The following is a 115,343-nucleotide window of genomic DNA, read 5'->3' as shown; positions in this document are numbered from 1 at the left end:
ATGGCACAGAAATTTGCTTGGCAAAAAGGAGCCGAACGGGTCATTGCAGTTGACTATTTTGACTACCGTTTAAATCATGCGAAAAACGTGAATCAAACAGAAATTTTTGATTTCACGAAGTATGAAGACATGGGAGAAACGTTAAAAGAAGTAACTAAAGGCGGAGCGGATGTTGTCATTGACTGTGTAGGAATGGACGGAAAAAAATCACCACTGGAATTTGTAGAACAAAAGCTGAAACTCCAAGGTGGAACTTTAGGTCCGATTCAAATTTCCACTAAGGCAGTCAAAAAAGCTGGGACGGTTCAAATCACTGGTGTATATGGCGGATTATATAATATGTTCCCATTAGGACCATTCTTTGTTCGCAATGTTACCTTAAAAATGGGACAAGCTCCTGCACGGGCATACATGCAAGAGCTTTATAATCAGATAACCAGTCAAAAGATAGATCCAACCGATATTATTACACATACACTTCCATTGGATAAAGCGGATGAAGCGTATGATATGTTTAACGGAAGGAAGAATGACTGTATTAAAGTTGTACTTAAACCGTAGTTTTCAATAATTTATAGAAGTGATCAAATTCAAGTTCTGAAAATTTATTGCGAATTTTTGCATCGTCGTAATTCCATAAGGCGTCATCCAGGGAACAACTTACTGGAACATCACATTTTATTTCGGCCAGTGTTCTGGATAGGTGAAGCATCTCCAAATTATTTTTGATTTTAGTTTGGACTCCTTTTGGCAAATTTTCCAAATTCGCAAGCAAATGATCAATCGTTTCATATTCCTGGATTAATTTAAGGGCAGTTTTTTCACCAATGCCCTTTACTCCAGGATAATTATCTGAACTATCCCCCATTAGCCCTTTCATGTCAATGACCTGTCTTGGCTGTATACCTTTCTTTTCGTAAAAATTATCCTTCGTAAACACTTCATAATTTCCTTGTCCTTTTCTCATGATCGCCACCTGGATACCATCATCAACAAGCTGTAAAATATCCTGATCCCCAGTTAAAATGATTACTTCATGTTCTTTTGCATAAGTTTTGGCTAATGTTCCAATACAATCATCTGCTTCAAAGGACTCTTTTCCTATATTCGGCATATCAAATGAATCCACTACTTCTTTAACCAAATCAAACTGTGGAATCAGTTCTTCTGGTGGTGCATCCCGATTTGCTTTATAACCATCATATAATTCCGTTCGAAATGTTTTACTTCCCATATCCCAACAGCAAATGACATGTGTTGGTTCAAACTTTTCTACAGCATCCAAAAAATATCTCATAAACTGGTATATTCCATTTGTAGGAATACCCTTACTAGTTTTCATAAAGTTTCCCCTGAAGGACGTTGCGAAAAATCCACGGAATAGTAAAGCCATTCCATCTACTAATAAAATCTTATTTTTATCCAATTATGACACTTCCTCAATTCCATGTTTTTGCAGTTCAGTTTGAATGAATTGCTGCTTTTTCTCCAAAACAGGCAGATTTAATCGGGAACCGATCATTTCCTCATAATTTTTTACGTATTGATTGGTCGTTTTAATTGCCGATTCTTTCATCTCATCAACTAAATTTCTCCATTGTTTGAGGTATTCCTCATACATAAGTCGTTTATTTTCTTCCATATATTCTTTAGCTAATGGAGATATCAAGCTAAATATCTGTTCCTTCATTTGTTCTTTTTCATTTTTCTCAAAAAATGCTTTTGTTCCTTTAAAAGAAGTGATCACCTTATCAAATATCGACATGTCTATTGGAGTAAAGGCTTCCTTATATTCAGGTGTTTCCATTTTCGTTGGCTGCCAATTAGGTAATTCGAATAATGTATCGATGTTTATGCACCGTTGTTCGATTGATTGATAAAACTCCTTGCCTTGCTGCTGTATAAATGCCTCTAGCCTTAATGATACTGCTTGCAGTTCCTGACGAAGTTCAAATCCAACATATTCCATTAAATTTTCCACATTGCTTCTTAATTGTCCATAACCTTTTCTTCCTGATTCCGTTATGGTTGTTGGATTAAAGTGTTCTTTAAATATATCGTGAAAACGAATCTGCAGTCTCTCCAGTACATAGAAAAGTTGCTTATCCATTTTATCATGAATTCGTTCATCATAGATAGAGGTTTCAATATTTACCAATTGGCTTCTTAGTTTTTCTATTTTGTCATATAGATCCTGTTTTCTTTTTTCTTTTGCTGTCTCATCTAAACTCATGGAATCGATAAAATTAGTTAGCTTATTATATGTTCGTCTCATGTCCCATAGTGCCGAATCGGTTGTTAATCTAGCAAGATCATCATGAATAAAGTGATAAAAATTTTCTTCAAAAGTAAACATTTGTTCATTTAATATTTGCTGACTTTGCTTTTCCTTAAGCGACCGCTTACTTGATACTGGATACAGCCTAGGCAGTCTAACTCCTAGTTCCTGCAGCTGCTCCTGAACATAATGAACAACTAAAGATAGTTCTTCTTCATTATGCGCTAAGTCTGCCGCATTAACGATAAAAAACATTTTATCCAGTTGAAAAGCCTCTTTTACCCTTCCAAGCTGCATCAAAAAGTCTCTGTCCGCACGGGACAAGGCATGATTATAATAGGTTACATATAGAATCGCATCCGCATGTTTAATATATTCAAATGCAACATTAGTATGTCGGGCGTTTACCGAATCAGCGCCTGGTGTATCAACAAGAGTAATACCTTGTCTTGTCAAGGAACAATCATAGTACAGGTTAATGGACGAAATGTAGCAGGCTTTTGTTTCGTCCGTTACATAAGTAGAGAATTCATCCAAAGTGATTGTTCGTTGCTCTCCAATCGAATTCTTTATATTGTCATATCCATTAATTAATGCTTGCAAGTATGCTTGGTACATCTTATTTAACTTTGAACTCTGATGGATATTATTTTCTTTTACCCATTGTAATAATGGTAAAAATTCAGTCGCAGTTGGAGTGAGTTTCTTCGTAATCATGTAAAGGTCATTTGCTAAGGTTCTCTCATCCTTCCATGTCACCACAACTGTCCCATGTTTGTAAGTATCCGATACTGGACAAATTCGATTTACTGCTGCCGTAGTTGGGTTCGGTGATACTGGTAGTGCGCTTTCACCTATTAATGCATTTGCAAATGATGATTTACCGGCACTAAAAGCACCAAACAGTGCAATCGTATAGGTACGATTGGAAAGCCGTTTCGTTTTATCGACTAAATCACTCTGTAACTCCTCAAAACCGGGTAAATCATCGACTGCATGAATTGTTTTTTCAATGCTCTTTATCACCTGTTCCACCGATGGGTTTGTCCCGATTGTTTCTGCTTTTCCTTCCTGTTTTGTATGAATGGTTATGGTTTGCTCTGCTTTCTTCTCTAATTTTTCAGGTACATCAGCTTGCTTTATACGTTTTTGAATTTCATTTCTTGCCGTTTCCATTTGCTCCCAGTCCGATTCGGTCGGTGCAGGATGTTCAAGAACCGCATCCAAATGACGTATCTTTGCATTTAGTTCTTTCTCTATATCCTCTTTCTTTTGTTTGTAGTCTCGAGCAAATTCCAGTTGGGAAAGCTGCTTTTTGTATTCCAGCTCCTTTTGTTTATTTTTTTCTGTTAAATACTGTTTTATTGCCCCCAGCAATTGATTTGCCATTTGTTTAAATTTAATCTTTATATCGTTACTTACATCCTTTGTATAATGAAGTACATAATCTCCATTCACTTTTGCTCCGGGTTTGATTAATGTAATTAAATCCGCTTCTCCATATGTAAGGCTTAACGATTGAATTTGCTTTACTAACGCCTCATCAGTCAAATCATATTGCTTGGCTAATTGTACAAACTTATCTCTAAGTTTCCATCGAATGGCTGCTTCGATATTTTCCTGCAAAGCAGTTAAAAACGCTTCTAACCTATGTTCCTTTTCAAGCCTTGTCTTTTTCCTGGAAGCGAGTAAACCTACTTTAAAATTACTCTGCTGGGATTCTAAAAAGGCATGTGCTTTATCCCTTAATACTGCCGGCATAATGTAGGCATTGTTTAACGTACTTTGCATTTCCTGATGAAAGTCATTTTCAAAATGCATAACCTTCTGTTCAAGTTCTTTTAAATGAGATTCGATGTCTTCTATTTTCTGTAGACTTTCTTCCAATTCCTGATCATCTGTACCTGGGCCCAATTTTGCCTCATACGTGTTTTTTAAGAATTTCTTATGTGAGGTGATGACCTGATGTAATGAATGATGAATCGAAATGGATAAATTGGTATCACGATTCAGCATATGGAAAAGCGTTTTCTGTATTTCCTCAAACTGATTATACTTTGCCTTTTCATCGATTAGAGAAGAATAAAAGATTGCTTCTGGCCGAATATTCCATTGATGGAATGTATGAGTAATACTCCGTTTAAATTGTTCAAACGATAATTCATCCTCATCATGCTTATCAATCTGATTTACGATTACATAAAAAGGAATGGCTTTACTTTGAATAGATTTGAGAAATTGTAAATTAACCTCTGATTGTACATGGTTATAGTCCATGACATAAAATAACACATCAATTAAATGGAGGGATGACTCAGTCATTATTCGATCCGCATCATCCGCGGCGTCTATACCGGGTGTATCCATCAATGCACATTGAGCTGGCAGGATACGTTTAGCTGTACTAATCTCTATTTTTTTTATGTCATCTTTATTTTTGGAATACTCCTTGATCATATCCATATCGTACGGTTCATTAAATTGCAAAATTTCCCCATTATGTAAATGAGCCCGAGCATATCCACCACCGGAAGTGATTTTAACGATGTTAGCACTGGTTGGAATAGGACTCTTCGGTAAAATATCTTCTCCCATTAATGCATTAATCATGGAAGATTTCCCTGCCGAAAAATGCCCAGCAAAGCTAATCATAAATTCTTTTTGGTCGAGTTTTTCATATAGATCTAATATTTTCTCTGCATTTGGACGATCCTCATTTTGTAAGATCAACTTGTAAAGATCTGCTAAATGCTCTAGCTTTATTTCTATTGATTCTGTTTTCAAATTCAAACTGTTCATGGCTGCCCCTTCCCCTTCACCTAACTTATGCACTATTATACGGAACTTGTATCATTAATTCTAGAAAAAACAGAAATTATGAAACGATTTTCCAGAATCTTGTATGTCCTCCATATTTTATAGTTTACATAATATTATTACGGTAATCTTAATTGCTATTTTTTTTAGGATGTATTCTAAAGGTTTATAGTTTTACCATTAAGTCGAATAGAAGTAACCCCCCCTGAAGATTATTCTAGTAAAAATTTATTTAGTAACACTCAAGGTGATGCTTCGACGTGGGAATGCGAGTTATTTTAAATAACAAAAGGGCAACCGTTTTTGGTTACCCTTAACCCTCTATATTTTTGGCTGAAATGTTTTACAATCGGTTTCTTCACTTGTAGATGCATGTTCTCCTTTTCGACTAACAACATAGATTGCATCTGCCAAACATTTATTCCCCGCACCCCAGTATTTACAACTATTCACTTCACAAAGAACATCTTTTGCCATACTAAACACCACCTCCTCATTTATTATCATGAACAAAGTGGTGTTCTTGATACGACTTAATTGAAAATGAGTGTGATTAAACTGGATGAATACCATGTTTTCTTTCTGTAAGACTTACATTTTTTTCCTGATAAATGGAATAACGCTGAATTAGTTCTTCTCTTAATTAATCCGGATGAATAATATCATCAACTACCATTTCTGAAGCCAACCGGTAAATATCAATTTCCGCTTGATACTCCTCCTGTTTTTCTTTAATAAAGTCCGCCTGCTTATCCTCAGGGAGCTTGGCAATTTTATTTGCATAGACGGCATGAACTGCAGTTTCAGGACCCATTACAGCTATCTGTGCATTTGGAAAGGCGAGAACACAATCAGGTTCAAAGGCAGGGCCAGCCATTGCATAGAGTCCAGCACCGTAAGCCTTTCTAACAATAACCGAAACCTTCGGAACCGTTGCTTCACTCATGGCATAGAGCATTTTTGCTCCGTGGCGAATGATTCCCTGTCTTTCCACTTTTGTACCAATCATAAATCCGGGAACATCGGTAAGAAATAATAACGGAATATGAAAAGCGTCACATAACTGAATAAATTTAGCTGCTTTATCAGCTGTATCGGTAAACAATACTCCACCTTTTATTCGGGGCTGATTTGCAATGATTCCGATTGACTGTCCATTTATACGGGATAGTCCTGTAATTAATTCTGGCGCAAATTTTTTTTTAATTTCACAAAAACTATTTTCATCGATAATTCGCTCTATTAAATCATACATATTAAATGCAGTATTCTGGTTTTCGGGAACTATTTCTGAGATGGATTTATCAAAGGCTTTAGGTGCTTGTGAGGCTTGTATTTTAGGCGTGCTGTGAAAATTGGCTGGAAAGTAGCTTACATATTTTTGGGCATAGAAAATGGCTTCCTCCTCGGATTTAACCAAAACATCACCTACACCTGATACACTGGTATGCATCTTCGCTCCACCCATCTCCTCTAACGAAACTTTTTCACCAATTACTTTTTCTGCCATACGTGGTGATCCAAGGTACATGGATGCATTACCATCTACCATAATAACAATATCACAAAAAGCAGGTATATAAGCACCACCTGCTGCCGATGGACCAAATAATAAGCAAACCTGAGGAACACGACCGGATAATTGAATCTGATTATGGAAGATTCGTCCTGCACCACGGCGACCTGGGAACATTTCAATTTGATCAGTAATTCGAGCTCCAGCAGAATCGACTAAGTAAAACATTGGTAATTCCAATTTTATCGCCGTTTCCTGAATTCGTAAAATTTTTTCGACCGTTCTTTTTCCCCAAGATCCTGCTTTTACTGTGGAATCATTAGCCATCACACATACATCTTGACCATTGATTTGACCGATGCCAGTAACGACTCCATCAGCTGGCAGGGTATCATCTATACCGTTTGCAAAAAATGCATCCTCTATATTAATTCCCTTATCAAATAATAACTCTAAACGCTTTCGAACAAAGAGTTTCCCCCTTGATTCGTTCGTTTTATGGTACTTTTCATGACCACCTTTTTCAATTCGCCTTATTTTTTCCTGTAATTCTTCCAAAGACATCTTCCAACCTCCTATCCTTTATTTTCCTTGATATGATGGTGTTCGCTTTTCACGAAATGCCTGTAATCCTTCCTGTCTATCTAATGTTGGAATGGTTTCGAGGTACGCCAAATGTTCAATCGTAAGTGCTGTTGACATATCCGTTTCTATCCCCTTGTTTATTGCAATTTTAGCCTGCTTTAATGCAATTGGTCCATTCTTTGCGATAGTACGGGCTAAAGTTAATGCTGTCTGTAAGAGAACCTCCTTATCGGCTATTTCTTCTACTAAGCCTATATCAAGCGCTTCTTGGGCTGTAATTGGCTTTGCTGTATAAATAAGGCGTTTTGCCTGTCCCAGCCCAATTAATCTTGCTAACCGCTGCGTACCGCCAGCTCCGGGAATAATAGCAAGAGAAGTTTCAGGTAGCCCCAAGTTTACATGACTGGCAGCAATACGCAGGTCACAAGCAAGTGCTAGTTCTAACCCCCCTCCAACTGCCGTTCCATTTAATGCAGCAATGACTGGCATACGTAAATTTTCTATTGCTGTTACGGTTTCCCCAATATACTGGACCGCTTCCACTACCTGCTTTTCAGACATCTCCTTTCTCTCTTTTAAATCCGCTCCTGCACAAAATGCCTTTGTTCCTGTTCCAGTTATAATGGCACAATGAATAGAAGGATTTTTTTGAATTTGGGATAGTTTTTCAGAAAGTGATTGAAGAAAAGGTTTTGACAGCGCATTGGCTGCTTCCGGCCGGTTCAAGGTAATAACTGCAATGTTTTCGTACTTCATATCTAAGTTAATCATACCGAAACATTAAGCCTCCTTGCTGATTATTTTACTCTTTGCAGCATATTTAAGAACACGCTATAATCCCATTTGATAGAACGAATGACAACAAGCGAAAAGAGCCTTATTCAATAACCGCTATCACTTCCTCTTCATTCACGAAATCTCCTTCCGATACCTTTAATTCTTTTATCGTCCCAGATGTTTCAGCAGGTATCGGAATTTCCATTTTCATAGATTCCAAAATAACAATATCCTGACCTTCCTCTACTTTCTCCCCTTCGTTTACAGCAATTTTCCATACACTTCCCGCCATACTTGCTTTCACTTCCTGCATCATTTTCCCCTCCATTTTTATGGTTAAGTGAAACTTATAGTGAAGGTATAACTGTGGTTAAATATTTGATAAAGTGAATCTTCAATCAGTGGGGTTTTTTTTCATCCCCCACTGATTGTTAGATGAACGAATCAGGAGTTTACTGGCTGCCCGACCCCCACTTATAATTCTTGAGGCATGTCGAATTCTTCTCGTTAAGGGTCTTACAGCCAGTTAATCACGTGATAAATAATATTCGTCTATAAATGAAGTTGTCGTACTACCCATTTGAAAAACCTTATTGGTGACAATCTTTTTCAGCATGGGAATGTTAGTCTTAATGCCTTCTACTTTATATTGATGAAGTGCCTCCGTTAATAAAGAGACGGCTTCCTCTCTTGTATCCGCTTTAATAATCAGCTTAGCAATCATCGGATCATAAAATGGAGTTACCTGATAATTACTTTTGACTGCTGTTTCATTTCGAATATGATTGCCCTCGGGTACTTGAAATTTAGTAATAAGTCCTGGAGACGGAAAGAAAGTAATTGGATCTTCCGCATAAATCCGTGCTTCTATCGCATGTCCTTGCATCTTTATGTCATCCTGTTGTATACGAAGTTTTTCCCCTTTTGCGATGCGAATCTGCGCTTCAACGATATCTATTTCTGTAATCTCTTCCGTAACAGGGTGTTCTACCTGAATTCTAGTATTCATTTCCAGAAAGTAAAAATTTTCCTCATGATCGACTAAAAATTCAATCGTTCCTGCATTAGTATAGCCTAGTGTCTTTGCAGCCTGAACTGCTGCTTTCCCCATTTTTCTTCGTGTCTTTTCAGATATAAAGGAACAAGGTGCTTCTTCTATTACTTTTTGATTCCTGCGCTGAATTGAACATTCCCGTTCAAACAAGTGAATAATATTACCATGTTCATCCGCAAGTAGCTGTATTTCAACATGTCTGGCATGTTCTATATTTTTCTCAAGAAACATGGAACCGTTCCCAAAAAAAGTTAACGCACGTTTGGAATTATTTTCAAATGCAGATTGAAGTTCTTCTTTTGAATGAACTACTTGCATTCCAATTCCACCTCCACCGGCAGCCGCTTTTAACATAACTGGGTAACCAATTTCATCGGCAATTTCTACTGCTTCCTTTTCGGATACAGTTTCATTTGTACCAGGAACAATTGGTACACCAGCCTGTTTCATGATCTTTCTCGCTTCAATCTTATCGCCCATTCGGTGGATGACTTCACTAGTTGGTCCAATAAATATGAAACCTTCCTGTTTACAGACTGCTGCAAATTGGGCATTTTCACTTAAAAAGCCGTACCCTGGATGAATTGCGTCTGCACCTGATTCCTTAGCGATTGATAGGATCTTATCGATGTTCATATAGCTTTCATTCACGCGTGGAGGTCCTAGCAAAAATTGTTCATCTGCCATTTGTACAAACGGGGCATCCTTATCTGCCTCCGAATATATAGCCGTCGTTTTAACCCCAAGCCTCCTGCATGTTCGAATAATTCGGGCGGCAATTTCTCCCCGGTTTGCTATGAGTATTTTTTCAATCATAAAACTCCCCCTTGTACCAGACTGTTTTACAATATATTTGTCTAACAACCTAGTTCTCTTGCGATAACGAGTCTTTGAATCTCAGAGGTACCTTCTCCAATTTCTAATAGTTTTGCATCACGTAAATACCGTTCCACCTCATATTCCCTCATGTAGCCATTTCCACCAAGAATTTGAATGGCTTGATTAGCAGTTCGGAATGCCGTTTCTGATGCAAAAAGTTTTGCATAAGCAGCTTCTTTACTGAAAGGCTTGTCATTGTCTTTTAACCATGCGGCTTTATAGACCATGTTCCTCGCCAGTTCTATTTCCATGGCCATATCGGCTAATTTGAATTGAATCGCTTGGAATTTAGATATAGTCTTACCGAACTGTTTCCTTTCTTTGGCATAACTCAATGCTTTATTAAGGGCCGCCTGAGCAATTCCCAGCCCTAAGGCTCCAATAGAAATTCTTCCGCTATCCAATGTAGAAAGAAACTGTTCAAAGCCTTTGTTCGGTTCCCCTAATACATTTTCCTTTGGTACACGAACGTTTTCCAGTACAATTTGCGCAGTATCCGAACCACGTACCCCCATCTTATTATACTCACTAGTTATGGATACACCTTTAGTATCAGCAGGAACGATAAGAGAAGAAATCAGCTTCTTCCCTTGATCACTTTCACCGGTTACAGCGGTTATAATGAATGTCTCTGCGTAGCTGGCATTGGTAATAAAACATTTCTCCCCATTTATAACATATTCATCTCCATCTAGAACAGCTTTCGTTTTGGTTCCACCTGCATCAGATCCCGCATTTGGTTCGGTTAATCCGAATGAAGCTAATTCTCCTCCCTTTGCAAGCGGTTTCAAATATGTTTGTTTTTGATCCTCTGTCCCATAATAATAAAATGGACTTGCTCCAAGAGATACAGCAGCAGCATAACTTAATCCAGTACTACCGCAAACGCTTCCAACTTCTTCAACTGCAATGGCATAGGATACCATATCCCCACCAGATCCACCATACTTTTCAGGGAAAGGGATTCCTAATAAACCTAATTCTCCCATTCGATAAAAAATATCGGCTGGAAATTTTGCTTCTTGATCAATTTGAATTGCTCTGGGACGAATGACTTCATATGCAAACTCACGAACCATCGATTGAATCATTTTTTGTTCTTTGGATAACTCAAAGTCCATCGCTTCCGCACCTCTTTACTTTTTTCTTTAATTTTCATATATAGAACAACAGGATAGTCGGCTTAAAAGACTAGCGCTATCCTGTTGATCTACTTAGAACCACTTCACGAGGTAACATAATGTTCATCTACCCATTAAAAAAAACCATTACAATTCATTTTATTATGAACTTATTCATTTGATTCATCAAAAGGCTTATGATATTGTGTTTGTTTCCAGACTTCCGTTACTTCCCCATTTGCATCACTGTCAATTACAAACGAACCATTACTGTAACGATCACTCGCTGTTAACTCTAATGGATAAATATGATGTGTTTTTCCATCTTCAGTAAGGAATGCTAGACTTTCATTTTCATACATGACATAAAATCCCCGAACACGATGAGGTTTATTTTTTAGTTCGCGCAGCATAATTAATCCACGTTTTGCTCTGCTCGATTTTTCAAATTCCTTCAGTTTCATTCGTTTGCAGGAGCCACGCTGTGTAATGACAACAAGGGATGGTTCTGATAAGTCGTCGAAAACTTGGCCATTGACTACATACTCGCCGTCTTTCAGTTGTATCGATTTTACCCCTGCAGCACGCTGACCAACTACATTAATTTCTGATTCATGATACCATAATCCGTATCCTTTATTCGAAGCGATGAACACGTCTGAATGTCCGTTCGTTTGAAAGACATTAACCACTTCATCTCCATCTTTAAGGTTTAAGGCAACTAATGCTTTAGAATGTCGTGAAGCATTGTACAGTTTTAATTCTGTTCGTTTCACCATTCCATTCCTTGTGAAAAAGATCAGATAGGAATCATCTGTGAATTCACGTATTGGAATACATTGTACAATATGCTCATCTTTTTCTAAGGAGGCAAAATTGGATATATGGTGACCTATATCCTTCCAGCGAATATCAGGAAGTTGGTGAACCGGAACAAAGAGATATCTCCCTTTCGTTGTAAATATCAATATATTATCTGTCGTATTGATTTCCATTAAAGATACGAGGTGGTCCTGACCTTTAATTGCAAAATCTTCTCCATTCGAAGCACTGTAGGAACGAAGACTTGTACGTTTTATGTAGCCATCTTTTGTAATAGATACAAGCACATCTTCACTTGCAACGACTACTTCAATGTCAATCTTTAATTCCTCTATTTCTTCTTGAATGGCAGTTCTCCTATCTTCAGCAAAGGTTTTCTTTATGGATCTTAAATCCTTTTTGATGGACTGATACAATTTCTTCTCACTGCTTAAAATTTCTTCTAATGCAGTGATTTGCTTTCGCAGGTCATCTGCTTCCTTCTCAAGTTGTGTAATATCTGTATTCGTTAAACGGTACAGCTGTAACATAACAATCGCTTCTGCTTGTGCTTCCGTAAAGCCATATTTAGCAATAATTTGCTTTTTCGCGTCCTGCTTATCTTTGGAAGCTCGAATGGTTTCAATTAATTCATCGAGAATGGAAATTGCTTTTATTAATCCCTCTACAATATGAGCTCTGTCTTTTGCTTTTTTTAAATCAAATTCAGATTGTCTTGTTACCACTGCTTTTTGATGGGATATATATGCCTCTAAAATTTGTGGAAGCGATAATAATTTAGGTGTTCTATCTTTGATGGCTACCATATTAAAATGATACGTTACTTGGAGATCGGTATTTTTATATAAATAATTTAATATTCCTTCACTATTCACATCTTTTTTAAGTTCAATAACAATTCTCAAGCCCGTACGATCGGTTTCATCCCTTACTTCAGCAATGCCTTCCACTTTTCGATCAATTCGTAACTCATCAATCTTTTTCACCATAAGAGCTTTATTTACTTCAAATGGAATCTCATCAATGACGATTTGCTCCCGATTACCGCGCATTGGTTCAACTCTTGTCTTTCCTCGAACCACTACTTTACCTTTTCCCGTTTCATAAGCTTTTTTAATGCCATCTACACCTTGAATAATTCCACCCGTTGGAAAATCCGGGCCCTTGATAACACGCATCAGTTCCTCTACTGTTACAGATGGTTTATCAATCTTCATTATTACAGCATCAATGGCTTCCGCGAGATTATGTGGTGGAATATCTGTAGCATAACCAGAGGAAATTCCAGTCGATCCATTTACAAGCAGATTTGGGAATTTAGCTGGCATGACAATCGGTTCCATTGTTGTCTCATCAAAATTGGGAATGAAATCTACCGTTTCTTTATCTAAATCTCTGAGAAGCTCTGCAGAAATAGGCGAAAGTCGTGCTTCCGTATAACGCATCGCTGCAGGTGGATCTCCATCAATACTCCCATTATTTCCATGCATCTCGACTAATGCATTACGTACCTTCCAATCCTGACTTAATCGTACCATTGCCTCATATACCGAAGAATCCCCATGTGGGTGATAATTACCAATTACCGTACCCACTGTTTTTGCAGATTTTCGGAATGAACGTTCATGTGTATTTTTTTCTACGTGCATTGCATATAATATTCTTCGCTGCACGGGTTTCAATCCATCTCTGGCATCTGGTAATGCTCTATCTTGAATAATATATTTACTATACCTTCCAAAGCGATCCCCAATCACTTCTTCTAATGGAAGGTCCAAAAATTGTTCAGGTTGAGACAACTCAATCCCCCCTTAATTCTTTGTAATTTTATCGTTGTCTAAAATGGTGTCATCTTCTTCCAGTCCAAATTCTACATGGGATTCAATCCATTTTCTTCGTGGTTCTACTTTATCCCCCATTAGAGTCGTTACTCTCCGCTCAGCACGAGCCAGGTCGTCTATGGACACGCGAACTAAAGTGCGTGATTCCGGATCCATCGTAGTTTCCCATAATTGATCGGCATTCATTTCACCAAGACCTTTATAACGTTGAATAATATAACCGTTTTTAAACTCCTCCACCGCTTTTTTCATTTCTTCTTCATTCCAGGCGTAAACAATTTTTTCGCTTTTTCCTTTTCCTTTAGAAATTTTAAATAGTGGTGGTAAGGCAATATAAATTTTTCCAGCCTCAATAAGAGGGCGCATATAACGATAGAAAAAAGTTAGCAGAAGAACTTGAATATGAGCACCATCCGTATCCGCATCGGTCATAATAATAATTTTATCATATTGGGTATCTTCTAAATTAAATTCAGCACCAACACCAGCACCAATCGTATGGATGATGGTTGAAATTTCCTCATTTTTAAATACATCCTGAAGTTTTGATTTTTCGGTATTAATTACTTTACCCCTTAATGGAAGGATAGCCTGAAACTTTCTATCTCTTCCTTGCTTTGCTGATCCACCGGCTGAATCGCCCTCCACTAAGTATAATTCATTTCGCTTAGAATTTTTCGATTGAGCAGGGGTCAGTTTTCCGCTAAGGAGCGTATCTTTTCTCCGCTTTTTCTTACCGGTTCTAGCTTCTTCCCTGGCTTTTCGAGCGGCTTCTCTTGCTTCCTTCGCCTGAATGGACTTTTTAATAAGCATTGCTGCAACGTCCGCATTTTCTTCTAAGAAGTATACCAGGTTTTCGGATACGACAGCATCAACGGAAGATCTAGCCTCTGATGTCCCAAGCTTCCCTTTTGTTTGCCCTTCAAATTGCAGCTTATTTTCGGGAATACGGACAGATATAACAGCTGTCATTCCTTCTCTGATATCCGATCCTTCTAGGTTTTTATCTTTTTCTTTCAACAGCGACGCTCTTCTTGCATATTCATTGACTGTTCTAGTGATAGCTGTTCGCGCTCCAGATTCATGTGTCCCACCATCTCTTGTGCGGACATGGTTTACAAAGGATAACATATTTTCCGCATAGCCATCATTAAATTGAAATGCAAACTCCACTTCAATCCCCTGTTGTTCCCCTTCAAAGGAAACTACCTGGTGCAATGTATCTTTTTCTTCATTTAAATAATCAACAAAGGATTCAATTCCATTGGGATAATGAAACGTTTCCTTTTCTTCACTACGTTCATCTTTTAGTTGAATTGTAAGACCTTTTAATAAAAACGCAGATTCTCTCAATCGTTCCGAAAGTATTTCATAGTCATAGGTTGTCGTTGAAAAAATGGTGGCATCCGGTTTGAAATGGATGACCGTTCCAGATTTCCTTGTCGGGCCTTTTTGTTCAAGTTGGCTGACTGGCTTCCCGCCATTTTCAAACCGTTGATAGAAGGTTTGTCCATCACGATAAATCGTCACTTCCAGCCACTCTGACAAGGCATTTACCACCGATGCACCTACACCATGTAGGCCCCCACTTGATTTATATCCGCCTTGTCCGAATTTCCCTCCTGCATGGAGAACGGTAAATATAACTTCTGTCGTTGGTTTGCCGGTGCGATGCATCCCTGTAGGTATACCTCGACCTTTATCGGCAACGGAAATGCTATTATCTTTATGTATGGTTACATGTATTTCATCACCATAACCGGACAATGCTTCATCAACGGAGTTATCAACAATTTCAAATACCAAGTGATGCAGTCCTTTGCTGTCTGTGCTTCCGATATACATTCCTGGTCTTTTTCTAACGGCATCTAAACCTTCTAATACTTGGATAGATTCATCTGTATATTGAGTTGATTGTTTAGTCAAAAAATCTTCTCTCCCCTCAAAACTGCAACGTTCATTATTTATGATAGAACAAATGTTTTATGTTGTAAATTATCGACTAAAATAAAATATTATTGTAAACTCAAGTAGAATGTGAATATAAGTATACTATAATTTCGAGAAGAATGCATAATCGATAAAAGAAAGGTATTTTACACATACAAAAGAAAGGCCTGAGTTTTACATGATAATCACGTTCCATAGAACAACCTCTTATAGCAAAATAAAAGGATGACATTACTAAGCCATCCCTTTTAATATCTTATTTAACTAGTACAGCATGAACGACTTTGATACATAGATCCATGACCACTGTAAAATCACGCTCTTTTAAATAGTGGTAAGCCTCCTCATTGACAATTCCCTGCTGTGCCCAAAATATTCGTGCATTTGTCTTAGCAGCTTCTTTAGCAATTTCCGGTAAGTACTCAGGCCTTCTAAATACATTAATCATATCAAATTCCTCTGGAACATCCATTAAGGAAGGATAGGCTTTTTCACCTAATACTTCTTCTACTGTTGGATTAACCGGAATAATACGATAGCCATTTTCCTGCATAATTTTAGCTATTTGATAGGATGTTCGTTCTGGATTATCTGATAGTCCTACAACCGCAATCGTCTTTACCGTTTCTAAAATTTCCTTGAGCCTATCATTTGATGGATTTTCCCAAGCCAAATCAGAAAACTCCCTTCTTTCAGCATATTGTTAAAAAATTATATAGAGATTATACCGTCACAAATAAAAAAATGCTTGTTTTCCATCCTATGTTGATATATCTTAATAGTTGTTACTCTTAACTATAGCATATATATATGCAATATTAAATTAATATTATATCTTATTGCTTCCCCTTCTTTATCTAATCATTCATGCTAAAATAAGGGGGGGATGAGGTATAAAATTATTTGGAAAGTAGGATGATTTATGGAGTATGTTTTATTTGGTCTGATTGCTTATATATTGGGATCTATTCCATCTGCCCTAATTGTTGGGAAAGTCGGTTATAAAATAGATATTCGAGAACATGGAAGTGGAAACTTAGGTGCAACCAATGCATTTCGCGTTTTGGGTAAAAAAGCAGGAATGATAGTTACGTTATCAGATATCCTGAAAGGTACAATTGCCGTCCTCCTTCCTTTACTATTTGATGCCGAAGTAAACCGTCTGGTTATTGGGATATTTGCTGTTATCGGTCATACATATCCTCTCTTTGCTAAATTTAAAGGAGGAAAGGCCGTAGCGACATCTGCTGGAATCATACTGGGCATTTATCCATTGCTGTTTGTTATCATGATTCTAACTTTCCTTATAACCTTATATATTTCTAAATATGTTTCTCTATCTTCTATGATTACTGGTGTCGTCTCTATAATAATATCTATATTCTTCCAGGATACCGGTCTCATTATCATTATTTCTTTGTTGACTGCTTTTGTTTTTTACCGTCATCGTGAAAATTTAAAAAGAATTAAAAATGGAACAGAACCAAAAATTAAATGGATGTAAGTGACTGCCATAATTATTAACAAATGATAAGGCTAATTTTTAAAACGATTGGGACTAAGGCGGTACTAGTCCTGCAAAAAAGAATTGTCGTTTTCCCGCGGCTGCTGCGGAATTAAAATACGCACTTAGGGCAACTGGTGTGCCTCCTCGTGATGCTGCGCTGCAGGGGGAAATAAAACTTATACAAACATAAGGATTTTTTATAAAAGAAACAGGTGAATGAAATGAAATATCTCTTTATTGGGATAATCAAATTTTATCAAAAAGCAATTAGCCCATTCACGCCTCCCTCCTGCAGGTTTTACCCTACATGTTCGACCTACAGTTTGGAAGCATTTCAGCGCTTTGGTGTCATTAAAGGAGCATTTTTAAGTATAAAAAGGATAAGTAAATGTCATCCATTCCATCCTGGAGGGGTTGACTATGTTCCTGAACAACTTAATACGAAAAAGAACGATACAGGAAAAGGATAAAATACCGCCTGTATCGTTCTTTTTCTTAGTCATGGGATAAGTTGAAACGCTCTATCTGTTCAAATTGTTTTTCTTTGTACAATACTTCCCTCTGATATTCACCAAACAAGTCGAAATGGGGATATTTATCATCTCTATGTATCCATTTGGAATCCAATCCGTATTTTTCTCCCCATTTTTGGAGTTTTTCCAAATCACTGCAACCTACTTTGGTAACAGTATAACTTTCCGGAAACCTTTCATCCATCCAATAATGCGTTAAAAAAGCTATCTTCCCGCATCTTACTTTTTCCTGCCAAGCTCTTAATTCATCTCTTTTCAGTCCAAAAGCCATCCTTTATTCCCCTTTTACTTGCTGTAAATACTTCTTGTGCCAATCAGGAAAGGAACTTCTAAGTGATAAAGGCCTAAATGAATCTTTACGAACAATAACATGTTCTGTACTGCCACTTACAGCTATCTCCCCATTACCTTTTACTATATGATAACCATAAACGGTTCGTAATCCATCATATTCTTCCAGCCATGTTTCAACAAATGCCGCTTCACCATAACGAACTGGTTTTTTAAATGAAATATTGGCATTGATCACAGGAGAGACGACATTTTCCTGCTCCATTTTTGCATAGCTCAAACCTAAATTTTCTATATATTTTGTCCGTCCAATTTCAAACCATACTAAATAATTTGCGTGATAAACGACTCCCATTTGATCTGTTTCCTGATATCTTACTTCGATTGGAGTGTTGACTTTATTCAATTTTTTTCCTCCCCTAGATACTGATCCTCCTTATTTTATCATGAATACATAAACGAAGTGAAATAGATAACTTATCCACTAACGTATGTAAAACCTCAAATCATTTAGATCTGAGGTTTTACAGTTTACGACCTATTATTTTTGATCATGGTACTCGTCTTTAATTTCTTCACGCATTCCCTCAATAGCTTCTTCCCGGCGTTGGTTCTTGGCTATAATTTGTTCCCTTTCCTGGCCTTGGGAATGCTCTAATGTGCCTTCTGCTTTTTCCATATTTTGTATCGTGTCTTCTACCATATTTTGCAGTTTTTCCACGTTATCACTTCGATCATCTGGCTTTGGTTGATGATGTTTTTCTGTCATTTGTATTCTCCTTTCTAATAAAAGCTATCTTTATTTTTTCTAAAAAAATATTGTCTATACAAAAAAATGCCCCTTTCAAATAGAAAGGGACATTTTTTATTACTATTTATATGTGACTAACTGGCTGCACTCACAATTCACTAAATCGAGATAATACAAGAATTACTTAGTGGGATTAGCGGCCAGTTAACAACTGTCGTTCAGAGGCCTTTAGATATATGCCCTTATCGGTACTAGCAATCAGTGAGGGATGAAAACACACACCGATTGAAGATTCGCTTATTTGGCTTCTCTAAACTTTTTTTCTAATTTTTGTTCAATTTTGTCTAATAAGACATTATCTTCTAAAATTTGCTTACGGTTTTGCTGTACCAATTCTTCAAATGTCAACTTTTTTTTCAGAGAAATAGTCATTCACTCCCTTTAACTTTTTAAAAGAAGTGTAGCCATTTATGGTTGATTTTATAATAGTCTTGCAAATTAATTTAATTCATTCATCATTTCAGACATAATAATAGGTCATTGGTCCAATTTTTCTAGGTTGCTGTACAACACCATCTGTTCCGATAAATAAAATTTTCTGCAAAACGCAACAGTCAACCAGAAAAAATCCGAACAATAGGTTATTGTTCGGATTTTTCATTGACTAAAATATTATTGTCCCAGCCTCTTTTGCCAATTACAAATGATTTACTTGGCTTCTGCAGCTACTTTGTTTCGTAGTACCATTTGCAGAATTCCACCATGACGATAATAATCCACTTCCACTTCACTATCAAAGCGTACAGTTGCTTCGAAGGTTGTTTCTTTTCCAGACTCTTCATCAACTGCTGTTACTTTAACAAGATCATGCGGCTTTACATTTTCGTCAATCTCAACGTTAAATGATTCTTTTCCACTTAACCCTAATTTTTCAGCGCTGTCTCCTTTTTGAAATTGCAATGGTAATACACCCATCATTACTAAATTTGAACGGTGAATACGTTCAAAACTTTCAGCAATGACCATTTTAATTCCTAAAAGATTGGTTCCTTTTGCAGCCCAGTCTCGTGAAGATCCCATTCCATAATCTTTACCGGCAATGACTGCTAAGCCTGTTCCATCTTGCTGATATTTCATAGCCGCATCGTATATTGGCATAATTTCCCCAGTTGGCCAGTAAGTAGTATATCCACCTTCTGTTCCTGGAGCCAATTGGTTACGAATACGAATATTGGCAAAAGTACCGCGCATCATCACTTCATGGTTACCACGTCGAGAACCATAAGAGTTGAAGTTTCTTGGAGAAACACCTTTTTCCTGTAAATATTTACCGGCTGGCATATCTTTAGCAATTGCCCCTGCTGGAGAGATATGGTCTGTTGTTACCGAATCCCCAAATTTTCCTATCGCACGTAACCCATTCAAATTATCAACCGTTCCAGGTTCTTTAGATAACCCTTCGAAAAATGGAGGATTTTGAATATATGTTGAATCATTATCCCACTCGAATAACGGCTCATCCGTAGTTTCAATGGAATTCCATTTTTCATTTGATTCGAATACATTTTCATATTCTTTACGGAAAATTTCTGGTGTAACAACTTTTTGAACTTCATTTTTAATTTCTTGCATTGTTGGCCAAATGTCATTCATATATACATCATTTCCATCTGCATCTTGACCAATTGGATCAACAGCCAGATTAATATCTACTGTTCCAGCCAGTGCATATGCAACGACAAGTGGTGGTGAAGCCAAATAGTTTGCTTTCACTAATGGATGGATACGTCCTTCAAAGTTACGGTTACCAGACAATACAGATGATGCAAGCAAATCACTATCCTGAATTGCTTTTTCAATATCTTCACGCAATGGACCTGAGTTACCGATACATGTTGTACAGCCATATCCGACCAAATTAAATCCTAAATGATCTAAATAGTCTTGTAATCCTGCATCTTCCAAATAGCGTGTTACAACTTTTGAACCTGGTGCAAGTGAAGTTTTTACATATCCAGGCACCTTCAATCCTTTTTCCACTGCTTTTTTCGCAATCAAACCTGCACCTAACATTACATACGGGTTAGAGGTATTTGTACATGATGTAATTGCAGCGATTGCAATAGAACCAGTTCTCATCACCGATTTCGAACCATCCGGATTTTCAATGGTAACTTCTTTATCAAACTCCGATTTATCAAGTCCAAATCCCTGGTTACCTTCAGGTGCTGTTACTGCTTTGTTAAACTCGTCTTGCATTTTTGATAACGGAATTAAATCCTGTGGACGCTTAGGACCTGAAAGATTTGGTTCTAATTCCGATAGATTAATTTCCACAACTTCTGTATATTCCGGGTCAGGTTGATCTGAACTGTACCACAGGTTATTTGCTTTACAGTATTTTTCAACTAATTTAATTTGTTCCTCGCTTCTACCTGTTAAACGTAAGTAATTCAATGATTCAGCGTCAACAGGGAAGAAGCCGCAAGTTGCACCATACTCAGGCGCCATGTTGGATATCGTTGCCCGATCTGCTAATGGCATGTCCTGTAATCCAGGTCCAAAATACTCAACAAATTTCCCTACAACATTTTTCTCACGCAGAACTTGGGTAACTTTTAAAGCTAAATCCGTTGCAGTCGTTCCGTTAGGAAAACTTCCTGTGAATTTCACACCGATTACTTCCGGTTGAGGAATATAAGATGGCTGACCAAGCATACCAGCTTCAGCTTCGATACCGCCAACACCCCAGCCAAGCACACCTAAACCATTAATCATCGTAGTATGTGAATCGGTACCAACTAAGGTATCAGGAAATGCATCAATTTCACCGTTTTCATTTTCAACTCCATGAACAACATTAGCAATGTATTCTAGGTTCACCTGGTGAACGATACCTGTTGCTGGTGGTACTGCACGATAATTATCAAATGCTTTCTGTGCCCAATTCAAGAATTCATAACGTTCAGCATTCCGTTCAAATTCCAAATCCATATTGGCTCCAAGTGCATTTGGTGTTCCATATTGGTCAACCTGAACAGAGTGGTCAATAACGAGATCAACTGGAACTTCAGGGTTAATTTCATCCGGTTTACCACCAAGGTCTACCATCGCTTTTCGTAAAGAAGCCAGGTCAACGACAGCTGGTACACCTGTAAAATCCTGAAGAATAACTCGTGAAGGTTTAAATGGTACTTCTGCATCTTTACCTTCTTTTGTTCCCCATTTTGCAAGGCCTTTCACATGTTGGTCTTTAATTTGATGTCCATCATACTGGCGAACAACAGATTCTAAAAGTACACGAACAGAAAATGGTAATCGTTTAATAGAGCCTAATCCAGCCTCTTCTAAAGCTTTTAGTTCATAGTAATTGTACTTCTTTCCATTTAGCTCAAACTGTTTCTTTGTGTTAAACTTATTGTCTTTCCCCATATTATTGCCCCTTTCTTCATTGTCAACTTTTAATCAAATAAAGGAAAAATCGACAAGAAATCCCATACAAATGAAAACTATAAAAATATTAAATAGAATTCCTACACTATATATATTATAGGATTAATGGTGATTAGACAATTAATTTCAGCTTGTCAACCTATATTAAAAAGTTATGCATTGTGATAAGTTTTAATTATATCTTTTCTTTTCTAAATCCATATTCATTAATCGCTTCATGAACTATATGGAAAACGAATTCTGTATAAGAAGGGCTGACTACCCTCATTTCATGTAAAATAAAAAACACCTATGAATATAGATGTTTTTATTACTCCTCTTTAGGAAAATTTAATTTAAACGTACTGCCTTTATCTTTATTCTGCATAATTTCAAGGGAACCGTGATGCTCTTCCAATATTTGTTTGGAAATCATGATTCCAAGTCCAGTGCCATTTTTCTTCGTCGTAAAGAAAGGCTCTCCCAGTTTATGTATAATCTCCTCTGGAATTCCTGGACCTTCATCTGTGATATGTATACTTATATTATCATTCGTAGTATGAGTACTAATTGTTATTTCCCCTGATTGACCCATTGCTTCAATGGCATTTTTAACAATATTGATCAGTACTTGTTTAATCTGTGATTTATCACAGTAAACCGATTCTGTTATCGGTTGCTTAACAACAATTTCAATATTATTAAGTTTAGCCTGGGTCTGGAGAAGGCTTACCGTATCCTCGATCATTTCAAGAACAGATTCTATTCGTTTAAGGTCCGTCATCGGCTTAGATATGAATAGCAGCTCTGAAGTGATTTTTTCCATTTTTTCAATCTCTTCAATCATAATTTTATAATATTCTTCTTTACGGTTTACTCCGGCTTGTAACAGCTGCAGAAACCCTTTAATCGATGTTAAAGGATTACGAATTTCATGAGCAACTCCGGCAGCAAGCTGCCCTGCTACAGACATCTTCTCCGATCTGACCAGCATTTCTTCTGCTTCTTTTCGCTCTGTCAGGTCTTTTAGTGTCAGGGCATAGTAAGCTTTCTTATCCGGATTATCCATCACTTTACATAAAAGACATTCCGTAGACATTTGCTCTCCATTTTTATGAATAAGACCAATAGTGAAACACTGATTAATATTTTCTATATTCTCATAGCTTTTAGAAATGTACTTGCTCTCCTCTGCTGTAAGGAGTTCATGCCAATATGTTCCAATTAATTCATCTTTTTTATAACCTAACAATCTTTCAATGGAGCTGGAGACAAAAATAATCTTCCCATTTGCATCACAAACAATAATAACCTCACTTTGGTTATTTTCAATCCAGTCAAGTACAGTTAAGGGCAGCATTGAGTAATTTGAAAAGCATTCATGCTTGTTTTGATCATCAATTAATTGCTCAGTAAGAGATGGATTTGTCTCACTAACGTTGGTCTTAATATTTTCAAATCTCATCACAACCTCCCCTTTATAACGTTTTAGTATCTATATTTCTAGTATATGAAAGATCCTATCGAATATGATACTTGTTTGTCTGATTTATGAATATTATAATTAAAATTGTAATGGTATCCTATTATTATGTAATAATACTATAAATCCTATGAAAAATAAAATAAATATTTAATTATATAAGAACATTCTTGAACTGGTAAAAAATAAATCTATCTACAGAATAAGGTGAAAACATGGAGATTATATTAGTTTTATGGGGTTTTCTGCTTATTAGTTTGCTGTCCATTGGCGGATTTTTTATGTTTCGTAAATTTCTTAAACAAATCCCTAAGGAAGATGGAAAATCCATGATGGACTGGGAAATGCATTATTTAGAAAAAACCAAACACATGTGGAAAGAGGAAGGGAAACAATTATTAGATGAACTGGTGTCACCCGTTCCCGAGCTTTTTAGGGATGTAGCCAAACAAAGTATAGCAAGCAAAATTGGCGAGGTTGCTCTAAAAAAACAGGAAACGAGGATTACACAGGAAATAATTATTGAGGGCTATATTCTAGCTACACCAAAACGAGATCATAAATTTTTAAGAAAAAAGCTGAAAGAAAAACAGATTGATGTGACTCCCTATGAACATTTATTTACGCTATCAAAAGAGAACTATGCAGAAAATTGGCAAACTAAATACAAAAAAGGAAATAAAAAAGCGCCTAACCAGTAAGATAAAAGTTAGCGCTTTTTTTATTTCCTTCTTGTAAGCTTTTGTTGTTTTTTACCTCGCAGTAAATATAAAAATACAAACTAGTATAGTACTCCGCCCGATTTCACTCCGGGCAGTCCATCTTTTAGAAAACAGCCTTTTTATCATATCGTCTTTCTTATTTGTAAATATTGAAACAGCATGGTCAATCGCCATGTTATAATCATACCCAATGCGAGAATAAAGAACATACCGGTAGTTTCACCGAGTGATATATAGCTTCCAACAATTAATTTAACTATCAGTCTAAGTACTAATAAACCAAATAATATAAATGGAAAAACTCGAGAAGGGATTAGATAAATGTTATTGTCCCGCACCTCAAATTTGGAAGTTTTTATTAAGAATATAGAAAAAATCATACCAACGATAAATGCTTCTAGCACTTGAATCAAACTAACTTGGAATATCGGAAAAATAAACATGAGCATCCCCGTACTCATCATGATTGGTGGTAAGATGATTTTTTTAATGGAAGCGGGTCTTTTGGCTGCCTTCAATCGAATAAATATTGCAATAATTGCCATGGTTGCAAACCCAATAGTACTTGCGATTACCCAAAACATAAACAATCACTCTCTCATAGCAAAAAAATAAAATGCTAACTTTATTATAAAAGTTTTGTTGCTTTTTAATTCTTCACTTTTTGATTTAGTGGCAACGCAACAGCGCTGGAAAAACTCGCATTTATCCATCCATTTTGCGATATGTTCGTTTTTCTTTTACTTGAAGCATTATAAAAACTGCGGCTGCATCGCATCACCTAAAATTTTAAACTTTCCTAATGTGTACAAAAGAAGTAAGACCACATTTATACAAAGAGTGGACTTACTCCTATTTAGAACATAAAAAATTATTTGGGGATGTACAAAAAGTCCGGTAAAAAAGCCACTTAGAGAGGAGATTCTCGACTGAATAGCCGCACGTCCTATATCTAACGTCGAAGTCTCCACATCTCTGGAAGCAAGTTAGCTTGCCTTTTTGCTCCTCATACACCTTTTTAATGCTACTCCGGTGCCGCGAGCAACGCCACCCTAATTTTTTGATCCTTTTTATCCTCTTTTTGAACACGCACAATTATGTAGTTGAAAGGGGATGATTTCTTGACAATAACCGATTTACGGTTTCTATCACACGGGTTTCATCAAACGGTTTAATGATATAGTCTTTTGCTCCAGCCTCAATTGCTTCTGTAACCACTTTTTGCTGTCCCAAGGCAGAGCATACAATAATAATAGCATGTTGATTCCATTTCATAATCTCTCTAGTGGCATCAATTCCATTCATGCCAGGCATGGTTAAGTCCATTGTAATTATGTCAGGTGAAAGTTCTTTGTACTTTGCAATTGCTTCTTCCCCATCCTTTGCTTCCCCCACTATTTCATGATTTGCTTTTTCCAGCATATTTGCTAATGTAACCCTCATAAATTTAGCATCATCGACTACAAGTATCTTTGCCATACGTATGCCCCCTAACTATTCCTGATCGTTTGCAATAGTTAAAATGATGGTCATTACTACACCAACTACTGTTAAATAAACTCCTAAATCAAACAGCATAGCGGTCGCTAACTCCACCTCACCAAAAATTGGAAAATGAAAATACCCAAATGTGTGTGATAAAAATGGAGCACCAAATATAAAGGAGCCAACACCCGTTCCAACAGCTATTGCTAATCCAGATGAAATTAATGTCGTATAATTAATTGGAAGCATTTCATCTACTGTTTCTATACCATAAGACATATAAAGCAGTAAAATAGCACCGGCTGTCATTAATCCTCCAATAAATCCTCCACCCGGAGCATTATGTCCAGCAAAAAACGAGTAAATGGAGAAACCTAATAGCAGGAATGCAATTAATGAAGTAGTTGTACGTAATATCAGGTTGTTTGGTCGAATCATATTAAATCTCCTTATCCTATTTCAAAAATAATCAATACTAAATAAATTATACCACGTGGAAAAATTCATTAAAAGCCTGAAAAGCCAAAGAAACCTGCCAGGAATGCAGTCAGTTTCGTCATCCAATCAAAAAATAGCGCTACACCGGTAAAAATCATTATATATCCGCCAATTTTAATTAAACGTTGGCTATGTTTTTTAATCCAATGAAATTTACCAATAAACATTGCTAAAAGTAAAAATGGAATAGAAAAACCTAGTATATAACTGATCATCATGACTAGACCAACCTCAGGATTTGTAGCTGCCAAAGAAAGGACAATGGCTAAAATCGGCCCAGTACATGGTGTCCATCCTAATGAAAATGCCATACCAATAATAAAAGATCCAAAAAAACCGGCTGGACGATTTTTAAACGTTATTTTTCTGTCTTTCATTAGAAATTTAAAATTAAATACACCAATAATAACCAAGCCAAAGAAAATAATTAATATGGCACCTATTTGTCTAATGATGTCCTGATAGGTCAACAAAAACTCGGAAATGAAAGTGGTTGTAAATCCAATCATAACGAAGATACTTGAAAATCCTAGCAAAAAACATAATGTATGCATCAATGCTTTTTTATTTAACTTTTTATTTTCATCGTTGATTTCGCTTACACTCATTCCAGTAATATAAGATAAAAATACGGGAAACAGTGGTAATACACAAGGTGAAACAAACGACAGGAACCCCGCTCCAAAAGCAAGGAATATATTAATTTCAGACATATATAATCCCCCTTATCTCTTCATTTTAACAAAATAAAGATGAAATGGAAGTAATTTAATTGTTCATTTAGAGAAACTGGCATTCGCTCTGACTGAAATGAAGACCTTACAGCCAGTTAGTCGCGTGAGAAACAAAAATACCCCTAACAGTCAGTAAGGGGTATTTTGTGTACAATGGGATAGCATTGAATGATATAATTGCTATTTTTTCTCCACTTGATTATTCATTGCACGCATCATTTGATTAATTTTCTTTTGGGATGGTTTTTGACCCATTTGCATCATTAAGGTACGAAGCATTTGCTCATTAATCGGAGGATTCTTTTTCAAGTAATCCATCATATATTTCCTTGCAAGGAAAAAACCAAGAGCAACACCAGCTATTAACGCTGCTATAGCAATTAGTACGACCCAAATTGTAGCCATTTCAAGTTTCCTCCTTCGTGTTGTCTCTTATACAGTATATTAAATCAACGACAAGAATACAATACTTGAGTCCTTTGTTCACCTCTAGGAATTTTCATTGGGGATATCCAACCATAATTCTGGTGAGTATTTCCGACAACAAATAAAAATGGCTGAAATATACGTAACATAGGAAATAATAAGTCTTCTGCATCTTGTAGTGACCCACTTCGAAATTTTAATTGTTTTTTACCTATATGTAAAGAAATATATTGTTTATTATTGTATATTTCCAAATAAGCTTTATTTATATGTAGCCTAACATGATCTTTTAAATAGTTTTTTATATGGGAAATAATGATCTCTTTATCGAAGTCATTCGTAATATAGAGGTACTGGTTCCTTAAATCTACATTATTTTGATTATTTTGGTATTCTTTAAAGAAACGGTATAAAATATCACTTTTATGAAAGTAATGATTTGAAATTTCCTCTTTAATCCAGTAAATAGAATAATCATACATATAGAATGCCTCCCTTTTTATTCTATTATACGGATTTAATATAAGAATAATGTCAATTTATCACGCAAACTACCACTAGTTTTGTCGACTCTCCATAAATAAATAGTTTACCAGGCCATAAATATTTGTTCTTATAACATCCTATTTGTAAAGATGCATTTTTTGTAAAGGTGGATATTATTAAATTGATATAAACTTCAGACTAACTTTAAATGATGTTGGAGTATCAACTTACCGCTCCGGAGATACACTACGCTGGTTTTGTACTATTAAACATTCTATCTGAGTGATGCAAAATTGAATCTGGGAACAGTTTATTTTTCTAGAGTACTCTCTCCAGTTAAAAAGAAACTTATCATACGTCACTTTTAAAGGTTATAACTATACATTAATTATAAAACCAGTATTAGCGTAGCAGAATACATAGACTCCTCGAAAATAAAAATCGATTTTCTTTGTGCGATGTAGTGCTGCAGTTCGCGTTCCTTATCCTGTGGGAATAGCACGTTCCAGACCTAAGCAGTGGTGGTTTTCCGCGAGGAGGCTTTAGGTAGTACCCACGAACTGTATGTATTCTGCCGAAGCGAAAGAAGTCCGCTATCATCTAGAACAAGCGAGAGCATCACAATAGGAATTTTCATTAGTCAGGAGTTTATATAAAATGCAAACTAACATTTTCCTTTTAAAGGCAATCATATTTTAGAAAACAGCGGAACAAAAACGCAAGCGCCCGTTTAGCGACGTACTGACTGCGCCTGACCATGCCAGGTGGTTCGGTGTTGCCGCGCAAAGCGGCGGTTTTAACCGAACAGTCCCCGCAGGAGATAAAGGAAACACGACGAACGAAGGGAGTCGATGTTGACTTTCACCGCAAGGGTATAAGTGCGACTAAGCCTCTGGTTTCACCAATCGGCAAGTCTTCTTTATCGTACGGAGGTGAAGGAAGTCTCGCTAGTCGCTGGGCGCTAGAGCTGGATGTGGCTCCTTATAGTAATAAAAATTATCCACAGGTTTTACATTTTAATTTCCTAAGCAATAAAAAAAGATGACTTCCGAATAGAAGTCATCTTTCCGTATGGTATTACTTCACTAAACTTTCAACTTGTTTCACTACGTTGTCTACTGTAAAGCCGTATTCTGCAATCACTTTATCTCCAGGAGCTGAAGCACCAAATGTGTCGATAGCTAATACGATACCATTATCTCCAGCGTATTTATGCCAACCAAGGGAAGAAGCCATTTCAATCGCCACACGATTTTTCACTTGTGGAGGAATCACTTCATTCTTGTATGCTTCATCTTGTTCGTTGAAGCGATCCCAAGAAGGCATACTTACAACACTTGCATCAATGCCTTTTGCTTTAAGTTCTTTTTGTGCATTCACTGCAAGAGAAACTTCTGATCCAGAAGCAAGTAGAATTGCATCAGGAGTTTCTTTCTCTGATTTACTTACTACGTATGCACCTTTTTTCACACCTTCATAAGCATTCTCTTTCGTTCCTTCCAGTGTTGGCAAATTTTGCCTTGTTAAAACTAATGCTGTAGGTGTGTCTGTTGATTCAATTGCCAAACGCCATGCAGCTTGTGTTTCATTTCCATCAGCTGGACGAATTACTGATAACCCTGGTATCGCACGTAATCCTGCTAATTGTTCAATAGGCTCATGTGTAGGCCCATCTTCCCCGACTGCAATGGAATCATGAGTAAATACATAGGTTACAGGTTGATTCATAATAGATGCCAAACGGATAGAAGGTTTTAAGTAGTCACTAAATACAAAGAATGTACCACCAAATACTTTCAATCCTCCATGCAATGCCATACCGTTTAGTGCTGCACCCATTGCATGTTCACGTACACCAAACCAGATATTTTTGCCAGAATAGTTATCTCGGGAAAAATCTTCCTCCCCGTTGATATAAGTTTTATTTGAACCAGCTAAGTCCGCACTACCACCAAAGAAGTTTGGAACGGATTTTGCGATTCCGTTTAACACTTCACCTGAGGATGCACGAGAAGCTAAAGAAGAACCAGATTCATAAACAGGAAGATCATTTTCCCATCCTTCTGGTAATTCACCTTTCATTGCTAGTTCAAGTTGGTTTGCTAATTCTGGATACTTTTCTTTATATGTGTTTAGTAATTCATTCCATGCCGCTTCTTTCGCTTCACCATCTTTAACAATTTTTTCATTGAAATCTGCGTATACTTCATCCGGAACTCGGAACTCTTCATGTTCCCATTCATAAAATTCTTTTGTAAGTTTCACTTCGTCTCCACCAAGTGGGGCCCCGTGTGATGCTGCTGAAGCTGATTTATTTGGAGAACCATAACCAATGATAGTTCTTACTTCAATTAGGGTTGGTTGTTCCGTATTTTCTTGTGCAGCTTTAATGGCTTTTCTAATTTCATTCACATCATTACCATCTTCAACACGGATTACTTGCCAGCCGTATGCTTTAAAGCGTTGTTCCGTGTTTTCTGAGAATGACTTATGTAAGTCACCGTCCAAGGAAATATCATTTGAATCATATAAAGCAATTAACTTACCTAATTTCAAATGACCAGCCAAAGAAGCAGCTTCGTGTGAAATTCCTTCCATCAAGTCACCATCACTTACAAGCGCATAAGTGTAGTGGTCTACTACGGAAAGATCCTCTTTGTTAAATTTAGCAGCAAGATGAGATTCTGCCATTGCCATACCAACAGACATAGCAATACCTTGACCTAAAGGACCAGTAGTTGCTTCTACTCCATCCGTATGATGTACTTCCGGATGTCCTGGAGTTTTAGATCCCCATTGACGAAATTCTTTCAGGTCATCGATGGTTACATTATAACCAGATAGGTGAAGCAAGCTATATAAAAGCATGGAACCATGACCTGCAGATAATACAAAACGATCACGATTAAACCATTTTGAGTTATTAGGATTATGATTCATGAAATCTGTCCATAATGTATAAGCCATTGGGGCAGCCCCCATTGGTAATCCAGGGTGTCCTGAATTTGCCTTTTCAATTGCATCAATTGATAAAGTACGAATCGTATTGATTGATAAATTTTCAATATTCGACATAATATTTGCTCCTTCCACTTGTGATGTAAGTACCCTTTCTTATTCTATATTGAAATTTAATTTGTCACAAGTAATATTTGTTTATTTCTTAAACAAAATAGAAAATTAACGTTTTTTTATTCAAAAACCGTTAATGTTTCTTATTTCTTTCCTGTATATCCTTTACTTTTTTCGGAGTCACATCATTACCTCGAGGGTCAATAACGGTCATCGTTTTCATATGACTTTTAAACGATTTTCGTACATTTTTTAAATACTCTTGCCGAAGGTCTTTCTGTTCTGTTTTTTCCTTATCGGTAAGTCCTTCACTTTTTGATTTTCTTGCCAGTTCATTAATACGACTTAATTTATCTTTTGAAAGCATTTATATTTTCCTTCCTTTGAACTAAAATAAAAAACAAGAACATTATCTTTGTTCTTGCCATAAATCTTACTATTCCATTATAAGATATTCAAGTTTTACGAAATTCCTGGTATCTTCTATGAACGGTTGCCTTGGAAACATCATAACCCATTCCATTTAGAGTTTTTGTAATTTCGTCAAAGGTTAATTTATTTTGACGCAGCCTTATTACTTCTTCCATAGGAAAATCAATTCTATCCCTGCCAGTTGCCTGATGCTGATTAGCCAAATTTTTGGCAGGATTGTATCCCTGTGAAACAGCTCGCTTCATTCCCCTTTTAATTTTAGCATTATGAATTTTTCGCTGATATTCTTCTACAATCCCAACAATCTGAAGCACCATGGAGTCTGACTCTGATAATTCCAGTTCACCATCGTGAATGGCAGTATAAATAGGAATTTGTAATTTATGTAATTGATGAAACAAAGCAATCTTTGTATTCCCACGACCAAGTCTCGTCTCATCTTGAATGACTAAACAATCTGCTTCTCCTGCAGCAAAATAATCCAACATAGTAAAAATCCCATTTCGGTCTATTTCATATCCACTCTCTTTTTCTTCTATACACTCTACAACCGAAATATGATGGCGTTCAGCTAATTTCAGCAATTCTTCCTTTTGTCTGGCTAAGGAAGTTTCCTGGGTTGTCTTGTCCGTACTAACACGGCAATAAACAATCGCTCTCAATTGTATAGCTCCTTATCATCCACTGATTATAATAGAAACATATAAAAAACCTAGCGTTAATGCAAATGATACTAAGTAAAATAAATCCGTTTTTGTGATATTTTCAAACATAAAAAGTCCTCCTTACCGAATAATAGAACCTTTGTTCGTTATCTTCTGTTATTATTACACGAACATATGGTCTTGTCAATGTTTTTTCGAACGAATGTTTGCTTAAGTATACTTAAAATGGTAAACTATCATTAATAAATCCTATGAGTAAGGGGTGTAATAGATGACAAAACTTTCAAAAAGACAACAAATGATACTTGATTTTATAAAAGATGAAGTAACTAAAAAAGGATATCCGCCTTCTGTTCGGGAAATTGCATTAGCTGTAGGACTAGCATCCAGCTCCACTGTGCACGGTCATTTAGAAAGGTTAGAAAGCAAAGGATACATAAGAAGGGACCCAACAAAACCAAGGGCAATTGAAATTCTTGATCAAGCAGAAGATAGTCATATTCCTAAAGAAGAGCCTCGTTACGCACCTGTTATCGGAAAAGTAACAGCAGGCTTGCCTATAACTGCAGTAGAGAACATTGAAGAGTTTATTCCACTGCCCAGTTCCAATGCTAGTCCTGACGATAATTTATTCGTCCTTGTTATCGATGGGGAAAGTATGATAGAAGCAGGTATATTAGATAAAGACATGGTTATCGTAAAACAGCAAAACACAGCAAATAATGGGGATATCGTTGTTGCCATGACGGAGGATAATGAGGCTACAGTTAAACGCTTTTTTAAGGAAAAGGATCATATTCGACTGCAGCCTGAAAATGCAACAATGGAACCATTAATTTATTCCAATGTTACGATTCTCGGAAAAGTAATTGGTTTATATCGCAATATTTTTTAAGAAAGCTACTTGATTCGATATATATAGAAATGTCGACTGTACTTCATAAAATCTATATTTTTTATAGTATTCTAGTAAAATAAAAAGAAGCAAAAGTCAGCTGACTTTTGCTTCTTTTTTAGGTTAATAAGTTGTAATATATTGTTCTCTTTCCCAAGGATGGACTTGTGTACGGAACATATCCCACTCAATTTCTTTTGCTTCAACAAAATGTTCAAATAAGTGTTCACCTAGAGAGTTAACAATTACTTCATCTTTCTTTAAACCTTCCAACGCTTCTGCAAGTGTACTTGGTAAATCCTGAATACCTGCTTCTTCACGCTCTTCCCTGGACATAACATAGATATTGCGGTCTACCGCTGCAGGTGGAGTTAATTTATTCTGAACCCCATCCAATCCTGCGGCTAACAAGGAAGAAAGAGCTAAATAAGGATTCGCAGATGGGTCTACACTACGAGCCTCAACACGAGTACTTATACCACGTGAATTTGGAATACGTACTAAAGGACTTCTGTTGGATGCTGACCAAGCAATATAACTTGGAGCTTCATATCCTGGTACTAAGCGTTTATATGAATTAACCGTCGGATTAGTAACAGCTGTAAAACCTTTAGAATGTTTGATGATACCGGCAATAAATTGATATGCTGTTTCACTAAGTTCCTTATCACCATTTGGATCAAAGAACGCATTTTCTCCATTTTGGAAAAGTGACATGTTTACATGCATTCCGGAACCATTTACCCCAAACAATGGTTTAGGCATGAATGTAGCATGTAAATTATGTTTTCTTGCGATGGTCTTAACAACTAATTTAAATGTTTGAATATCATCCGCATGTTTGACAGCATCAGAATATTTAAAATCAATTTCATGCTGACCAGGAGCTACCTCATGGTGAGATGCTTCAATTTCAAATCCCATTTCCTCTAATTCAAGAACAATATCACGTCGGCAATTTTCCCCTAAATCTGTCGGTGCTAAGTCAAAATAACCACCTTGGTCATTTAACTCTAATGAAGGATTGCCTTTTTCATCTAATTTAAATAAGAAGAATTCTGGCTCGGTACCAATATTAAATGCATCAAATCCAAGTTCTTCCATTTTCTTAAGGTTGCGTTTAAGGTTATATCTAGGATCTCCTTCAAATGGTGTCCCATCTGGTTTATAAATATCACAAATAAAACGTGCAACTTTTCCTTTTTCAGATGTCCAAGGAAATACAACAAAAGTGTCCAGATCCGGATATAAATACATATCTGATTCTTCAATGCGAACAAATCCTTCAATGGAAGAACCATCAAACATCATTTTATTGTCTAGCGCTTTTTCCAACTGACTAAGCGGAATTTCCACGTTTTTGATTGTTCCTAACATGTCAGTGAATTGCAGGCGAATAAACTTCACATTCTGCTCTTTTATTTGTTTTACTACATCTTCTCTCGTAAATCTTCCCATTCGGTCTCCTCCTAAAAATTGATATTTATTGAAGTATTTTTAAGAAAAACTAAGCTTAATATGTAGCTTTATTTTCCAATACTTTTTAACGGTTTACAAAAAATCTGGATAGTTCCCCTTGCCTTAAATTAGTTTGACCTAGTCTGCCGGCATGCTTCAGCTCATTTTTCAAAATGGTTCTCAGCTCCCTATCTGACAGTTCTGAATTCTTAACTTCCGATTGTTTCTGTTTTTCCTCAACGGATTCATCAAGCAAAAGCTTAATTCCTGCCAAATTTAATCCCTTGTCTAACAGATCCTTAATTTCCAGCAATCTATCTACATCATTAAAGGAAAATAATCGCTGGTTTCCTGAAGTTCTTTCCGGAAAAACTAACTCATGTTCTTCATAATATCTTATTTGTCTTGCTGTTAGTTCAGTCAATTTCATGACTATCCCTATAGAGAACAAGGGCATCGAACGACGCTCTTTATCATTCAAAAGATTACCCCCTAACCCTTTTTCTAATTATCAGTATATTACATGTCAGGTTATGTGTCAACCTCATGTTAGTATTTCTTACATTATTTTTTTAGAAAATTTTAACACACGATTTACCGCTGTACCCCCTTACTTCCAAAATGAAAGATATTTTAAGAAAAGGCTGTTTTCTAAAAGATTGTTGCTTTTTAAATGAAGATTTTAGTTCGCATTTTATATAAACTCCTGACTAACTTAATTAAGAATAAATGTCTGATGGGATGGGTGCTATGTTGATTTCCGCTCCGGGCAGTCGCGGACCTTAGGGCACGGCCTCAGCCTCCTCGGAAGAAAACCACTTCCTGCTCAGGTCTGGACACGTGCTATTCCCGCAGGAGTCGACTGCCCTCCGCTACAATCAACCATCTTATAGTGGTATATTTTATAGCATAATCACATGCTAGAAAGCCAAGAGCACCAAACTAGCGGAGGAAATACACGGAGACTCCTGCGGGAAAAGAGGCATCGGTGAGACCCCTAAAGAAGACAGCACGAGGAGCCTCACCAGCCGCCCGCGGAAAGCGTAGTGTATTTCCATAGCGGTAGTATTATCTCAAATTAAACATATTCGCATTTTATATCAATTCATAGCAACAAACTTTTGCGAAAAGAGCCTACTAAAAATAGTTGAGAAATAAATAGTAAGTTAATGTTAATTTGTTCACTTAACAATCTACCCCCCCATCGATTGAGATTTTCTTTATTTCATGGAAAGGTGCCCTTGTTGAATTAAATGTTTAACCGCTTGTACAATAGCAATCTTTACATGGGCATATGTTAGTCCTCCCTGTACAAAAGCAGTATAAGGCTCTCTAATTGGACCATCAGCTGACAGTTCGATACTTGCACCTTGGATAAATGTACCTGCCGCCATAATTACCTCGTCTTCATAGCCAGGCATTTCACTAGGGTATGGTGTTACATAGGAATTGACGGGTGAATTCTTCTGAATCGCTTGGCAAAAAGCAATCATTTGATCTGCTTGCTGGAACGTAACAGATTGTATTAAATCGGTACGTTTTGCTGAATAATGTGGCGATGTTTGGAACCCTGCCAGCTCTAAAAATCTGGACGTAAATACAGCTCCTTTTAGCGATTCTCCGACAACATGAGGTGCTAAGAAAAAACCTTGAAACATTTCCTGCAGCATATGGAAAGTTGCCCCTGTTTCCTTCCCCAGTCCTGGAGCAGTTAAACGATTAGCACAATTTTCTATTAAATCCTGTCTGCCTACTATGTATCCGCCTGCACGAACAATCCCCCCACCAGGGTTCTTAATTAAAGAACCAGCCATAATATCGGCACCGACATGTAATGGTTCTTTTTCTTCCACAAACTCCCCATAACAATTATCTACAAATACAATAATCTTATTATTAATTTCTTTTATAAATTGGACCATTTCTTTAATCTCTTCTATGGTAAAAGAGGGACGGTCATCGTAACCTTTTGACCGCTGAATTCCAACCACCTTTGTTTTCTCAGAAATAGCATTAGCCACTTGCTTGAAAGAAATGGAGCCTTCATCTGAAAGCGGAACTTCTTTATAGTCAATTTGAAAGTCTTTCAGTGACCCAGTATTGGAGCCTCTAAGTCCTATAACCTCTTCCAATGTGTCATACGGTTTACCTGTAACGTAGATTAATTCATCTCCCGGTCGTAATAGCCCAAAAAGGGTTGTCGTAATAGCATGGGTCCCAGAAACGATTTGTGGTCTGACTAGTGCATCTTCTCCGCCAAATACTTCTGCATACACAGCTTCAATACCTTCGCGACCTATATCATCGTATCCGTAACCACTTGTAGAATGAAAATGACTGTCACTAATTCGGTGATTTACAAATGCATGTAAGACCCGTTCCTGGTTTTTTTCAGTCACCTCATTTATTTGCTTATAAATATTACGACAATCTTCTTCTGCCTGTTTTACAATAGTTTCTATCATTTCTTCGGTTTCTCCTTACAGTAATATTTCGACCATTACTCTGATTTTTTCTACTTATTTTTATTCTGATTTATCAAATAGCTTAGTGAATGATCTCTTTTCATGTAACCATGAAGTATATATTTATTCTTATCTTCATCAAACGTTTTGTCAGTAATGATTGTATCACGTTCCAGCCTGGCAATCATACTGCCATCATCTGAATCAATTTGAACAGTATAGTTCTTCCACTGCTTTGCTAAAAGCGATTCGATAGCTACTAGCAGTTTTCGTAAATCTTCCTGTTCATAGGCACTTATGAGAAGATTTGGATGCTGCATCGGAAAAAAATCATCCTCAATTAAATCTTTTTTGTTGTATACGGTAAGCATGGGAATCGAATGAGCTTCGAGTTCCTCCAATAATTTCATGACCGTTTTCTGCTGTTGTAACTGGTTTTCCTGGGATGCATCTACGACATGCAGTAAAAAGTCTGCTTCCCTTACCTCTTCCAGCGTGGAGCGAAAAGCAGCAATCAATGAAGTTGGTAGATCCTGAAGAAATCCGACTGTATCAGTAATCAGAGCCTGGAAACCTGAGGGCAATTGTATCTTTCTTGTTAACGGATCAAGGGTTGCGAACAGCAAATTTTCTTCTAATGTCTCACTATTTGTGAGCCGATTAAAAATGGTTGACTTTCCTGCATTTGTATATCCAACAATCGCAAGTTGAAATACGTCATTTGTTTTTCTCCTCTTTCTGTATTGCTCTCTCTGGCGTACAACCATTTTCAGTCTTCGCTTTATATCAACAATTCTATTCCGAATATGTCTGCGATCCGTTTCTAATTTAGTCTCCCCAGGCCCCCTGGTACCAATTCCAGCACCAAGCCGTGACATTTCAATCCCTTGTCCGCCCAGTCTTGGAAGCATATATTCCAATTGTGCAAGTTCAACCTGTAACTTCCCTTCTTTTGTATTGGCGCGCTGAGCAAATATATCTAAGATTAATTGGCTTCTATCAATAATTCGCACATCTAAATAATGGTTTAAATTTCGTAATTGTCCAGGGGAAAGCTCATCATTTGAAATAATTAAATCGATATCAGCTTCTTCTACCTCGTGTTTTATTTCTTGCAATTTTCCTTCGCCAATATATGTAGCAGGGTGAATTCTGTTGCGTTTTTGTGTGATCACTTTAACGACATATCCTCCGGCTGTTTTTCCTAAGGATATTAATTCTTCTAGTGATGACTGAAATCGTTCCTCTTGTAGTTCTGGTTTTTTTACGGCGATTATCAGTATTCTTTCTTCTGACATGGAATTAACCTCTTTCTGATATTCATTCATATTAGGTTTGCCTTTCGTCTACGTTATCATCATACCAATTAAAGTCAAACATTGAACTACCCACCACTTATCGACCCCATGATCTGATTGAAATGGGGGATTCCTAAGAACACCAGCGTAACCGCCAGTTATCGATTAGGCTAACCCCGCAGTCCCTGCGGTTAGAAGCCTTAGAGCTTCATTTCTGAGATTTAACCCTGCGTTAATATCTCTTTGGTGATGGACTCGACATGCTATAGGATTGCACCTTGTTTTTTTGCTTTTAAAACAGGGCATTTTGTTTTGTTTCCTGTAATAGCGTTGGTAAGCATCTGCTAGATTTTCAACGGATTTTTGAAGGGAAATGCTGTCTACTTCTTTTAGGAAAGAATAATGTTCCTTCAACTGCCTAACAGCCTTAACTGAATCATATTTATTGAAAAACTCACCTTTCCAGTTGTTTGTTGGCAGTTGTCCGTTTTGTTTCATTTCTTCAACGATGTACCGGTAAGCATCTTTTTGTTTCTGCTTAGCGAGGAAGTAATTAAATACAAATCTCGAACAGCCAATGATTTTATTTATGAGTTCGATCTGTTTTTGATTAGAAAAGATACGAAACTTAAACGCTTTTTTACCAACATGAAATCACCTCACTAATTAGGAACGTTTGTTCTTATCGTAACATAGTAAGGGAGTTTTTGGCTATCACCAACAGCCATTCATCTCCCCCTTATCGTTGGGATAATTCCCTTCTCACGATGAAAGAGGGAGTCTTCTGGCTGAGAATGATAAGATAAATTTCTCCAGCCGTGTTTTTGCTAGAGGTTATTCTAAAAAGGTTCTGGAAATTTAAGATAACTCATTCAATTGTAAATCTCTTGCAGTTAAATAAATTAAATCATCAGAAGAATAACGGTCTTGTTCCAGCAGTCTTACAGCATGCAGACGAATGGAATGCTCAATCACATTGCGTATATAACGGGCGTTGGCAAAATTGGTTAATCTTTCCTGAGTTTTTTTATATAAATGATTCCGAAGTTCCCATTCTGCTTCTTTTGTTAATTTGTATTCTCTTTGTGCTGCCATTTGCTTGGCAATTTTCAGCAATTCATCCACTTCATAGTCCTCGAAATTTAGAATGAATGGAAACCTGGATTTTAACCCTGGATTTAGCCGCAGAAACCGGTCCATTTCGTGGGGATATCCAGCTAATATAAGAACAAAATCATTATGATTATCTTCCATGTGTTTTACAAGCGTATCAATAGCTTCCTTGCCAAAATCTTTTTCACCGCCACGCGCAAGTGAATATGCTTCATCGATAAACAGTATTCCACCCATTGCCTTCTGGATCATGGCGCGTGTTTTCTGAGCAGTTTGGCCAATATATTCTCCAACTAAATCTGCACGCTCTGCTTCTATAAAATGCCCTTTTGATAGCAAATTCATATCAAAGTAAAGTTTAGCAAGCTTTCTCGCTACTGTTGTCTTGCCTGTGCCAGGGTTTCCTTTAAATAACATATGGAGGACTTGCTTCGTATTTTTTAATCCTAATTCGTTCCGTTTTTCATTAATAACAATTGTTGCATAAATTTCTTTTATAGTCGATTTTAGTTTATTCATACCAATAAACGTAGAAAATTCCTCATCTATATTCTTAAATGGATTATTCTCTATATAACGAAAGTTTGTGCTGTTTTCTGATTTAATCTTTTTGTTTTCATGCAGTATTATATTAATTTGACTATTTTTATAACGGTTTTTTTGCGATTCCACACCATCACCCCTTCAATCACTTTCAGTATACGCATATGACCAACAACTTGTGACAAATGCCTAAATAGTATAGGGGAGCATGATGCAAATTAAAAAACGGACGATATATCGCCCGTTTATAGCCTATTCTTTTTCAAGCGTAATGTTCTTAACAGGTGCAAATGTTGAGATTGCATGTTTAAAAATCAGTTGCTGCTTGCCTTCCGTTTCCACCAATACAGTAAAATTATCAAATGCTTTCACGATACCCCTTAATTGAAAACCATTTGTCAGAATCACAGTAACAGAAATATGGTTCTTCCTTAATTGATTTAAGTATTGGTCCTGAATGTTGACAGTTTGTGCCATCGTGCTTCCTCCTCTTTTCTATCTATATTTTAATAAATTCTATGTATTTTTTAAAATTCCTGCTAAATCATCCAAAATCATAGGAAACTTTTCATTTCTATTATTTGTATCCGTCATGTCATACCAGGTAATATCCATTTTATTTTTGAACCAGGTATATTGACGTTTTGCATATCTTCGTGAATTACGTTTCAATATTTCAATGGACTCCTCCAGCGATTTCTCTCCTCTAAAATAAGGGATGAATTCTTTATAACCGATGGCATTCATGGATTGACATCCTTCATATCCTTTTTCGAGCAGTTTGCTTACCTCATCGACTAATCCTTCCTCTACCATTACATCCACACGCTGATTGATTTGCTCATATAACTGTGCTCTTTCCATTTCTAACCCGATTAGCACTAAATAATACGGAGATTCAAAGGTTTGATTATTTTGATATTCTGTCATGGTTAATCCAGTTGTTTCATAGATTTCTAATGCACGAATCAGGCGTCTGTGATTATTAGGATGAATCTTTTCTGCTTGTACGGGATCAATCTCTTTCAAACGGTTATATGACGGTAAGGGACCTTCTCTTTTAATTCTATCTTCCAATTGACGAGTAAGCGTTTCATCTCTTTTTTGGTTCGAAAAGTTATAATCAAATAGAGCAGCCTGGATGTATAGACCACTTCCACCAACAAGGATGGGCAATTTATTTCGATTGCTGATTTCATCTATATAGTTTTGAACGTAATTCTTAAAATCAGCAACAGAAAATTCCTCATCTGGTTCTTTCATATCAATCATATGATGAGGAATTCCTTCCATTTCTTCTTCCTTGATTTTTGCTGTACCTATATCCATTCCTTTATATATTTGCATCGAGTCACCACTTATCACTTCACCATTAAACTGTTTGGCAACTTCAATACTTAATTTCGTTTTGCCCACTGCAGTAGGCCCCATAATAGCTATTACGGTTTTTTTCATTAGTATTCCCCTAGTTACATTTATTTATTCATGTGAATCGTACGCACGATAGCTATTGAGCATCCAAACGTATTTTTCCAGTTTTGCTTGAATAGAAATTAACAAATCTGCAGATGGTTCATCCTGATGCTCCTCAGCAAGTCGGATGCCATCCTTCTTAATTTCATCAATAATCTGTTTGTAATCCTTTGTTAATTGTTCGATGATTTCATTTTCCTTGTCGTCTGCATTCGCTTCCGTTAGTGTTGTTTCTTTTAAATATTTTACCATCGTTGCTAGCGGTTTTCCATCTATTGCTAAGATTCGTTCTGCAATTTCATCTAAATCACTGGCCACCATTTCGTACATTTCCTCAAATTTTTCATGCAGTGTAAAAAAATGCCTGCCTTGAATAAACCAATGATAGCGATGTAGTTTTACGTACAGAACAAAGTAATTGGATAATGTTTGATTTAAAAAATTAATCAATTCCTGATTTTTATTTTCCAACACTCACACCTCTTTTTTCTACTATCATTACCAAAGAAGTGTGTGATTTATACCCTGCTACATAATCCGTTTAAACATTTTTTCCAGTTCATAGGTAGAAAAGTGGACAATAATTGGTCTTCCGTGCGGACAAGTAAATGGATCGGTTGTATTTCGGAGATCTTCCAACAACCGAAACATTTCATCCTGATTCAGATAATGATTGGCTTTTATCGAACGTTTGCATGACATCAAGATAGCCGCTTCTTCTCTAATCGCTTCAATATTTACCTTTTCTTCGTTGATAATCTGTTCTACCATCTCCCGGATGATCTCTTCTTCAAATCCATTAGGAAACCAATTAGGATGGGAACGAATAACATATGTCTGGCTACCGAAATTCTCAAAAAATAGTCCTACTTTTTCTAACTCTTCTTTATACTGTTCGATAAAAATAGCTTCTTGTTTGGAAAACTCAAATGTCATTGGAAGTAATAGTTCTTGTGATACATTGACTGGTTTACCAAGCTTTTCCTTAAAAAACTCATATTTAACTCGCTCCTGTGCAGCATGTTGATCAATCATGTACAATCCATTTTCATTTTGCGCCAATATATACGTACCCTGCAATTGACCGATTGGATACATTGCTGGAACACGCTGCTTTGAGGAGTTGGCATATTCTTCATCAGATTGAATATCTGTATCTTTTGAAACAGAATGGTCATCTATTTCCTTTTCTTCCGGTTCAGATTGTAAGCTTGCTTCAACAGTAGTTGCTGGAACTGGTTCTTCTGCAGATTCACGCTCTGTTTTTTCTTCATTGATATGCATGTTTTCGTTTAACTGATTTCCTGTTGGTTCGGCTACTGCTTTTGAGCTTTCAAAATTCATCGTATGTTGATAGCTCTTTTCTTTTATCTTTGGCTTTTGTCGCTGTTCCATTTCAGGAATTAAAGTGATTTCCCGAAACTTATTGCGAATTAATTCTTCAATTAATGTAAATAATTCTTTATCTTTACTAAACCGTACCTCCAGTTTGGTAGGGTGTACATTCACATCCACTAAAATCGGGTCCATTTTAATAGATAGTACGACGATTGGTGATCGCCCAATTGGCAGCAGTGTATGATAGCCGCGGATAATCGCCTGATTCAATGGAATACTTTTGATATATCTGCCGTTAATGATGGTAGAAATATAATTCTTGGATGCTCTTGTCACTTCAGGTTTGGCGATATATCCCTCAATCTGAAAATCGAGTGTATTTTCACTTACCGGAAGCATATTTTTGGCTACATTCATACCGTATACCTGTGAAACAACATGAAGTAAATCTCCGGTTCCAGCTGTTTTAAACAGCCCCTTTCCATTATGAGTTGCTTCAAAGCGAATATTCGGATGGGAAAGAGCAAGCCGATTCAGCAAATCAGTAATATGCCCTAGCTCCGTATGAAGGCTTTTCATGTATTTTAGACGAGCTGGTGTATTAAAAAATAAATGATCAACAGTAATTTCCGTTCCCTTTCTTGCATCACTTTTCTTTCTATCTATTATTTTTCCACCTTCTAATACTAGACAGGTACCTGCTTCCTTGCCTTCCGATGTTTGGATCGTTAATTTACTCACAGAGGCAATACTAGCTAATGCCTCTCCACGAAATCCCAATGTTTTTACATGAAATAAATCACTTTCACTTTTTATTTTACTGGTTGCATGAGGAAGAAAAGCACGTTCACTGTCTTCTTCGCTCATCCCGCCTCCATTATCAATCACTTTAATTTGTTCCAGTCCCGCTTCTAAAATATCTACTTTAATCCATGTGCTGTTTGCATCGATACTATTTTCAACCAGTTCCTTTACAACCGATGCCGGCCTTTCAACCACTTCACCTGCAGCTATTTTATTCGCTAATGCATCAGACATTTGAACAATCTTCATGCAAACAAAATCCTTTCTATGATTCCCTGCTTACGAATTTTTGGCTTCTTTTTGTAAACGATATAACTCATTCATTGCTTCCATTGGTGTCATATCAAATAAATTTATGTCCTTTAATGATTGAATGACTGTTTTCTCTGAATCAGAAAGCTCTATTTTCTCAGGATTTCTCTCCTTTTCTTCTACTTCTTCCACAAAAAAGGAGATTTGTTCAGAGTCAAGATTTTCGGTTTTTGGCTGTGCCTTATCTCCATCTTCTAATTCCTGCAAAATAGTACTTGCTCTTTCTATTAAAGAATCTGGCAAATTGGCAAGTTTCGCAACATGGATACCATAACTTTTATCTGCTGCACCTTCATTGATTTGATGAAGGAAGACAACATTCCCTTCATATTCTTCCGCTCGAACATGAATATTTTTTAACCGGGGCAATGTTTTCTCCAATGCAGTTAATTCATGGTAGTGTGTGGAAAATAATGTTTTAGCATGAATATTATGATGAATATATTCCACAATCGCCTGTGCCAATGCCATTCCATCATAGGTGCTTGTCCCACGACCAATTTCATCCAATAGAATTAAACTCTTGTCTGTAGCATTGGAAATAGCGTGATTGGCCTCCAGCATCTCCACCATAAATGTACTTTGTCCAGAAACTAAATCATCAGCAGCACCAATGCGGGTAAATATTTGATCAAAAATAATCAGTTCCGCTTCGTCACTTGGAATAAAGCACCCAATTTGTGCCATAATTACTGTCAAGGCCAGCTGTCGCATGTACGTACTCTTACCTGACATATTCGGACCTGTAATTAATAGCATATGGTGATCTTCATCCAGTGTTATATCATTGGGCACATAAGAACCATCTTTCATCACTTGTTCTACGACTGGGTGACGTCCATTTTTGATGGAAAGACGTTTTTCTCCAAAGGACGGACGCTTATAATTATTCTTTTCACTTACCGTTGCAAAAGCCTGGAGCACATCGATTTGACTCACTACATCAGCCAAATGCTGAAGCTCTGGAATATACTCTTTTATCCTATCCCTAATTTCTATAAACAATTGATATTCCAAATCAATGCTTTTTTCTTCCGCTTCCAGAATTAACTCTTCTTTTTCTTTAAGTTCCGGTGTGATGAATCGTTCCGCATTTGTCAACGTCTGCTTACGCTGATATTTTCCTTCAGGCAGCAAATGCAAGTTCGCTTTTGTTACTTCAATATAATAACCAAACACTTTATTAAAACCGATTTTCAACGATTTAATATTTGTTTCCTGTTTTTCTTTTTTCTCTAATTCTGCTATCCATTTCTTCCCATTTCTTGATGCATCACGATAGGCATCAAGTGTCTCATTATATCCATCCTTAATAATTGATCCTTCTTTAATCGTTACAGGAGGATCATCTACAATACCAGAATGCAACAATTCTACAATATACTCTGGATAAATTAAACCGTCTGCTAATTTTTTAATCTGTTTTTGATCAAACTGATTTAATATAGCCTTTAATTCAGGAATTTTCTCTAGGGATTGTTTCAATTGAATTAAATCCCTGGCATTAACATTTCCAAACGCTACTCTTCCAGATAATCGTTCCAAATCATATATGGACTTTAAGATTTCACGAATCTCATCTCTTTCCAAAAAGCCTTGGTATAGCCCCTCTACCGCATCTAATCTATCTTCAATCCTTTTTTTATCTAATAATGGTCTCTCCAGCCATTTTTTTAGTGTTCTGGAGCCCATTGCCGTAACTGTATGATCCAGCACCCATAGGAGACTTCCTTGTTTCCCTTTTTTTATAATAGTTTCTGTTAACTCCAGATTACGCTTAGAATACATATCCAATGAAAGGTAATTCTTTAACTCTATTACCTCTGCTTTCTTTAAGTGATCTAGTGAGCGCTTTTGCGTGTTTTGAATATAGTTTAACAAGCGGCTGAATGCCTTCATTAGGTGCTCATCATTCAAATTTTCACTAAGATCACGATATTCTGCATTAAATGTAATTTCATTTTGGTAGGATAGGGTTACATTTAATCTATCTTTTAATTGGTTTTGAAGGTTTTCAGGAAGATTGGATGAAATGACAATTTCTTTGATAGGCTGATTATATAATTCATGAATTACAGCGTCCCAGCCATGAGAAATCTTTGCCAGTCTATTTTCCCCCGTGGAAAGATCGTTATATACAATTACATATGAACCATCCTGAAAGTGTGAAAGACTAGCAATATAGTTATTCTCCCCTTCATTTAACATATTACTCTCCATGACTGTCCCTGGGGTAATAAGCTGTACAACCTCTCTTTTCACAACTCCTTTGGCTGTTTTCGGATCTTCCACCTGCTCACATATCGCAACTTTATATCCTTTATCTATTAACGTCTTTATATACCCTTCTGCTGAATGGTAAGGTACTCCGCACATTGGAATCGGTTCACTTTTTCCATTACTTCGTTTCGTTAAAGTTATTTCCAGCTCTCGTGCTGCTTTTATTGCATCATCATAAAACATCTCATAAAAATCACCTAAACGATAAAATAAAAAGGCATCCTTATAATCTGCTTTGATTTTAATATACTGTTCCATCATTGGTGTCATTTTTGCCATAATAAATCCTCCAAAAAAACCGATATTTACTTATATTATTATAGCACAAATGAAGACAAATGGAGATGTGACGAATTTAAGATTCATAGTAGAAAAAGAAAAATACGAGAGAATTGATCCCTCGTATTTATTCTTAATCTTTATTATTCAAGAAGTCTGGTTTCACGCCTTCTAATTCTTCATCTGTCACTTCATGCTCCCATGCTTCCTCATCAACGTCATCCTCGTTTTCCCACTCAGGATCTACTCTCACGAAAACCTTCGTTTCACCAATCACTTGCACGACAAATTCACGTTCAATTTCCACAACAATTTTGTGTCCGTTACCTGCAATTTTGCATTCTAGACAGTTAGGCTGCTGGATCACTTTAGCTAATACATCATATTCATCACTAATTGTATTTTTATCTTTAGTGGAAAGTGGAATAACATCTGTATAATTTACTCTCTCTGTTACAACTTCCGTTTTTGTATTGTCATTGTACGAATACCAAACATTAATATCGTAACTTCCACTTATTTCCACCGTATCCTCTGATTTCTTCTTCGCATTATATAAGTGATTGATCACCCAGCATCCTAGAATGCTTGAAGGTCTATGTGATGGTGTGATGGAATGAGAGTCCTGTGCAAATTTGCGTCCTTTCCCACAGACAGCTTTTGTAATGATTTCTCTGTACTCTTTATCAAGAAAAGTCATAATTACTTTTACCTCCTCTTTTTTCATAGTCATTTTATGCAAGACAAATACCTAAAGTGCATAGCTATTTACGAAAAAAGGGGGAATCATTACATATTATTTGACTGAGCGTTGTTACAGAGAGAATAGAATAATTAGGAGAATTTTATTTATTTTATTATATGAGGAATTTCCCATAGATTGTTCCATTAAAATAGCCAGGTGAAAGAACTATTTTCACCTGGCTATTTTAAAGATTAATGGGAGCAGCCTGCTTTATTCTTTGCTTTCGAACCAGTTTCCCCTGATAATATATCTCCACCAGTCGACTCAATAACATGGTTCGTTACTTCCCTTGCGATTGTTCCAGAAACGAGCTGCAATACATCATTTACGACGATTTGAGTCTCTTTAAACTCCTGGACAACCGGAATTTCATCAATTTCATTCTGCAGCCGCTCAATTTCATCTTCAATCTTCTTTAACGCTTCTTGTTTTCCATATGCTTGGAAATTTACTGCCTGTTTTTGCAAGGTCTTAATTTTTTGAATTAATTTCTGTACTTTCTGATTTTCATTAAGTTTTGCTTCGACTTGTTTAAAACGATCGATTTCTTCTGTACTGGAAAGCATTTCTGCTAATTTCTTTGCCTCATCCAGAACATCTTTGCGTGAATACGTAGCCATATTAGTTCACCTCGATTGTATTTTCCACCATTATGCCATCTAATGACCATGTTTTTGCTTCGGTAATTTTTACATCAACAATTTTTCCGATTGACGATTTAGGACCTTTAAAGTTTACTAATTTATTCTTTTCTGTATATCCTGCCAATATATCAGGGTCTTTTTTACTTTCACCCTCAACGAGAACTTTTACTACTTTATCTTTATATTGTTTCATCGATTCTGCAGACTGTTTATTTACTAATTCATTTAAACGGTAGAGTCGTTGTTTCTTCACTTCTTCAGGTACATCATCTTTTTTACGTGCTGCAGGTGTTCCTTCACGAGGTGAATAAATAAACGTATAAGCTGATTCAAATCCCACTTCTTCTACTAATGACATCGTTTCCTCAAACTGCTCTTCTGTTTCATTAGGGAATCCAACGATAATATCCGTTGTTAGTGTTACATTTGGGATAGCTTTGCGGATTTTACGCACTAATTCCAAATACTCTTCTCTTGTATATTTGCGATTCATTTTCTTTAATATTTCACTACTTCCTGATTGAACCGGAAGATGAATATGATCAAGAAGATTACCTCCCTGTGACAGCACTTCAATTAAATGATCATCGAAATCTCTTGGGTGGGAAGTAGTAAACCGGACTCTTGGGATATCAATCTTATGGATGTCATTCATTAAGTCACCAAATGTATAATCCATGCCTTCCAAATCCTTACCATAGGCATTTACGTTTTGACCAAGTAATGTTACTTCCTGGTATCCTTGTGCAACTAAGTGCCGTACTTCCTGAATAATATCTTCTGGTCGGCGGCTTCTTTCTTTCCCGCGTGTCATTGGGACAATACAATAGGTACAGAATTTGTCACAGCCATACATAATATTAACCCATGCTTTAATTTTCCCTTTTCTTGCTTTTGGAAGGTTTTCAATGATATCACCTTCTTTTGACCATACTTCCACAACCTGTTCTTTACCAAACATGGCGCCCTTCACTAATTCCGGAAGACGATGAATATTATGCGTTCCGAATATTAAATCAACATGTGGATGTTTTTTCATAATTCGGTTTACGACAGATTCTTCCTGTGACATACACCCACAAACTCCGAGAATTAAATCGGGTTTTTCCAGTTTAAGCGGTTTTAAATGGCCAATTTCCCCAAACACTTTGTTTTCAGCATTTTCACGGATTGCGCACGTGTTTAATAGGATAATATCTGCTTCATTTGTATCAGAAGTAGATTCATACCCTAAATCTTGTAAGATTCCTGCCATAACTTCTGTATCATGCTCATTCATCTGACATCCATATGTACGAATCAGAAATTTTTTCCCTTCTCCAATGGACTTCATATCATCTGGAACGGAAAAATCATAATGGAATTTTACGTCTTCTTTATATCGTTTTCTTGCTTTTTTTATGTCAGGCGGCTGATAACTAGTATGAAAATATTTCGCTATCATTTCCTCGCTGGAAGTTTCTTTTATGCGATTGAAATTCCCTTTATTTCTATCATTTATAGAATCTACTTGTTTAATTTGTGACTGTTCCTTTCGTTGCTCTTCATTCATTGCTAAACTCCTTTCTAAAGCATTCTATATGTATAAGTTTTTCAATTTTACAGTATAACCATCATACTTAAATTTAACAATAAAAACGAAGATGAGCAAATAAAAACCTTCCCTATCTGTATAGGAAGGCTTTAATCATCCATATTATCTAGGCTCAACAATCAATTTAATTGCTGTTCTTTCTTCATTATCAATCATAATATCTGTAAAGGCCGGGATACAAATTAGATCCACTCCACTAGGTGCTACAAATCCTCTAGCTATAGCAACAGCTTTCACAGCCTGGTTTAGCGCACCTGCCCCAATCGCCTGAATCTCCGCTGTACCACGTTCACGTAAAACATTCGCAAGTGCACCTGCTACTGAATTTGGACTTGATTTCGCTGAAACCTTTAATACTTCCATGACTAGTACCTCCTTCATTTGCTATTGTAGTTCTATTGCTACTATATTCTTGGAGATGTTAGCTTATTCCCTATTATGCATCAATTTTTCATAAGATTCAATAAATCGGACTAAGGAAAACCTGATGTATGGACTTCTGGACATGTTGTTCACATAAAAAATAATGCAATTTCTTTACTTTATCAGGTGATTAACTGACTCTGACTGTAAATAACAAGTGAGTGCCACGATAAGAATTTTCATTAGTTCGCTGTATATGTATTCTTCGTCAAAAACAACCAATTTTTTCGGAGACGAGTAACGACAGTCCGTAGTCTTTTACAAAACAGCCATTTTTTATTTTTCTCTTAAAATCAATGGAAAGCATATAGGACCAAATTCAGAAGCGGCTAATATTACCAGCTTTAAAAGAATGATTTTTCATTAACTGAAGAACGGATGATCATCGTTAATCAATATTCGTTCTACCTTTGTTGCTTTCCCACTCTGATTGTCAACAGTAACCAGCACTGCCCCCAACTGTGTTCTTCCATCTTTGGGGACTTCAAAGCGAACAGGCAGTGATGTTAAAAAACGTTTTATCACCGCATCTCTTTCCACCCCTAAAATGCCATCATATGGACCAGTCATACCTACATCAGTAATATATGCGGTACCCTTGGGTAAAATGCGTTCATCTGCGGTTTGTGTATGTGTATGTGTACCAACAACAGAGCTTACACGCCCATCAACATACCAGCCAAAGGCCTGTTTTTCACTTGTTGCCTCTGCATGGAAATCTACAAAAATAATGTTGGTCCGCTTTTTCGCTTCTTCTATTAATTCATCCACTTTAATAAAAGGATCATCAATGGCTGGCAGAAAAGTTCTTCCCTGTAAATTAATAATCGCAACTTCGGCTCCATTAACATTTATGTAAACAATTCCCTTTCCAGGCGTGCCTTTAGGAAAGTTAGCAGGACGTATCATGTTTTTAGCACCGTCAATAAATTCAAATATTTCTTTTTTATCCCAAGTGTGATTTCCCATCGTTATGGCTTGGGCACCCCAATCCATAAATTGTTTATAAATTTTTTCCGTAATCCCTTTACCTGCTGCGGCATTTTCTCCATTAATAATCGTTAAATTGGGGCGATATTTTTCTTTTAGCTTAGGTAAATACTCTTTTACCATATCTCTCCCTGGTGAACCTACGACATCTCCAATAAACAATATCTTCATCAATTAATCATCCTATCTCATATAATACTTATAGTTTTCCATAATGGAATTTCCATGTCAAAATTTAAAAGCCATATTTGTATATTTTCCTTTCCTGGTGTATAAAAAAGCTCTTTTCGCAAGGTTTGTTGTTATGAAATTTATATAAACTCCTGACTAACGAAAATTCATATCATGATTCTCTCGCTTGTCCTAATGATGGTAGCATGTATGCATTCACTCCGGCAGAATACTTACGGTTCGTGGGCACGACCTAAAGCCTCCTCGCGGAAAGTTTGCCGCTGCTAAGGTCTGGAACGTGCTATTCCCACAGGACAAGGAACGCGAACCGTAGCTCTACATCGCACGAAGAAAATCGATTTTTATTTTCGAGGAGTCTACGTATTCTGCCTACGCTAGTATTTGTTTTCTGATTCATGTATAGCTATAACTTATAAAAGAGACGTATGATAAGTTTCTTTTTACTTGAAGTGAGAGTTATATAGAGAAATAAACTGCTCTCAGATTCAATCATTACCCCGATTAGCAACACTCAGATAAAAGTAGAATAGCACAAAACCAGCGGAGGAAATACACGGAGACTCCTGTGTGAAAAGAGGCATCGGTGAGCCCCCTAAAGAAGGCAGCGCGAGGAGGATCACCAGTCGCCCACGGAAAGCGTAGTGTATTTCCGGAGCGATCATAGTACCTGTAATTAAATTAATCAGCAATTTATATCAACTGTGAAATTATATTTGCTCACAAAACGCAACAAATCTTTTCGGTGAGACGAGTAACCGCATTTCTAATAGTTTAGAAAGCAGTGTTAGTAAAAAGACCTAAAAAAACAAAAGCAGTCAATTAGACTACTTTTGTTTACTTTATTTTGCATATTCTACTGATCTTGTTTCTCTGATTACAGTTACTTTAATGTGGCCAGGATAATCTAATTCGTTTTCAATCCGTTTCCGAATTTCTCTGGCAACACGTACAGATTCCAAATCATCAATTTCATCAGGTTTTACCATAATTCGAATTTCCCGTCCTGCCTGAATAGCAAAGGACTTTTCAACACCTTCAAATGATTCGGAGATTTCTTCTAACTTCTCTAATCTCTTGATATAGTTTTCCAGTGTTTCACTTCTGGCACCAGGCCTTGCTGCAGATAATGCATCAGCAGCTGCTACGAGTACAGATATTATTGAAGTAGCTTCTTCATCACCGTGGTGGGAAGCAATCGAATTAATGACAACCGGATGTTCTTTATACTTGATTGCTAATTCTTTACCAATTTCTACGTGACTGCCTTCTACTTCGTGGTCAATTGCTTTTCCAATGTCATGAAGCAGTCCCGCTCTTCTCGCTAACGTTACATCTTCGCCTAATTCAGCAGCAAGTAAACCTGAGAGATACGCAACCTCTGTGGAATGCTTCAACACATTTTGACCATAGCTTGTACGATATTTTAGACGTCCAAGTATTTTTACCAAGTCCGGATGTAGACCATGTACACCAACCTCAAATGTTGTTTCTTCTCCAACTTCACGTATATATTCATCAACTTCACGTCTAGCCTTATCCACCATTTCTTCAATTCTAGCCGGGTGAATTCGACCATCCTGAACAAGTTTCTCTAATGCAATACGAGCGATCTCTCTTCGAATTGGATCAAAACCAGATAAAACAACTGCTTCCGGTGTATCATCGATAATTAAATCTATCCCCGTTAACGTCTCGAGTGTACGTATATTACGGCCTTCACGCCCAATAATACGACCTTTCATCTCATCATTTGGTAGGTTTACAACAGATACGGTTGTTTCAGTAACGTGGTCTGCGGCACACCGCTGTAAAGCAAGTGATAAAATACTTTTGGCTTTTTTATCTGCTTCTTCTTTCACACGATTCTCTGCTTCTTTAATCATAACTGCTGAATCATGTTTTACATCGTTTTCAATTCGCTCTAAAATAATCTGTTTCGCTTGGTCCGTTGTATACCCAGAAATGCGCTCAAGCTCCGTTTGCTGCTTTTCTTTCATAGCTTCCACTTTGCTTTTCATTTCTTCAATTTGTTGTTGTTTTTCTGCTAGTGATTGTTCTTTATTCTCTAACAACAGTTCACGCTTGTCTAAGGTTTCACTTTTTCTGTCAAGACTTTCTTCTTTTTGCAACAGACGATTTTCTTGCTTCTGCACTTCCATACGACGTTCCCGCAATTCGTCTTCTGTTTGCTGGCGAAGTTTATGATTTTCATCTTTCGCCTCAAGAAGCGCCTCCTTTTTAGAGGCTTCCGCATTTCGACGTGCTTCCTCTACAATTTGTTTTGCTAAGTTTTCCGCACTAGAAATTTTAGCTTCTGCAATAGATTTACGTATCAGATAACCAACAACAATACCGACGATCAGAGTAAGCAAAATGGAGATGATTACATAAATAAGGTCCATCATTTCACCTCCTATTGCCATAGGTTTTTCATACATATTGTCGGCATGTAACATTTAGGTGCATAATCTAACAATTGATCTTATAAAAATTATAAAATTATACAATCTCAATTGTAATTGTCTGTATTGCAAATGTCAAGAAAACGTCACAGAAGAATAATAAAAGAAAAACCCTCGTTTATTGATATATAGCTTAAGCAAAGCTGAATTGCTATTGTAAGATAAAGTGAATCTAAGGGGTACTCTCATCTCCCTCTGATGGTTAGGATTAAACGAATCAGGAGTTTACTCGCTGCTGTCCCCCACTTATCATTCTTGAAGTTGGGGTCTTTCTTACATAATAAAAGGCTTTTTTGCAAAGTTTGTGTTATGAATTGATATAAACTTCGAGCTAATGAAAATTCATAATCGTGGTGCTCTCACTTGTTCTAATGATGATAGCAGCTTGCATTCGCTTCGAAGTATCTTTTATTTTGGGTCACTAATCCAGTCAAACATCAATTAGCACACTCAGATAGAAAGTTGAATAGCACAAATTTCCAGAGCGGTAGTTAACACTCCAACATTATCAAAAAATAATTCGAATTTTATGTATTTAGTGACAAAAAATACAAACCTTGTTAGAAAACAGGCTTAAAAAAATCCGAACTGATTCGAAATTCTAACGGAAGAATTTGGCATCATCGTTCGGATTTTTCTTTAACTATGCTACTCTTTTCTACTTTTATACATCAAGACTTTCCTGGCCTAACAGTTCTGCTTCATCTGAAGATTCATCCATACTATAATGTTCACGGATTTTACGATGAATTTCATCCATTATTTCTGGATTTTCTTTAATAAATTGTTTAGCATTTTCTCTTCCTTGTCCAACTCTTTCCCCATTATAAGAATACCATGCACCACTTTTATCAACGATATCTAATTCAGCTCCGATATCAATGATTTCACCTTCTTTGGAAATACCTTGCCCATACATGATATCAACTTCTGCTTGTTTAAATGGTGGTGCTACTTTATTTTTGACTACTTTAACTCTAGCTTTACTTCCAACAACATCATTACCTTGTTTTAATTGTTCAGCACGACGAACTTCCAGTCTGACAGATGAATAGAATTTAAGTGCTCGTCCACCCGGAGTCGTTTCCGGATTTCCGAACATCACACCAACTTTTTCACGAATTTGGTTGATGAAAATAGCTGTAGTTTTTGATTTATTAATGGCACCAGAAAGTTTTCTTAATGCTTGTGACATAAGTCGTGCCTGCAAACCAACATGGGCATCCCCCATATCCCCTTCAATTTCCGCTTTCGGAACAAGTGCAGCAACAGAGTCGACGACCACAATATCAACAGCTCCACTGCGTACCAATGCTTCAGCGATTTCCAAAGCTTGTTCCCCGGTGTCAGGCTGTGATAATAATAGTTCATCAATATTTACTCCTAATGCACGTGCATAAATAGGATCAAGCGCGTGTTCTGCATCAATAAATGCTGCTTGTCCACCTTGTTTTTGTGCTTCCGCAATAGCATGCAAAGCTACTGTCGTTTTACCTGAAGATTCCGGACCATAGATTTCTATTACTCTACCTCTAGGGTAGCCACCAATTCCCAATGCAACATCCAGTGCTAGTGAACCACTAGGTATTGTAGCAATCTTTTGTACCTCTTGTTCCCCCAGTTTCATTATCGAACCTTTACCAAATTGCTTCTCTATTTGTCTTAAAGCCATATCTAAAGCTTGTTTTCTATCACCCAACGAGACTACCTCCTTAAATTAACTACTACCATCATACATTGTTTTTCATCATTTGCCAAGAAAAAAACGAATAAACGTTCTTATGTTTTAGAAGAGCAAAACAATCGAAAAATGAATTATAGACTACCTTTTCGAGCTGGAAATGCAAGAATGAGCCAATAAAAATGGCCGTTTTACGATTTTAGGAAATTAAAAATAATTTCTAATCCTTTTATTGTTGCTCTCTTTCTGATTGTGTTTCGATCACCCATAGACATAAGTTTCTCCACCTGTTTAAACCCCTCTTTACTTACAAGTGCGATATATACGGTACCAACGTCTTTTCCTTCTACTTGCTCTGGACCTGCAACTCCCGTAAAGCTAATACCAATGTTCGCATGAAGTTTACTGGAAACCTGTTCTGCCATTTCCAGCGCACATTCCTCGCTAACAGTTCCTTTATGTTGAATCGTCTCTTTTGAAACACCTAATATTTCTTGTTTCACTTTCGTATCATAACAAATAATCCCACCCCTACATACTGAAGAAGCACCGCTCACCGAAATGAGTCTATCTGTAAACATCCCACCTGTTAAACTTTCTGCAGCTGCAATATAATATTTCTTCTTATTTAGTAAGGAAATAATCTTTTGTTCAATCGTTTCATCATTTTCGCCAAAAAAATAATCTCCAACCCTACTTAAAATTTGTTGTTTTGTTTCCTCCAGTAATTTTTCAGCCCGCTCTTCAGACTTTTCCTTAGCAGTTAGTCGAATAACTACACCATCTTCCTGTGCCAAAGGAGCTATGGTTGGATTTTGCTGTGCTTGAATGAGACTTTTTAATTCATGTTCTAATGCAGATTCCCCGATACCGGTAAATTTTAATACAAGTGATTTAATCAGTTCTTCATTTCCGGTTAATTGCTGCAAAAAAGGCATAGCATCATTTGTAAATAAACTCTTCATTTCTCTCGGTACTCCTGGAAGGAAAATCCAAGTTTTGGATTCATAAGAAAGAATCATGCCAGGGGCCATACCTTGCTGGTTAAAAAGCACCCTGCTTCCCTTAAACACTCGTGCTTGCTTTTTATTATTAGGTGTCATGATTTTATTTTGATTTTGAAAAAAAGCTTCAATTTTTTTCATGGAAGGCCCGTGCTCCATAAGCTCCAGATTGCTCATAAGTTGAAATGCTTCCCTTGTTAAATCATCTTCAGTTGGCCCAAGCCCACCTGTAACGAGTATAATATCTGAGCGGTTTTGGGCTTGTTCAAATGCTTCCTTTACACGATGCAGGTTATCACCTACAACACCATGCTGATAAACATTTATACCTGATAATGCAAGCTTTTCAGATAACCATTGTGCATTGGTGTTAGCAATTTGCCCTAATAGCAATTCCGTACCGACTGCTATAATCTCAGCTTTATACGATTTTGTCATTTTGAATCCCTCATTACATGCCAGTTTTTTATAAAATAATCAAATCCAGATAAAACCGTGAAGAACAATGCTACATATAGCATAATCGTACCAACAGGCAAGCCGACATAGGAGAAAGGGAAATTATGTAAAAGTAGGATAGCAATGGCAATCATTTGTGTAGCCGTTTTGATTTTCCCCATGCTTCCGGCAGCTAAAACAATACCTTCACCTGCCGCAACTAGTCGCAAACCTGTTACAGCAAACTCCCTGCTAATAATGATAATTACTACCCATGCTGGAGCAAAACCTATTTCAATAAGAAGAATTAGAGCTGCTGAAACAAGTAATTTATCTGCAAGTGGATCTAAAAATTTCCCTAAATTGGTCACTAAGTTATATTTCCGTGCATAATAACCGTCCACCCAATCCGTTGCAGAAGCAATAATAAAAATAAGCGCAGTAATAAAATGCGTAATTGGAAGTTCTGTTTCACCGATATTCCATGCTCCCCAGTTAAAAGGAAAACTTAAGAGTAAAATAAATATTGGGATGAGTAATATCCTTGATAAAGTTAGTTTATTTGGTAGATTCATGTGCAAAATTCCCTTCCTGTTTTTATATTTCAATGATGACCAAGACTTTCTGTGTTAAACATGATAAACCCTTCCACATAGGCAACAGGAAGGGTTTCACTATGTTTATTCAGTTTCGTCGTTAATATGAATCCATAATTGTTGGTGTACATATTTCTCTGGGTCTACCGGATACTCTAATTCCACGCCATTAACGGTTATTTTTAAATCAGGAGCATTACCAATATTAAAGTAAATTTGTTCAGCACCACTGAGATCCAGTTCTTCTGGTGAACGATCCGGTGTAAAGTTTTCACTAATTAATGTCTCATCATCAGCCCTTACATCAAGCCATGTATTTCCTTCTGTTTCCAATACAACAGTAAGCTCATCACCAACATTGTTCAATTCGAATGTAGATTTAGGACTGGATCCAGTTCCTTCTTCAATCAATGTAAGCTCTGCTTGCTCCTCCTCTTCTTCCCCCTCCTGATTTTCATCTTCTTGTAATTCTTCTGATTCCGCTTCCTCCGTGCCTTCTTCCTCATCTTCAGGTTCAGCAGCATCTCCATCCAAATCATTAGGATTGTTAATAATAATTTCTGTGTCGTTCAATTCTTCTTCCTCTGTCACATCTCCAGCATTATTCCCTATACCATCTCTAAAATACCAAAAAACAAATAAAATACCAATGACCAGTAATACTACAATAATCGTCGGAAACACCGAAAAAACCCTCGAATTTTTCTCTACATGGTTTTCCTTTCTTGTGCGTTGCATTCGACTATACTCTACAGTTGGTTCTTCTTCTGTTTTGGGAATTTCCTCTTTATGCTCTTCCAGTAATTCGCTCGGATCAATTCCAACAACATTTGCATACTCCTTAATAAATGCCCTTGCATAGAATTTACCTGGAAGCACCTCTAGTTTTCCTTCTTCAATGGCAGACAAATATCTTTTTTGGATTTTGGTTAATTCCTGCAGTTCATCTAATGAGAGTCCTTTGGAGACTCTAGCCTCTTTAAGCCTTGCCCCTATATCCATTAAAAACACCTTCCGTTCTAAAAATCAAACATCGAAAAGCCACTTTCCTCATTAAACTGTTGTTGTTCAAATGATTCATATGTAATCTCTTCATCAACATGACTTCTTAACTCTATAATATAATCAAAATCATCCATTGTATATTCCGTTGTTTGTACAAATATATCCGGATGTTCCACAATTTTCACAGCAGGAAGCTGCATCAATTCTCGTATTAACTGCCAATGTTTTTCATTCGCTCTCCTCGTGGACACAATCCCATCTATTATATACGTTGTATTCGTATTGTACTCTCCCTCTATCAACTCACTTCGAACCGTTTGCTTAATCATCGTACTCGAAAGAAATAACCATCGTTTATTGGCACAAACACTGGCTGCAACAACGGACTCTGTTTTTCCTACCCGTGGCATCCCACGTATTCCAATCAATTTATGCCCATCCTGTTTAAATAACTCTGCCATAAAATCTACCAGCAAACCTAATTCATCTCTTACAAAACGGAATGTTTTTCGATCATCTACATCTGTATGAATATATTTCCCATGACGTACAGCCATTTTATCTTTCAATTTAGGATTGCGAATCTTCGTTATTTTTATCGTTTCCATCATTTGCATAATTGATTTTAATCGGTCAATGTTCTCGTCATACTCTGAAACAAGGAGCATACCTCTTCTTGAATTTTCTACACCATTAATCGTGATAATATTGATAGAAAGCATTCCTAACAATGATGTGATTTCCCCAAGTAAACCAGGACGATTTTTTTGAATTTCATATTCAAGGTACCATTCCTTATCCATCGTAAACCCCTTTACTTTTTTACGTTATTCAAGCTGTATAATGCTATATTATTGCAATACAATACTATCATAAATGATTTTATCGGAAGTGAAAAGTATAATATGCAAAGTTTACCAATTTCCTTAAAAATTTTATTGGAAAAACTTAGCATGACTCATTCATTAATTTTTGCCTTCCTAATAAAAGAAGCTGTACCTCGATGGAGTATACAGCTTCTATAGGTTTAAATTATTTGGAATTACCTTGAACAAGTTTTACCATTGTACTAGCAATAGCTTGTTGTTCTTGTTCTGAAGCAGCATTCCAAAGATCTCTTAAAACCGATTCTTCTTTGTTTTTTGCATCGACATTTTGCGCTAAGTAATCTCCTACTTCAGACGCAATGCTGTTGATGGTTTGCTGGTCCATCCCTTGCTGTTGAGCCTGCTGTAAACGGTTGGATAAAAAGCCTTTCCATGTGTCGAAATTATCAAGAACTGACATACATCTGCCTCCTTGGAATTATTACAGGCATAGTATGTGATATTATTTTCCGTTTATACATAAAACATAAGAATTTTTATGCAGGTGGAGCGGCCGTAATTTCCACTGAATGAAGTTTCCGTTATCACCAGCCACCAGTCACATTAATAATTTCCCCTTGAATATAACTTGACCTTTTATCGAGCAAAAAACTTACTGTATGAGCGATTTCACTTGGTAATCCAGCACGACTTACAGGAATTTCCGAAATCACAGAGGCCTTTTCTTCCTCGGAAAGATGACTATTCATTTTTGTTTCAATAAACCCAGGGCTTATGGCATTTACTGATATTCCACTTGGTGCAACTTCCTTTGCAAGAGCTTTGACAAAACTGTTTTGTGCTCCTTTTACAGAAGAATACACTACTTCATAGCTTGCACCTGCATCTGCCCAAATGGAAGTAATAAAGATAATTTTTCCAAATTGCTGATGGATCATATGAGGCAAAAGATGCTTTGTTATTTTCCATGGTGCCTTAACATGTATATTTAACATCTGATCCATAACTGAATCCGGTGTTTCCTGAAATAAACCAAATTGCGCCCTGCCGCTGGCAAAAATAATACTATCAACTCGAAATACAAGCTGCTGGACAAATTCATTTATTTCACTCTCATTGCTAAGATCAGCCTGGATTACACTTAATACGCCCTTATCTTTTATTTCCTTTCTAAGTTCATTAATCGCCTGCAAGTTTTGATGGTAATGCAATATTAATTGATATCCGTCTTCAGCTAAACGCCTTACGATTGCTTTACCAATATCCCCACTAGCACCTATAATTAATACGTTTTCCCCCATCTTCTTACTCCTTATTCCGCAGCAATCGTACAAACTGCCAATCGGTCTTCCTCTATCCAACTCTGAATAAACTTATTGGCATCCTCCAACTGTAGTGATTGAATAGTTGGTATGATTTCAAATAGATTTATTCCAGAAGTGTGATAATGAATATATTTATTAGCAATAAATTCCAAGGAATTCATGCCACGGAGTAATTGCCCAATTTTCTTTTTCTTCATCCGTTCGAACTCTTCTTCTGATAACATTTCGTTATTTGTAGAAAGTAACATTTTCTTTACTTTCTCAGCAAATGCTTGTGGATTTTCACTATTACTGCCAATTAACGTATACCCGAAGTTCTTATCTAATGTTGTTTCATAATAAAAACTGTCATCAATTAATTTTTCTTGATACAATTCTTGATAAAAGGATCCGCCCTTGGAGAAGTAATGGTCCATCACCATATTTTGAAGTAAGTCTTTTTTTAGAAATTCTTCCTCCATTAACTCACTGGATGACTCTTTTATTCCAACTGTACATTTAGGAATAGATACTGGCATCGTTATTTTACTGTCAGGCATTGCCACTTCTTTTGGCTCATCCGGAAAATCACGCTTCAGCTCTTCCATTTTCTTAAATTCTTTAGATGCTTGATTGGTTTTAATTAAATCCATCATTTTTCCAGAATCAAAATTACCCGCAATAAATAAAGTCATGTTTTCTGGATGATAGAACGTTTGATAACACGTATACAAATCATCCTTGGTAATCTTGCCGATGGACTCGATTGTACCAGCTATATCGATATGAACTGGATGATTTTTGAACATTGCCTTTATGGTTCCCATAAATGACTGCCAATCCGGCTGATCATTATACATTTGTATTTCTTGCCCTATAATACCTTTTTCCTTTTCTACGGATTGTTCTGAGAAATACGGGTCCTGTACAAAATCAATAAGGGTTTCTACATTTTTTTCAATGTGATTAGTCGCTGAAAAAAGATATGCTGTTTTGGTAAATGAGGTGAAAGCATTCGCAGACGCTCCTTGTTTCCCAAAATCAGCAAAGACATCATGATCTTCCTTCTCAAATAATTTATGTTCTAAAAAATGAGCAATCCCTTCAGGAACGGTAATTTCTTCATTTTGACCAATAGGCACAAATGTTTGATCGATGGACCCATAATCAGTAGAAAAAATCCCATAGGTTTTCGCCATTTCAGGTTTTGGCAATAGAAAAACAGTTAAGCCATTATCCAGTTTTTCGGTATAGAGTGTTTCAGCAATATCATCATATGTCTGTTTATTCATTATTTTGACCTCCTTCACTCGTTAATAAATAAACCGTATCTTCTTCCACTTTTTGCGCCGCTTGAACGACCTGGTCTTTTGTAACGTTCCTAATATGGCCAAGTAATTCGTTCGGTGAAATCGTCTTTTCTCCCAGTACTTGCTGATACAGAAGTTCCACTAATCCCTGTGGATGATCCATGGTTTCCAGCAATTGATTAATAATTAACTCCTTGGTTTCCTCCAGCTCTTCTTCCGTAATATCTCCATTTTTCATTGCTGTCATCTGTTCCCTGATAATATCTCTGGCTTTTTCGTAATCATCTGGAGCAATACCGCTAAAAACAAATAGTAGGCCTTTATGACTTTCCATTCGAGAAGAAGCATAATATGCTAAGCTATTCTTTTCACGAACATTAATAAAAAGTTTTGAACTGGGGAAACCACCGAAAATCCCATTAAAAACCTGTAACGCATAATAGTCCTCATCTTTAAACGTAGTATTCGTTCGATAGCCAATATGTAGCTTTGCTTGTTGAACGTTCTGTTTTTCAATGACTTCTTTTGATTTGATATTTCCTTTACCCTTCTTAATATCTGAAACTTCTCCAAGACTAACATCGTCACGCTTTATGGCAGAAGTAATAAGTTTTCTTACTTCATCTTCGTTAAAATCACCAAGAATATAAAGGTCCATCTTGTCTTCTTGAAGTGAGTTCCGATAATACTGATAAACATTTTCAGCTGTTAGTTGATTTAAATCTTCTTCATAACCATGTACATGTAGTTCATACGGTTCACCTTTGCACATTTCATCAATTAATCGCATATTCGCATATTGCATTTTATCATCTTTAATTGCATTCATTTTTTGCTTTAGTGTATCTTTCTCCCGTTCAAAAATTTTCCTGTCAAATCCGTTATCCTTCACATTGGGATGGAACAAGAGCTCACTGAACAAGGCAATTCCTTCTTCCATAATGGATGATTCTTCGGGTATGAATTTTGGGTTAGCCAATTCCAGCCTGAAAGTCAGAATATGATTTTCTCCCTTTTTTCCACCGTCAACAGATAGAACCGCTCCGTACAAATCATCTAGTTTTAGCTGCAGGTCTCTTCGGCTTGGATATGATTTTGTACCTTGTTTTAAAATATAAGGTAGCAGGGCTCTTGTTGTAATCGATTCTCTATCCAATGGTGCTTTTAATTTGGCAATGATGTTTATGGTTTTGTATTTTTTACTTTGAATAAAATGTAAATCAATTCCTTGTTCATTCAATCGTTTTTCCATAATATCCTGCATGAATGATCCTCCCAGAGTAAATAGTTTGTTACTATACTATATTGCACATTTTTTCCATTTATCATCCATTATACGGCAAAAAAAACAGACTTGCTATTCTAACAAGTCTGTTTCTTAACACTAGGTAGTCTTAGCCTATGAAGTTTTTTCTTCCTGCGACTGGGAAACTAGTACTGTTCTAGGTTTACTGCCCTCATAAGGTCCTACAATTCCACGTTCTTCCATTGCATCAATAAGCCGCGCAGCTCTTGTATAACCAATGCGGAATCTTCTCTGCAGCATCGAAACGCTGGCACTCTGCATTTCAACAATTAACTGTACTGCATCGTCATAGAGTTCATCGTCCACTTCAGTTACTACTTCATCGTTCTCCTCAGGAATCATTTCATCCTGATAGGAGGCTTTCTGCTGATTAATACAATGGTCAACAATTCTCTCGACTTCATCATCTGAAAGAAATGCACCTTGAACACGTTTAGGTTTTGATGCACCAACAGGTAAAAACAACATATCCCCTTTTCCTAATAGTTTTTCTGCACCACCAGAGTCGAGAATGGTTCTTGAGTCTGTTTGAGAGGAAACACTAAAGGCAATACGTGATGGAATGTTCGCCTTAATGACACCTGTAATGACATCAACAGACGGTCTTTGCGTTGCAATAATAATATGAATTCCCGCAGCCCTCGCCATCTGTGCCAATCTCGTAATCGCATCCTCCACATCGCTGGAAGCGACCATCATTAAATCAGCTAGCTCGTCTACAATGACAACAATATAAGGTAAATGTGGCTGTGATTCTTCGGAAGTCAAATTATGTTTTCGAATGTATTCATTATAGCCTTCTATATTTCTTGTGCCTGTTTCTGAAAACAACTCATATCTTCGTTCCATTTCTGCTACTACTTTCTTCAAAGCTCTGGATGCCTTCTTCGGATCTGTTACAACTGGTGCTAAAAGATGTGGAATACCATTATAGACATTTAATTCTACTTTTTTCGGATCAATCATCATCATTTTTACTTCATGAGGTTTTGCCCGCATAAGAATAGTTGTAATAATTCCATTGACACAAACACTCTTCCCGCTTCCTGTTGCACCAGCAATTAGTACATGGGGCATTTTATTTAATTCCGCAACAACTGCATCACCAGAAATATCTCTTCCTAAGGCAACGAGAAGTTTAGACGTTTTATTATTCCATGTGCTATCCATTACCTCTCTTAACGAAACCATCGCTACTTCCTGATTAGGCACTTCAATTCCGACAGCAGACTTTCCTGGAATAGGTGCCTCTATTCGCAAGTCTTTTGCAGCAAGTGCTAATGCAAGATCGTCATGCAAACTGACAATCTTACTAACTTTTACACCGGATTCTGGTGAAATTTCATATTTAGTTACTGCAGGACCGACATTTACTTTTGTTACTCTGGCTCTCACACCAAAACTCTTAAATGTACGCTCTAACTTCCTGACGGTTGCCTGTATCTGCGATTTCTCATGCTGCTGTGCATTATGAGCAGGCTCTGCCAATAAGTCCGGTGAAGGCAAAATATACTCGTAATTCTCAGGCTCGGTCATTGGAATTGGATATTCTATTTCATCACTCTCTTTTTCGTCTTCAGCGGTATCTTCCACAACTGTGTTTTCAACTTCTGGTTTTGGTTGTTCTTCCTGAAGATCCTGTGCACTATAGGTAACATCAGTGAAGTCATTGATTAGTGGCTCTTCATCTGCTACATGTTCCTCTATTATTTCCTCTTCTGTTATTCGCTGATCATTCATTTCGGCTTTTTTGATTTTAGCTTTTTCCCAGACTTCTTTCATACGCTCAAACACAGATTTAATTCTTTCCAGCATTTTAGCAAAAATATCACCTAAGGAAACTTCTGTAATAAATAGAATTCCTATAATAATAGAAAAGACAGCAACTATTTTCGCTCCTGGAAGGGAGAATAGGTAATTAGTAAAAGTAAATAAGATTCCTCCAATCATCCCTCCACCGGTTTGGATGGAAGTTCCTTGTCCATTAATAAATAACAGGAAATGATTCCATGTAGTACTAATAATCGATACATCTTCAAGTAATAACCTTTCGAATGTCTGAATATGTGTGATTAGTAGTATTCCAACAAATAGAATATAGAATCCAACTAACTTCTTATGAAAGAAATCCGGAAATCTTCTTTTAACTAGTAATATTATCCCTGTAATAAGTATAAGTACAGACGCGACAAAATACCAGATTCCTAGAAAAAATCGAAATAAATTTTCTAACCCAGCTGGAATCGCACCATCACTAATTGCACTAGCACCACTCCCAAATATTGCTAATGCTATAAATAACAAACCAAGCAATTCATTTTGCAGTTGCTTTGTTCGTTTCGTACTTTTACGCTTCTTTCTTTTTTTCCCCATTCTTTCACCTCTATTTCTCCTTATTTGGAGTGATAGAATATTAGTTTATCTCTTTTAATCCAATATTTCCATACATTTCAATTTGTATCATAATATGGGTAGAAAAGAAAACCCTGCCAAAACTGGCAAGGGCTGTATCCATTTAGGTTTATTATATCATAAAGTCAAATCAGTGGGAGATCCTTATCATCACTTCCTGATGAAAGTTTGTATCACTAGAGGACTAATTTAAGACAGAACCTGGCAAATATCTCTGATCAAGAAAGTCTTGCGGATCGGTTGACAGTAACTGAACCACTTGATAGGTACCATCTGTGTTTCTATCCGCTATCATCATTTTCCCATCACAGGAAATACACTGTCGATTCGAAAATTCGTCCGCTGATTGCGGAAAGATATCTGTTTCCGATAATGGTGTATACAATATCACTGTATCACCTGGCTTTCCGCATTTTTAGTACTGTCAATCAACTCATTCAGTTTCGCCATAGCTTCACTCACGCCACCAACTTCATTAATCATTCCATACTCTACGGCATCTGCCCCAACGACATTTGTACCAATATCTCTCGTTAGATTTCCTTTTGCAAACATAAGATCCTTAAATTTTTCTTCTTTAATATTAGAGTGATTAATCACAAATTGCATGACCCTTTCCTGCATTTTATCTAAGTATTCAAAGGTTTGAGGAACACCGATAACTAATCCTGTTAACCGTACTGGATGAATAGTCATCGTTGCAGTCGGGACAATGAATGAATAGTCTGTAGATACTGCAATTGGTACACCTATGGAATGACCACCGCCAAGGACAATCGATACAGTTGGCTTGGACAGAGAAGAAATCATTTCAGCTAAAGCTAATCCGGCTTCCACATCTCCTCCAACCGTATTCAATAAAATAACTACACCTTCTATTTTCGGATTTTGTTCAATGGCAATTAATTGCGGAATAATGTGTTCATATTTTGTTGTTTTATTTTGCGGTGGAAGCTGTACATGTCCTTCTACCTGTCCGATGATGGATAAAACATGAATATTTGAATCTGGAGCTTGTGGTACATTTGTTTGACCCAGAGACTGAATTTTTTGGACTAGTGAGGACGGATTCGATTGATCATCTTTTTTTTCTTCTTGCTCTTTTTTCATTACGTTCACTCCCTTAGAAAAATCATCCTTCTTAGTATGAACGTAAATAAGATTACAATGCAGTTTTTATTAGGAAACCTCATATTCGCTAAGTCCTTAAGCGAATATTAATCGTTTTTCTTATACTTCATCCTTTGAAATTCTTACTATAATTTTATACTTTCCTAATAGATAAAACAGAAAAAAAGGCCATAATCAGCCGATTTTTTCTATTAATTCGTTTAGTTTTTCTTTTTCTATTTCTGTTAATGGCACTAATGGTAAACGAACACCACCGACATCCATATTTTTTAATTGTAATGCCGCTTTTACTGGGGCTGGTGAAGGGGAAGTGAATAATCCATTCATTATAGGCAATAATTTACGATGAAGTTCTGCAGCAGCTTTTATATCCCCTTGAAAAAAGTAATCGATCATTTTTTTCATTTCTTTCCCAATAATATGTGAAGCCACCGAAACTACACCCGTAGCCCCAACAGATAACATCGGTAAAGTCATACTATCATTTCCGCTATAAACACTGAAACGATTATCTGTATTCTCAATAATTTCCGCTACTTGATCCAAATCTAACCCTGCTTCCTTAAGAGAAACAATATTATCGATTTGACTCAGTTTCACGACTGTACTTGTGTCTATATTAATAACAGAACGACCAGGTATATTATATAGCATAACTGGCAGAGATGTTTCTTTTGCAATTGCAGAAAAGTGTTGGTAGATGCCTTCCTGATTTGGTTTATTATAATAAGGTGCTACAAGTAGAATCCCGTCTACACCTATGGCTTCAGCTTTCTTTGTTAAAGCAATTGAATCAGCTGTACTGTAACTGCCGGTACCAGCAATCACTGGCACTCTTTTATTTACAGCATTTACAGTAAATCGAAACAATTCAAGCTTTTCCTCTGTAGTTAATGTTGGTGACTCACCAGTTGTTCCACCTACAATGAAACCATCTGACCCATTTTCCAGCAAGTAGTCAATTAGTAAACCAGTTTGCTTGTAATCAATCTTACCGTTCCCGTCAAATGGGGTTACCATCGCCGTCAGCACTTGACCGAAATTCATTCTTTCACCTTCTTAAATAATCTTGAAGTAATTATCTTGTTGACTCAATCGAACTATTAAGGGTAAACATATTATGCAGCGCATTAACTGCTGTCTTTAGATCTTTTTCATGAACAAGAACCCATATTGTCGTATGACTATCTGCAGATTGTAATATTTGCACACCAGCGTTGGTGAGTGCTTGAACAATTTGCGCAGCAACACCTGGTACTCCAGTCATTCCAGCACCTACAGCAGATACTTTGGCACAATTCTTCGTTATTTCAGGTTGAAAGCCTAACGTTTCCAGAATATGGACAGCTTTGTCTGCCAATATATCAGGTACAGTATATATTACCCCAGCAGGTGAAATATTGATGAAATCTACGGAAATTCCTGCTTCCGCCATCGATTTAAATACATCTGATTGAAGACGGTATACTTCTTCTTTCGTTTGTACTTTAATTTGCGTAATAGATGACATATGGGCAATGCCTGTAATCAAACGATCTGGTATATCAATTCCTATTTCCTTTTCCCTGGAAGAAGTAACCAATGTTCCTGGTTCAAGCGAATACGTGGATCGTACACGCATTGGAATTTTTGCTTGCATGGCAATTTCCACTGCTCTTGGGTGAACAACCTTTGCACCTTGATAAGCTAAATTGCATATTTCTGTGTAAGTTACGACATCAAGTGGCTGGGCATTTTCAACCATTCTTGGATCCGCAGTCATGATTCCATCCACATCAGTAAATATCTCTACTGTTTCAGCTTGTAATGCGGCTCCAAGTGCTGCTGCAGATGTATCACTGCCCCCACGGCCAATTGTTGTAATTTCACCAGACTCAGATTGACCCTGGAAACCAGCAACAACGACTACATCGTTTTTCTCGAGCTCTTTATAGATTCGATCAGGTTTTACTTTTTTGATCTTGGCTTGTGTAAAATCTTCTGTTGTAATAAACCCTGCCTGGGCACCAGTTAATGCAGTTGCAGCGATATGCTGATCCTGTAGTTCGTTGGATAATACAACGGAAGATATAATCTCTCCACATGACATGAGCAAATCCAGTTCACGGTTCGAGTTCTTATTGGCAGGAAAATTCACCAGACTTAATAATGTATCCGTTGCATAGGGATCTGGTTTCCTTCCTAATGCAGAAACAACTACTACAAGTTTATAATCCTTCATTAACGCATTTTTAATATGCTTTATGACATGTTGCCTATTTTCTTTTGACTGCACAGAAGTACCACCAAATTTTTGAACTAATATCTGCATCATAACACCTCTGAATCATTTGCCTTATAGCCAGTTATTTTTTATCAATGATTGTGCAATCTGTACTGTGTTCCAAGCAGCACCTTTTAGAAGATTATCAGATACTATCCACAAATGGAATCCTTTATTATTATCTAAATCTTTACGGACACGGCCGATAAATACTTCTTCTTTGTTCGATGCACTTAAAGGAGTAGGATATGTTTGGGTAGTCGGATCATCCTGTAAAATTACTCCGTCTGCAGTTTTCAATACTTTCCAGATATCCTCAACGGTTACCCCATCATCATCCACTTCAATATATACACTTTCTGCATGGGATGTGAAAAATGGTAATCTCACGCATGTTGCTGCAACAGGCAATTCTGGTGCATGCATAATTTTCTTCGTTTCATTTATCATCTTCATTTCTTCAAATGTATAACCATTCTCTTGAAAGACATCAATTTGTGGTAATGCATTAAACGCAATTGGATAATGTTTCTTATCCCCTTTTACAGGTAATAAGTTTGCTTCCATTTCTTCGTTATTTAAGAATTGTCTTGATTGTTCCTCCAATTCATTTACTGCTTTTACTCCTGCTCCTGAGACAGCTTGATAGGTAGAAACAATAACTCGTGATAATCCAAAATTGTCCTTAATTGGCTTTAATCCTGCAACCATTTGAATGGTAGAACAGTTTGGATTTGCAATAATTCCGTTATGTTTTTTTATGTCCTCATTATTTACTTCAGGTACGACAAGTGGTACATTTTCATCCATACGATATGCACTTGTATTGTCAACGACAACAGCTCCCCGCTTTACAGCTTCAGGTGCTAATTGTTTAGAAACAGACCCTCCTGCTGAAAATAGTGCAATATCTATTTCTTCAAAACTTTCTGGTTTCGCTTCTTCTACTACAATCTTTTTTCCCGCAAAAGAAAGTTCTTTTCCTGCAGAATTTTTAGACGATAAAAGCTTTAATTGGTTTATAGGAAAATCTTTCTCTTCTAAGATTTTCATGATTTTTTGGCCTACTGCTCCAGTCGCTCCCACAACTGCTACATTGTATGCTGTTTTTTCTGTCATATCAAAATTCTCCCCTCACTAGATAGAAATAAATCTCTTAATTTGATATTTTAACATACTTTAATCAGTAAAAGGAATTATAATAGGTTGAAGTTGACTTTTTTCAAGAGCAGATTTTATGGTGTCTTCTAGTAAACGAAGGTCAGCAACTAGAGAATTCGGCTTCTTTATAGGGTTATCTTGCCCAAATGGAATAAAGTATATATGCTTACTGTTCATTAATCGCATTAAATTAGCCCCATTTAACCCTAATGCATCGTTCGTTGTTACTCCTAAAACGACAGGGTTTTGATTTCGAATGGTTGATTTTGCTGCCATCAAAACAGGGTTATCTGTAATACCATTAGCAAACTTTGCCATCGAATTTCCAGTCAGCGGCGCAATCACCATACAGTCTAATGGATTTTTGGGTCCTAAAGGTTCAGAACCAGGCATCGTTGTTATCACTTCATGACCTGTGAGTGATTCCAATTTCTCCAGATGTTCCTTTGCCGTACCAAATTTCGTATCCGTATTTTGAACAGTATACGAAACGATTGGAACCACTTCTACACCTTTCTTGATTAAATTTTCAACTTGTGTAAACACTTTGCTGAATGTGTGGTGAGAACCAGTTAAGCCAATACCGATCCGTTTTCCTTTCAGATTCATGATAAACTCCCTTCGTCAAGCAAAATTTGTTTAATCACATCTGCCAGGATTTTTCCAGCCGTTTTCGGTGCAACAATACTCGGCAGACTACCTGTCAAAATCGCCTGAATTCCTCGTTTCTTTGCATAATCGAAATCTGTTCCGCCTGGTTTGGAAGCCAGATCAATAATAATTGCATTGGGTGGTAGGTGCTGTATCGCCTTCTCATTCACCACCAATGCCGGTACAGTATTTATTAATATGTCGCATTTGTCTGTGTGTTCATGCAGTTTGTCAATAGGAATGGCTGTTAAACCCATTTCCGTTATTCTCGCCAGTTCTTTAATGTTATTTGCGCTAACAGAGACTTTCGCGCCCAATGCAGCAAATCGATTGGCAACCGTTTGGCCAACTCTTCCAAATCCCGTTACAATAACACGGGAAGAATGAATCGTATAATCTGTATGTTCAATTGCCATCATAATGGCGCCCTCTGCGGTAGGTATGGAATTGTATATAGCTACATCATCTCGGTCTAATAATGGAACAAGTGAAATACGTGCTGCTTTCGTAGCTTCAACTAAGTAATCATTGGTAATTCCAGTAAACACTTTTGTCGATTTTTCAAGAGTATGAAACCATTCTTTTGTCAATTTAATTTTTTGGTCGGAAAATACTGTATCAACATTCCCTTCCAAATCTGTTCCAGTTATTGGTAAGATAATGCTATCCAATGTATTTAATTCTAATTCATTAAATTCTACTTGTTTTAATCCTGTAAAACCTTGCTCTAATTTATCAAATCCTACAAGAATGATAGTTGTATCTGACATCAATTGTAATTGTCTAATTAACTCCAAGTATCTTGCATCGCCACCAATTACAGCAATTGTTCGACTCATTGTATTTTTAGCCCTCCAGACATACTATTCCTAAATCTGCTCTATATAGCTTATGTCTTTCCGGTATGAGAGTGATTAGTCCATAGTAAAATCAATAAAAAAGGACTAATACCCGGTAGGATATTAGTCCTTTTTTTATTAAGGTTATGAAAAATTCCAGTTGTGTTGCTCTCGTTTGTTCTAATGATGATAGTGGGCTTGCCTTCACTCCGGCAAACTACTTACGGTTCTTGCGCACGACCTCAGCCTCCTCGGAAGAAAACCACTTCCTGCTCAGGTCTGGACACGTGCTGTTCCCACAGGATAAGGAACACGAACTGCAGCTCTACATCGCACGAAGAAAATCGGTTTGTATTTTCGAGGAGTCTACGCATTCTGCCTACGCTAGTATCGGTTTTCTAATTAAAATTTATCCATTTCGACCATAATCATATCTTCGCCAATTTTTTTAATGGCATCCCAGCGAATTTTTGTCATATCTCCTTCTTTTTTTAAACCGAACCATTTATAAGTCGGGATAATAAATGCTTCAATTTGACCAGTTTTTTCATTTATTTCCAAATCTGTTTGCCCTAAGATACCGAGCCTCGCACCTTCATTTATATTAACAATTTCCTTCCCGCTAATTTCTTTAAACCGCATCGATGATACCTCCAATGTATTAGATAGTACATCTATATGCGTCAGTTTAATATGTATGTCTGATTTGTCCACGTTCTTCATGAGGTTGCGAAAATATAGAGGCTGGAACAAAAGTATTTTAGTCAAAGAAAAATCCGAACTATCATTCAAAATTCCAAAATTGGAATTCGCCTTAGTTCGGATTTTATATAAACTTCGGACTAACTTTAAATGATGTTGGAGCACCAACTTACCGCTACGGAAATACACTACGACTTCTGCGGGTGACCATAAAGAAGCAGATATCGACCGTTGTGCAAAATATAAACACAACGGGCACACATATCAACCATTAGATGGCTTTTATCACTCGTGTCTAGACTCTAGCAGCGCGGGTCTTCTTTGTTCCCTTGCGCCTTAGGAAGCCTACTACGGAGCGTTAATAGAAGACTAGAGGCGCACCGGTTTTCCTTGATGAGGCTTTAGGCCGTTTCCACGAACCGTAAGTATTCTGCCGGAGCGAATGCATGCACGTATCACCATTAGAACAAGCGAGAGCCACTATAAAAATTTTCATTACTCAGGAGTTTATATAAATTCTATAACAACAAACCAAAATATAATGAAAAGAGGCTTTAAAAAACCTCTTTGACATGTCATTATTTGTTTTTAAGGTTAGCTGTTTCAGTTATGTCTCAGCCTTTTTATGCCATTACACAAATAATCTGGATTTATCAGGATGCTTTTGGCGCTATCAATGCTGTAGAAGCTGGGTTGCCAAAAGTAGAATCAATGACTTTTCGAATGGATTCATGACTAACCGCATCAATTTCTTTTATCATATCATCCAATGTTCGGTGTCGCTTTAGGAGCAGTTCGTTTCTACCATTCCTGCTCATGCGGCTGTTCGTACTTTCTAAACTTAACATAAGGCCACCTTTTAATTGCTCTTTACTGTTATGCAATTCTTTATCTGTCAGTCCATCTTTAATTAGCTGGTCTAATGTTTTATTGATTGTCTCTTGCAATACCGGCAACTGTTCTTTTCCAGTACCAGCATAAATTGTCAGCAACCCATTGTCCAGGAACGAAGAATGGTATGAGAAAACCGAATACGCAAGACCTTGCTTCTCTCTAACATCCTGAAAGAGCCTTGAACTCATACTTCCCCCGAGTACATTGTTCATTACGACGAGACTATACATATTTTCGTCTCCTACCTTCAGTCCGTCAAAACCTAAGCATAGGTGGGCTTGCTCCGTATCTTTATTTCGTTCGATACGATTTGCTAAAAATGTCGGTTTCGTAATACTTGCTTTTTCTGCTTTTGATTGATAGTTTCCAAATAGGGCTTCGATGTCCTTAATAAAAGATTCGTCTACATTTCCTGCTACGGAGATCACCACATTTTCTGGAGTATAACATTCTTTCACGTAATTTTTTAAAAGAGCTGGTGTAAACGACCTTAAATGTTCCTCCGTACCTAAAATGGGATATCCTAATGGATGTTCACCAAATGATGCCCTTGCCAATAAATCATGTACAATATCATCTGGCGTATCCTCGTACATTTTAATTTCCTCAAAAACGACTTTTTTCTCCCGTTCCATTTCCCCTTCATCAAATGAGGAATGGAAGAACATATCCGCTAAAATATCTAGTGCATAGTTTTTATGTGTATCAAGTACTTTAGCGTAATAGCAAGTATATTCCTTCGATGTGAAAGCATTTATTTGTCCACCAATTGAATCAAAGGCTTCTGCAATTTCCTGAGCGGATTTTGTTTTAGTTCCTTTAAAAAACATATGCTCCAGAAAATGCGAAATGCCATTGTTCTGTTCTGTTTCATTTCTTGAACCTGTTAAAACCCATATACCGATAGTAACTGAACGTACTGCCGGTATATTTTCTAAAACTACTCTTACTCCGTTACTGCATGTATGTCTTTGTATCAACGCGTGTCCTCCTACATTATAATTTTATCTCTCTTCACTGAGTAATTTTTCGATTGTACCTATACGATATCCTTTCTCTTTAATTACGTTAATAAGGTCATCAAGGCCTTGTGAAATAGCAGATGTTGGATGCATTAAAATAGTTGCACCTGGATGAATTTTACTATTTACTCGGTTAATCATAACATTTACCGATGGATTCTTCCAATCAATCGTGTCAACAGTCCAAAGAATGGTTTCCATTTCTAAGTTGCTTGCAATCTGAACAACTTGTTCATTATAATTTCCACTTGGTGGTGCGAACCACTTTGGTTTTTCATCTGTGATCGCAGTGAGAATGTCATTGGTTTGCGCTATTTGCTCCACTATTTTTTGATTGGATAAATTTGCCATATTCGGATGATTATATGCATGGTTTCCGATCACATGCCCTTGCTCATCAATCATTTTCACCAATTCTGCATTGTCTTTTGCCCATTTCCCCTCAATAAAGAAGGTTGCTTTTACATTATTGTCATTTAAGACCTTTAATATATCAGGAATGTACTCTGTACCCCAGGAAACATTAATGAGAAAAGAAACCATTTGTTTATCAGGATTTCCCCGATAGATGGGCGAAGCAGGTAAATCTTTCAATTTTACCTTTGGAGGAATTTGTTTATACACGATAAGTGATTCATCAAATTCCCCTTTTTCTTTCATCTTTTCATATGATTTATCCATATCAACTTCCAAACCGTTCCTTCCTGGGGTCTTTTTCCAGACTTCATCGACATATGCATCCACAGGGGGTTCATTATAAGCTTTACTCTTTACTTCAATCTCTTTATATAAGGAATCCTCTTTTTTAATTGCATGTGAGAGTGTTGCTGTTACCTCCTCATTTATAACAAATGGATTGTCTACTGTATTATAGGATAATGCCACAATGATAACAAATAAACATACATTAATATATTTGCGATAATGATACATCCTCACCCCTCCTCCTTTTACAACTTTATGCATGGGAGGGACAAGGTATGATTAAAACTGGAAACAGCCTTGTTTACGGCATAAAAAAAGAAACTGCTTATACAGCTTCTTTCTCGTAAGTGTTATTTTTATTGTTTCGCCTTTTCATTTCTTTCCTTTTCTTCTTTTATGACAGCTTTTCTGGAAAGATTAATTCTGCCTTGTCGATCAATTTCTTTCACTTTAACTAAAATCTCATCACCGATTGATACGACATCTTCTACTTTATTTGTTCTTTCTTCAGCCAATTCAGAAATATGAACCAATCCATCTTTTCCTTTAAATAATTCTACAAAAGCCCCGAATTTTTCGATACGTTTCACTGTTCCAAGATATATTTGCCCAACTTCCACTTCTCGAACTATATCTTCAATGATTTGCTTCGCTTTCTCGTTCATTTCAGGGTCTGTCGAGGAGATAAAAATACTTCCATCCTGTTCAATATCAATTTTAACTCCAGTTTCGTCGATAATTTCATTAATTTGTTTACCGCTTGGCCCGATAACTGCACGGATTTTATCTGGATTAATTGTCATCGTCAGGATTTTTGGTGCATAATCAGAAAGACCTTCTCTTGGTTGATTAATGGTTGCTAACATCGATTCAAGTATTTGCATCCGGCCTTTTTTCGCTTGTGTTAATGCTTCTTCCAAAATTTGCTTCGATAATCCATCAATCTTAATATCCATTTGTAAGGCAGTGACACCTTTTTCTGTACCTGCAACCTTAAAGTCCATATCTCCAAGCGCATCTTCCATACCTTGAATATCAGTTAAAATCGTATAATCTTCACCAGATTTAACAAGTCCCATTGCAATACCGGCTACGGGTGCTTTAATCGGTACACCTGCATCCATCATCGCTAAGGTACTTGCGCAAATACTTGCCTGTGACGTAGAACCATTTGATTCTAATACTTCAGATACTAAGCGAATGGTATACGGGAAATCTTTCTCCGTAGGTATCACTTTCTCCAGTGCACGTTCCCCTAATGCACCATGTCCGATTTCACGGCGTCCCGGCCCTCTAATTGGACCTGTTTCCCCAACACTGTATTGTGGAAAATTATAGTGGTGCATGAAACGTTTGGATTCTTCTAAATCTAAACCATCTAGAATTTGAACGTCTCCCAATGCTCCTAGTGTACAAACACTTAACGCCTGAGTTTGTCCACGCGTAAATAACCCTGAACCATGTGTTCTTGGTAAAACTCCAACACGTGAAGATAATGATCGAATTTCGTCATTTTTTCTTCCATCTGGACGAACTTTTTCCACCGTAATCAAACGTCTTACTTCCGCTTTCACCATTTTTTCCAAAATCGTTTTTACTTGATCAATAACCTCGGGTTCTTCTTCTTCATATCCTGCAACAACATCTTCTTTCACACGCTGGATAGCCTCTTCCCTTGCGTGCTTTTCTTTAACCTTAATAGCTTCAAGCAATTTTTCTTTTGCTTCTGATTCAACTTTGGCATTTAAATCATCGTCCACTTCGAAAAGCTCCACTTCGAATTTTTCTGAACCAGCAGCTTGAATGATTTCTTCTTGGAATGCTACAAGACGCTTAATTTCTTCATGGCCAAACATAATAGCTTCAAGCATTACTTCTTCTGGAACCTCATTGGCACCAGCCTCAACCATGTTAATTGCATCTTTTGTTCCAGCTACTGTTAAATCAATATCACTTTTTTCATCCTGTTCAACAGTTGGATTAATAACAAACTTACCATCAATGCGACCTACATGAACTCCTGCGATCGGCTGCTCAAATGGAATATCTGACACACTTAATGCAATCGATGAACCTATCATTGCGGCAATCTCTGTTGAACAATCCTGATCAACACTCATTACTGTACTGATGACTTGTACTTCATTTCGAAACCCATCAGGAAACATTGGACGGATTGGTCTGTCAATGAGTCTCGAAGAAAGAATTGCTTTCTCGCTGGGTCTTCCTTCACGTTTAATAAATCCACCCGGGATCTTACCTACTGCATATAATCGTTCTTCGTAATTAACCGTTAATGGGAAAAACGGTAAATCTTTGGGCTCTTTTGATGCGGTTGCAACCGCTAATACCGATGTATCACCATAGTGTACCATACAAGCACCATTGGCTTGTTTAGCTAGTTCTCCAATTTCCACAGTAAACTTTTTACCAGAAATTTCCGTGGAGAATATCTGTTTTTCTTCTACCATTTCGATATAGTGCTCCTTTCATACTACATTCTATCTTCATTTTATAGTTTATAATCATAAATGTAAATTTTATCCCTTATTATACCTTAAGAGAAGAACTTACAGAAAGACTAATTCTTATTAGAGGATGTTCAAAAAGTCCGGTGAAAAGGACACATCAAATTTCTTCGTTGGCTCGCTTTTTTAGTTGCTCACGTATGGTGAGGACCTTCTACTAAAACCGCCCACGTCCTTGAAAAAGAAAAGCACTTTTTCTGCGTGCGATGTATCGCTGACGAAGTGTTCCTTGTCCTGTGGACAACGTAGAAGTCACCACACAACGCTAGGGGCTCGCTACTCAAAGCTTCTCCGCCTCGAACTTTCGACGCACAGGACGTTGCGATTTTAGCCGACCGGTCCTTTTCATCCTCCTTTTTGAACACACACTATTATGTAATTAAATAAGTTTAGATAATAGAAGAAGCAGGATTTCTCCTGCTTCTTTAACACCATTATCGACGTAAACCAAGTTTTTTAATTAATTCACGGTAACGGGTAACGTCTTTGTTACGTAAATAGTTTAGTAAATTACGACGTTTACCAACCATTTTTAACAAACCACGACGTGAATGATGGTCTTTCTTATGAACACGTAAATGTTCATTTAGCGTATTGATTTCTTCCGTAAGTACAGCAATTTGTACTTCTGGAGAACCAGTATCCGTATCATGAACTTTAAATTCATTAATAATTTCATTCTTACGTTCTTGTGTAATTGCCATCTGGTGCACCTCCTACTATATACTTAATCCCCAATCTCCTAGCAAACGTCGGAGTTACGATTTGCCAAGGGAAGGTTTCACGATTATTAGCATAACGCTTTTTACATGAAATTGCAAGTGAAAATAGTATCTATGACATTGAGAAGTACTGACGAATGTTTTTCTCATCTAACGCCATTTGTTCTATCAAGGATTCAACACTATCAAATTTCTTTTCTTCTCGCATATATTGATACCATTCTACTGTTAATTCTTCCCCATAAAGGTTATTATTATAATCAAAAATATGAATTTCTACGGATAAATCTTTCCTGTCGGCGGTAAACGTAGGATTTGTTCCAATATTTGCCATTCCATTAAATTGTTCATTCCCATAAATCACTTTTACGGCATAAATACCCTGTTTTGGTAATAAAGCTTCCGGGTCGACTTCTAAGTTAGCAGTAGGGTACCCAATTTCTCTCCCCCGCTGATCACCTCTAATTACGATTCCAGTCAATTTAAAGGGACGGGAAAGTAGTAAATTGGCTTCATCTACTCTACCTTCTTTTAAAAGATTTCTTATTCTGGAAGAACTTACCTTCTCCTCTTTCAGTGTAACTTTTTCAATCGTAGTATATGTAAAGGCATCCCGAGTGTAGTCTCCAATATTTGTCATATTTCCGCTTCCTCTATGACCAAAGGTATAGTCAAAACCTGCTACTACATGTTTAATATTTAATCCTATAATAAAATGGTCAATAAATTCCTGTGGAGATAGCTGAGAAAGCTCCTTATTAAATTCTATAATATATAAACGATCTACGCCTAAATTTTCAAGTATCTTCTTTTTTTCCTTCATTGGTGTAATGTACTCTACATCATGATTTCCATTTTTTAATACAACTGATGGATGCGGATGAAACGTAATGACTGCATTCTCCATTCTTCTTTCCGCTGATTCCTTTATTGCTTCTTTAATTACTTTTTGATGTCCCCTATGTATCCCATCAAAAAATCCAATAGCAGTTATCGTATTGGGGAGTTCGTTATATTCGAATGTATGCGGATAGGTTATTTCAAATATTTCCATATTTATTCACCTGCACTTTTCTCACCCATTAAAAACACGAACTGGTTTCATTTGTTCTCTGTTTTCAGGGTGGATTTGATAGATTGCGAGTAGTTTTTCACCGTTTATCACTACAAAAGGATCTGTTTTGAGTGGTATTTCCGGCTTTGGAAGTTTCTGTCCATTTGCTACTTTCTTTCCGGTTTTTTCATCCACGTATAGTTTATCAAGATGATCCAATCCTATAGAAATAGGTAATAGAAGCTTCTCTTGCTCGTTTTTTTCTACCGCTTCTTCTATAGTAGCAAAATCTACGGAATTTTTCTTTGAAAAAGACGCTGTTTCTATTCTAGTTAAATCAGACATATGAGCGGGATACCCCAACTCTTTTCCAATATCAACACATAAAGTCCGTATATAAGTTCCCTTTGAACAAACGACTTTAATACGAAAACGATCTTGATTCATTTCCAGCAATTCTATCCAAAAAATAGTTACTTGACGCTTAGGTCGTTCAACAGTTTTATTCTCCCGAGCGTATTCATAAAGTTTTTTTCCTTTCACTTTTACAGCTGAATACATTGGTGGAACTTGTGTAATCGTTCCCCGAAAAGAGTGTAATACATTCCTCACACGTTCTGCAGAAGGCGACTGTAACACCATTCTTTCTTCCACAATAGAACCATGTGCATCTTCTGTATCTGTCGCTACTCCTAATTTCACTTCAGCTATATATGTTTTCTTCGTATCTGTCAAAAACGGAACTATTTTCGTTGCTTGTCCAATACAAATTGGTAAAATACCATCTACTTCGGGGTCAAGGGTTCCAGTATGACCAACTTTTTTCGTCTTAAAAAGCTTTCTGCATTTCATTACGCAATCATGTGATGTCATTCCTCTCGGCTTCCACAATGGCAAAATACCGTCCATTCCATTACCTCCAAATTCTAACGATTATTTATTGACGAACTTATCACGTAATTCGTTCATCTAACAATCAGTAAGGATGAAAAACCCCCAATGATTAAAGATTCGCTTTATCATTTTCTTATGTAGCATGGAAAAATCTGACCCGAATGAAATACACGAGTCAGATCCCCTAAGCATAAGGCATATAATTGGCACTTATGCACATTTTTTTATTTATTTAAATCACGTAATATGGTTTCAATATGATTTCCATATGCGTAAGCCTCATCAAACTCAAAAGTAAGTTCAGGTGTTTTTCTTAAACGGATTCTTTTTCCAATTTCCGATCGAATAAATCCTTTCGCTTTCGCAAGCCCTAATAACGTATCTTTCTTTTGTTTCTCATCACCTAAAACAGAAATAAAAATGGTTGCTTGTTGAAGGTCCCCCGTTACTTCTATATCGGTGACTGTTACAAAACCTACTCTTGGGTCTTTTATTTTTCTTGTAAGGATTTCCCCTAACTCTTTTTTCATTTGTTCAGCTACACGGTTTGCACGTAGTTCAGCCATTATTTTCACCTCATTAAAAACAAGTAGTTAAGAAGTGACACCTTAGATTCTTTCTACATTCGTAACCGTACGTTCTATCTCTGGAAACGTATCAATTACACGCAGCACCTCTTGAATAATCTGTTCAGCGTGAGTCAGGCTGGTCGAAATGGTTACAATTCCCAGCTTTGTTCGCTGCCACAAATCATGATAATCCAATTCAGTAACAGCTACATTAAAATCATTTTTTAACTTTGTAATAATTCGTTTTATAATGGAGCGTTTATGCTTCAACGAATGTCCTTCATACATAATACACTCCACTTCGGCATACATAATCATGTACGTTCAATTTCCTCCATCACAAACGCTTCGATGACATCTCCTACTTTAATATCATTAAAATTCGTGATTGTTATACCACATTCATAATTTTGTGCAACTTCTTTCACGTCATCTTTAAATCGTTTAAGTGTATCAATTTCGCCTTCGAATAGGACAACTCCGTCCCGAATTACACGTACACCTGCATCACGAGTGATTTTACCATCCGTCACGTAGGAACCGGCAATCGTACCTACTTTGGAGACTTTAAATGTTTCACGAACTTCTGCTTGCCCGATGACTTTTTCCTCAAACTCTGGGTCTAGGAGACCTTTCATTGCTGCCTCAATTTCTTCAATCACCTTATAAATAACACGATGTAGTCGAATGTCTACTTTCTCTCTTTCCGCAGATCCTTTAGCATTTGCATCTGGACGTACGTTAAAGCCAATAACAATGGCATTGGACGCAGAAGCTAAAATAATATCTGATTCCGTAATTGCTCCTACTCCAGTGTGGATAATATTGATTTTAACTCCTTCAACGTCAATTTTTTGTAAGGAGGAAGAAAGGGCCTCTGCAGAACCTTGAACGTCAGCCTTAATAATGATATTTAATTCTTTCATTTCCCCTTGTTTAATTTGTTCAAACAAGTCATCCAGACTTACTTTTGATTGTTCATTACGGTTAGCTGCAATTGCCCGCTGCTGACGAGCTTCACCGATTTGACGAGCTTTTTTCTCCTCATCAAATACAAGGAACTGATCTCCTGCTTGCGGTACATCATGTAATCCTGTAATTTCTACCGGCATGGAAGGTCCCGCTTCCTCTACTCGTGCACCAGTATCATTAATCATTGCACGAACACGACCAAAGGTATTTCCAACTACAAGGGAATCACCTACATGAAGTGTTCCATTTTGTACAAGTAAAGTTGCAACACTTCCACGGCCTTTATCCAATTCTGCTTCAATTACAGTTCCGAATGCATTGGCTTTTGGATTAGCTTTTAATTCTTCTACTTCAGCTACAAGTAAAATCATTTCCAGCAAATCATCAATACCTTCATTCTTGATGGCAGACATGTTAACAAAAATCGTGCTTCCGCCCCAGTCTTCAGGAATAAGTTCATATTCCGTTAATTCCTGCATAACTCGGTCAGGGTTTGCTCCTTCTTTATCCATTTTGTTCACTGCGATAATAATTGGAACTTCCGCTGCTTTCGCATGGTTAATAGCTTCTACCGTTTGCGGCATCACACCATCATCTGCAGCAACAACTAAAATGGCAATATCAGTAACTTGCGCTCCACGCGAACGCATACTCGTAAATGCAGCGTGTCCTGGAGTGTCGAGGAAGGTAATTCTTTTGCCTTCTACTTCCACTTGGTATGCACCAATATGCTGCGTGATTCCTCCTGCTTCTCCGGCAGTTACTTTTGTATGTCGAATGGAATCAAGCAATGTTGTTTTACCATGGTCAACGTGCCCCATAATCGTAACAACAGCAGGTCTTTCGATTAAATCTTCTTCTTTGTCCTCCACAACATATTTATCAAGGTCAGTATCATCTAAAATAATTTCTTTTTCAACTTCAACATTAAATTCACTGCAAATCAGTTCAACCGCATCATCATCCAAGTCCTGATTTTTGGTAGCCATTACCCCTAAGAACATTAATTTCTTAATAATTTCAGCAGGTTCTTTGTTTAATTTATCTGCTAGGTCACTTACAGTTAAAGTGTTACTATACGTAATTTTTTCTGGAGTTTCTTTCTTTGCTTCCGGCTTATGATGATTAGTGGCCTTATCTTTATTGGCTTTCTTTGGACCTTTTTGGTTTTTATTTTTTTGTTTATGATTTTGCTGATTTTTAGATTTTGGCTTTTCATATTTTCCTTTTTTCTCTGTCTGTTTCTTATTATTTCCTTGACTTGAGCCTTGATTTGCCTTTTTAAATTTTTCATCCAGTTTCACGATTGTTTCTGGTGAAATTGTGGACATATGGTTGGTTACTTCCACATTTATTTCATTTAAATAATTGATTACATCTTTACTAGTTGTATGGTTTTGTTTTGCATATTCATATACGCGCATTTTGCTCATACGTTCACCCCCGAAATTAATTACCCGAGTAACGATTGAATTTTATTAGCGAAACCTGTATCTAATATAGCTATTGCTACTCTTTGGGATTTTCCAATTGCGTTGGATAATGTTTCACGATCATCCACAATTATAAATGGTACATGATAAAATTTACATTTATCCGTTAGTTTCTTCTTCGTTTGCGGACCAATATCATTTGCAAGAAGTATCAATTTTGCTTTATTTCTTTGAATATCTTTAATAATCGTTTCTTCCCCAAGGGATACCTTTCTTGCTCGATATGCCAGCCCTATCATATTTAAATAACTATTTTTCATTGGCATCCACCAATTTTTTTAGCTCTTCATAAACAGAAGAGTCTACTTCTGCATTTAAATGCCGATTTAGTACGTTTGATTTTTCAGCCTGTAAAATAACGTCTAAACTTCTAGAAAGGTATGCACCACGACCGTTTTTCTTGCCAGTCGGATCGACAAAAACCTCTCCCTCTTTATTACGGACAACACGGATAAGATCTTTTTTAGGCTTCATTTCGTTCGTAATAACACATTTTCGTTCAGGTACTTTTCGTTTCTTCACAACAAGATTACCTCCTTATTCGAACAAATCTTCCCCATCGTTAGAATAAGAATCTTCCACTTCGGTTAAAAGTCCTTCTTCTCTTGCCTCCGACTCGCTCTTTATATCTATTTTCCAGCCCGTTAACTTGGCCGCGAGTCTTGCATTTTGACCACGTTTACCAATTGCAAGGGATAACTGATAATCTGGAACAATTACTGTCGTAGCCTTTTCCTCTTCGTCTACAAGTACATCTACCACTTTCGAAGGGCTTAATGCATTAGAAACATAGACTTTCGGATCTTCTGACCACTCCACAATATCAATTTTTTCTCCTTTCAGTTCATTGACAATGGTTTGTACACGCTGCCCCTTTTGACCAACACAGGAACCGACTGGATCGACATCAGGATCCGGAGCATAAACGGAAATCTTTGATCTGTCTCCCGCTTCTCTAGCAACCGATTTAATTTCTACTGTACCATCATATATTTCTGGAACTTCCATTTCGAACAAACGCTTTAATAACCCGGGATGTGATCTGGAAATATAGATTTGCGGACCTTTACTTGTGTTTTCCACTTTCGTAACAAATACCTTTATTCGATCATGGATATGATATTCCTCTGTCGGCATCTGTTCTGCTTCCGCCAGTTTAGCTTCCACTTTCCCCAAGTTCACATATACAAACCGAGAATCCTTTCGTTGGATAATTCCAGTCATTACATCCTCTTCCCGATCAATGTATTCCGAAAAAATTACACCACGTTCCGCTTCTCTTACTCGTTGCGTCACAACCTGTTTGGCTGCCTGGGCGGCAATTCTTCCAAAATCTTTTGGTGTTACCTCCACCTCAATGATATCCTCTACTTCATGATTTAGATTAATTTCTCTCGCCTGATCTACAGAAATCTCCTGTTGAGGATCTTCCACTTCTTCAACAACTGTTTTTCTGGAAAAAACACTCATTCTTCCTGTCTCTTCATCAAGCTCAACTCTCACATTGGAAGCAGATTTAAAATTCTTTTTGTACGCAGAAATCAGAGCAGCTTCTAATGCCTCTAAGAGCACTTGCTTTTCAATTCCTTTTTCCTTTGATAAATTTTCTAACGCGTCAAACAACTGACTGCTCAATGTTCTTATCCCCCTTTAAAAAACTACGGCAAGTCTTGCTTTTGCTATTTTCTCATATGGTAATTCTACTTGCTTCGTTCTCGTCTTAACTTTGTACTCCAACGTTAAAACATCATTTTTAAAATCTTTTAGAATACCTTCATACTCTTTTTCCCCATCAATTTGTTCATAAAGTTTAATATAAACATTTTTATTGATATTCTTTTCTATGTCTTCTTTTGTTTTTAATGGTCTTTCCACACCAGGGGAAGAAACTTCTAAGAAATAGGGGTCTTTTATTGGGTCTATTTCATCCAATTTCTCACTTAATTGCTCGGATACTTCCCCACATTCGGTAATATCCACTCCACCAGGTTTATCAATGTATACCCGAAGAAACCAGCTTTTCCCTTCTTTTACATACTCAATGTCAACTAAATCCAAATTCTTTTCACCAAGAATCGGCAAAACCAGTTCTTCTGTTGTTTTTATGACCTGAGAACTCATCAAAATCCTCCTTTATCAAACGGTAGTTATTTCTTATTATGAACTATTCCATTGAATACTATCTATTCAATATAAAACCCCTGCCTAAAGTAGATGGCAAGGGGAGAAGTGCAGTTCATGAAGAATAAGTATGAAGAAAGAGTGGGCCTAGACCCACTCTTTTAACAATTCGTATCATTGCTTACCAATAAAAATATATCATAAAAGATTTATTGGTGCAACAATTAACCATTTCCAGGAAAATTATAATGAAAATTGTTCGGATTTTATCGCATTGTCTGTTTTCAAATAATCTTTTAATGTCTGCTGTAATGTTGCTCTTATCTCTGCTTTTTGTCTAAAGGACATATCTAAGTTCACTATCTTTTTTACGACATCTGGACGTATCCCTGTAATAATTGATTTACATCCCATCATAGTAATACCATCCAATAATTTAGTGAAATCCTGAACCGCTTCCAAATCAATATGAGCAACACCAGATAAATCCATAATTAATGTTTGAATCCCTTTTTCCCCAATCTCAAAAAGGATTTTTTCTTCAATCGTATTAGCCCGCAACTTATCCATCGTTCCAATCAATGGAATAATACTGACTGACGATGATATGGGGATAATTGGTACAGATAAATTTTCTACTAATTTTTTCTGCGCTTCCAGCAATTCATCCTTGTAATTGGAGTAACTAATAAAAAAACCTTTAAAAAATTCATCAATTAACCCATTTATCTCTTTTCCCATGGAAAAAAAATTATCCGTGCTAATAGCGTGATCACTTAATTTATCATACTCATACAGGAATTTCCATAAAGTCGTACGAATTGCCTGTATCCATTCAAGTTTAAATGCCAGTGTTAAATTATGTTTTGCCCAGGCAATCCCTTCCTGCCTGCCAAAGGCAATTACCTCTTCTTTCATGCCATCGACAACATAAAGCACTACTTTATGTGCATTAGCCAGTAAATTAATATTCCCTAATAATTTAATTTCCTCAATTTTATCTCGAACATTAATGGCTTCTTCTAATAATTCTTCTTCAAAAAATTGCTGATTTTCCATAAGGAACTGCTTAATCCCTTGGTCCTCATTAAATATAAGTTCCATAAATTGCCCTCCTAACAAACACAGTAAAAGTAAAAATAAAAATATATTCGTTAAAAATAATTTCTTTTTTTTAATTATAGCATAAAAATTCCCAAAATATTTCCATCTTTAGTGAATAAGAAAAGCGCAAGCGCCCGTATAGCGACGTACGGACTGCGCCTGGCCACGCCAGGTGGTTCGCTGCTGCCGCGCAAGGCGGCGGTTTTAGCCGAACAGTCCCCGTAGGAAATTAGATGATCTTGATTTTTACGAAAGTAAAAATCTTAGTGAATCTTATGCTAGCGAAAAGGAAACATGCCCCTTCATAGGGGTATGCCGATGCCTGAGCGCTGGCCCGCTTTTAGTCGGCCTTCCTAAAAACCTGAGTCGATGTTGACTTTCACCGCAAGGGTATAAGTACGACTAAGCCTCTGGTTTCACCAATCGGCAAGTCTTCTTTATCGTACGGAGGTGAGGGAAGTCCGCTAGTCGCTGGGCGATGGAGCTAGACATCAAAGCGCAAATTTATACTTTCTTATCTTTTTAGAAAAACTCGACATACACCTTGTCTTTTAGTGAATGTCGAGTATTCCAGGATAAAATTAGAATAAGGACAACTGATTTTTCTCTGCCATTCCTTCCAGACAGCCATGATTATCCAGATATTCCAAGACCGTTTTAGAGATTTTGCTTCGTTCTCTAAGATCTTCTTTGGATAAAAATTCCCCTTCTTCTCTTGCCTTAACAATATTAATAGCGGCATTCGTTCCTAATCCGTCCACCGCATTAAAAGGTGGTATTAAACTGTTACCCTCAACGATGAAATCTGTTGCACTGGATTTATACAGATCCACCTTTTTAAAGGAAAATCCGCGCTCACACATTTCAAGCGCCACTTCCAGAACCGTCATTAAGTTTTTCTCTTTTGGTGATGCATCATTTCCTTTGGAAGCGATGGTATCGATTCTGTTTTTTATTGCCGAAGCCCCTTTTGCCATTGTGTCTAAATCAAAATCATCGGCTCTAACTGTGAAATACGTTGCATAAAATAGAATGGGATGATGAACCTTGAAATAAGCAATACGGATCGCCATTAGGACATAAGCCGCCGCATGTGCTTTTGGAAACATGTATTTAATTTTTTTACAGGATTCGATATACCAGTCTGGTACGTCGTGTTTTTTCATTTCAACAATCCATTCATCCTGCAGTCCTTTTCCTTTACGGACAAATTCCATTATCTTAAACGCCAGAGATGGTTCCAATCCTTTATGCATGAGATAAACCATGATATCATCACGGCACCCGATAACATCGGACAATTCACAAATGCCTTGATCAATTAATTCCTGGGCATTTCCAAGCCATACATCCGTACCATGGGAAAGCCCTGAAATAATTAATAATTCCGAAAAGGTCGATGGCTTCGTATCCTCAAGCATCTGCCTAACAAATCTCGTACCAAATTCTGGAACCCCCAATGTTCCGGTTTTACAATTTATTTGTTCTGGTGTAACCCCCAGAGCTTCTGTACCCGAAAAGATTTTCATTACTTCTTTATCATCTGTGGGAATCGTTTTCGGATCAATACCACTTAAATCCTGCAGCATCCGGATTACTGTCGGATCATCGTGACCCAGTATGTCCAGCTTAAGCAAATTATCATGAATGGAATGAAAGTCAAAGTGTGTCGTTCTCCATTCACTATTTCTGTCATCAGCAGGATATTGGATTGGCGTAAAATCGTAAATTTCTTTATCATCTGGTACTACGATAATTCCCCCTGGATGCTGACCAGTTGTTCGTTTAACACCTGTACATCCTTTTACAAGGCGATCGACTTCTGTATTCTTGAAAACCATATCATTATCCGATGCATAGCCTTTGACATAGCCATATGCCGTTTTTTCCGCTACCGTACCGATTGTTCCCGCACGATATACATAATCAACACCGAAAAGCTCCTTCGTATAATTATGCGCTCTTGGCTGATATGCACCAGAGAAGTTCAAATCAATATCAGGAACTTTATCCCCTTTAAATCCTAAAAACGTTTCAAAAGGGATATCTTGCCCATCTTTTGTTAAGGGGCTCCCACAGTTAGGGCAGGCTTTGTCAGGCAGGTCATATCCACTTCCAACCGATCCATCATTGATAAATTCATTGTAATGACATTCCATACAAACATAATGAGGCGGGAGTGGATTCACTTCCGTAATTTCTGTCATCGTTGCTACAAAGGATGAACCAACGGATCCACGGGAACCTACAAGATATCCATCTTCCAATGATTTTTTAACTAGCTTTTGGGAAATTAAGTAAATAACAGCAAAACCATTGCCAATAATACTGTCCAATTCTTTCTCCAGTCGGTCACTGACAATCTTAGGCACAGGATCCCCATAAATTTTCTTAGCACGACCGTAGGATAACTCCCTTATTTCCTCTTCAGCACCTTCAATCGTCGGTGTAAACAGACCATCTTTAACCGGGGCAATCTCATCAATTTGATCGGCAAGGGCATTCGTGTTCGTTATGACAATTTCCTTTGCCTTTTCCTCACCTAAGAAACGGAAATAATCCAGCATTTCATTTGTTGTACGAAATGGTGTATCAGGTAAAGTTTGACGGTTTAAAGGATTTCCTGCCTGCGATTTAATCAAAATTTGCCGGTATACTTTATCATGTTCATCAATATAATGGACATTTCCGGTTGCAACTACCGGCTTATTCATACGATCCCCAAGTTCAACCAATTTGGAGATGATATCCAAAATTTGTGCTTCATTTTGAACTAATTCTTTTTCTATTAAATGAACATAGTTGGTTGGAGGCTGCACCTCAATATAATCGTAAAACTCAGCTACCTGCTCCGCTTCTTCAGCAGATTTTTGCATCATCGTTTCAAAAACTTCCCCATGATCACATGCTGTTCCAACTAGTAATCCTTCGCGATATTTTTGTAACACAGATCTAGGTATTCTAGGAACACGGTAAAAATAATCAATATGTGCATGAGAAACTAATTTATAAAGATTTTTTAATCCTTCCTCGTTTTTGGCGATTAACGTACAGTGATATGGTCTGGAACGCTGATAAGCATTTCCTTCCCCCATATGATTATTTAATTGATTATGATTTTGGATTTCCATGCTTAATAATTTTTTTACTTGTTTCCATAGGATGTAACCCGTTGCTTCTGCATCATAAATCGCCCTGTGGTGTTGTGTTAATTCAACATCCAAATGCTTACTCAATGTATTTAGCCGGTGATTTTTTAATTCCGGGTATAAAAATCTTGCAAGTTCCAATGTATCTATTACTGGATTCTTCGCTTTTTCATAACTTATTTTCTTTAAGCCTTGATTTAAGAACCCCATATCAAAACTTGCATTATGAGCAACTAAAATAGCGTCCTCCATCCATTCATGGAAATTCTTTAAAACTTCCTCTACTTCTGGAGCATCCTTTACCATTTCATCCGTAATTCCCGTCAATTCAATGGTTGTCTGTGATAATGGATGATGCGGGTTGGCAAAATCTTCAAACCGGTCGATAATTTCACCTTGATGTATTTTTACTGCAGCAAGCTCAATAATCGTATCATAGACTGCAGAAAGTCCAGTAGTTTCCACGTCAAAAACCACATAAGTAGCAGATTCCAAATCAACATCCTGTTCGTTATATGCAATTGGAACTCCATCATCAACTAAATTAGCTTCTACTCCATATAGAACCTTAATATTATTCTTCTTCCCCGCTGCATAGGCCTCAGGATAACCCTGAACACCAGCATGGTCCGTAATCGCAATTGCTTTATGTCCCCACTTTGCAGCTTGCGTTATCAGTGCTTGGGGGGAAACGACGGCATCCATTTGACTCATCGTTGTATGTGCATGTAATTCCACTCGTTTTTCGTCTTCAGGAGCATGGTCTTTTCTCGATTCTACTTTAACTTCATGAATGTCATTTGCCATCATGCCTAATTCATTCGTGTACATATCCGTTTGTATGCTTCCCCTGGCCTTTATCCACATGCCCTCTTTAGCAGACTTAAATTTAGCAGCATCTTCGTCTCCTTTAGAAAACATTTTTATCGTTAAGGAATCCGTATAATCTGTAGCTTTAATTATTAATAAGCTTCTTCCTGAACGCAATTCACGAATCTCAGAAGAAAAGATATAGCCTTGTACAACAACACGGCGTTCTTCTTCCAGGATATTCTCCATTTCCGTCGGTTCATCCTGTATTTTATAACCAAGCACTAATGGCTTGCTATCATCATGATGACTTGCTTTCTCTTTATCTCTTTTCTCTTTTTCCTGAACCGTTTTGAGAACCATCTGCTGATCTTCTATTGCTTTTTGTTCCTTAAACTTTTCAATATCCTCCATATTGGTCTTCACATCTATTTCAAGCGGATAAGTAAGCATTCCAACTTTACTGCAATACGTCTTAAAACTGTCTTCCAATCGTTTTTTCAGAGCATTTGCTTCCGCATCATTTCTCGCAGTTAACATAATCTTATTATTGTTTACCTTAGGTGTTTGGTTATGAACTAAATCTTTGTATGCAGGAGATAAATTTGTCATCGTTGAAATAAAATGTTTCCAGTACCCGTAAATGGTATGGTTGTCGCATGTTTTATCTTCCGTAACAATGGACAAATCGACATCAGCTATGGACTGAAAGGACTGTTTTAGTTTTGAAACCAATAACAGATAGACATCTGGTGGTAATATATGATGAAGATGAATATGAAAATGCCATAGTTTTTTCTGTTTATATACCTCTAATTTGTCCAGATAACTATCAGAGAAATATTGGGCGACATATTCTTCTGGTATTTGTAATTGCTTTAGTAGCAAACTCATTTTTTCTTTTTTGGATATATCCATAACAATCCCCCTAATACAGGTGTTTAAACATTTTATCCACGAATTGGCCGGCTCGTATTTAGACTAAAATGTCAAAAAACCGCCTAAAATCATGGGGAACCCTTGCCAATAATTAAAGACAAGGGTTCCTTTATCTGTTTTCAAAGTTGTGTGTTTTATAGATTATTTTTTTCAATCAAGGAATCTTACAATCAGTTAACCACATGACAAATAAAATGATTTAAAGAGGTTGTTCAAAAAGTCTGGTGAAAAAGGACACATCGAAATTCTTCGTTGGCTCGCTTTTCCGTTGCTCACGCATTAACTGCATACGTTCCGCTACTCAAAGCTTCACCGCCTCAAACTTCTCGGTCCTTTTCACCCTCCTTTTTGAACACGCACTTAAAGAAACAATCGCTGTATGTCATTCCAAGTAACTACTATCATGAGTAACATCAAGAAAGCAAATCCAATGAAATGGAAAATTCCTTCCTTTTCAGGTGGTATTGGTTTACCGCGAAGTTTCTCTATTCCAACGAACAATAATCGTCCTCCGTCAAGTGCTGGAAGAGGAACTAAGTTTACAATACCAAGGTTAACACTTAACATAGCAGTCCACATGATTAAATTCATAAATCCAGTCTGAACCACTTGATCTGTTGCATCATAGATACCAACCGGACCGGAAAGAATCTCCAGCGGCACTTGACCGGTTATTAACATTCCTAAATTCGTTAATACCATTCGAGTTATTTCATAGGTTTGCTCAAAGCCATATTTAATCGTTCCTAAAGTGGATTTTTCAAACCCTTGATAAACACCAATTTGGCCAATTAATATTGTTTCACCCTTTTCGTTCACTGCCTCTACTTCATTAGGAACTACATTGACTACTTCTTCTTGTCCATTACGCAATACTGTCATCGTCAATTCCTGTCCAGGATTTTCCCGGACGATTGTAGTAAATTCTTCCCAAGTGGAAATAGAGTTATCTTCTATTTTAATTACCTCATCATTTGGCAACATTCCTGCTTCTTCAGCGGGAGTATCAGGCTGAATCTCACCCATCTTTGCTTCTTCTACAGGCACACCTTGTGCTAATCCTAAAATTAGAAAAAGAACAATTGCTAAGACAAAATTCATCAATGGTCCAGCAAATAATTGCATCGCCTTTTGGCCAGCTGTCTTAGAAGCAAACTGTCGGTCATAAGGGGCAATTTGTGTTGCTCTTTCGTCCATCATAAAAATGGCTTTTCTATCAACATCAAACCGTAATCTTTCTTCCTCATCATCAACTTCATAGCCCTCAATTACTAAATCGTGATCTAAATCAACATTTTCTACTTCAATGACTCTTGCATTTGGATGCTTTGATTTATTGTTAACTATTATTTTGTCAACTTTGCCAAACTCATTAAACTCAAGTCCAACATGATGCCCTGGCTTTAACTCTATTATTTCAGGATCTTCTCCTGCAACCCGAACATATCCACCGGCTGGGATAAGGCGGATGGTATATAATGTTTCATTTCTGGTAAATGAAAATACTTTCGGTCCAAAGCCAATAGCAAATTCCCGAACGAGCATTCCAGCACGCTTAGCAAAAATCATATGTCCCCACTCATGTACAAACACAAGTAAGCCAAACATGAATATAAACGCAATAACAGTGGTCAAAAAAACACATCCTTTTATATCGGTCTTAATATTAATGACTAACTTAACTTACATGTCGTATCTAAATAAGTTTACCCCGTTTATACAGGTTTGTTCAAGTTTAAAGAACAATACCGAAAAATCATGAAAATTCGTCAAATAGACAAAATGTCCATCTACTTACGGTGTCTTTAACTTGGGAAAAACTGTATAATATGTAACAGTGGAATAACAAAGAGCAGGCTATCAAACCTGTCTAATATTCCGCCATGTCCTGGTAATATATTTCCAGAGTCTTTTACCCCATAATTCCGCTTTAAAGCAGACTCTACCAAATCACCAACTTGACCAAAGATAGATGCAGCAATTGTAACTAAAATGACCGCTAACATATTATGTGGGAAAGGGGTAATTAGATGAAAGATACCTGCGACAACACATGCCAGTATAATACCGCCAACAGCACCCTCAACAGTCTTATTCGGGCTGATTGTCGGCCACAGCTTTCTTTTACCAAAAGCTCGTCCAAACAAATAAGCACCTGTGTCTGTAGACCAGACAATTAAGAATGCAAAGAATATATTTTTCAGCCCTTCTACTCGAGATCCATCTCTAGTTTCAATCAAATAGAAAAAACCGATACCAACATAGAAAGTTGCCAAAAGTATAAATCCAACATGGTCAAATGTAAACTTGTTCTTTACTAGTACAGTATAAGCAAGCAGCAGTAAAATAATGAGGGTTATCCATTCAGATTTTGGAAAATAACTGGCAAACGGATAATGATTCTGCATTAAAATCAACCATAAAATAAACAATGCTAAAATAGAAGGAATTGCATAATCTGCAATATTTCTCATTCTAATTAGCTCCATCAATCCAACTGTGGCAATAATATACACCAATATATCAAATGGCCAACCACCGATGATGATGAAAGGTAAAAATACAAGGAGCGCTAATACTGCTGTAATTGTTCGTTGCTTCATCTATAGCCACACCTTCCTATAATCCGCCAAACCGTCTTTTTCGATGCTGGTATTCATTTAAGGCTTGCCACCATACACTTTCATCAAAATCCGGCCATAAAACATCCGTAAACCAAAATTCAGTATATGCAGATTGCCATAACATAAAATTACTTAAGCGCTGTTCTCCACTTGTTCGGATTAACAAATCTGGATCCTGCAACCCGTTCGTGTATAAATAATCAGAAAAGAGATTTTCATCCAACGCCTCTACCGATAATTTGGCACAGTCTATGTCATTAACTATTTGCTTAACCGCACGCATAATCTCAAAACGTCCACCATAATTCAAAGCAAAATTCAATAACATTCCATCATTATGCTTTGTTTCGTCTATAGCATGCTGAATAGCTTCTTTTGTATGTTCTGGTAAAGCCTCGAATTCACCAATTGTATTTATTCTTACATTGTTTTCCATAATTTCAGGTAAGTAAACATGTAAAAATTCCTTTGGAAGCTTCATGAGGAATTCAATTTCAGATTTTGGTCTTTTCCAGTTCTCCGTAGAAAATGCAAACATGGTAAGCACTTCGACATCTGCTTTTGCTGCAGCTCTTACTACCTTATTTACAGCGTGTACACCTTCTTTGTGACCAGCCACTCTTGGAAGCCCTTTTCGCTCAGCCCAGCGTCCATTCCCATCCATAATTATAGCTACATGTCTCGGTACATTTTCTAGTTCGCCCTGGAACTCTTCTTTTTGTTTCTTTTTAAAAAAAGGAATTTTTATAGACATGGTTTGTCCTCCGAATATTGTTATTACATACATCCCTTTTACTAATATTATGAGGAGAAAAGGAATTATATTACGTACCTTTATTTCACGTTAGGAAAGTATAAAGTTTTAGCAAAGAAAGGAATTCGACATTGCTAAAATTTTAAATGTCCTAAGTATATTCGCTAAAGGACGAGCGAATGCGAATTTTTGTTTATAAAGCAGCAGCTTTATAATATTTTTCTCTATTATACCGATAATCTGCTCCGAATACAAAAGCCCCCTTATAGAAGAGGGCTTTTTCTTATTTTACACTTATTTACTATTTTAGGAAAGAAGGAAAAGGAAAAAATTGGAATCAAACTTCCATAATTTCGTTTTCTTTGTCCTTCGTAAGTTGATCAATCTTATCAATATGGTTGTTTGTTTCTTTTTGAACTTCATCTTGAAGATTTCTTAATTCATCTTCCGTAATCTCGCCATTCTTTTCTAACTTTTTCAATTGGTCATTGGCATCTCTACGTACATTTCTCACTTGAATTCGATAATCTTCAGCATATTTCCCAACTACTTTAACTAAATCCTTGCGGCGTTCTTCTGTTAAAGGTGGAATATTGATACGAATGACATTCCCATCATTAGAGGGTGATATACCTAAATCAGCCTTTTGAATCGCCTTTTCAATATCAGCAAGTGCAGATTTATCATATGGAGTAATCACAAGCATTCTTGCTTCAGGAGCAGAAATATTAGCTAACTGATTAAGTGGTGTGGATGCACCGTAATAATCTACATATACACTATCAAGTAAACTAGGATTTGCTCTCCCCGCTCTTACTGTTGCTAAACTTTTTGTATACGCTTGTACAGCTTGCTCCATTTTTTCACGCATTGTGTTCATAACCGAATCTGACATGTTTATTTCCCCCTTATTATTGTTCCTATGGTTGAACCTTGAACAACCTTTTTAATATTTCCTTCTTCTGTAATGGAAAATACAATTAATGGGATATTGTTATCCATGCATAGTGAAGAAGCAGTGGAATCCATTACACCAAGTCCTTCGTTTAACATTTCCATATAGGATAGGCTATCATATTTTTTCGCATCCTTATTTAATTTAGGATCATCTGTATAGACACCATCAACATTATTTTTTGCCATTAAAATTACTTCAGCTTCTATTTCAGCTGCTCTTAATGCTGCCGTTGTATCCGTAGAAAAATAAGGATTTCCAGTACCTGCTGCGAAAATAACAACACGTTTTTTCTCCAGATGGCGAATGGCCTTTCTTCTTATGTATGGCTCTGCTACCTGACGCATTTCAATGGATGTTTGCACCCGGGTTGGAATTCCAATAGTCTCCAAACCATCCTGCAATGCTAAAGAGTTCATAACCGTTGCTAACATACCCATGTAATCAGCGGTTGCACGGTCCATCCCCATTTCACTACCTACTTTTCCACGCCATATATTTCCGCCACCAACAACAACAACTACTTCTACACCTAATTCTACTACTTCTTTAACTTGGCTGGCTATCGATTGGATTACTTTGGGATCAATTCCGTACCCTTGCTCTCCACTCAATGCTTCCCCACTTAACTTTAACACAATTCTTCGGTATCGTGCTGTTGTCATAATAACCTCCAAGAAACTTAATGAATTTTACGCATACATGAGGAAATAGGGAACAAAAATCGTTCCCTATCCGTTATTATTATTTTTTAATTTGGCTCATAACTTCTTCTGCAAAGTTTTCTTCACGCTTTTCTAACCCTTCGCCAACTTCATAACGAACAAATGCTTTAACAGAAGCGCCTTTGTCTGCTACATATTTTTTCACTTTTTGATCAGGGTCTTTGACAAAATCCTGTTCTAATAAGCAAATTTCCTGGAAGAATTTGCCTAGACGGCCTTCCACCATTTTTTCAACAATTTTTTCTGGTTTTCCTTCATTTAATGCTTGCTGTTTTAGTACTTCACGCTCATGATTAACTTCCTCTTCACTAACCGCTTCACGGGAAATATAGCGTGGATTTACTGCTGCAACATGCATCGCAATATCTTTGCCAAGTTCTTCGTCTTTTGTACCTTCAAGTACAGATAGTACACCAATACGTCCACCCATATGTAAATATGCACCGAATGCATCATTATCTGTCTTCGTAAAAATGGTAAAGCGTCTTAGTGTGATTTTCTCACCAATTTTAGCAACTGCTGAATTTATGAATGTTTCTACAGTGTCACCTTCACCGTGAAGTTTTTGCTGAAGAGCTTCTTCAACATTAGCTGGCTGTTGTGTTATTAAATGCTTACCAAGTTCAGATAATAATTCTTTAAATTGGTCATTTTTTGTAACGAAGTCTGTTTCACAGTTCACTTCTAGTAGAGCTGCAGTATTGTTATCCACTTCAATATGAGTAAGCCCTTCTGCAGCGATACGATCTGCCTTTTTCGCAGCTTTTGCAATCCCTTTTTCACGTAGGAAATCAATTGCTTTGTCCATATCACCGTCTGTTTCTTGAAGTGCTTTTTTACAATCCATCATTCCTGCACCAGTTTTTTCACGTAGTTCTTTTACCATTTTAGCAGTAATTGCCATCATTTTTCCTCCTTAATATACGTTGAATTTCTTTAAAAAAGGTGATAAAAGGCTCTTCTCCTCTTATCACCCTCACCTTTTAAAATTACTCTTGATTTGCAGCTACAGCTTCTGCTTCTTCAGCAGTTTCTTCAGACTGAGCTTCCTCCGTAACCTCACCTTGTTTTACTTCTAAAATAGCATCTGCCATTTTTGAAGTCAAAAGTTTAACAGCACGAATCGCATCGTCATTCGCTGGAATTACATAATCAATTTCATCAGGATCACAGTTTGTATCCACAATTCCAATAATTGGAATATTTAATTTATGTGCTTCAGCGATTGCTATACGTTCTTTACGTGGATCGATAACAAATAATGCATCAGGAAGACTCTTCATCTCTTTAATTCCACCCAGGAATTTAACTAGACGTTCTTTTTCTTTTAATAAGTTTACCACTTCTTTTTTAGGTAATACATCAAAAGTTCCGTCTTCTTCCATACGCTCTATATCTTTCAAACGGTTAATACGTTTGCGGATTGTTTGGAAGTTAGTAAGTGTTCCACCTAACCAGCGTTGATTCACATAGAACATACCTGAACGAATTGCTTCTTCACGAACAGATTCCTGTGCTTGCTTTTTCGTTCCTACGAAAAGAATAGAACCACCATTCGCTGCGATTTCTTTTACGAAATTGTACGCTTCATCAACCTTTTTCACTGTTTTTTGCAGGTCAATGATATAAATACCGTTACGCTCTGTGAAAATGTATTTTTTCATTTTCGGATTCCAACGGCGTGTCTGGTGACCAAAATGTACACCAGCTTCTAAAAGTTGCTTCATAGAAATTGCTGACATAAATATTTCCTCCTAATTGGTTTTTTCCTCCGTTTAGATCATTTTTATGAAGAGACCGCACATAAACGGCACCACCTACATAAATTACTAAACGTGTGTTTTTTTACCCTGTTATTTGTATCTACAAAACATGAGCATTTACACCAAAATTAAATATACCATATCGTAGATACCTAATCAAGGTTATTTACATATTTTTTTGATGTAAACGAATAATCAGTTCCGCTTCCGTTTTTCCACAGTTAAGTCGCTTTGCAATTTCAGTAATCGAAAGCCCCTGATGATGAAGCTGTAGTACTTTTGCTTCCAGGGATGCTTCCACAGCGTCATTCATATCGCCAACTTCTATTATTGGTTCTAGATCTGGTTCTTGTTTCGTCGGTTCTTGATTAGCTGGTTCATCAGCCATCCCTTCTTTTTTATTATTAAAAGGAAGTACTTCAGACGAATTTTTCTTTTGCAATTCCTTTTGCAAACGACTATTTTCTTCTTTAATCTCCTCTAAATACGATTCAAAAAGTTCTGTTATTTCCGTTGTATCTGCTCTTTGCTGCGAATTTACCTGTTTAAACAGAACAAATATAGCATATAGTGTTAAAATATGTAGTAAAAAACTTATAATCAATAAAAATGATACCATAAAATGTTTCCCTTCTAACTGTTTACGTCTATTTGATTGCCTAAATAGGGATGTTTGATATATTCCATGCTTGAGGTTGTTTTTCGATTCCTTGGTAAGGTTTGATGGTCACCTGTTTTCTGTTTCTTAAACTTCAATTGCTCCGTATCATTTAGGTCATTTACTCTTTTTCGTTTTAATTCTTCCTGTTTTAACTGTGATGAAGCAAGGGACTCCTGAAAATGCTGATTTTGCTTTGTAAGCTGTTCACTAAGTTTACTTGCATCTTGGGTCCGTGGAATGGCGACTTGCAATTCGATTAACTTTAAGCTCACATGATCCACTCCTATTTTTTTCATTATTTCGTATTCAAATAGGCGGGTTCCATGATGATTTCATACTAAACTATATTATTTTGTAACAGGACAAGGACATTTGTGTCGTGTCGTGTTTCTTATACTCTTGGAAGTTAAGGTTTGGCTGCATTGAACCCGCTTTCTTACAACTTTAGCTTTATTTCATTATGGATATAATTTATCGCATATATACTATTTTCTGTCTGTTAACCTTTATTTCCTCTTTTTTATTAGAAAAACTCACATTCGCTCGTCCTTTAGCGAATGGGTAGTTTTTTTATACTTAGGACGTTAAAATTTTAGCTACCTCGAAAAACTTCTTTGCTAAAATTTTATACTTTCCAAACGTGTAAAAAATTTTCTACCTTTTTCAAAACGCTTTTTTCGAACTCCAGCTCTAAATCGCACGAAGAAAATCGGTTTGTATTTTCGAGGAGTCTACGTATTCTGCCTCCGCTAAGTAAAGGAAAATAACTTAGTATTCTGGGAATCATACGTTGATTAGCAACCTTCAGATAAGTAGTTGAATAGCACACAAACCAGCGGAGGGAATACACGGAGACTACTGCGGTATGAAAGGCATCGGTGAGACCCCTAAAGACGAGACAACACGAGGAGGCTCACCAGCCGCCCTAAGGTGCGCGTAGTGTATTTCCGTAGCGGTAAGTTGATGCTCTAACAACATTTAAAGTTATTTTGCAGTTTATATATTTCGCGACAAAAACAACAAATCATTTCGGTGGGACGTGTAACTGCAGTCTTAATCTTTTAGAATATAACCTTTTAAAACATTCACTGAAAAAATCGAACTTTTTCATTTCAACCTAAGCCTTCATTTATATATCCTAATAAGAGCTGTATATTTGCTTTTAAAACCTTTGTTCTACAATAACCGTCCACTACCAGAACCCAACAAATGTAAAAGATATATCGCTCTCCAGTGAACAGTGAGCATTCATACATCCTCTCAATAGGATTTACTTACAACCATTACTTTTTTCCTATGATATACAATCCGAGTCTGGTTCTATTTAAAAAATAATTTCTTAACTCCGTTGGCTTCCAAATTATCGCGAAAAATTAAGATATGTTTGGTATTTTACTTAATGTCTTTCTTAATTTAAAAACAGCTTTTTTATGAATTTGGGAGATGCGCGAAGTGGTTAATTCGAGTACATCACCAATCTCCGTTAATGTTAATTCATCGAAATAAAACAAGCTTATTACCATTTGCTCATTTTCATTTAACTGTTTAATTCCTTCCATTAATTCTTTCTCAACCTCTTTTTGTAACATTTTTGATTCAGGAATCCCTGAAGAATCATCTGCAATCGAGTAACCAATTCCTCCTTCTTGTGACCCATCCTTTGGTTTTTCTTCAATGGACAGTATGTTGGAAAAGAGAGAATCTTTAATCGTAGTCTCCACTTCCTGAGCAGTTAATCCTGTATGCTTAGCTATTTCTGATGAACTTGGCGCGCGTTGATGGATTTGTTGCAAATGACGCTGAGCTTCCTCTACTTTTTTAACTTTATCTCTTAATGATCTTGGGAGCCAATCCTCTTTCCTTAACCCATCCATTATCGCCCCGCGAATACGGATGGAGGCGTAAGTGTCGAATTTTAAATCACGACTTGGTTCAAACTTCTTAAGTGCATCATATAAACCGATTAATCCGAGACTTTTAATATCATCTTTGTGTACACTTTTTGGAAGGTGTATGGAAATTCTTTCAACATGAAATTGAACCAAGTACATATAGTTGCTGATTAACTCGTTTGCAGCATCATTACTTTTATGGTTTATCCAATCGTTCCATAACTCTTGTTCTAGAGGAGAATGATTGTTGGACATATCTAATTAGCTCCTCCTTCCCTATATCGTTTTATATGTGTAGGTTTACTAGATATAAATGATATCTTGATTTACTTTTCTCACTTTAAGTTGACCTGTTGCTGGATTAAATTCTATCGTCCGTCCGGCATTGCCCCCAACGTCCGAAGCAATAATTGGGATTCGGGATTCATTTAATTGTGCCTTAACTGCTTCAATATTTCGCGAACCTATACGCATCGTTTCTAAGGGAGAAGCAATTTGAAACATTTGAGCTCCTCCAGCTAATTTAGCCTTTAATGCAAATTTTCTTGCCCCACCAGCTAATAATTTGTCAATTAATATTGGAATGGCTGTGTCAGCATATTTATGTTTATTAAAATGGGATTGTTTCGTTAATCGTGATTCTGGAAGTAAGATATGGGCAAGGCCCGCAATATTTTTAGAAGCATCATAAATGACAATGCCAACACATGAACCAAGTCCGGAAGTACGTATCATGTCTGGTGACCTTACAATATTCAAGTCAGCAATACCTACTTTAACTATTTTGGTCTCATTCTTCATGGTCGATACCTAACGCTTTAAATAATTTTACTAATGACTTAGGTTCAGGCATCAGAAAAAAATGACCTTGAATCTTTTCTAACGAATCACTGGAAATACTTGTATCAATGATGATGGCATAATCAGATACTTGAGAAATTTCAAGTAATCCTACTGTTAAAATAGCTCCTGCCATATCTATGCTTAAATATGGAACAGAGGGCTGCATATGAATGTTCGTAAAATCAGATAGTGCAGATAAATACGATCCAGTAACAATATTCCCCATTTCCTGTAATGCAGATATGCAGATATCATCAGAACCCGGATCATTAAGTAAAGTAAAGTTCTCGACCCCTGTCATTTTTTGCACTAGTGCTTCGGCTTCTTCCATGGGCAGAATAAAATAGACAGTACTAGGGAATTCCCCTTTAATTTGAAATAACATGGCAGCAATCACTTCTTCTGGACCGCCTATCAACTCCATCATCTCATCAAAATTAACTATTTTGACAGAAGGAACTTGCATATCCATTTTCCTATTAATTAGTTTTGACATGGAAGTAGCTGCATTCCCTGCGCCAACATTCCCTACTTCACGCAAAACATCCAATTGCAGGTTTGATAAATGTAAGTATTCCATTTTATTATCCTTCCACTGATTCTCTCGTTTTCTCCGTCTCTAAAACCTTATGTAAATCCAATAAAATAAGCAAACGGTTTTCTATTTTTGCAACGCCTTCAATATAGTCAGCATGAACCGATCCAATTACCTCTGGATTAGGTTCGACGATTTCTTCGGGTATATCAATGACATCATTTGCAGAATCAACGATTAAACCAACTTCCATATCATCCAGATAAACAATTAAAATTCGGGTTGCATCATTCATTTCTGCCTCATCCAGTCCAAATCTAAGCCGCAAATCTATGATGGGTATTACTACACCTCGAAGATTTATTACTCCTTTTACAAAATCATTCGTTTGCGGAACCCTAGTAATAGGTACCAACCTTTCAATCGAGGCTATCTGTTGAACGTTGACAGCATATTCCTCCTCTTTCAATTGAAAAACGATCATTTTCCTGACAATAGATGAATTATTTGCCATAACAAAATTCCCCTTTACCTTATTATTTCTTAGCTAGCTTTTCTTGTAAGCCTGCAATTTTTTCTGCAACTTGATTTATTGGCAAAATAAAATCGACAGTTTTTGCATTCACAGCCGCTCTTGGCATCCCGTAAACAATCGCTGTTTCTTCGGATTCTGCTATGACGGCTGAATATTTATTCTCTTCTTTTAATCTTTTTAGTCCATTTGTACCATCACTTCCCATCCCAGTTAAAATAACAGCAATTTTATTTAGGGGGGTTATTTCAGCCAGGGATTCAAATAGAACATCAACAGATGGACGATGATTATTTCTTGGCATGTCTTTTGACAGCTCTATGATCAGTGATGGACCTTCTTCTTTTACTCTCATATGCTGGTTTCCTGGAGCAATATATGCTGTATGCTGATCCACCTTCTCCCCATTTTCCGCTTCTTTTACATGGATGGTGTTTAACATGTTCAGCCTATCCGCAAGTGATTTAGTAAAACCTGCAGGCATATGCTGAACAATAAAAATGGGTGGTGCAAAATTACTTGGTAAATCATGAATAACCCGTTCTATTGCCTTGGGGCCTCCTGTTGAAGTCCCAATAGCTATAACGGTCTGATGATAGAGCTTATGATGGGGGAGGATAGCAGATTGGGGATAAATATTATTTATGTTATTTTTATGATTCATGTTAATAGAGGAGGCGTTAATGACTTTTTTTATTATCTCTTCTCTAATTGATTCGATATCCAGGGAAATCGGACCAGAAGGCTTCGTAATAAAATCAACCGCACCTTTTCTAATTGCCTCCAATGCTTTAGACTCGCCTTCCTTCGTATCACCGCTTAACATAACTACCGGTAAAGGGTTTAATTGCATAAGGTTCTCCAACGCTTTAATTCCATCCATAATAGGCATATGCACATCCATTGTAACCACATCTGGTAATGATTGTTGAATCTTTTTTAATCCTTCCAAGCCATTTCTTGCAGTTGAAATAACGTTTATTCTTTCGTCACTTCCCAAAATATCTGAAATAACTTTACGCATAAACGCTGAATCATCAATGACAATCACCCGAATCCGTTCCATGGTTATTACCTCTCGATTAGTAGTTGTTTTAACTTTTGTATAAATGTAGGATGTATAGAGTTAAGTTCTGTCGTGTTCTTTAAATAGTTAGCTGTTATTTGTTTTAATGCTTTTGTAATGCTTAATTTTTCATTGAATATATACGGCTTCTGTTTCACAACCGCTTGACTGACTGCCTGATCTTCTGGAAGAATCCCCATTTTAATAATGTCAACCTGCAAAAATTGTTTAATAACCTGCCTAAACCTTTCTAATGCTTGTTCCCCAGTTTTTTGTGACAACGATCTGTTCATAATGACTTGGATAGGCATCTTACCTTGATGCTTAATAATGTGTTTAATGACACTATAAGCATCCGTAATTGATGTTGGTTCTGGAGTAGTAATAACAATACATTCATCTGCAGCCAAAATAAAAAATAAACTGTCGGTATGAATTCCAGCACCCATATCAAAAAGAATATAGTCATACAAACCAATTAACTCCGTGTATTGATTCATAAAAAAATCCTTTTTGGAATCATCTAGTGAAAAGAATTCATTTAAACCAGAACCCGCCGAGATATAGGCTAACCCATTATTTTCCACTTCAATAATATCATGAATCGACTCAAACCCGTTAAACATGTCTAAAATTGTTTTTCGGGCATGTGTTCCCAATAAAATATCAATATTCCCCATACCAACATCCAAATCAAACAATAGAACCTTTTTTCCATGATTGACTAATTCCAATGCAAAGTTTAAAGATGTATTTGATTTCCCAACTCCACCTTTTCCACTAATCACACATATCGTTTTTGCTTGCTTCGGGTTTTGTTTCATTTCAATTTTTCTTCTTAAACGTGCAGCTTGATCATTCATCACCAATATCTCCTACAATCAAATTAGCAATTCTATCGGGGTTTACATCTAAAATATCATTTGGTACATCTTGTCCATTTGTCAAATAGGCGATTCCGATTTGCTTTTCCACACATGTATTTAATATGCTTCCATACTGGCGCGTCTCATCAATCTTTGTGAAAATAACCTCTTTTATTGGAATATGATGAAATTGATCATATATTTCGGCAATATCTTTTGGTTTTGACGTTAACGATAAAACAAGGAACGTCTCCATCTCTATATTGTATTTCATACTTTCCATTAAATCTTTTACGTACTTTTCCTCTCTGAAATTCCTTCCAGCTGTATCTACAAGTATGATGTCATAAGATTGAAATTTATCGATTGCATTTTTGTAGTCTTCTACGGTGTAGGCAACCTCTAAAGGCACATTAAGAATCCGCGCATATGTTTTTAATTGTTCCACTGCAGCAATACGATACGTATCAGAAGTAATAAACGCCACCCGCTTATTATCTTTTAAAATCATATGGGACGCTATTTTTGCCAATGTTGTTGTTTTTCCTACACCTGTAGGCCCCACGAATTGAACTACTTTCTTGTTATAAGTGATACCCTCAAATGTGTAATTCTTAATCATATCTTTTATGATTTGTTTTGTTTTACTTAGAATCTCTTCTTTACTTAAAGCACTATTTTCATCTTGTTCACTTACGCTATCGAGAATCTCCTTTGCCAGATGTTCATCAACTTCCTGCTCAAGCAAGTGTTGATATACGAAGTGGTATTCTACTGGATAGCTTTCATTTGTTTTTTTGGAATGAATCTCTATATATTTCTTTAACTGTTGGATTTCCTTCAAAACCTCTTCCTGTGAACTCTTTTCGTGATCTTTTACAGATTTAGACACTGGTCGGTTCGCAGGCCGCTTTTCCGTTTGTTTACTCGATTTAGATGGTAATGGGGATGGGTCAAGTCCAGCAACCACTTCTATTTTATTCTTTTTAAACAATCCAAAGATCCCGCCTTGTTTTATCTCTTTAGAATTTAATATGACAGCATCCGGACCTAACTCTTTTCGTATTAGCTTCATCGCCTCTGGCATAGTTGGTGCTATATACTTTTTTATTTTCATGCTACATTCACCACTCCAACACTTTGAACTTGAACATTTGGTTCCAATTCATTATAGGATAGAACAACAACTTGAGGTAAAAATCGATCTAACAGTTGTTTCAGATACATACGAATGGCAGGGGAACAAAGCACAATAGCAGTTTCCTCCTGAAGAGCTAATTTCTCAGTTTCTTCATGGACTGAAGAAATAATCGTTTGTTGTGCTTCCGGATCTAACGAAAGATAATTTCCATGTTCGGTTTGTTTCACGTGTTCTGCAATCAACTTTTCTACTTTTCCAGAAACCGTTACAACACTTAGCGACATATCTTCACCAGCATATTGTTTTGTAATCTGAGCAGATAAAGACTGTCTTACATATTCCCCTAATAACTCGGTATCATTAGTCATTTTCGAAAAATCTGCCAGCGTTTCAAAAATAACAGGTAAATTACGAACCGAAACATTTTCCCTCAGTAATTTAGCAAGTACTTTTTGGATATCTCCTATCGAGAGGGGCTCAGGTGTCACCTCTTCAACCAGGATGGAATAGTTTTCTTTTAGATGGTCGACTAGCTGTTTCGTTTCTTGTCTGCCGAGTAATGTGTGTGCATACTGTTTTATTACTTCGGTAATATGCGTTGACACCACAGAAGGCGGATCAACTACGGTATAACCAGATAATTCAGCTTCATCTTTTAGCTCTTCGCTAATCCATTTTGCTGGAAGACCAAATGCTGGTTCTTTCGTATCAACTCCATCCAATTCGTCATCCTCGTCAATTCCGGGAGCCATAGCTAAATAATGATCCAATAACACTTCCCCTGCTGCCACTTCATTTCCTTTAATCTTTAAGTTATATTCATTGGGACCTAATTGGATATTATCACGAATTCGTACGACAGGAATGACAATGCCTAATTCTAATGCCAACTGCCTGCGAATCATCACAATCCTGTCTAATAAATCTCCACCTTGATTCGCATCAGCTAAAGGAATAAGTGCATAGCCAAATTCAAACTCGATTTGATCCATACTTAACAGGTTAATGACATTTTCAGGTGATTTCATTTGTGTACTTTCTGATTGCACTTCTTCTTCTACATCTGGAATATCGGGCTCTTTCGTTTGATTCTGTAAAGCGTAGGCACTAGCTGCCAGAATCAGCGCGATAATAGTGGTCAGGAAGAAATTAATTGGTGTAAAACCTAAGAAAAATATCGTTGCCGCAGCTATATATAATAGTTTTGGATATTGCAGCAATTGAGTAGTTACTTCTGATCCCAGATTTTCATTTCCACTTGATCGAGTCACAACAATCCCTGTAGCAGTGGAAATGAGCAGTGCAGGTATCTGACTGACCAAGCCGTCTCCTACCGTCAAACGGGTAAACGTATTAATCGCTTCATTAAAGGACATTCCCATTTGTACCATTCCAATAATGATCCCGAATAAAATATTAATAAGTACAATGATAATACCAGCAATCGCGTCTCCCTTAACGAATTTACTTGCACCATCCATGGATCCATGGAAATCTGCTTCGTGTTCAACTTTCTCCCGTCTTTCTTTTGCCTCACTTTCAGAAATTAATCCTGCATTCAGATCGGCATCAATACTCATTTGTTTTCCTGGCATAGCATCAAGTGAAAAACGTGCAGCAACTTCTGAAACACGCTCAGAGCCCTTTGTAATTACTAAAAAGTTGATAATAACTAAAATAATGAACACAACAAACCCCACAAGCGCATTATCACCAATAACGAAAGAGCCAAATGTTTCTACAACTCCACCAGCACTCCCCTCCGAAAGAATTGATCGCGTTGTCGATACGTTCAATGCTAAACGGAATAAGGTTAATAACAACAGAAGCGTCGGAAAAACAGAAAACTCCAAGGCATCTTTTGTATTCATGGCTACCAATATGACAATCAAGGCAATGGATATATTTAATAAGAGAAGTATACTTAAAAGACCACCTGGCAAGGGGACTACTAGCATAACAATTATTATAATTACTCCTATTAGAACAGATAAATCACGTGCTTTCATGGGGGTCTCTCCTCAAATTAAACATTTTTTTCCATGCGGTAAACATATGCCAATATTTCCGCTACTGCTTGGTAGAACTCTTCCGGAATAACGTCACCTACTTCAATCACTTTGTAGAGTGAACGGGCAAGTGGTTTGTTTTCTACCATATATATATCATTTGCTTTTGCAATTTCTTTTATCTTTAATGCCGTATGATCAGTCCCTTTTGCTATGACATAAGGTGCAGAAGCCATATTTTCATCGTACTTAATCGCAATCGCAAAATGGGTTGGATTGGTAATGACAACATCTGCATTCGGAACTTCACTCATCATCCGTCGGCTTGCAAGTTCTCTTTGTTTAGCTTTCCTTTTCGATTTAATGAAGGGATCACCCTCAATATTTTTGTATTCATCTTTAATATCCTGTTTGGACATTTTCATGTTTTTTTCAAAATCATAACGCTGATAAGCATAATCAAATACAGAAAGAAATAACAAGGCAATAATGGCTGCTATCCCCATTATTACGGTTACTCTGGAAAAGAAAGCCAAGGCATTCTCAGCATTCGTAAATGCAGTCATCAGCATGTCATCTTTGTACACCCAAATAATAAAAAAGGTAATCGAACCGACAAATACAATTTTCAATAAAGACTTTAACAGTTCCACTAAAGCTCTAATAGAGAAAATACGTTTTGCTCCTTGAATCGGGTCAATCCGTTTCAAATCAAACTTTAATGATTCTGTCGTAAACAAAAAACCAACTTGAAACAAATTCGATATCAATCCACCGATAATCGCAAGTATCATGATGGGAGCAAGTATTTTTCCTGTTTCCGTTAGAGCACCAATGAACAGTTGCCTGACTGTATGGTTAGTCAATTCCCAATGAATGAATTCGGAAAAGCTATGCTCAAATAATTTCAACATATTTTGCAGCATATAATTTCCAAATACGATTAAACCGATAATACTAAATAAGAGCAATACGGCTGTATTGACATCTTGACTTTTGGCAACCTTCCCTTTTTTTCGTTCATCCTGCCTTTTTTTCGGTGTGGCCTTTTCCGTTTTTTCACCTGCAAAGAATTGTAAATCCAGTTTAAGCTGCAAGTTAGGCACCTCCGAATAACTGCATTAGTCCTCGCATCGTCACAAACATCGTTTCAAACAAATTTTTTGCGAGTGTCATATATAAACCTAAAAACACTAGAATAGCCACAAAACTAACGAGAATTTTTAAAGGAAGTCCAACAACAAAAACATTTAGCTGTGGAACTGTCCTGGCAATAATACCTAATGCAATATCCACTAAAAACAGACAACCAACAATAGGTATAGACATTTGAAAGGCGATTAGAAACATGTAGTTAAAGCTATCTATGACGAAATCGGCAATCGATTTATTTTCGAATGGAATGAATTGTCCTAATTCAATAAACTGATAACTATTGACAATACCATCTATAATTAGGTGATGTCCATCGACCGCTAATAAAAATAAAAGGGATATCATATACAAAAATTGACCAGTGATTGGACTCTGAGCACCTGTTTGCGGGTCCATAACATTCGCAATGGCAAATCCCATTTGAAAATCGATAAAACCACCAGCAACCTGGATGGCAGAGACGATGATATATGCAATTAGTCCAATCAAAAGACCGACAAGCGCTTCTTTCATTAGCAAAAATAAATACATACTATCAAAAGCTACACCACTACCATCAATCGTATAAAACATAATCATTGCCAGAAAAAAACCGAATCCAATCTTGAATGGTAGTGGGATGGTTCGATAGGAAAACAATGGCATCGTCACGAAGAATGCAAGAACACGAACAAATATAAGCAAGAATACAGGAAGACTATTGATATTTATCATTTCCAGCATAAACTACCCTACAAACTGATTTAAATTCAGAAAAATATTCATCGTAAACTCAACCATGGTGGTAAGCATCCACGGTCCAAAAAAGATTAAGCCAACTAAAACCGCTATAATTTTCGGAACGAAGGCAAGTGTCTGTTCCTGGATTTGTGTGGTAGCTTGAAAAATACTAATAATCAGCCCTACTGCAACAGCTAAGATAAGCAGCGGACCTGTTATAAGCAACAATGTATAAATAGAACTTTCTGCAAATGCCAATACATTTTCACTGTTCATCCTACTATGCCTCTTTCAAATTGAAATATCGAATTAAAATCCTTGTAATAAAGAATGTGTAATTAAATACCATCCATCTACTAATACAAATAATAAAATCTTAAATGGCAATGAAATCATAACTGGCGGTAGCATCATCATACCCATGGACATTAAGATACTTGCCACAGCCATATCGATAATCAGAAATGGTATAAATATCATAAAACCCATCTGAAAAGCTGTCTTTAGCTCACTAATCGCAAATGCCGGGACTAACGTCGTAAGCGGAACATCTTCCAAACTTTCTGGACGTTCTGCCTCCGTGTAATTCAGGAATAAGGCTAAATCCTTTTGTCTTGTATGTTTAGCCATAAATTCTTTAAGTGGCATACTTGCGCGATCATATGCTTCATCCAACGTTATTTCTTCAGCAAATAACGGTTCTAAAGCCTCATCATACACTTCGTTAAACGTTGGTGCCATAATGAAAAAGGTTAAGAACATAGCAAGTCCAATCAACACTTGGTTTGGCGGCATTTGCTGTGTTGCTAAAGATGTTCTGACAAAGGATAGGACAATAATAATCCTTGTAAAACTAGTCATTAGGATTAAGATGCCAGGAGCTAATGATAATACCGTTAACAATAAGATCAACTGAACAGAAGTGGCTACATTTGTTGGATCTGAACCGGAAAACATATCAATAAATTCATTCATGGTAATCTTCCTTCTGTTTGTCAATCATTTTTTCTCTATTCTGCTTTAGCCTATCGAGTTCCGTTGAAAAAAGCTTTTTAAAATCTTTATTATTGTTAACACTTTTTGCTTCGTTTTTCATAAATGGACCTAATATGGAATTAGTTAAGGCATCACTCTGCTGATTCATGTTGTTTATTAATTCATTTTTTAAGTCATTATCTGTTATTTCCTGAAGCAATTCCACATTTTCTCCAACACCAATTAAATATATTTTTGGTCCTACCCGAACGATTTGAATAGACTTATTTTGTCCAAGTGAAATGCCGCCCAGGTTTTCCAATCCTTTTACTTGTTGAGATATCTTGTTTTTCTTGTTAAGTAATTTTAAAACAATGTAAATTAATGCCAGTACTAACAGTAATGCAAAAAACATTTTAATTAAATCGAAAAAAAGTGATCCATTGTTATCTGTATCGTCTGTTAATAAATCTCCTTCATTCAACTCAAGTTCTGCTTCCTGCACATCCGCCTCTTCACAATTCTCTTCCTCTTCCAGACAGTCCATTACATTTGGTGGTGCTGCATAAATTTCAGAAGGAATAAGAAGAGAGAATAAGACTGAGTAGATAGAAATGAAATAGAATATTTTTTTACACAATATACTCACTCGTTTCTAGTTTAACGCCTTTTGAATTGCTTCAATAACCCGGTCAGCCTGAAATGGTTTAACAATAAAATCCTTTGCACCTGCTTGAATCGCATCAATTACCATTGCTTGCTGCCCCATTGCAGAACACATGATGATTTTTGCTTCTGAGTTAATTTCTCTGATTTGTTTTAATGCCGTTATTCCATCCATTTCCGGCATGGTTATATCCATCGTAACAAGGTCTGGTGTCAACTCTTTATATTGTTCTACAGCCTCCGCACCATCTGAAGCTTCTCCAACTACTTCAAACCCATTTTTAGTAAGAATATCTTTAATCATCATTCGCATAAATGCTGCATCATCTACAATTAAAATTTGCTTCCCCATTATTATTCCTCCTACACCTTCGCATTATTTTAGTTTCATTAATCGATCTGTCTTACTGATTATATCTGTTACTCTAACCCCAAAGTTTTCATCTATTACGACAACTTCTCCAGTTGCAATTAATTTATTATTTACTAAAATATCTACCGGTTCACCAGCTAACTTATCTAATTCAATAATAGAACCCTTGCTGAAATCAAGGATATCGCGAATTGGGCGCTTTGTTCTTCCAAGTTCCACTGTTACATTTAATGGGATATCCAAGAGCATATCCAAATTACGATGTTCATTCGTATTTAATTGTACTTTTTCAAGATTGGAAAAGGATGCATCTTGTACATTGGCTTGTCCCTGCATCATATTATTCCCAATATATTGAGGGTTTTCAGTTCCCTTCTGCTGTTGTTCTGGCATGGAATATGATTCCTGATTCGATTGTGATGAACCTCGATTCATGGTACCAATTCCTTTCTTTTCCTCTGAAACAGGGGTGCTTTCATTCGATACAGGCTGTTTTTCCTTTGAACTGTTTAAGAGTTCATTTACTATTTCTTTCGCAAATTGAACAGGCATCAATTGCATCATATTTGAATCAATTAAATTACCGACCCTTAATCTGAAAGAAATCTTAACATATGCTTCTTCCTCAAGAATATCTTCACTGCTCTTCGTATCATCTAAGATAGACGGTGGAGAAATATCGACTTTTTTATTAAAAATCGTCGACATGCTGGTTGCCGCAGTACCCATCATTTGATTCATGGATTCCTGTACAGCACTCAAATGGATTTCATTTAATTCCGTATCAGCGTTCGTGCCGTCCCCACCAAGCATAATATCTGCAATAATTGCTGCATCCGTGGCCTTAATGATAAATACATTTTTTCCTATAAAGCCTTGTACATAATTCACTTGAACACTCACAGGTTCAAATGCTAAGGTATGCGATAAGTCATTTTTACCAATCACACTAACTTCAGGTACCGTGATTTCCACTTTCTGATTTAGTAAGGTGGATAAAGTGGTAGCCGAACTTCCAAAGGAGATGTTTCCTATCTCTCCTAATGTATCTATTTCAATGTTGGATAATTGATCCGCTTTTTCTGAAGCAGAGGTTTCCTCATTTGCCTCGTCTGAACCAATATTTAATAACGCATCTATTTCTTCTTGGGATAACATTCCTTCATCATTCGTCATTATCGTTCACCCCGTTAATTTCCTCAAGTATTTGTACAGACATTTTGTTTTTGTGTTTTCCGGGCTGTACATGAAATTTTGGTTTATTATTAATAATCAGTTTAAGCGGATCATCAATTGATTGATCTAAGGCAATGACATCATCCGTATTTAATTTAAGGAATTCATCAATGGTTATATCTGCCTCGCCTAAAATGGTTTTAACCATTACCTCTGCTTCTTGAACATGTTTGGTAAGCTTATCATAAGCTTCATGGTCCCTATTCTTTTCATTGGTTTGCATCCAATAATGTTCAGATAGTTTAGGTATAATCGGCTCGAGGATAACATGTGGTATACATATATTCATCACACCACTAGTTTCCCCAATTTTTGTCGTTAATGACACGACCACAACTGTTTCATTTGGAGAAAATAATTGGATAAATTGCGGATTTTCCTCAAATTCTTCTAATACCGGATTAATCTCAGCAACAGAGGACCAAGCATCTGTTAAACAGTAACTGCCTTTATCAAATATTTGCGTTAACAGAAGCTTCTCAATTTCCGTCAAACTGTTGGTTTTATTTAAGCTGTTTCCTTTACCGCCTAAAATGCGGTCAATGAGTGCATAGGCAATATTAGGATTAATTTCAAATACCAGCATGCCATCTAATGGTTCCACACTATATAAATTTAATACTGTTAGTTTCGGTATAGAGCGAATAAATTCTTCATAAGGTATCTGATCTACAGAAGTAACAGAAATATTAACGTACGTTCTTAGTTGTGTGGAAAAGAAAGTAGTTAAAAGTCTTGCATAGTTTTCATGTATTCTGGATATACTTCGAATTTGGTCTTTTGAGAACCGAAGTGCTCGTTTAAAATCATATACGCGAACTTTCTTCTCCGTATCTTCTTTTTTTAGCTGTTCTGCGTCCATTTCTCCCGATGTAATAGCTGAGAGTAGGGCATCAATTTCATTCTGTGAGAGTACTTCATCCATTATTAACATTCACCCCCATACTGGAGTAAGCTCTGATCATTGTAAAATCTTGTCTATTGTATAGACATCAACAACTGTTCCTTCAGTCATCAGTTCATTTATCTTTTCTTTCAAGTTATCTTCTAATTCAGGTAATCCTGATTTAAAATCTTCCTCTGTCATTGTTGCTAATTCCTTAATTAAAATATTCTTTAGCTGAAAGTCCCGTTTGCTTATTTCATCTTTCGCATCTTTTCCATCTGTCACAATTTGAAATTGAACCCGAACAAAACTTCCATCCTCTAAATCGGTTGTTATCTCAGGTGATTCATAAGAATATTCTATCATGTCATCGATTGAAGGTTCATCAGATTGATTTTTAGCGTTCGTTACATTTAATACAACGACTAACGCCACAATCGTTACGATTAGCAATACCACTAATGACGTCAGCATCACTTTTACAAGTCTACTCATTGTTATCACCTGTTTTCCTATATAAACTTTGTAACCCAATCGTTTGATAATATGCTGTTATCAACTTAACGACTTCAGGTCTGCTGTTTTTAACTACTAATTTTTTCCCGTTGACCAGTGTAACAGTCGTATCCGGCCGGGACTCTACCTGTTCAATCATAACTGCATTCAAGGTAAATAAATCTCCATTTAAACGTGTTAATTCAATCATATAATGGTGGTAGAGACAACTGAATTAGTAGCCTCTACCTACCTCCCTATTATCGTTTTAAGTTTACAAGTTCCTGTAAGATTTCATCTGATGTAGTAATGATTCTTGTATTTGCCTGGAATCCACGCTGTGCGGTAATCATTTCTGTGAACTCCTCAGATAAATCAACATTGGACATTTCCAGTGAGCCACTGATGATAGAAGCAGCACCCTGTGTTTCAGGTGTTACTAGTTCAGCGGCGAGACCTGCATTTGGTGTATTAAGGAATAGGTTGCTTCCAGCTTTCTCTAACCCAGCGGGATTCGAAAAACTCGCAAGCATAATTTGTCCAGCTTCTACGGGCTCTCCAGCATCGTTGATATAATTAACAGTTCCATCTGTTTGAATACTGAAGCTTTGTGCTGTATCAGGGATTTGTAGCCTGCCCTCTTGCCCCTCATTGTCTTGACCTACCAAATAGTAACCATTTGAATTTACAATATATCCTTCATTATCTAAATAAAAATTACCGGCACGCGTATAATATCTTGTACTTTCTGTATCGGCTGTTGCTAACGTTTCTACCGCAAACATTCCATCCCCCTCTAATGCCAGATCTAACGGATTATTGGTAGTTTGACGGAACCCTTGTGTTTGAATGTTATCAATTGACCCAAGTTGGGAACCTAATCCAACTTGAGACGCATTAATACCACCTCTTGTTGCAGTTGGACCTTGGGCACCTGTAGTTGTCTGACTCATCATGTCCTGAAAAGTCACACGGCCTTTTTTAAAGCCAGATGTATTTACATTGGCGATATTATTACCAATCACGTCTAATTTCGTTTGAAAATTTTTCATCCCTGAAATTCCTGAGTACATTGAGCGTAACATATTTTTTATTCCCCTTTTTAGTTTTAATGAAGCTGTTTCAGTCATTCAACAGCTCAGTTGGCCTCCCATAAGGGTCCAGCCTAATCGTTAATTAAAATCGTACCATTAATGTTTGTGAAGATTCGACTTGATGCCTCTTCCATGTCCATTGCCGTTACAACTGTATTATTTTCAGCACTTACAAGCAATGCTGCATCATTGATGACAACTAAGGAATCTGTAATCCCCTTTTGTCTTGCTTCCTCTATTTTTGTTTCAATGGTTTGCCATTGTTTTTCATCAATCTGGATATTTCTTTGACTCATTCGCTCGCTG

The 115,343-nt window shown here is 36.8% G+C and carries 109 protein-coding genes and 1 pseudogene (2 of these 110 cut by a window edge); 5 read left to right on the top strand and 105 right to left on the bottom strand.

Annotated features, from left to right (window positions below; translation table 11 throughout):
• Positions 1–561: the 3' portion of a zinc-dependent alcohol dehydrogenase gene (locus tag GMJ66_RS04660; RefSeq protein ID WP_156289169.1), read on the top strand. 573 nt of this gene lie to the left of the window's left edge; 561 of the gene's 1,134 nt are visible here — the last part of the coding sequence; the start codon falls outside the window, past its left edge; the stop codon is at positions 559–561.
• Here the strand turns inward: GMJ66_RS04660 and GMJ66_RS04655 are convergent.
• From GMJ66_RS04655 to GMJ66_RS04605, 11 genes and pseudogenes are all read right to left on the bottom strand, one after another.
• Positions 551–1,426, bottom strand: a complete 876-nt coding sequence (locus GMJ66_RS04655; protein WP_156289168.1) for a 5'-3' exonuclease — start codon at positions 1,424–1,426, stop codon at positions 551–553. The genes GMJ66_RS04660 and GMJ66_RS04655 overlap by 11 nt on opposite strands.
• On the bottom strand, positions 1,427–5,077 hold the full coding sequence (locus GMJ66_RS04650; RefSeq protein WP_156289167.1) for a dynamin family protein: 3,651 nt from the start codon (positions 5,075–5,077) through the stop codon (positions 1,427–1,429).
• 339 nt (positions 5,078–5,416) lie between these two features.
• The gene (locus GMJ66_RS04645; RefSeq protein WP_156289166.1) at positions 5,417–5,572 is read right to left on the bottom strand and encodes a DUF1540 domain-containing protein; all 156 of its coding nucleotides are present in this window, start codon (positions 5,570–5,572) and stop codon (positions 5,417–5,419) included.
• Positions 5,573–5,648: 76 nt separating this feature from the next.
• Positions 5,649–7,175: pseudogene (locus GMJ66_RS04640) on the bottom strand (acyl-CoA carboxylase subunit beta).
• A gap of 18 nt (positions 7,176–7,193) precedes the next feature.
• Positions 7,194–7,967 carry an enoyl-CoA hydratase gene (locus GMJ66_RS04635; RefSeq protein WP_156289165.1) on the bottom strand — a complete coding sequence of 258 codons (774 nt, stop codon included), beginning with the start codon at positions 7,965–7,967 and terminating at the stop codon, positions 7,194–7,196.
• Positions 7,968–8,073: 106 nt separating this feature from the next.
• Complete coding sequence (locus GMJ66_RS04630; RefSeq protein WP_156289164.1) at positions 8,074–8,286, bottom strand: acetyl-CoA carboxylase biotin carboxyl carrier protein subunit; 213 nt, start codon at positions 8,284–8,286, stop codon at positions 8,074–8,076.
• A 213-nt stretch (positions 8,287–8,499) separates the two neighbouring features.
• Entirely contained in the window at positions 8,500–9,843 is a 1,344-nt protein-coding gene (locus tag GMJ66_RS04625) for an acetyl-CoA carboxylase biotin carboxylase subunit (RefSeq protein ID WP_156289163.1), read from the bottom strand.
• A gap of 41 nt (positions 9,844–9,884) precedes the next feature.
• On the bottom strand, positions 9,885–11,027 hold the full coding sequence (locus tag GMJ66_RS04620) for an acyl-CoA dehydrogenase family protein (protein ID WP_156289162.1): 1,143 nt from the start codon (positions 11,025–11,027) through the stop codon (positions 9,885–9,887).
• Between the two features lie 170 nt (positions 11,028–11,197).
• Positions 11,198–13,648, bottom strand: a complete 2,451-nt coding sequence (gene parC, locus GMJ66_RS04615) for a DNA topoisomerase IV subunit A (RefSeq protein WP_156289161.1) — start codon at positions 13,646–13,648, stop codon at positions 11,198–11,200.
• A 12-nt stretch (positions 13,649–13,660) separates the two neighbouring features.
• Positions 13,661–15,616: a DNA topoisomerase IV subunit B gene (parE, locus tag GMJ66_RS04610; protein WP_156289160.1), complete on the bottom strand. Its 1,956-nt coding sequence runs from the start codon at positions 15,614–15,616 to the stop codon at positions 13,661–13,663.
• Positions 15,617–15,896: 280 nt separating this feature from the next.
• The gene (locus tag GMJ66_RS04605; protein ID WP_156289159.1) at positions 15,897–16,313 is read right to left on the bottom strand and encodes a CoA-binding protein; all 417 of its coding nucleotides are present in this window, start codon (positions 16,311–16,313) and stop codon (positions 15,897–15,899) included.
• 249 nt (positions 16,314–16,562) lie between these two features.
• On the opposite strand from GMJ66_RS04605, the gene plsY reads away from it, so the two are divergent.
• Positions 16,563–17,144 carry a glycerol-3-phosphate 1-O-acyltransferase PlsY gene (gene plsY / locus GMJ66_RS04600; protein WP_156289158.1) on the top strand — a complete coding sequence of 194 codons (582 nt, stop codon included), beginning with the start codon at positions 16,563–16,565 and terminating at the stop codon, positions 17,142–17,144.
• Positions 17,145–17,368: 224 nt separating this feature from the next.
• A complete protein-coding gene (gene yidD / locus GMJ66_RS04595) occupies positions 17,369–17,617 on the top strand; it encodes a membrane protein insertion efficiency factor YidD (RefSeq protein ID WP_156289157.1) in 249 nt (82 codons plus the stop codon).
• Between the two features lie 25 nt (positions 17,618–17,642).
• Here the strand turns inward: yidD and GMJ66_RS04590 are convergent, their stop codons facing one another.
• The 6 genes from GMJ66_RS04590 to GMJ66_RS04565 all read right to left on the bottom strand — a co-directional run bounded on the left by GMJ66_RS04590 (position 17,643) and on the right by GMJ66_RS04565 (position 23,619).
• On the bottom strand, positions 17,643–17,951 hold the full coding sequence (locus GMJ66_RS04590; RefSeq protein WP_156289156.1) for a hypothetical protein: 309 nt from the start codon (positions 17,949–17,951) through the stop codon (positions 17,643–17,645).
• Positions 17,952–17,954: 3 nt separating this feature from the next.
• Positions 17,955–18,377 (bottom strand): acyl-CoA thioesterase, encoded by a 423-nt coding sequence (locus GMJ66_RS04585; RefSeq protein WP_156289155.1) that lies wholly within the window; start codon positions 18,375–18,377, stop codon positions 17,955–17,957.
• 135 nt (positions 18,378–18,512) lie between these two features.
• The gene (gene tlp / locus GMJ66_RS04580; protein ID WP_156289154.1) at positions 18,513–18,740 is read right to left on the bottom strand and encodes a small acid-soluble spore protein Tlp; all 228 of its coding nucleotides are present in this window, start codon (positions 18,738–18,740) and stop codon (positions 18,513–18,515) included.
• 279 nt (positions 18,741–19,019) lie between these two features.
• Positions 19,020–19,154, bottom strand: a complete 135-nt coding sequence (locus GMJ66_RS04575) for an FbpB family small basic protein (protein ID WP_156289153.1) — start codon at positions 19,152–19,154, stop codon at positions 19,020–19,022.
• Between the two features lie 276 nt (positions 19,155–19,430).
• Positions 19,431–22,154 (bottom strand): aconitate hydratase AcnA, encoded by a 2,724-nt coding sequence (acnA, locus tag GMJ66_RS04570; protein WP_156289152.1) that lies wholly within the window; start codon positions 22,152–22,154, stop codon positions 19,431–19,433.
• 331 nt (positions 22,155–22,485) lie between these two features.
• Positions 22,486–23,619 (bottom strand): ATP-binding protein, encoded by a 1,134-nt coding sequence (locus tag GMJ66_RS04565; RefSeq protein ID WP_231514810.1) that lies wholly within the window; start codon positions 23,617–23,619, stop codon positions 22,486–22,488.
• 233 nt (positions 23,620–23,852) lie between these two features.
• Between GMJ66_RS04565 and GMJ66_RS04560 the strand changes: the two genes are divergently transcribed.
• Positions 23,853–24,338 carry a DUF2621 family protein gene (locus tag GMJ66_RS04560; protein ID WP_156289151.1) on the top strand — a complete coding sequence of 162 codons (486 nt, stop codon included), beginning with the start codon at positions 23,853–23,855 and terminating at the stop codon, positions 24,336–24,338.
• 143 nt (positions 24,339–24,481) lie between these two features.
• Here GMJ66_RS04560 and GMJ66_RS04555 read toward each other — a convergent pair whose 3' ends face one another.
• The 9 genes from GMJ66_RS04555 to GMJ66_RS04515 all read right to left on the bottom strand — a co-directional run bounded on the left by GMJ66_RS04555 (position 24,482) and on the right by GMJ66_RS04515 (position 32,154).
• On the bottom strand, positions 24,482–24,943 hold the full coding sequence (locus tag GMJ66_RS04555) for a CcdC family protein (protein ID WP_156289150.1): 462 nt from the start codon (positions 24,941–24,943) through the stop codon (positions 24,482–24,484).
• Positions 24,944–25,454: 511 nt separating this feature from the next.
• Complete coding sequence (locus GMJ66_RS04550) at positions 25,455–25,838, bottom strand: response regulator (RefSeq protein ID WP_156289149.1); 384 nt, start codon at positions 25,836–25,838, stop codon at positions 25,455–25,457.
• Positions 25,839–25,853: 15 nt separating this feature from the next.
• The gene (locus GMJ66_RS04545; RefSeq protein WP_156289148.1) at positions 25,854–26,282 is read right to left on the bottom strand and encodes a Na(+)/H(+) antiporter subunit B; all 429 of its coding nucleotides are present in this window, start codon (positions 26,280–26,282) and stop codon (positions 25,854–25,856) included.
• A 68-nt stretch (positions 26,283–26,350) separates the two neighbouring features.
• Complete coding sequence (locus GMJ66_RS04540; protein WP_156289147.1) at positions 26,351–27,055, bottom strand: cytochrome c biogenesis CcdA family protein; 705 nt, start codon at positions 27,053–27,055, stop codon at positions 26,351–26,353.
• A gap of 201 nt (positions 27,056–27,256) precedes the next feature.
• Positions 27,257–27,481: a YneF family protein gene (locus GMJ66_RS04535; protein ID WP_156289146.1), complete on the bottom strand. Its 225-nt coding sequence runs from the start codon at positions 27,479–27,481 to the stop codon at positions 27,257–27,259.
• Between the two features lie 44 nt (positions 27,482–27,525).
• Positions 27,526–27,984 carry a sporulation inhibitor of replication protein SirA gene (sirA, locus tag GMJ66_RS04530; RefSeq protein ID WP_156289145.1) on the bottom strand — a complete coding sequence of 153 codons (459 nt, stop codon included), beginning with the start codon at positions 27,982–27,984 and terminating at the stop codon, positions 27,526–27,528.
• A 1,081-nt stretch (positions 27,985–29,065) separates the two neighbouring features.
• Complete coding sequence (tkt, locus tag GMJ66_RS04525) at positions 29,066–31,063, bottom strand: transketolase (RefSeq protein WP_407939197.1); 1,998 nt, start codon at positions 31,061–31,063, stop codon at positions 29,066–29,068.
• Positions 31,064–31,193: 130 nt separating this feature from the next.
• Positions 31,194–31,427, bottom strand: coding sequence for a DUF896 domain-containing protein (locus tag GMJ66_RS04520; protein ID WP_156289144.1), 234 nt, complete (start codon positions 31,425–31,427; stop codon positions 31,194–31,196).
• An 88-nt stretch (positions 31,428–31,515) separates the two neighbouring features.
• Positions 31,516–32,154, bottom strand: coding sequence for a YneB family resolvase-like protein (locus GMJ66_RS04515; RefSeq protein ID WP_156289143.1), 639 nt, complete (start codon positions 32,152–32,154; stop codon positions 31,516–31,518).
• A gap of 274 nt (positions 32,155–32,428) precedes the next feature.
• Between GMJ66_RS04515 and lexA the strand changes: the two genes are divergently transcribed.
• Positions 32,429–33,052 carry a transcriptional repressor LexA gene (gene lexA / locus GMJ66_RS04510; RefSeq protein ID WP_156289142.1) on the top strand — a complete coding sequence of 208 codons (624 nt, stop codon included), beginning with the start codon at positions 32,429–32,431 and terminating at the stop codon, positions 33,050–33,052.
• A 123-nt stretch (positions 33,053–33,175) separates the two neighbouring features.
• Here lexA and glnA read toward each other — a convergent pair whose 3' ends face one another.
• From glnA to GMJ66_RS04115, 79 genes are all read right to left on the bottom strand, one after another.
• Positions 33,176–34,510, bottom strand: coding sequence for a type I glutamate--ammonia ligase (gene glnA, locus GMJ66_RS04505; protein ID WP_156289141.1), 1,335 nt, complete (start codon positions 34,508–34,510; stop codon positions 33,176–33,178).
• An 85-nt stretch (positions 34,511–34,595) separates the two neighbouring features.
• Positions 34,596–34,991 carry a MerR family transcriptional regulator gene (locus GMJ66_RS04500; protein WP_197046600.1) on the bottom strand — a complete coding sequence of 132 codons (396 nt, stop codon included), beginning with the start codon at positions 34,989–34,991 and terminating at the stop codon, positions 34,596–34,598.
• Positions 34,992–35,730: 739 nt separating this feature from the next.
• Complete coding sequence (locus tag GMJ66_RS04495) at positions 35,731–36,975, bottom strand: methionine gamma-lyase family protein (RefSeq protein WP_156289140.1); 1,245 nt, start codon at positions 36,973–36,975, stop codon at positions 35,731–35,733.
• Between the two features lie 50 nt (positions 36,976–37,025).
• Entirely contained in the window at positions 37,026–38,273 is a 1,248-nt protein-coding gene (hflX, locus tag GMJ66_RS04490; RefSeq protein ID WP_156289139.1) for a GTPase HflX, read from the bottom strand.
• Positions 38,274–38,438: 165 nt separating this feature from the next.
• Complete coding sequence (locus GMJ66_RS04485) at positions 38,439–38,864, bottom strand: helix-turn-helix domain-containing protein (protein WP_231514819.1); 426 nt, start codon at positions 38,862–38,864, stop codon at positions 38,439–38,441.
• A gap of 267 nt (positions 38,865–39,131) precedes the next feature.
• Entirely contained in the window at positions 39,132–40,058 is a 927-nt protein-coding gene (gene spoVK, locus GMJ66_RS04480) for a stage V sporulation protein K (protein ID WP_156289138.1), read from the bottom strand.
• A 123-nt stretch (positions 40,059–40,181) separates the two neighbouring features.
• Positions 40,182–40,406: an RNA chaperone Hfq gene (gene hfq / locus GMJ66_RS04475; RefSeq protein ID WP_156289137.1), complete on the bottom strand. Its 225-nt coding sequence runs from the start codon at positions 40,404–40,406 to the stop codon at positions 40,182–40,184.
• A 39-nt stretch (positions 40,407–40,445) separates the two neighbouring features.
• Complete coding sequence (gene miaA, locus GMJ66_RS04470; RefSeq protein ID WP_156289136.1) at positions 40,446–41,384, bottom strand: tRNA (adenosine(37)-N6)-dimethylallyltransferase MiaA; 939 nt, start codon at positions 41,382–41,384, stop codon at positions 40,446–40,448.
• A gap of 24 nt (positions 41,385–41,408) precedes the next feature.
• Positions 41,409–41,873 (bottom strand): Dps family protein, encoded by a 465-nt coding sequence (locus GMJ66_RS04465; protein ID WP_156289135.1) that lies wholly within the window; start codon positions 41,871–41,873, stop codon positions 41,409–41,411.
• Positions 41,874–41,930: 57 nt separating this feature from the next.
• Positions 41,931–43,793: a DNA mismatch repair endonuclease MutL gene (gene mutL, locus GMJ66_RS04460; RefSeq protein WP_156289134.1), complete on the bottom strand. Its 1,863-nt coding sequence runs from the start codon at positions 43,791–43,793 to the stop codon at positions 41,931–41,933.
• 30 nt (positions 43,794–43,823) lie between these two features.
• Positions 43,824–46,415 (bottom strand): DNA mismatch repair protein MutS, encoded by a 2,592-nt coding sequence (mutS, locus tag GMJ66_RS04455; protein ID WP_156289133.1) that lies wholly within the window; start codon positions 46,413–46,415, stop codon positions 43,824–43,826.
• A 133-nt stretch (positions 46,416–46,548) separates the two neighbouring features.
• Positions 46,549–47,115, bottom strand: coding sequence for an outer spore coat protein CotE (locus GMJ66_RS04450; RefSeq protein ID WP_156289132.1), 567 nt, complete (start codon positions 47,113–47,115; stop codon positions 46,549–46,551).
• Positions 47,116–47,351: 236 nt separating this feature from the next.
• Positions 47,352–47,780 (bottom strand): RicAFT regulatory complex protein RicA family protein, encoded by a 429-nt coding sequence (locus GMJ66_RS04445; RefSeq protein ID WP_156289131.1) that lies wholly within the window; start codon positions 47,778–47,780, stop codon positions 47,352–47,354.
• Between the two features lies 1 nt (position 47,781).
• Entirely contained in the window at positions 47,782–49,356 is a 1,575-nt protein-coding gene (gene miaB, locus GMJ66_RS04440) for a tRNA (N6-isopentenyl adenosine(37)-C2)-methylthiotransferase MiaB (protein ID WP_156289130.1), read from the bottom strand.
• A gap of 144 nt (positions 49,357–49,500) precedes the next feature.
• Entirely contained in the window at positions 49,501–49,761 is a 261-nt protein-coding gene (gene spoVS, locus GMJ66_RS04435) for a stage V sporulation protein SpoVS (protein WP_047186108.1), read from the bottom strand.
• Positions 49,762–50,184: 423 nt separating this feature from the next.
• On the bottom strand, positions 50,185–50,982 hold the full coding sequence (locus GMJ66_RS04430; RefSeq protein ID WP_156289129.1) for a TIGR00282 family metallophosphoesterase: 798 nt from the start codon (positions 50,980–50,982) through the stop codon (positions 50,185–50,187).
• 860 nt (positions 50,983–51,842) lie between these two features.
• Complete coding sequence (rny, locus tag GMJ66_RS04425; RefSeq protein WP_156289128.1) at positions 51,843–53,405, bottom strand: ribonuclease Y; 1,563 nt, start codon at positions 53,403–53,405, stop codon at positions 51,843–51,845.
• Between the two features lie 724 nt (positions 53,406–54,129).
• Entirely contained in the window at positions 54,130–55,164 is a 1,035-nt protein-coding gene (gene recA, locus GMJ66_RS04420) for a recombinase RecA (protein ID WP_156289127.1), read from the bottom strand.
• Between the two features lie 173 nt (positions 55,165–55,337).
• The gene (locus tag GMJ66_RS04415) at positions 55,338–56,588 is read right to left on the bottom strand and encodes a competence/damage-inducible protein A (protein ID WP_156289126.1); all 1,251 of its coding nucleotides are present in this window, start codon (positions 56,586–56,588) and stop codon (positions 55,338–55,340) included.
• Complete coding sequence (pgsA, locus tag GMJ66_RS04410; RefSeq protein WP_156289125.1) at positions 56,585–57,163, bottom strand: CDP-diacylglycerol--glycerol-3-phosphate 3-phosphatidyltransferase; 579 nt, start codon at positions 57,161–57,163, stop codon at positions 56,585–56,587. Before pgsA ends, GMJ66_RS04415 begins: the two co-directional genes overlap by 4 nt.
• Before the next feature lie 105 nt (positions 57,164–57,268).
• Positions 57,269–58,186, bottom strand: a complete 918-nt coding sequence (locus GMJ66_RS04405; RefSeq protein WP_156289124.1) for a helix-turn-helix domain-containing protein — start codon at positions 58,184–58,186, stop codon at positions 57,269–57,271.
• 17 nt (positions 58,187–58,203) lie between these two features.
• Positions 58,204–58,992 carry a YmfK family protein gene (locus GMJ66_RS04400; protein WP_156289123.1) on the bottom strand — a complete coding sequence of 263 codons (789 nt, stop codon included), beginning with the start codon at positions 58,990–58,992 and terminating at the stop codon, positions 58,204–58,206.
• A 229-nt stretch (positions 58,993–59,221) separates the two neighbouring features.
• Complete coding sequence (locus GMJ66_RS04395) at positions 59,222–59,476, bottom strand: DUF3243 domain-containing protein (RefSeq protein ID WP_156289122.1); 255 nt, start codon at positions 59,474–59,476, stop codon at positions 59,222–59,224.
• Between the two features lie 124 nt (positions 59,477–59,600).
• On the bottom strand, positions 59,601–60,317 hold the full coding sequence (ymfI, locus tag GMJ66_RS04390; RefSeq protein WP_156289121.1) for an elongation factor P 5-aminopentanone reductase: 717 nt from the start codon (positions 60,315–60,317) through the stop codon (positions 59,601–59,603).
• Positions 60,318–60,328: 11 nt separating this feature from the next.
• On the bottom strand, positions 60,329–61,612 hold the full coding sequence (gene yfmH / locus GMJ66_RS04385; RefSeq protein WP_156289120.1) for an EF-P 5-aminopentanol modification-associated protein YfmH: 1,284 nt from the start codon (positions 61,610–61,612) through the stop codon (positions 60,329–60,331).
• Positions 61,605–62,894 carry an EF-P 5-aminopentanol modification-associated protein YfmF gene (gene yfmF, locus GMJ66_RS04380; protein WP_156289119.1) on the bottom strand — a complete coding sequence of 430 codons (1,290 nt, stop codon included), beginning with the start codon at positions 62,892–62,894 and terminating at the stop codon, positions 61,605–61,607. Before yfmF ends, yfmH begins: the two co-directional genes overlap by 8 nt.
• A gap of 135 nt (positions 62,895–63,029) precedes the next feature.
• Positions 63,030–65,309, bottom strand: coding sequence for an FtsK/SpoIIIE family DNA translocase (locus GMJ66_RS04375; RefSeq protein WP_156289118.1), 2,280 nt, complete (start codon positions 65,307–65,309; stop codon positions 63,030–63,032).
• A gap of 223 nt (positions 65,310–65,532) precedes the next feature.
• Positions 65,533–65,739: a YlzJ-like family protein gene (locus tag GMJ66_RS04370; protein ID WP_197046598.1), complete on the bottom strand. Its 207-nt coding sequence runs from the start codon at positions 65,737–65,739 to the stop codon at positions 65,533–65,535.
• Positions 65,736–66,458, bottom strand: a complete 723-nt coding sequence (locus tag GMJ66_RS04365) for a ClpP family protease (protein WP_156289117.1) — start codon at positions 66,456–66,458, stop codon at positions 65,736–65,738. The genes GMJ66_RS04370 and GMJ66_RS04365 overlap by 4 nt, the downstream gene beginning before the upstream one ends.
• 195 nt (positions 66,459–66,653) lie before the next feature.
• Complete coding sequence (gene dapA, locus GMJ66_RS04360; protein ID WP_156289116.1) at positions 66,654–67,526, bottom strand: 4-hydroxy-tetrahydrodipicolinate synthase; 873 nt, start codon at positions 67,524–67,526, stop codon at positions 66,654–66,656.
• A 31-nt stretch (positions 67,527–67,557) separates the two neighbouring features.
• Positions 67,558–68,790 (bottom strand): aspartate kinase, encoded by a 1,233-nt coding sequence (gene dapG, locus GMJ66_RS04355; RefSeq protein WP_156289115.1) that lies wholly within the window; start codon positions 68,788–68,790, stop codon positions 67,558–67,560.
• 24 nt (positions 68,791–68,814) lie between these two features.
• A complete protein-coding gene (gene asd / locus GMJ66_RS04350; protein WP_156289114.1) occupies positions 68,815–69,861 on the bottom strand; it encodes an aspartate-semialdehyde dehydrogenase in 1,047 nt (348 codons plus the stop codon).
• A 60-nt stretch (positions 69,862–69,921) separates the two neighbouring features.
• A complete protein-coding gene (gene dpaB / locus GMJ66_RS04345; RefSeq protein WP_156289113.1) occupies positions 69,922–70,512 on the bottom strand; it encodes a dipicolinate synthase subunit B in 591 nt (196 codons plus the stop codon).
• Positions 70,509–71,393 (bottom strand): dipicolinic acid synthetase subunit A, encoded by an 885-nt coding sequence (gene dpaA, locus GMJ66_RS04340; RefSeq protein WP_156289112.1) that lies wholly within the window; start codon positions 71,391–71,393, stop codon positions 70,509–70,511. Before dpaA ends, dpaB begins: the two co-directional genes overlap by 4 nt.
• Positions 71,394–71,795: 402 nt before the next feature.
• Positions 71,796–72,035, bottom strand: coding sequence for a YlmC/YmxH family sporulation protein (locus GMJ66_RS04335; protein WP_156289111.1), 240 nt, complete (start codon positions 72,033–72,035; stop codon positions 71,796–71,798).
• 713 nt (positions 72,036–72,748) lie between these two features.
• The gene (locus GMJ66_RS04330; RefSeq protein WP_156289110.1) at positions 72,749–73,969 is read right to left on the bottom strand and encodes a M16 family metallopeptidase; all 1,221 of its coding nucleotides are present in this window, start codon (positions 73,967–73,969) and stop codon (positions 72,749–72,751) included.
• A gap of 24 nt (positions 73,970–73,993) precedes the next feature.
• Positions 73,994–74,944 (bottom strand): polysaccharide deacetylase family protein, encoded by a 951-nt coding sequence (locus tag GMJ66_RS04325; protein WP_156289109.1) that lies wholly within the window; start codon positions 74,942–74,944, stop codon positions 73,994–73,996.
• Positions 74,945–75,072: 128 nt separating this feature from the next.
• Positions 75,073–77,187, bottom strand: coding sequence for a polyribonucleotide nucleotidyltransferase (locus GMJ66_RS04320; RefSeq protein ID WP_156289108.1), 2,115 nt, complete (start codon positions 77,185–77,187; stop codon positions 75,073–75,075).
• Between the two features lie 491 nt (positions 77,188–77,678).
• Complete coding sequence (gene rpsO, locus GMJ66_RS04315) at positions 77,679–77,948, bottom strand: 30S ribosomal protein S15 (protein WP_156289107.1); 270 nt, start codon at positions 77,946–77,948, stop codon at positions 77,679–77,681.
• Positions 77,949–78,078: 130 nt separating this feature from the next.
• Positions 78,079–79,020, bottom strand: coding sequence for a bifunctional riboflavin kinase/FAD synthetase (locus GMJ66_RS04310; protein ID WP_156289106.1), 942 nt, complete (start codon positions 79,018–79,020; stop codon positions 78,079–78,081).
• A gap of 21 nt (positions 79,021–79,041) precedes the next feature.
• Complete coding sequence (truB, locus tag GMJ66_RS04305; RefSeq protein WP_156289105.1) at positions 79,042–79,929, bottom strand: tRNA pseudouridine(55) synthase TruB; 888 nt, start codon at positions 79,927–79,929, stop codon at positions 79,042–79,044.
• Positions 79,930–80,138: 209 nt separating this feature from the next.
• Positions 80,139–80,480, bottom strand: a complete 342-nt coding sequence (gene rbfA, locus GMJ66_RS04300) for a 30S ribosome-binding factor RbfA (RefSeq protein WP_156289104.1) — start codon at positions 80,478–80,480, stop codon at positions 80,139–80,141.
• A 42-nt stretch (positions 80,481–80,522) separates the two neighbouring features.
• Positions 80,523–80,801 (bottom strand): DUF503 domain-containing protein, encoded by a 279-nt coding sequence (locus tag GMJ66_RS04295; protein WP_156289103.1) that lies wholly within the window; start codon positions 80,799–80,801, stop codon positions 80,523–80,525.
• A complete protein-coding gene (gene infB / locus GMJ66_RS04290; RefSeq protein ID WP_156289102.1) occupies positions 80,798–82,888 on the bottom strand; it encodes a translation initiation factor IF-2 in 2,091 nt (696 codons plus the stop codon). Before infB ends, GMJ66_RS04295 begins: the two co-directional genes overlap by 4 nt.
• Before the next feature lie 20 nt (positions 82,889–82,908).
• The gene (locus GMJ66_RS04285) at positions 82,909–83,208 is read right to left on the bottom strand and encodes a YlxQ family RNA-binding protein (RefSeq protein ID WP_156289101.1); all 300 of its coding nucleotides are present in this window, start codon (positions 83,206–83,208) and stop codon (positions 82,909–82,911) included.
• On the bottom strand, positions 83,198–83,470 hold the full coding sequence (gene rnpM, locus GMJ66_RS04280; RefSeq protein ID WP_269321860.1) for an RNase P modulator RnpM: 273 nt from the start codon (positions 83,468–83,470) through the stop codon (positions 83,198–83,200). The genes GMJ66_RS04285 and rnpM overlap by 11 nt, the downstream gene beginning before the upstream one ends.
• Before the next feature lie 15 nt (positions 83,471–83,485).
• Positions 83,486–84,583: a transcription termination factor NusA gene (gene nusA, locus GMJ66_RS04275; protein WP_156289100.1), complete on the bottom strand. Its 1,098-nt coding sequence runs from the start codon at positions 84,581–84,583 to the stop codon at positions 83,486–83,488.
• A 15-nt stretch (positions 84,584–84,598) separates the two neighbouring features.
• A complete protein-coding gene (rimP, locus tag GMJ66_RS04270) occupies positions 84,599–85,069 on the bottom strand; it encodes a ribosome maturation factor RimP (protein ID WP_156289099.1) in 471 nt (156 codons plus the stop codon).
• Between the two features lie 243 nt (positions 85,070–85,312).
• Positions 85,313–86,173 carry an STAS domain-containing protein gene (locus GMJ66_RS04265; RefSeq protein WP_156289098.1) on the bottom strand — a complete coding sequence of 287 codons (861 nt, stop codon included), beginning with the start codon at positions 86,171–86,173 and terminating at the stop codon, positions 85,313–85,315.
• Positions 86,174–86,754: 581 nt separating this feature from the next.
• Positions 86,755–91,050, bottom strand: a complete 4,296-nt coding sequence (locus GMJ66_RS04260; RefSeq protein ID WP_156289097.1) for a PolC-type DNA polymerase III — start codon at positions 91,048–91,050, stop codon at positions 86,755–86,757.
• A 381-nt stretch (positions 91,051–91,431) separates the two neighbouring features.
• Complete coding sequence (gene rseP / locus GMJ66_RS04255) at positions 91,432–92,706, bottom strand: RIP metalloprotease RseP (protein WP_156289096.1); 1,275 nt, start codon at positions 92,704–92,706, stop codon at positions 91,432–91,434.
• A 170-nt stretch (positions 92,707–92,876) separates the two neighbouring features.
• Complete coding sequence (locus tag GMJ66_RS04250) at positions 92,877–93,674, bottom strand: phosphatidate cytidylyltransferase (RefSeq protein ID WP_156289095.1); 798 nt, start codon at positions 93,672–93,674, stop codon at positions 92,877–92,879.
• Between the two features lie 16 nt (positions 93,675–93,690).
• Positions 93,691–94,449 (bottom strand): isoprenyl transferase, encoded by a 759-nt coding sequence (locus tag GMJ66_RS04245; protein ID WP_156289094.1) that lies wholly within the window; start codon positions 94,447–94,449, stop codon positions 93,691–93,693.
• 337 nt (positions 94,450–94,786) lie between these two features.
• A complete protein-coding gene (frr, locus tag GMJ66_RS04240) occupies positions 94,787–95,344 on the bottom strand; it encodes a ribosome recycling factor (RefSeq protein WP_156289093.1) in 558 nt (185 codons plus the stop codon).
• A 2-nt stretch (positions 95,345–95,346) separates the two neighbouring features.
• The gene (gene pyrH, locus GMJ66_RS04235) at positions 95,347–96,069 is read right to left on the bottom strand and encodes a UMP kinase (RefSeq protein ID WP_156289092.1); all 723 of its coding nucleotides are present in this window, start codon (positions 96,067–96,069) and stop codon (positions 95,347–95,349) included.
• Between the two features lie 79 nt (positions 96,070–96,148).
• Positions 96,149–97,033 carry a translation elongation factor Ts gene (gene tsf, locus GMJ66_RS04230; RefSeq protein ID WP_156289091.1) on the bottom strand — a complete coding sequence of 295 codons (885 nt, stop codon included), beginning with the start codon at positions 97,031–97,033 and terminating at the stop codon, positions 96,149–96,151.
• Positions 97,034–97,118: 85 nt separating this feature from the next.
• The gene (gene rpsB, locus GMJ66_RS04225; RefSeq protein WP_156289090.1) at positions 97,119–97,871 is read right to left on the bottom strand and encodes a 30S ribosomal protein S2; all 753 of its coding nucleotides are present in this window, start codon (positions 97,869–97,871) and stop codon (positions 97,119–97,121) included.
• 187 nt (positions 97,872–98,058) lie between these two features.
• A complete protein-coding gene (locus GMJ66_RS04220; RefSeq protein WP_156289089.1) occupies positions 98,059–98,511 on the bottom strand; it encodes a DUF6115 domain-containing protein in 453 nt (150 codons plus the stop codon).
• A 14-nt stretch (positions 98,512–98,525) separates the two neighbouring features.
• Complete coding sequence (locus GMJ66_RS04215; RefSeq protein WP_156289088.1) at positions 98,526–98,825, bottom strand: hypothetical protein; 300 nt, start codon at positions 98,823–98,825, stop codon at positions 98,526–98,528.
• Between the two features lie 1,101 nt (positions 98,826–99,926).
• Positions 99,927–100,700, bottom strand: a complete 774-nt coding sequence (locus tag GMJ66_RS04210) for a FliA/WhiG family RNA polymerase sigma factor (RefSeq protein WP_156289087.1) — start codon at positions 100,698–100,700, stop codon at positions 99,927–99,929.
• Positions 100,701–100,748: 48 nt separating this feature from the next.
• Positions 100,749–101,246, bottom strand: a complete 498-nt coding sequence (locus tag GMJ66_RS04205) for a chemotaxis protein CheD (protein WP_156289086.1) — start codon at positions 101,244–101,246, stop codon at positions 100,749–100,751.
• A complete protein-coding gene (locus GMJ66_RS04200) occupies positions 101,236–101,868 on the bottom strand; it encodes a chemotaxis protein CheC (RefSeq protein WP_156289085.1) in 633 nt (210 codons plus the stop codon). The genes GMJ66_RS04205 and GMJ66_RS04200 overlap by 11 nt, the downstream gene beginning before the upstream one ends.
• A 4-nt stretch (positions 101,869–101,872) precedes the next feature.
• Positions 101,873–102,337 (bottom strand): chemotaxis protein CheW, encoded by a 465-nt coding sequence (locus GMJ66_RS04195; RefSeq protein WP_156289084.1) that lies wholly within the window; start codon positions 102,335–102,337, stop codon positions 101,873–101,875.
• Between the two features lie 22 nt (positions 102,338–102,359).
• Positions 102,360–103,421, bottom strand: a complete 1,062-nt coding sequence (locus GMJ66_RS04190) for a protein-glutamate methylesterase/protein-glutamine glutaminase (RefSeq protein WP_156289083.1) — start codon at positions 103,419–103,421, stop codon at positions 102,360–102,362.
• Positions 103,422–103,426: 5 nt separating this feature from the next.
• The gene (locus GMJ66_RS04185) at positions 103,427–104,284 is read right to left on the bottom strand and encodes a MinD/ParA family protein (protein ID WP_197046597.1); all 858 of its coding nucleotides are present in this window, start codon (positions 104,282–104,284) and stop codon (positions 103,427–103,429) included.
• Positions 104,277–105,404 (bottom strand): flagellar biosynthesis protein FlhF, encoded by a 1,128-nt coding sequence (gene flhF, locus GMJ66_RS04180; protein ID WP_156289081.1) that lies wholly within the window; start codon positions 105,402–105,404, stop codon positions 104,277–104,279. Before flhF ends, GMJ66_RS04185 begins: the two co-directional genes overlap by 8 nt.
• Positions 105,401–107,437: a flagellar biosynthesis protein FlhA gene (gene flhA, locus GMJ66_RS04175; protein WP_156289080.1), complete on the bottom strand. Its 2,037-nt coding sequence runs from the start codon at positions 107,435–107,437 to the stop codon at positions 105,401–105,403. Before flhA ends, flhF begins: the two co-directional genes overlap by 4 nt.
• Before the next feature lie 17 nt (positions 107,438–107,454).
• Positions 107,455–108,534, bottom strand: coding sequence for a flagellar biosynthesis protein FlhB (gene flhB / locus GMJ66_RS04170; protein ID WP_156289079.1), 1,080 nt, complete (start codon positions 108,532–108,534; stop codon positions 107,455–107,457).
• A 1-nt stretch (position 108,535) separates the two neighbouring features.
• Positions 108,536–109,315 (bottom strand): flagellar biosynthetic protein FliR, encoded by a 780-nt coding sequence (gene fliR / locus GMJ66_RS04165; RefSeq protein WP_156289078.1) that lies wholly within the window; start codon positions 109,313–109,315, stop codon positions 108,536–108,538.
• Positions 109,316–109,318: 3 nt separating this feature from the next.
• The gene (fliQ, locus tag GMJ66_RS04160; RefSeq protein ID WP_156289077.1) at positions 109,319–109,588 is read right to left on the bottom strand and encodes a flagellar biosynthesis protein FliQ; all 270 of its coding nucleotides are present in this window, start codon (positions 109,586–109,588) and stop codon (positions 109,319–109,321) included.
• 33 nt (positions 109,589–109,621) lie between these two features.
• Positions 109,622–110,287, bottom strand: a complete 666-nt coding sequence (fliP, locus tag GMJ66_RS04155) for a flagellar type III secretion system pore protein FliP (RefSeq protein WP_156289076.1) — start codon at positions 110,285–110,287, stop codon at positions 109,622–109,624.
• Positions 110,280–110,936 (bottom strand): flagellar biosynthetic protein FliO, encoded by a 657-nt coding sequence (locus GMJ66_RS04150; RefSeq protein WP_407939196.1) that lies wholly within the window; start codon positions 110,934–110,936, stop codon positions 110,280–110,282. The genes fliP and GMJ66_RS04150 overlap by 8 nt, the downstream gene beginning before the upstream one ends.
• A 6-nt stretch (positions 110,937–110,942) precedes the next feature.
• Entirely contained in the window at positions 110,943–111,305 is a 363-nt protein-coding gene (locus GMJ66_RS04145; protein ID WP_156289074.1) for a response regulator, read from the bottom strand.
• A gap of 24 nt (positions 111,306–111,329) precedes the next feature.
• The gene (fliY, locus tag GMJ66_RS04140; RefSeq protein WP_156289073.1) at positions 111,330–112,502 is read right to left on the bottom strand and encodes a flagellar motor switch phosphatase FliY; all 1,173 of its coding nucleotides are present in this window, start codon (positions 112,500–112,502) and stop codon (positions 111,330–111,332) included.
• Complete coding sequence (gene fliM / locus GMJ66_RS04135) at positions 112,492–113,487, bottom strand: flagellar motor switch protein FliM (RefSeq protein ID WP_156289072.1); 996 nt, start codon at positions 113,485–113,487, stop codon at positions 112,492–112,494. The genes fliY and fliM overlap by 11 nt, the downstream gene beginning before the upstream one ends.
• A 36-nt stretch (positions 113,488–113,523) precedes the next feature.
• Positions 113,524–113,943 (bottom strand): flagellar basal body-associated protein FliL, encoded by a 420-nt coding sequence (gene fliL, locus GMJ66_RS04130; RefSeq protein WP_156289071.1) that lies wholly within the window; start codon positions 113,941–113,943, stop codon positions 113,524–113,526.
• Complete coding sequence (locus GMJ66_RS04125) at positions 113,936–114,154, bottom strand: flagellar FlbD family protein (protein WP_156289070.1); 219 nt, start codon at positions 114,152–114,154, stop codon at positions 113,936–113,938. The genes fliL and GMJ66_RS04125 overlap by 8 nt, the downstream gene beginning before the upstream one ends.
• 49 nt (positions 114,155–114,203) lie before the next feature.
• The gene (flgG, locus tag GMJ66_RS04120; RefSeq protein ID WP_156289069.1) at positions 114,204–115,028 is read right to left on the bottom strand and encodes a flagellar basal body rod protein FlgG; all 825 of its coding nucleotides are present in this window, start codon (positions 115,026–115,028) and stop codon (positions 114,204–114,206) included.
• A gap of 80 nt (positions 115,029–115,108) precedes the next feature.
• Positions 115,109–115,343: the 3' portion of a TIGR02530 family flagellar biosynthesis protein gene (locus GMJ66_RS04115; RefSeq protein WP_156289068.1), read on the bottom strand. It continues 140 nt past the right edge of the window; 235 of the gene's 375 nt are visible here — the last part of the coding sequence; the start codon falls outside the window, past its right edge — the gene reads right to left on this strand; its stop codon occupies positions 115,109–115,111.

It is taken from the genome of Oceanobacillus salinisoli (assembly GCF_009733865.1).
In the GTDB taxonomy this organism is placed as follows: Bacteria; Bacillota; Bacilli; order Bacillales; family Amphibacillaceae; genus Oceanobacillus; species Oceanobacillus salinisoli.
This window is presented reverse-complemented; position numbering and strand designations above follow the sequence as displayed.

Excerpts from the sequence above, each read along its gene's own strand:
- GMJ66_RS04195 (WP_156289084.1), bottom strand. The coding sequence starts at position 102,337 with ATGGCAAATAATTCATCTATTGTCAGGAAAATGATCGTTTTTCAATTG.
- miaA (WP_156289136.1), bottom strand. The coding sequence starts at position 41,384 with ATGAAAAAAACCGTAATAGCTATTATGGGGCCTACTGCAGTGGGCAAA.
- flhA (WP_156289080.1), bottom strand. The coding sequence starts at position 107,437 with ATGAAAGCACGTGATTTATCTGTTCTAATAGGAGTAATTATAATAATT.
- lexA (WP_156289142.1), top strand. The coding sequence starts at position 32,429 with ATGACAAAACTTTCAAAAAGACAACAAATGATACTTGATTTTATAAAA.
- dapA (WP_156289116.1), bottom strand. The coding sequence starts at position 67,526 with ATGAATTTCGGTCAAGTGCTGACGGCGATGGTAACCCCATTTGACGGG.
- miaB (WP_156289130.1), bottom strand. The coding sequence starts at position 49,356 with ATGAATGAAGAGCAACGAAAGGAACAGTCACAAATTAAACAAGTAGAT.
- GMJ66_RS04635 (WP_156289165.1), bottom strand. The coding sequence starts at position 7,967 with ATGATTAACTTAGATATGAAGTACGAAAACATTGCAGTTATTACCTTG.
- GMJ66_RS04250 (WP_156289095.1), bottom strand. The coding sequence starts at position 93,674 with ATGAAGCAACGAACAATTACAGCAGTATTAGCGCTCCTTGTATTTTTA.
- GMJ66_RS04590 (WP_156289156.1), bottom strand. The coding sequence starts at position 17,951 with ATGGCTTTTGGACTGAAAAGAGATGAATTAAGAGCTTGGCAGGAAAAA.
- GMJ66_RS04395 (WP_156289122.1), bottom strand. The coding sequence starts at position 59,476 with ATGTCAGTTCTTGATAATTTCGACACATGGAAAGGCTTTTTATCCAAC.
- GMJ66_RS04565 (WP_231514810.1), bottom strand. The coding sequence starts at position 23,619 with ATGAGATTTGAAAATATTAAGACCAACGTTAGTGAGACAAATCCATCT.
- GMJ66_RS04560 (WP_156289151.1), top strand. The coding sequence starts at position 23,853 with ATGGAGATTATATTAGTTTTATGGGGTTTTCTGCTTATTAGTTTGCTG.
- GMJ66_RS04185 (WP_197046597.1), bottom strand. The coding sequence starts at position 104,284 with ATGAATGATCAAGCTGCACGTTTAAGAAGAAAAATTGAAATGAAACAA.
- GMJ66_RS04145 (WP_156289074.1), bottom strand. The coding sequence starts at position 111,305 with ATGGGGAAGCAAATTTTAATTGTAGATGATGCAGCATTTATGCGAATG.
- GMJ66_RS04285 (WP_156289101.1), bottom strand. The coding sequence starts at position 83,208 with ATGAAAAATAGTTATTTAAATATGATAGGGCTGGCATATCGAGCAAGA.
- GMJ66_RS04405 (WP_156289124.1), bottom strand. The coding sequence starts at position 58,186 with ATGGATATAGGGGCAAGGCTTAAAGAGGCTAGAGTCTCCAAAGGACTC.
- flgG (WP_156289069.1), bottom strand. The coding sequence starts at position 115,028 with ATGTTACGCTCAATGTACTCAGGAATTTCAGGGATGAAAAATTTTCAA.
- asd (WP_156289114.1), bottom strand. The coding sequence starts at position 69,861 with ATGACAGAAAAAACAGCATACAATGTAGCAGTTGTGGGAGCGACTGGA.
- GMJ66_RS04205 (WP_156289086.1), bottom strand. The coding sequence starts at position 101,246 with ATGAAGAATGAGACCAAAATAGTTAAAGTAGGTATTGCTGACTTGAAT.
- GMJ66_RS04375 (WP_156289118.1), bottom strand. The coding sequence starts at position 65,309 with ATGGGGAAAAAAAGAAAGAAGCGTAAAAGTACGAAACGAACAAAGCAA.
- plsY (WP_156289158.1), top strand. The coding sequence starts at position 16,563 with ATGGAGTATGTTTTATTTGGTCTGATTGCTTATATATTGGGATCTATT.
- fliQ (WP_156289077.1), bottom strand. The coding sequence starts at position 109,588 with ATGAACAGTGAAAATGTATTGGCATTTGCAGAAAGTTCTATTTATACA.
- fliR (WP_156289078.1), bottom strand. The coding sequence starts at position 109,315 with ATGCTGGAAATGATAAATATCAATAGTCTTCCTGTATTCTTGCTTATA.
- GMJ66_RS04210 (WP_156289087.1), bottom strand. The coding sequence starts at position 100,700 with ATGTCCAACAATCATTCTCCTCTAGAACAAGAGTTATGGAACGATTGG.
- fliL (WP_156289071.1), bottom strand. The coding sequence starts at position 113,943 with ATGAGTAGACTTGTAAAAGTGATGCTGACGTCATTAGTGGTATTGCTA.
- GMJ66_RS04540 (WP_156289147.1), bottom strand. The coding sequence starts at position 27,055 with ATGTCTGAAATTAATATATTCCTTGCTTTTGGAGCGGGGTTCCTGTCG.
- GMJ66_RS04245 (WP_156289094.1), bottom strand. The coding sequence starts at position 94,449 with ATGTCTATAAAAATTCCTTTTTTTAAAAAGAAACAAAAAGAAGAGTTC.
- fliM (WP_156289072.1), bottom strand. The coding sequence starts at position 113,487 with ATGGATGAAGTACTCTCACAGAATGAAATTGATGCCCTACTCTCAGCT.
- hfq (WP_156289137.1), bottom strand. The coding sequence starts at position 40,406 with ATGGCACAAACTGTCAACATTCAGGACCAATACTTAAATCAATTAAGG.
- GMJ66_RS04620 (WP_156289162.1), bottom strand. The coding sequence starts at position 11,027 with ATGGACTTTGAGTTATCCAAAGAACAAAAAATGATTCAATCGATGGTT.
- infB (WP_156289102.1), bottom strand. The coding sequence starts at position 82,888 with ATGAGCAAAATGCGCGTATATGAATATGCAAAACAAAACCATACAACT.
- pyrH (WP_156289092.1), bottom strand. The coding sequence starts at position 96,069 with ATGACAACAGCACGATACCGAAGAATTGTGTTAAAGTTAAGTGGGGAA.
- GMJ66_RS04400 (WP_156289123.1), bottom strand. The coding sequence starts at position 58,992 with ATGGATAAGGAATGGTACCTTGAATATGAAATTCAAAAAAATCGTCCT.
- GMJ66_RS04645 (WP_156289166.1), bottom strand. The coding sequence starts at position 5,572 with ATGGCAAAAGATGTTCTTTGTGAAGTGAATAGTTGTAAATACTGGGGT.
- ymfI (WP_156289121.1), bottom strand. The coding sequence starts at position 60,317 with ATGGGGGAAAACGTATTAATTATAGGTGCTAGTGGGGATATTGGTAAA.
- mutS (WP_156289133.1), bottom strand. The coding sequence starts at position 46,415 with ATGGCAAAAATGACACCAATGATGGAACAGTATATTAAAATCAAAGCA.
- tkt (WP_407939197.1), bottom strand. The coding sequence starts at position 31,063 with ATGTCGAATATTGAAAATTTATCAATCAATACGATTCGTACTTTATCA.
- dapG (WP_156289115.1), bottom strand. The coding sequence starts at position 68,790 with ATGCAGATATTAGTTCAAAAATTTGGTGGTACTTCTGTGCAGTCAAAA.
- tsf (WP_156289091.1), bottom strand. The coding sequence starts at position 97,033 with ATGGCAATTACTGCTAAAATGGTAAAAGAACTACGTGAAAAAACTGGT.
- GMJ66_RS04365 (WP_156289117.1), bottom strand. The coding sequence starts at position 66,458 with ATGAAAAAAGAGCAAGAAGAAAAAAAAGATGATCAATCGAATCCGTCC.
- yfmH (WP_156289120.1), bottom strand. The coding sequence starts at position 61,612 with ATGAATAAACAGACATATGATGATATTGCTGAAACACTCTATACCGAA.
- GMJ66_RS04520 (WP_156289144.1), bottom strand. The coding sequence starts at position 31,427 with ATGCTTTCAAAAGATAAATTAAGTCGTATTAATGAACTGGCAAGAAAA.
- rbfA (WP_156289104.1), bottom strand. The coding sequence starts at position 80,480 with ATGGCTGAACTACGTGCAAACCGTGTAGCTGAACAAATGAAAAAAGAG.
- GMJ66_RS04125 (WP_156289070.1), bottom strand. The coding sequence starts at position 114,154 with ATGATTGAATTAACACGTTTAAATGGAGATTTATTTACCTTGAATGCA.
- frr (WP_156289093.1), bottom strand. The coding sequence starts at position 95,344 with ATGTCAGATTCGGTTATGAACACAATGCGTGAAAAAATGGAGCAAGCT.
- hflX (WP_156289139.1), bottom strand. The coding sequence starts at position 38,273 with ATGTCAGAAGAAAGAATACTGATAATCGCCGTAAAAAAACCAGAACTA.
- rpsO (WP_156289107.1), bottom strand. The coding sequence starts at position 77,948 with ATGGCAATTACACAAGAACGTAAGAATGAAATTATTAATGAATTTAAA.
- GMJ66_RS04535 (WP_156289146.1), bottom strand. The coding sequence starts at position 27,481 with ATGGCTACAATTTGGGTCGTACTAATTGCTATAGCAGCGTTAATAGCT.
- GMJ66_RS04325 (WP_156289109.1), bottom strand. The coding sequence starts at position 74,944 with ATGTATCATTATCGCAAATATATTAATGTATGTTTATTTGTTATCATT.
- GMJ66_RS04310 (WP_156289106.1), bottom strand. The coding sequence starts at position 79,020 with ATGGAAATATTTGAAATAACCTATCCGCATACATTCGAATATAACGAA.
- rimP (WP_156289099.1), bottom strand. The coding sequence starts at position 85,069 with ATGAGTTCTCAGGTCATAAAAACAACAGAAGAACTGGTTTTGCCGATT.
- GMJ66_RS04190 (WP_156289083.1), bottom strand. The coding sequence starts at position 103,421 with ATGGAACGGATTCGGGTGATTGTCATTGATGATTCAGCGTTTATGCGT.
- truB (WP_156289105.1), bottom strand. The coding sequence starts at position 79,929 with ATGGACGGTATTTTGCCATTGTGGAAGCCGAGAGGAATGACATCACAT.
- GMJ66_RS04265 (WP_156289098.1), bottom strand. The coding sequence starts at position 86,173 with ATGGAACTTATATTTAATGAGGACCAAGGGATTAAGCAGTTCCTTATG.
- pgsA (WP_156289125.1), bottom strand. The coding sequence starts at position 57,163 with ATGAATCTACCAAATAAACTAACTTTATCAAGGATATTACTCATCCCA.
- GMJ66_RS04200 (WP_156289085.1), bottom strand. The coding sequence starts at position 101,868 with ATGGAATACTTACATTTATCAAACCTGCAATTGGATGTTTTGCGTGAA.
- GMJ66_RS04430 (WP_156289129.1), bottom strand. The coding sequence starts at position 50,982 with ATGAAGATATTGTTTATTGGAGATGTCGTAGGTTCACCAGGGAGAGAT.
- dpaB (WP_156289113.1), bottom strand. The coding sequence starts at position 70,512 with ATGAATCTGAAAGGAAAACGGATCGGTATTGGCTTAACTGGTTCTCAC.
- GMJ66_RS04630 (WP_156289164.1), bottom strand. The coding sequence starts at position 8,286 with ATGCAGGAAGTGAAAGCAAGTATGGCGGGAAGTGTATGGAAAATTGCT.
- mutL (WP_156289134.1), bottom strand. The coding sequence starts at position 43,793 with ATGAAGATTGTTCAAATGTCTGATGCATTAGCGAATAAAATAGCTGCA.
- fliP (WP_156289076.1), bottom strand. The coding sequence starts at position 110,287 with ATGAATGAATTTATTGATATGTTTTCCGGTTCAGATCCAACAAATGTA.
- GMJ66_RS04260 (WP_156289097.1), bottom strand. The coding sequence starts at position 91,050 with ATGGATATATCCAAAAAAGAAAAAATGAGTTTGCTACTAAAGCAATTA.
- GMJ66_RS04320 (WP_156289108.1), bottom strand. The coding sequence starts at position 77,187 with ATGGTAGAAGAAAAACAGATATTCTCCACGGAAATTTCTGGTAAAAAG.
- flhF (WP_156289081.1), bottom strand. The coding sequence starts at position 105,404 with ATGAAAATAAAAAAGTATATAGCACCAACTATGCCAGAGGCGATGAAG.
- GMJ66_RS04555 (WP_156289150.1), bottom strand. The coding sequence starts at position 24,943 with ATGTTTTGGGTAATCGCAAGTACTATTGGGTTTGCAACCATGGCAATT.
- GMJ66_RS04575 (WP_156289153.1), bottom strand. The coding sequence starts at position 19,154 with ATGACTATTTCTCTGAAAAAAAAGTTGACATTTGAAGAATTGGTACAG.
- GMJ66_RS04335 (WP_156289111.1), bottom strand. The coding sequence starts at position 72,035 with ATGCGGTTTAAAGAAATTAGCGGGAAGGAAATTGTTAATATAAATGAA.
- fliY (WP_156289073.1), bottom strand. The coding sequence starts at position 112,502 with ATGACGAATGATGAAGGAATGTTATCCCAAGAAGAAATAGATGCGTTA.
- GMJ66_RS04495 (WP_156289140.1), bottom strand. The coding sequence starts at position 36,975 with ATGATAGAAACTATTGTAAAACAGGCAGAAGAAGATTGTCGTAATATT.
- GMJ66_RS04445 (WP_156289131.1), bottom strand. The coding sequence starts at position 47,780 with ATGGCTACGTATTCACGCAAAGATGTTCTGGATGAGGCAAAGAAATTA.
- GMJ66_RS04450 (WP_156289132.1), bottom strand. The coding sequence starts at position 47,115 with ATGACTTTTCTTGATAAAGAGTACAGAGAAATCATTACAAAAGCTGTC.
- GMJ66_RS04625 (WP_156289163.1), bottom strand. The coding sequence starts at position 9,843 with ATGATTGAAAAAATACTCATAGCAAACCGGGGAGAAATTGCCGCCCGA.
- yfmF (WP_156289119.1), bottom strand. The coding sequence starts at position 62,894 with ATGCAGGATATTATGGAAAAACGATTGAATGAACAAGGAATTGATTTA.
- rpsB (WP_156289090.1), bottom strand. The coding sequence starts at position 97,871 with ATGTCAGCAATTTCTATGAAGCAACTTTTAGAAGCTGGTGTACATTTT.
- rny (WP_156289128.1), bottom strand. The coding sequence starts at position 53,405 with ATGGACCTTATTTATGTAATCATCTCCATTTTGCTTACTCTGATCGTC.
- GMJ66_RS04415 (WP_156289126.1), bottom strand. The coding sequence starts at position 56,588 with ATGACAAAATCGTATAAAGCTGAGATTATAGCAGTCGGTACGGAATTG.
- yidD (WP_156289157.1), top strand. The coding sequence starts at position 17,369 with ATGAAATATCTCTTTATTGGGATAATCAAATTTTATCAAAAAGCAATT.
- GMJ66_RS04650 (WP_156289167.1), bottom strand. The coding sequence starts at position 5,077 with ATGAACAGTTTGAATTTGAAAACAGAATCAATAGAAATAAAGCTAGAG.
- acnA (WP_156289152.1), bottom strand. The coding sequence starts at position 22,154 with ATGGGGAAAGACAATAAGTTTAACACAAAGAAACAGTTTGAGCTAAAT.
- GMJ66_RS04550 (WP_156289149.1), bottom strand. The coding sequence starts at position 25,838 with ATGGCAAAGATACTTGTAGTCGATGATGCTAAATTTATGAGGGTTACA.
- GMJ66_RS04545 (WP_156289148.1), bottom strand. The coding sequence starts at position 26,282 with ATGATTCGACCAAACAACCTGATATTACGTACAACTACTTCATTAATT.
- GMJ66_RS04220 (WP_156289089.1), bottom strand. The coding sequence starts at position 98,511 with ATGGTATCATTTTTATTGATTATAAGTTTTTTACTACATATTTTAACA.
- dpaA (WP_156289112.1), bottom strand. The coding sequence starts at position 71,393 with ATGAGTCGAACAATTGCTGTAATTGGTGGCGATGCAAGATACTTGGAG.
- GMJ66_RS04295 (WP_156289103.1), bottom strand. The coding sequence starts at position 80,801 with ATGATTATGTATGCCGAAGTGGAGTGTATTATGTATGAAGGACATTCG.
- tlp (WP_156289154.1), bottom strand. The coding sequence starts at position 18,740 with ATGACAGAAAAACATCATCAACCAAAGCCAGATGATCGAAGTGATAAC.
- sirA (WP_156289145.1), bottom strand. The coding sequence starts at position 27,984 with ATGTATGATTATTCTATTTACTGGATTAAAGAGGAAATTTCAAATCAT.
- spoVS (WP_047186108.1), bottom strand. The coding sequence starts at position 49,761 with ATGGAAGTATTAAAGGTTTCAGCGAAATCAAGTCCAAATTCAGTAGCA.
- glnA (WP_156289141.1), bottom strand. The coding sequence starts at position 34,510 with ATGGGAAGATTTACGAGAGAAGATGTAGTAAAACAAATAAAAGAGCAG.